The organism is Streptomyces reniochalinae, assembly GCF_003323735.1.
GTDB classification, from domain to species: domain Bacteria; phylum Actinomycetota; class Actinomycetes; order Streptomycetales; family Streptomycetaceae; genus Streptomyces; species Streptomyces reniochalinae.
This window is the reverse complement of sequence record NZ_QOIM01000037.1, coordinates 1-113,770: the sequence shown is the minus strand read 5'-3', so window position 1 is coordinate 113,770 and position 113,770 is coordinate 1. Positions and strand designations below refer to the sequence as shown.

Here is a 113,770-nt window from a genome sequence, read left to right as displayed (position 1 = left end):
GAGCTGCGCGGCGCGCACGGGGTCGGCCGGGCCGCCGTCGGAGGGATCCTCGGCGGAGGCGCTGTCGGAAGAGAGAGGGGAAGACGGAGCGGAGGCGCGGACCGGCGGCTGTGGGGAGCGCCTGCGCGGAAGGGACGCCGTCCGGTCAGTGACGTCCGTAGGGACGCTCCCCGTGCGGTGGTTTTCCGCCTCCGTCGGGACCTCCGACAACCTGGCTGTCCACCGGCGGGAGAACCAGCCGATTCCCACCAGTACGGCCACCAGGGCCACCTTCACCAGCAGCAGCTGTCCGTACGCCGTGCTCGTCAGTGCGCCGAAGGTTCCCACCTGGCGCCACGACTGGTACAGCCCCGTCGCGGCGAGCACGGTGACGCTCGTCAGGGCCACCGCGGAGAAGCGCCGCACTGTCGCGCCCGACGGGGAGGGCCCCCAGCGCAGCAGGCAGAAGAGCGCGGCCAGTCCGCCCAGCCACAGGGCGACGGCCAGCAGGTGGAGGATGTCCACCGGCATGGCGAGTGACGTCTGGATGCCGGTGGAGGCGTGTTCGGCCATCGCCCAGGTCGCCGCGAGCCCGGCCGCGACGACGGCGCCGCCGATGGCGAGCCCGTACAGCAGGTCGTGCCCCTCCCGCGCGCCGACCGGCCCGTCCGTGTCCGCCGCGCCGTCCGTGCCCGCCGCGCCGTTCGTCTCCGCCGCGCTGTCCTGGCGGCGCCGCGCGTACGCCCCGAAGAGCACCGAGACGAACAGGGCCGCCGCCGCCAGCAGCAGCATCCTGGACACCAGGGCAGCGCCCGGTTTGGTGGCGACCACCTCCTTGAGCCCGCCCAGGTCGAGGACGTCGGCGAGCCTGCCCGAGCCGGTGTAGGGGGTGCGCAGGAGCAACAGGGCCAGCGTGGCGGCGGTCAGGGTGACCCACCCGGTGACGGTCAGCCGCTGCACCGCCCGCGAGGAGGCCGCGCGCGGGGCGCACAGCATGACGAAGCCCGCACCGCCGACCAGCAGGACGAAGCCCGCGTAGGCGGCGTACCGGCCGATGCCGTAGAGCGTTCCCACGGCACCGCCGCCGGCGTTCTCGTCCTGCTGGGGGACGGTCGCGCTGGTTTCGGACGGTTCCTTGACGGAGAAGGTGAACGCGCCGGAGACGGGGTGGCTGTCGGCGGAGACGGCCTGCCAGGCGACCGTGTAGGTGCCCTTGGCGAGCGAGGATCTGAGCGACACGGCACGCTGCGTCTTCCCCCCGGTGCCCGTGTCGCGGATCGCCCCGGTGTCGGCCCGCTTGCCGTGCGGGTCGAGGACGCGGATCGAGTCCTCGGACATGGCCACGCCCTCGGAGAAGTCGAGCGTGACCTGGCGGGGCGCGTCGCGCACCACCGAGCCGTCCGCCGGGTTGCTGCCGGTCAGCGCCGCGTGCGCGGCGGCGGGTCCCGCGGTGGCCAGGATGCCCAGCAGCGCCAGCCCACCGGTCAGGAGAGCCACCACGAGCGCCTTCCACGCACCACGGGACGACGAGGCGGCCGCCCGCGCACGGGACGGCGCCAGGGCCGTGCGGGCACCGGATGGCGCCAGGGCCGTCCTGGCACGGGACGACGGCGCCACGGCCGTCCGCCCCTGGGATGGCGGCGTGGCCGCTCGGACGGAAGGGGGCGCCGTCGCGGCGCCGAGCGGCGCCGGAGCGCCGAGCGGCGCCGGACGGACGGCCGGGCGGTGGCGCCGCCCGGCCGCGGCAGCGGACGGAGGGGGCTCGGTGGTGTACGGCACGCCTGCGAACCTCACTTCTCGGGTGTGTAGTTCGTCGCCTCGACGGGAGCCTTGACCGTGACGGAGCCGGACTTGGCGAAGTGCAGGACGAAGGTGACCGTCTGGCCCTTGACCGGCTTGTGCTTGAGCTCCATGAGCATCAGATGGTTGCCCCCGCGCGCCAGTTTCAAAGTTCCGTGCGCGGGGACCGGCAGGGATTCGACCTGCCGCATCTGCTGTTCGACCGTCTCGTGCATCTCGACCTCGCCCGCCACGTCAGTGGAGACGGAGGTGAGCTTGTCGGCCTTGCCGCCGCTGTTGCGCACGGTCAGGAAGCCGCCGGCCATCTTGTCGGTGGGCGGCTGCGGCACGTAGGCGCCGCTGACCTTCAGCTCGGGGCGCCCCGAGGTCTCGGCGCTCCCCTTCTTTTCGCCGGACGAGGAGGACGACGAGGAAGAGGAGGACGACGAGGAGCAGGCGCCCAGGGCCAGAACGCAGGCGGCGCCGAGCGCGGTGGCGGCGAGTGAACGGCGGGCCGCGGCGCCGAGCGGGCGAGGGGTCACGGGTTCTCCCCCTTGATGATCTGGGGGAGTTCCCCGTCGAGGATCTTCGGGTCGGTGTTGCCCTCGGTGTAGAGGACGTGCGCCTTGTCGTCCTTGGGGGAGAAGGCGAGCACCTGGGCGCCGTGGGTGGAGACGATGTCGCCGTTCTTCTTCTTGTACGACGGCTCCACGCTCACGCCCAGGCTGCGGGCGCCCGCCTGGATGGTGTCGAAGTCACCGGTCAGCCCGATGAACGACGGGTCCTGGCCGCGCAGCCACTTCCCGAGCTCCTCGGGGGTGTCCCGCTCGGGGTCGGTGGTGACGAAGACGACCCGCAGCTTCTTCTGCTCCTCCTTGGACAGCTTCGACTTGGCCACCGCGATGTTGCTCATCGTCAGCGGACAGACGTCAGGACAGTTGGTGTAGCCGAAGTAGAGGAGCGTGGGGTGGCCCTTGGTCTCCTCGATGAAGTCGTACTTGTCGCCGCGGGTGTCGGTGAGCGTCAGGTCGGGCTTGTCGAAGGGCTGGTCGAGGACCGTGCCGCCCTTCTCCTGCTTCTCGACCGTGGCCGGCTTGTCGGCGGCCTTGCCGCCGGCGTCGGTGCCGCAGCCGGTCAGGGCGAGGGCGGCGGCCGCGACAAGGGCGGCTGCCGCCGGGACCGTTCTGGTAGTGCGCATGGTGGTGATCCGCTTCGTGCTGGTTCGGGGTCGGTGGGTGTATCGGGTGTCGGTACCGGGGCCGTGACGGGGCCCGTGTCGAAAGGGGTAGGGGGCGGACGCGGGGCCCCGCGGGTGGTGCGGCCCGGCTCACGCGCCGGGCCGCACCACCCCCGTCGGACCGTGGGATCAGGAGGCGCGGCGGCGGCCTGCCAGGACGCCGAAGGCGATACCGGCGACGCCCACGACGATCCCCACCACGCCCAGGACGCGTGCGGTGGTGTCGGAGCCGGCGTCCGAGCCGGAGGAGGCCGCCGTCTGCTCGGTGGCCTTGCCGTCGCCCGACGCGGATCCCGCGGCCTTCCCGTCCTCCTCGGCGGCGGCGAGCTTCAGCGCCGGCGCCGGGTGCTCGGGCTCGGGCGCGCCCTTGCGCTGCTCCTCGATCCACCGTACGACGTCGTCATCGTCGTAGGTCTGGAGGGCCTTGAAGACGAGCTGGTCCCCGTCCTCGGGGAGTTGGCCCATGGAGACGGGGAACTGCTGGAACTCGCCCGGCTCGACCTTGCCGCCGCTCCAGGTGACCTTCGAGACGGCTTCGGTGATCTTCTCGCCGTGGGTCTCGATCGGCTTGTCCAGCTTCTTCTTGTCGACCTTGATGTCCCAGCCGGGCACCGGCTGCGGCATCACGGAGGCCAGCGGGTGGTCGGCGGGGAAGGTGACCTCCAGCTTCACGGTGGAGGCGTCGTCCTTCTCGTTGGGGACCTTGAAGTTGACGGTGCTGTAACCGCCCTTGGGCGCCTCCTGCGGGTCGACGCTGACGTGCGCCGAGGCGGGTCCGGCGACCAGCACGACGGTGCCGGCGGCGAGCGCGCCGACGGTCACGGCACGGCGGTAAGAGATCTTCACGGGTGTGTGCTCCTGACGGACAGGACGGATGACGGGCAGCGTGCCGGCGGGGTGCCCGAGCGCGCGGGCGTGCGGTACGGCCCGCACGGCGCAGCTGCCCGACCACGCGCCCCTCTCTCTCGCACGGCGCTCCGGCCGCGTACGGCGCTCGGACCGCGCAGGCGCTCCGGCCGGCCACGGAAGGCCGGCGAAACCGCACTGAGGCGTACGGCACACGGGAGCGCACACAGGCGCACGGCTCACGGGCCGGGTGCGGCCCACGGGTGGCCGGGTGCGGCTCCGTCGCCGCAGCTCACCGGCGCGCCGGAGCGGAGAGAAGAGGGGGCGCGGGGCGGTCGTCGTCCGTGTGCGGGGCCGTCAGGCCGCGAGCGCGAAGGCGTCCGCCGTCCGCGCGGGCGGGCCGCGCCGGTGGACGGTGTGGTCGAGCGTGACGGAGCGGGGCGCCCGCTCGTCACGTGGCCGGGAGAAGCCGGACCGTACCGGTGCCTTCGGCGGCAGCCCGGCGTGCCACGCCCGCACGTAGGCCAGAGCCCGGCTCAGGGCCAGCGCGGCCACCAGTTCGTCGGCCGCGTCGGCGGCGTCGGCCGACAGCCGCACCAGCCGCCACAGCGCCGCCTCGCCGCGCCGCAGCAGCCAGCCGAGCAGCAGTGCCGCGCACAGGTGGCCGAGAAGCATCGGGGCGTCGAACATGCCGACGGCGGCACGCGCCGCGCCCCGCAGGCAGTCGAGCGGGGTGTCGGGGAAGGGCGCCGAGGAGGCCGCGTGCGCGGCGTGGTGTGCGGAGTGCCCGGCCGGGCCGCTGCCCGCCGCGGAGGCGGCGGTGTCAGGGTCGAGCCCCGCGCGGGAGACGACCCGGCGCGCGTCGGCCTCGCTCATGCCCGCCGCGCTGTGGTTGCACAGCAGCTTTCCGGCCAGCTCCCGCACCCCGCCCGGGCCGCCCGGGGGGCCGGGGCGCGTGCCCGCGGCCGCCCGTGTGGAGCCCTGGGCCCCCATCGTGCCGAAGGAGAAGAGCAGGTGCAGGGCGAACTGGCCCAGCGTGAGGAGCCCGGCGATGCCCGGCAGCGAGCGCTCCCGGCCGGCGAGGGCCACGGCGAGCGCGAACACGCAGCCGAACCCCAGCGCGAGCGGAACCAGCGGGACCATCGTGCCCGCGGCGAGGACGTGACCGGCGGCGGACACGGTGACACAGGCCGCGGCGAACACCGCGGCCCGCAGCAGTCTCAGGTCCGCTCCGGCAGTCATGGCGGCGCCATCATCTCACCGCGTCCGCTTCCGGTATACGGCAGGTACAGGCCCCGGTGTACCGCAGGCGGGGGGCTCGGGCGTACGGCGGGTGCGGGCCGGGTGGAGGGTCCGCACGGCGCGCGGTTTCCGCCGTACGAGGGTCATCGCGACGCGCCCGAGTAGTGCTCGGACACGCAGGCAATAGGTAACCCGTGTGTCGAGCCGCATGGAGGGTGAGCATGAGCAGCCTGTGGTGGTCTCTCCGGCTACGGCGCGAAGCCGCCAGCGTGCCGCTCGCGCGGCACCTTCTGCTGAGCTCCATGGAAGCGGCCGGAGTAGACCCCGACGTGGCCTACGACATGTGCCTCGCCCTGTCCGAGGCGTGCGCGAACGCCGTCGAGCACGGCAGCGCGGCCGGTGATCTGGCGGGTGCCTACCGCGTGTCCGCCTATCTGGAGGGCGACCGCTGCCGCATCGAGGTGGCCGACACGGGGCCCGGTTTTCCCGCCGGGTACGACCCGGTGCGGTGCGGGAACGAGGCGGAGAGCGGGCGCGGCCTCCATCTGATCGAGTGCCTCGCCGATCATGTGCGGTTCTGCAACCGGCCGGGGCGGGGCGGCGCGGTCGTCAGCTTCGACAAGGTACTGGCCCGCCGCGACGGGGCCCTGCTGCCCGCGTTCTGAGCGAACGGTGCACGCGGCCGGCCGGACGCGCGGGCTCGACGCATCCGTGCGGCGGCCGGCCCGACGCGCGGGTGTACCGGCTCGGCCCGAGCACCTGTTCACGTGCTCGGGCCGAGCACCTGTTCACGTGCTCGGGCCGAGCACCTGTTCACGTGCCCGGCTCGACGCACCGGTTCACGCGCTCGGCTCGACCTGCTGGCCCTCGGGGGTGGCGGGCTCGGGCCCGGCGCGGAAGTTGCGGTAGCGCAGCAGCAGCATCGCCGCGTCGTCGTTGAGGGGGGAGCGCACGTGTTCCTCGATGTCCTGGTGGACGGCCTCGAGCGCTCCCTCCGGGTCGGGGTCCTTGAGCAGGTGGGCGCGCTGGTCGAGGGGGTAGAAGTGGTTGTCGGCGTCCCGGGCCTCGGTGACGCCGTCGGTGTAGAGCAGCAGCTGGTCGCCGGGTGCGAAGGGCACCTGGTGCGGGAAGGGCGGCTCGCTGCCGTGCAGGCCCAGGCCCAGCGGCAGGCACCGGCGGGGCGGCTCGGCGAAGTGGACGCTGCCGTCGTGGCGGACCGCGAGCGGCGCCGGGTGACCGAAGTTGAGCAGCGTCGCCGTCCGGGGCCGCTCGCTGTGCTCCACCTCGACCAGCACCGCCGTCACGAACTTCTCGCCCAGCAGGTGCCGGTCCAACGCCCGCTCCAGGCGTTCACCCACCGCGGGCAGGTCCGCCTCGTCGTAGGCGGCCTCCCGGAAGGCGCCGAGCACGACGGCCGCGGTCTCCACGGCCTCCAGGCCCTTGCCCTGGACGTCCCCGATGATGACGCGCACGCCGTGCGGCGAGGTGACCACCTCGTACAGGTCGCCGCCGATCCGGGCCTCGGCGACGGCCGACGTGTAGGAGACGGCGACCCGCAGCCGCCCGGCGCTGCGCGGCACCGGGCGCAGCAGCACCCGCTGGGCGGCCTCCGCGATGGAGCGCACGTTGGCCAGCTCGGCCTCCCGCCGCTGCCGCATCGCGGTGGCCACCAGCGCCGCCACCGACACGCCCGCGACGGAGATCAGCGTGGCGTTGCCGCGCCGCTCCCCGAACTGGCCGTTGTAGAGGCTCAGCGCGACGGTCAGCACCAGCGCCAGCGCGCCGACGGCGGCCGTGCGCCGTTTGCCACCGGTCAGACCGGCGAACGCGGGACCGAGCGCCATCATCGGCTGCAACCCGATCCCGGGCCCGCCCGCCATGTCGGCGGCACCGACGACGGCCATGGCGAGGAAGGGAAACGCGGACAGCAGTCCGGTCCTCATCCGGGAGACCAAAGCGCGCTCTCTTCCTTGTCGGTGACAGGCCACTCGTCGGTGCGGGCCACCCGCCGGTGCGGATCACCCGCCGGGTGGCGGGTGCCGGGCCGCCGGGGGCCGCTCGCCGGTGACAGGCTCAGCGGGCGCGTTGTCGTCGCTCGTGTCTCCTGACCTCGCCGCCGTGCTCGGATTTTAGGACTTCGCCGGCCTCTACGACCTGAGTTCCGCCATCCAGCTCTCCACCGCGGAGCTGCTGCGGGGCAGCGCGGCGGACAGGTTGCGGTTGCCGTCCTCGGTGACCAGGATGTCGTCCTCGATGCGCACGCCGATGCCCCGGTACTCCTCGGGCACCGTCTCGTCGTTCGCCTGGAAGTACAGCCCCGGCTCGACGGTCAGGCACATGCCGGGCTCGAGGGTGCCGTCGGCGTAGGTCTCGCGCCGGGCGACCGCGCAGTCGTGCACGTCCATGCCGAGCATGTGCCCGGTGCCGTGCAGCGTCCAGCGCCGCTGGAGACCCAGCTCCAGCACCCGCTCGACCGGACCCTCGACCAGGCCCCACTCGACCAGCCTGGCGGCCAGCACCCGCTGTGCGGCGTGGTGGAAGTCCAGGTACTTGGCGCCCGGCTTGACGGCGGCGATGCCCGCCTCCTGCGCCTCGTACACCGCGTCGTAGATCGTGCGCTGGAGGTCGGTGAAGCGGCCGTCGATCGGCAGGGTGCGGGTCACGTCGGCGGTGTAGAGGGTATGGGTCTCCACTCCGGCGTCGAGCAGCAGCAGCTCGCCCGGGCGCACGGGGCCGTCGTTGCGCATCCAGTGCAGCGTGGTGGCGTGCGGGCCCGCGGCGCAGATCGAGCCGTAGCCGACGTCGTTGCCCTCCACGCGGGCGCGCAGGAAGAACGTGCCCTCGATGTAGCGCTCGGAGGTGGCCTGCGCCTTGTCGAGCACGCGGACGACGTCCTCGAAACCGCGCACCGTCGAGTCGACCGCCTTTTGCAGCTCGCCGACCTCGAACGCGTCCTTGACCAGCCGCATCTCGGACAGGAAGCCGCGCAGCTCCTCGTCCCGCTCGGCGGTCACCTTGTCCGCCAGCGCCGCCTCGACGCCGGCGTCGTACCCCCGCACGGTGCGCACCGGGCCGCTCGCCCGTCGCAGCACGTCGGTGACGGTGCGTACGTCGGCACACGGCAGACCGTAGAGCTGCTCGCTCTCGGTGAGGCTGTGCCGCCGGCCGACCCACAGCTCGCCCTGGCCGTCCAGCCAGAACTCGCCGTTCTCCCGGTCGGAGCGCGGCAGGAGGTAGAGCGTGGCGGTGTGGCCGCGCGCACCCGTCGGCTCCAGGACGAGCACGCCGTCCTCGGTCAGATCGCCGGTCAGGTACGCGTACTCGACGGACGACCTGAAGGGGTACTCGGTGTCGTTGGAGCGGGTCTTCAGGTTGCCCGCCGGGACGACCAGCCGCTCGCCGGGGAATCGCGCCGACAGCCTCTCGCGCCGCTCGGCGAGCTCGCCGGCCTGCGCGATCGGCTCCAGGCCGTGCTGCTCGGTGTCCGCCCAGCCGGACTTCATGTTCTCGGCCAGCTCGTCGGAGACGCCCGTGTACAGGCCGTTCTTCCGCTGCTTGATCGGCTGCTCGTCAGCGGCGTCGTCTGCCACGTCTGCCTCCTGTTCGACGGATGAAACCACCTTCCATCGTATGGGTGGCATGTGGCTGGTCCAGAGCCGTGCGGATGTGACCTTCCCCGGCAGTGACGGCGGCCCGTGCGGGGCGCTCGGCCCTCTGGGGCGGCGCGCTCGGCCCTCTCGGGCGGCCGCGCACGGCCCCTTCGGACGGAGCGCACGACCCCCCTCGTGCGGCCCCGCTCGGCCCCTCGGACGGAGCGCCGAGGCCACGGGCACGCGACCGCCTGCGGGGGCGCGGTACGACCTGCGCGGGGCGTAACGACGTGCGCGGGGCGTAACGACCTGCGCGGGCGTACGGGCGTGCCAGTCCGGTGGGACGGCGAAGCTCCGGTGCGGGCGGTGCGGTGGCTCAGAAGCGGGCGGCCAGCAGGACGACGTCCTCGGGATGGTCGGGCAGGTCGGCCAGGGGCGCGGGCAGAACGGTGCGCAGGACGTGGTCGACCAGCGCCTCGGGGTCCTCGCGCGTGGCGCGCGGCGCACCGGCGGCGGCCGACCGCAGCCGCGCGAAGGCGCGGTCCATGGACTGGCCCGTGCGGTGCAGCAGCCCGTCGGTGTAGCACAGGAGCGTTTCGCCCTCGCCCAGCACGACCTCGGCGCTGGGCGCCTCCCAGCACGCCAGCATCCCCAGCGGCGCCGAGACGGCCGTCTCCACCGGCTCGACGCGGCGCGGCCCCACGATCAGGGGCGCGCAGTGCCCGGCCCCGGCGAGCAGCACCTTGCGCGCCGCCGGCTCGGCGTACGCGAACAGGGCTGTCGCCGAGGCGGCCGGCTCGGTCAGCCGCAACAGCAGCTCCAGGTCGGACAGGACGGCGACCGGATCCTCGCCCTCCATCACCGCGTACGCGCGCAGGGAGGCGCGCAGCCGCCCCATGGCGGCCACCGCTGCGGGGCCGCTTCCGGTGACGGAGCCGACGGCCAGCCCCACCGCCCGGTCGGGCAGCGCGAGAGCGTCGAACCAGTCGCCGCCGCCGGACGGGCTCGTACGGTGCCGCACCGCGAGCGTGACTCCGGGAAGCCGGGGCAGCGCGCTGGGCAGCAGTTCCGCGGTGAGCGCCGCCGACTCCTCGCGCATGCGGGCGAGTTCGCTCAGGTGGGCGCAGTGCTCGGTGGCGTACCGCAGGTAGCCGCCCAGCAGCTCCCGCTGGCGCACGGTGGGCTCGCCCGGCTCGTCGTAGAGCCAGACGGCCGTGCCCACGCGGGCGCCGGAGCCGGTGGTGAGCGGCACCGTGTAGGTGGCGGAGTAGCCGAGGCGGGCGGCGACCTGCCGGTGCTGTGCGCCCAGGTCGGGGGCGGCGGCGAGGTCGGGGCAGGCGACGCCGGGCTCGTGGTCGGTACCGGGCGCTCCGGCCGGCGGGGAGGGGGCGGGGACGGTCTCCAGCTCGCCCAGTTCGGCGCGGCCCAGGCCCATGCCGAGGATCTGTTCGGGCACCGGCCCGTGGGCGGCGCCGGGGTGCGTGCCGGGTTCGAGGACGACCAGGCCGCGCGGGGCGCCGAGCAGGGTGCCGCCGGCCCGCAGCGTCTCGCGCAGTGCGGCGTCGAAGTGGTCGGTGCGCGCCAGCCGGGTGGTCAGGTCGAGCAGGCAGGACAGGTCGCAGATCCGTTTGCGGTCCGCGGGCGAGCCGGGGTTCGTCTCAGGCGGGTCGCCCTGTGGATGGCCCTGCGGGGAGCGGGGATCCGGTGGCGGCGGTGCCGTTCCCGGTACGGCGGTGGCCCGGACTGCTGTGGGAGGGGCGGGGGAGGTGGGCGGTGCGGCTGGTGCGGCCGATGCCGCGGATTCGGCGGGCGCCGACGAAGCAGGGGACGTCGGGGAATTCGAGGAAACCGCTGGTTCGATTCCAGCCACTTTCGGCAGGTGCGGAGAGGTCATGGGCAGCGACCCGGAAGGTGGAGAAACTGGTCCAATAGCATCGCAAACCCCCATGTCATGTTGCTCCGCTATCAATGCCACTACATGTACACATGCCGTTGGGGCATGTCCAGTACGTGCGCAATGGATCCGAGCATGTCCGCAGAGACGGCCTCTCTCAGGGGGACAGGCCGTACGGTGGAAAGATTGGCGGAAAATCGCTCGCCTGGCGTGCATACTGCTGTCGACTGAGGCCATTCGGCAGCGCGTTGGCACCGCCGCTGCGGGTACGGAACCCTGTGGGGAGACACGGCGTCCTAGAGGGCGGCGGGCCCCGCCCCGTCCCTCTTGGCGGGATCGCACCAGTCGCGGGATCGCACAGGCAGCACGGACGCGGTACGAGCGGATGCCGGGGTCCCTTCCGGCCGAGGGCCGGGGGAGGTTCGCGGCGCGTGACGAACAAGTACGAGCAGCATCGGCGCAGGTGGCAGTCCGCGGTACGCACGCGGTGCTCGCCGCCCCGCCACGTTCCGCGCCGGGCCCGCAGCACGATGCACTGCCAGACACGCACGGTCACCAAGGTCCACGAGACGAACTGAGCTGGGAGATCGGTCGGCACGGTCGGTTGGCGTCCGGCAGGCGAGTTGTTCCCGCCGTCCCGCCGGCACCGTCCATGCGGCCGGTCGCCGTTTGTTCACTGTGTTTGCGCAAGCAGGCGTTGTTCGCTTTGTAGGCGTTGTTCGGCGTTCACGGAAAGGAACGAGCGCTCATGCGCGAGATCCTCGGAAGGCGACGCTTCCTCCGGGCCTGGGGACAGCTCCAGGGCCGACGGGTTCGGGCGCGGTCCGGACGGAGTACCCACCGCTCACCGATGCGGAGCACGGCGCTGACAGCCGCCACCGAGTGGCAGTGGCCCGTCGTCCCGGGAGCCGCCCTCGCCTCCAGTGGGGGCCGGGGCGAGGCCGCCGTCTGCGCGTGCCGCGATCCGGAGTGCGTGGTGCCGGGCGCACACCCCTTCGACCCCGTGCTGCTGGCGGCCACGACCGATGAGGCGTTGGTCCGCTGGTGGTGGACCAACAGGCCCGACGCCCCGGTGATCCTCGCGACCGGCGGCCCGGCGCCGTGCGCGTTGAGCCTGCCGGCGGTCGCCGGCGCGCGCGCCCTGGCCACCTTCGACGCCGCCGGGGTCCGCGTCGGCCCGGTGATCGCGACGCCCACCCGCTTCTCCGTACTGGTCGAGCCCTACGCGCTCGAAGAACTGGGCGAACTGCTGTACGCCCAGGATCGGGTGCCCAGTTCCCTGCGGTTCCACGGCGGAGGCGGCTACGTGGCACTGCCCGGCACTCTCACCGGAGCCGGCAAGGCCCGCTGGGAGCGGGAGCCCGACGCGGACACGGACGGCCGTCCGTGGCTGCCCCGGATGGAGACGCTGCTGGACGTCCTCGTCGAGGAGAGCGCCGCGACCCCGGACACGGGGAGCCGACTGGCGTACTGAGCGCCGGAGGCTGGTGGACCCGGTGGCCACGGGGTCCCCCGGCCCCGGGGCCCATGGGGCAGAGGTGCTCCCAGGCGCCGGTGGGCGGACGGCGCGCCGGCCGCCCCTGTGGCGTGTGACGCGCGTGACGTGAGTGGCGTGGCTGACGTGGGTGTACGACGCGACGGTGCGGGGCGCGGTGCGAGAGGCGGTCCGGAAGGCGGGGCTTCACTCGTACGGGTTGGAGCCGTGGTCAGTTGAGGGGGAAACGGGAGCTTTTGGGGCGTGTACGCCACCTTGACCCCGATATGTTCACCTCACCGGTAGGTCCCTTTTCCGGCCCCGTGCTCGCCCGCCCCGCCCGCTGCTTCCCGCTCCCGTCGCTCCGCTCTCGTTCAGGTGGGTTCCCTCATGCTCCAGCCGCACCAGCGCGCGTCCAGGCTCCGTGTGGTCACCCTCGCCAGCACGGTGGCACTCGTCGCCGCGGTACCGCTCGCCGCGGCGGTCGCGGGCGAGGACGCGCGCCTCGCGGCCAAGGCATTCGAGGCGGCTCAGCCCGGGCACGGGATCGCCGACGAGCCCGAGCGCGAGCGTGGGACCGCGGGCGAGCCCGAGTCCGAGCGCGGGAAGGCCGGTGAGCGAGAACGCGGCGCTGCCGGTGAGCGAGAACACGACGAGGACGGGACGGCGCGACGCGGAGCGGCCGGCCGGGGGCGGCCCTCGTCCTCCTGCGGGCCGGAAATCACCTCGCCCGAAGGGGTGGAGGCACGGGCCTGCGTATTGACGGAGGGTGAGGAGACCTGGGCCCGCGCCTACTACCGGAACTCCACCCGGGGTGCCCTGCCGGCCGTCCTGACTCTGCGAGGCCCCGACGGGCGCACGACCCGGGTGCGCTGCACCGTGGCCGCGGCCGCGGGGCGGGGCGTGTGCGAGACACCACGGGGCGACGGAGAAGAGCGCGGTAAGGCCCGGGCACACGAGACCTACTCGGCGGTGGCCGAGGTCGCCTCCGCCGACGGGCGACGGCGTCTGCTGCGAGCCGACAGCGACAGCTGACGTGCGCCGGACCGCGACGCCCGCGAGGGCCGGTCCTGCGACAAAAGAAAAACCCGGTCGCTGGCGACGGGGGATGCACCAGCGACCGGGCTTCTAGAACGGTAACAAGAGATCGGCGGTTAGCAAATTCGATCGCCTCGATTAAGACGCCGATTTACCTGTGGGTAGGGCAAGTTGGACCGCGCGTGTGACCGGTGTCACGCTCACGGGTCCTTCGCAATCCGCACGCCGGATCTCCCGACTGCCGTCAGTTGAGCGTCACCTGACGGTTGGTGAGGCCACTGCGCGCGCGGCGCTCGTCGGCCGTCAGCGGAGCCGTCACCGCCAGTGCCTCGGCCAGACGTTCGGCGAACGCGGCGGCGGGCTTCTCGCAGTCCTGGGCCGTCATCTCAGAGGGCAGGTCCCACACCGGAACCGTCAGCCCGTGCGCTCGGAAAGAGCCCACCAGCCGGGACCCCTCGGCACCCTGCGGCTCGTCCAGCGACGAGGTACCCGCGGCGTGCAGGCGCGCCAGCGCGTCCAGCAACTCCTCCTCGGGCCTGGCCATCACCCACCGCAGGTGGTTCTTCCCCGGCGCCTCGCACCAGTAGGCCCCCTCGACCCCCGTCAGCCGGGTGGTGGGCAGGGCCGCGGAGTTGGCGCTCTCCAGGGAGGCGGCGACCTCACCGGCCGGCTCCTCCTCGCCCTCCAGCCAGAACTCGAACCCGGAGTGCACCTCCGGCTCGAACGGTGCGTCCAGGTCCAACAGATCCTGTAGACGCGGACCCTGCGGGTCGGCGCGGCCCGCGTCGACCGGAGTGCCCGGCTCGGCGGCGAGGGCACGCTGGAGCGTGTCCGCGAGGTCCCGGCTCAGGTCACCCGAGGCGGTGTCGTTCTGGAGGCCCAGCAGGATCTCACCGCTCTCCCTGTGCAGCGCGGGCCACGCCATCGGCAGCACCGTGCCGAGTGTGACGGCCGTGACGCCCTCGGGCAGCCCTCCCTTGAGCGTCAGACGCGCGGTGGCCGCCGGGACGAGCTCGCGCATGGCGACCCAGTCGGCCTCCCCGGGCAGCCCCTCGAACGGGCGGCGCACCAGTTCGGTCGCGGCCTGGGCGGCCGCCCTGCCATGGCACGCCTTGTAGCGGCGCCCCGAACCGCAGGGGCACGGCTGGCGGGCCCCCACCACCGGGTAGTTCCCGCTGTCTGCCGCCCCTGCGGCGGCCGGGGCGGCTGTCTGGGGTCGGCGCTTCTTTGCCATGCGAGCGGTTCTCCAGAGGTGCGGCGTTGTGGGCGCCGTGATCCTAGTGGCTGACGGGCACACCGCGCTGCCCGCACCGCGCTGGGAGCGGGGCCGGCCGTACACCCGGTCGCCCCTGTGACCGGACGGGGCGCCCCGTCCGGTGAGGGCCGGTGCCCCGTCAGGGAAGGACCGGTGCCCCGTCCGGGCAGAACCGGCACGCGTCCGTGAGCGGTGCCGGCGCGCCCCGTCCGGGAGCGGTGCCGGTGAGCCGGCGAGGCTCAGAGTTCCTCCACCGAGGCGAGGTCGAACTCCTCGCCGGGCTCGCCTCCGCCGAGGCCGCCGGAGCCCGCGCCGAGACCGTTGAGGCTGGCGGCGACCCGTCCGCTGAAGGAGTTGTCCGGCCGCAGCACCGCCCAGACCGTCACCGCGGGCTCCCCGTCGGCCGGGACACCGGGCGTGCTGCCGTCCGGCACGCACGGGCCGCGCGCACCGGCGCCGGAGGAGCCGGAGGACGTACGGGCACGAGAGGCGCGGCCGCGCGCGCTCCGGCCGTGTGCGGTGTCGGCGGCAGCCGTGCCGTCGGGAGCGGTGCGCGGGGGGCCGAGCCCCGTCCGCGGGGATCCGTCCGGGTGTTCGGACCGCACCCCCCAGTCCCGGGCGAGGGCGGTGATGATGGCGAGCCCTCTGCCGCCGCGTGCGGTGACGGAGGGCTTGGCCGGAAGTGGACGGGTCGGCCCGCCACCGTCCGTGACCGCGATGGTCACCTCGCCGCCCGCGTCCCTGCACCACGACGCCCTGACGGTGTCGGCCGCCGTGCCGCCGGAAGGTCCCTCGGGCCCGTCGGCCCGGTGGGCACCACCCGCTCCGTGCGTCACCGACGGCCCCTCGTGCAGCGGCCGCGCGTGGCGGCACGCGTTGCTGAGAAGTTCGGAAAGAATCAGAATCGCATCATCGACGACCGTGTCGGGAGCGCCGCACGCGAGGAGTTCCTCGCGCATCCTGCGCCGTGCGAGCCGCACACCCGACGGACCATGGGGCACGGCCATGGTCGACGAAGTAGGCACTTCCTGTGCCACCACCAACGCCACCCCCGAGACCTCCTTTGCCCCACGCCATCGGGATGAATGCCCCAGCCGAGTGCGGCGGAAACCGGCCACTCCCCTTCTCTTGACGCACTCGCGTGACTGCAATAAGCACCGAGTGCGCCGGTGCACTCCCGGACCGCCGCGACGGAGCGCTCGGGGACCGTCAGTACGCCCCGCCGCTGAGCTGGGAGCGGACCTGCTGCGGCCGGTTGGTGATGATCGCGTCGACCCCGAGCCGCACGCACAGCTCGACGTCCGCGGGTTCGTCCACCGTCCACACGTGCACCTCGTTGCCCGCGCGGTGGGCACGTTCGACGTACTCCGGGTGCGAGCGCACCAGGCGGATGCCGGGTCCCGCGATGCGCACCCCGTTCGGCAGCCGTCCGTCGCGGTGGCGGGGCAGCAGGAACTGGGTCAGGAACACCGTCGGCAGGTGGGGCGCCGCGGCGCGCACGCGCTGGAGGGAGCGCGCGGAGAAGCTCATCACCCGCACGGGGGTGTCAGGCCGGTGGCGGTCCAGCAGTTCGAGCAGGCGCGCTTCGACCTGCCCGGCCCAGCGGGTCGGATGCTTGGTCTCGATCGCCAGTTCCACCGGGCGCGGCGCCTCGGCCACCAGGTCGAGCAGCCGGTCGAGGGTGAGGACGGAGGTCAGCTCGGGATCGGCGCGGGAGTCGTCCGCGCCGGTCGCGGCGGCCGCTCCGGTCGGGTAGGCCGTGTCGGTCGCGTCGGTGACGTCGGTGTCGAGCGCGGTGTCGGGGGATTCGTACGGATCGGCGTGCCGGCCCTTCCAGGAGCCGAAATCGAGTGCGGCCAGGTCCGCGAGCTCCAGCGCCGAGACGGCGCCGCGCCCGTTGGAGGTGCGGTTGATCCGCCGGTCGTGGACGCAGACGAGGTGGCCGTCGGCGGTCAGCCGTACGTCGCACTCCAGTCCGTCCGCACCCTCTTCGATGGCACGGCGGTAGGCGGCCAGGGTGTGCTCGGGTGCCTCCATGGAGGCACCTCGGTGGGCGATGACGGACGGCGGGCGGGAGAGACGGCGGCGCGCCCCGGCGTCGAACTCGTTGCTCACGCGGTCATCGTCCCACCGGAGTCCCCGTGCGCGCCGCGCAGGGCTCTGTGCAGGGTTCTGTGCGGTGCTTCGCCACGGGGCCACCGGCACTCACCCTCCCGGCCGCCCTGGCCCCCTCGTATCCCCTTCCGGCCTCCAGGCCTTCCGGCTGCCTTCCGACCTGTCCGAGTCTTTGGCCGGGCCTCCGGCGCTCCGGTCGCCTCCGCGGGCCTCGGAGCGCACTGGGGGGAACGCCCCGGGGATCAGGCTTCCCCGGATCTCCGGAAGGCGGTGCGGGAGGAGCGCGCCTACGCTGGGTCCCGTGACCGCGGAGCACGTGCGTGCGAATCGCTGGGGCGTGTGGGTGACGAGCAGTCGGCGACGCCCTGACGCCGGTTCACTCGTGCCGGTCCCCCGCCACCCAGGGGCGGGAAGTGTGTCCGTGTTGCCCCGATGTAAAGACGGAAGTGCGGAGGCTCAGCGTTGGCTTACGTCGGCCTGACGTGTGATGGGAAAAGCTGTCCATGGATACCCGCATACGTGAACGCATCCGTCCCCGCGATGTCGTGTACCTGATGAGGAGTGAGCTGTGAGCACCGAGAACGACGGCGCTGCCGTGACGCCTGCGGCGGGGGCGGGTCCCACGCCTCCGGCGCCGGTCCAGGCCCCGTCCGCCGGCGCCCCGACGAGCCGCGAGGACGGCGACTTCTCGCTGCCCTCCCCTGACTCTTCCGTCACCGCCGCTCCGGACGCCGCCCCCGCCGGCACCCCGTCCGACACCGCGTCCGACACCCCGCCCGGCGCGCCCGCGGCGGCCGAAGGCCGTACGCAGCATGGCACTCCCGTCCAGGACGCGGACGCCCGTCCGGCCGAGGCACCGGCGTCGATGTCGGCACCGGCGTCCACGGACACCCTCGTGCAGCCGCCGCAGGACGGCTCACGCGAAGCGCCCGCGCCCGTGGACGCGCCCGTTCCCGCAGCGAGCACCGAGGCGGTGAGCCCGGCCCCTCCGGTCCCGCCGCAGCAGCCCTCGCCGCCGCCCGCCGCCCCGCCCGTCGCCGGGGCAGCGGCTGCCTCCGGCGCCGCCGCGACGTCCGCCGGCCCCGGCATGAGCGCGTCCGAGCCCGGCGGGGCCGACCGCCCGCACCAGCCGGAGGGTCCGACAGGGCCCGGCGAGTCGGGCGGTTACGGATCCGCGGGAGACGGCGGCACGGGGCAGGCAGGCGGCTGGGGTCACGGCAGCACGGGCCACCCGACCCCGCCGCCCCCGCCGCCGTACGGCGGCGGACCTGGCGGCCCCGTGGGCCCGGGCGGACCTGGCGGTGGCGGTATGCCTCCGCACGACCCGTGGGCGATGCCGCCTGGCTCCGGCCCCGGCGGCCCGGAGCCCGGCGGCAAGAAGCGCCGCAACGGCCTGGTCGTCGGCGTGGTGGTCGCCGCGCTCGTCGCCGGTGGCATCGGCGGAGGTATCGGCTTCTGGGCGGCCGACCGCTCGGACGGCGGCAGCACCACCATCAGCTCCTCCGCCGACCCCGAGAAGCTCAACCGCTCGCCCAAGTCGGTCGCGGGGATAGCCGCCAAGGCGCTGCCGAGCGTCGTGACCGTCCGCTCGTCCGGCGGTGGTGAGGAGGGCACGGGCACGGGCTTCGTCTTCGACAAGGAAGGCCACATCCTCACCAACAACCACGTGGTGGCCAACGCCACGGAGGGCGGCAAGCTGACCGCGACGTTCTCCGACGGCAAGAAGTACGACGCTCACGTCGTCGGCAACGCGCAGGGGTACGACATCGCCGTCCTCAAGCTGAGCGGCGTCGGTGACCGCAAGCTGGACCCGCTGCCGGTGGCCAACTCGGGCGAGGTGGCCGTCGGCGATGCCACGATCGCGATCGGTGCTCCCTTCGGGCTGTCGGGCACGGTCACCACGGGCATCGTCAGCGCGAAGAACCGTCCGGTGGCCTCCAGCGACGGCCAGGGCAGCCAGGCGTCGTACATGAACGCGCTCCAGACGGACGCCTCCATCAACCCCGGCAACTCCGGTGGCCCCCTGCTGAACTCGCAGGGCGCGGTCGTCGGCGTCAACTCCGCCATCCAGTCGGGCGGCGGCGGTGGCGGCATGGAGGGCGGAGGACAGGCCGGCAGCGTGGGTCTCGGCTTCGCCATCCCGTCCAACCAGGCGAAGCGCGTGGCCGAACAGCTCATCGACACCGGCGAACCCGTCTACCCGATGATCGGCGCCACGGTGCAGCTGGGCGGTGAGGGCAAGGGCGCCACCATCTCGCGCAACGGCGAGAACGGCAGCGAGCCCGTCACCCCGAACGGCCCCGCGGACAAGGCGGGCCTCAAGCCCGGTGACGTCATCACCAAGCTGGACGACACGGTGATCGACAGTGGCCCCACCCTGATCGGCACGATCTGGTCCCACAAGCCGGACGAAAAGGTCGAGGTCACCTACGAGCGCGACGGCAAGGAGCACACCGTCGAGCTGACCCTCGGCTCCCGCAAGGGCGACAAGTGACCACGCGCTAGGCTGTTCCCCGCATCGTCGGCACCGGCGGTGCGGGGAGGCGTGCCCGAGCGGCCGAAGGGAGCGGTCTTGAAAACCGTAGAGGTGGCGACACCTCCGTGGGTTCAAATCCCACCGCCTCCGCACAGCTGAGAGCGCTGAACGTCACAAGGGGCGTCCCGAACACAGGGGCGCCCCTTGTGTTGGCTCTGTCTGTCTCAGCCTGTCTCACCCGGCTCTTCGGACCAGGCGGGTCGGCCGCAGCGCGGCCCGGTGGGCGGGAGCGCTGCCTTCATGGCCGCCGTGGTCTCCGGGAGTGCCGCGGCGCCTTGAAGGCCCTCCGGCTGTTCCTGAGCCGGTCACGCCGCGCTGTCCTCGCCGATGGACGCCCCGTGTCGCCATGTGCGGTTCTCGTTGTTCCATACGGAATAATGCGCTGCATTGTTTTTCGTTCCCTGCGCACGCCATTCGCAGGCGTCTTCCGACCAGAGGACATACGGCGGGGCGTCGTATTCGGCCACGAGTGCCACGAAGTCGAGGTTGAGGAGTTGCATCACTCCCTCGGCCGGTATATAGCTGTCGAGGAGGACAGGAATCCCGTTTTCGTCGATGAGTTGGAGCATTCGACGAGGGATTCCTGGCCGACGTCCGGGCTGTACCTCGTCGGAGCGGATACCCGCATGCAGTTCTCGCCTGATCAGTCGGCGGACGGCTCTTCGTGACCTGGCTCCGACGGTTGAGGCGGCCTTTCCGCCATAGTGATTGGCCATTGCGGCGAGGAACGGCGTCAGGGTCGATGTGACCAGGATGGTCGGCCAGTCGAGAGCCGCCTTCCTCGGGCGTGACAACGGATATTTCCGGTGTATCCTGTTGAGTCCATACAGTAAGTATCCTTCGGGGAACTCCTCGTCGTGTTCCTCGAAGAAGTCCATGAACTCCTTGTTCGCCTTCTCGAATTCGGGGCCACCCGAGAGGATCCACCGGTCGAACTGCCTGTCGACCGCCCGGTTGAGGCGTTCGGCTTCGGGCGTCAACGCGAGCCGCCTTCGCTTCACGTCCGCTGGTAATGCATGTATCTCCTTCTCGAAGAATTCGAGTTCTCCAAACACGAGCTCGCGCCTTCCTGGGATCTGTCAACGGCAGAAGTAACGATTCCGCTCGCCGCTCGGTTGAGTTCTGTGAACTCTGATACTCCAGCCGTAGGTAGTGCTCTTCATGGCCATGGTTGCGGCGTGGAGTTACGCGATGCGCTGCCTTCGCCAAGCCTTCGTTGGTCAGATGCGTGGACCGAGGAACAGGCCACCGCTCGCGTCGAGGATCTGCCCAGTGACCCAGCGGGCGGCATCGGAGGCGAGGAAGGCGACCACGTCGGCTACGTCGTCGGGCGCGCCCAGCCGGTTGAGTGCCGTCATGCCGGATATCTGTTCGGTGAGGCCCGGCGCGTCGAAGGCCACTCCGTTGGTCGCCGTCCTGGTGGCCCCAGGGGCGACCGCGTTCACCGTGATCCTTCGGGGGCCGAGTTGGACAGCGAGGGTTTTGGTCATCGTCTCGATCGCGCCCTTCGTCATGGCGAAAGAAGCCTGGGTCGCGTTGGCCATCCGGGTCGCCACCGACGAGAGCGAGACGATCCGGGCGCCCTCGCTCAGCAGAGGCAGCGCCCGCTCGATGATGAAGTACGGTGCTCGCACGTTCACCGCGAACAAGTGGTCGAACTCCGCCCGGGTCGTCACGCCGAGCGGACCGGCCGGTGCGGCCGCCGCACTGTTCACGAGGATGTCGAGCGGCCGACCGGCCAAGTCGGCCTCCACGCCGGCGAACAGCGTCTCGACGTCACCGTCCACGCCTAGTTCGGCTCGGACGGAGAAGGCGGTCCCACCGGCGCGTTCCACCGCGTCGACCGTCGCAGCCGCCCCGCTGTCATCCGTGCCGAAATGCACGATGACCGCGGCCCCTTCGGCCGCGAGCCGAATGGCGATTGCCTGCCCGATGCCGCGCGACGCGCCCGTCACCAAAGCCGTTCTCCCCGTCAGATCGCCCATGTCGTCACTCCGCTCAAAATGTTAGTCACTAACGTGATGGTAGTGTCTAGCACATGAGTGAGCGGCAACCAACCCTGCGGGAACGACAGCGATCCGAGACGCGGCGCCTGGTCCAGGCGCACGCAGTACGGTTGTTCACCGACCACGGCTACGACGCGGTGACGGTGGCCGACGTCGCCGAGGCCGCCGGCGTCTCGGCAATGACCGTGTACCGGCACTTTCCCACCAAGGAGGATCTCGTTCTCATCGACCAGCCCGCCCAGCTCATCGCCGAGCAGGTCGCCGCGTCCTCCGCGATGCAACCCCTAGTGCGCCGCGTCGGCGGCGCGCTCATCGACGCGGCCACAGCCTTGACGGACGGCAACGGGGACGAACCGGGGGCGGACGAGCGGTTCCTGCTGGACTGCCTCCGGCTCATGGTCTCGACGCCCGCGCTGCGGGCCCGGCACCTGGACAGCCAGTACGCGTTGCAACAGGCCATCGTCGACTCCCTCGGGGATGACGCGTCCGACCCCGACGCCGCGTTCCGGGCCCAGGCGGCGACCAGCGCCTGCATGGCCGCGATGCACACGGCGCTGACGCGTTGGGCCGAAGACGACGGACACACCAAGCTGCCCGACCTGATCGCACGGGCGCTCGCCGCGTCCTTCGGTGGTGACGCCGTCGCCAGCCACCGGGAGGACTGAGGTGCCACGGCCCGGGCACTGTCATCTGACTTGACCATCGAACACAGCGCGGTGTCGGTGCCTCCCGAAGCGCTGAACAATAGCTGTCGACACCCGTGAACAAAGCGAGCCAAGGTTCGCCCTGTAGCACCGCTGGAGAACTCGTCGGAATAGTCTCCCCGCGGCAGCCGAGAATGGCCCCGTTCCGGCCCGTGACGACTGGCTGGGCAGACGCGGAGTCGGGGTCTGGAGTGGGTTGCTTGCCAGTGTCCTTCGGGGCCCGCAGCAGCCCGTTCCAGCCACCGCTATACACCGCCTGACCTGGCCTTTTGTCATTCTCGCTCCTATGGTCGGCATCGGTCGAAAGGGGGCCGGATGGACCGGACCGTACGCACCGTCGAGGACGTTCTCGCGCTCTTGGACGGTCTCTTCGCATCTGAGTCCGAGGCCGGCCGCCTGGCGACGGGCGACGGTATGGGCTTCTGGGACCGCTTCTATGCCGACCGCTCAAGGCCGGTCCCTTTCTTCGTGTCGAAACCGGACGAGAACCTGGCTGCCTACCTCGACCAGGGCCTGATCGCTCCCGGCCGGGCCCTGGACCTGGGATGCGGGCCGGGCCGCAATGCCGTGTACCTCGCTGCGCACGGCTTCGAGGTGGACGCCGTCGACCTCTCCCCGGTGGCCGTCGCCTGGGGTGAGGACCGGGCTCACGGGGCCGGAGTCGACGTCCGCTTCCTGTGCGGCGACGCTTTCGCGCTCCCCGCCGCCGAGTTGAGCGGCCCATACGACCTGGTCGTCGACTCAGGCTGCTTCCACCATCTGCCGCCGCACCGCCGGGTCAGCTACCTGGCCCTCCTCGACCGGGTCCTCGCCCCTGGCGGCCATCTCGCGCTCACCAGCTTCGCCGCCGGCGAGGGAGGAGCAGGGTCGGAACTCACGGACGCTGGCCTCTACCGCGAACGCGAGTTGCAGGGCGGCCTCGCCTACACCCCCGAATCGCTGCGCTGGATCTTCTTCGATCTGGTGGAAGTGGACCTGCGCCGCATGCGAGAGGAGCCCCCTGAGTCAGAGCTGTTCGGCGTGACCTTCCAGTGGACTGCGTTGTTCCGTCGGGATGCGACTCTTACGGCTTCAGGCGACGTTTGCCCTGCTCACGACCGAGCGTAGGCCCTCGTCCCGGGCGTGGTTGTTTCGCCAGATGATGGAGCGGCGGATCATGCTGCCCCGCTCTTTGTGGCTGGCGTGGTCAGTGCCGTCGACAGTGAAGTAGCGCAGGGCCGTGAACTGGGCCTCGATCCGGTTCAGCCACGAGGAGTTGGTCGGCGTGTAGGCGATCTCGACGTTGTTCGCCTCGGCCCAGTTGGCGACCCGGCGGCACCGATTGGTGGTCAGGTGCGGCGAGTAGTTGTCGCACACGCTCGCGATGCGCTTCCCGACGGGGTGCAGAGAGCGCAGACAGCGGCAGAACTCCAGGAGATTGAAGCGGTTCTTGGTCTTCTTGATGTGCCCGTAGAGCTGGTCCCTGCCCAGGTCGTAGGCGGCGAACAGATGACGGACGCCGTGCGGGCGGTTGTAGGTCGCCCGACGGCGTGGCCGTGGTTCGCGGTCGGGGTCCTTGTGCTTGCCGCCGCGCTCGGCCCACTGGCGTCCGGGGTGGGGCTGGAGGTTGTGCCCTGCGCGGACAGCAGCACCATCTGGGCCCGGCGCCAGGTCACCACGGAACCGGTGCCCCGGCGGATGATCCGCGGCAACCTCTGGCCCCCATCGTCGTCGATCTCCCGCACCCTCACCCGTTCAGCCACCAGGACAGGGCCACAACGCGCCGACCACCTCGCCAAGCGCATCCCGCGGCCGGCCCGGCACAAGCTGTCCGCCGGACAGGGAGCCAAAGGTCACCGCTGGTACGACTGGACGTACCTCGCCCTGGCCGCACCCGGCCTGGCGGGTCATCAGTACCTGTTGATCCGCCGCAACCGCCGCACCGGAGAGCGTGCCTACTACCGCTGCTACGCACCCCGACCGGTCCCGCTGCTCACCCTGGTCAAGATCCACGGGGGCCCAGGCCGGTCTCGTGACCCTGGACGAGCTCGTCGTGCACGGGTGGGACCTCGCGCGCCACCGGACAGGCGTACGAGGTGGACGAGCACACGCTGCGTGTGCTCCACACGTTCCTCGCGGCGGCCGTGGACGACGAGAGCGCGGAGGGCATTGTCGGGCCCGTCGTCGCCGTCCGGGATGACGTGCCGCTGCTGGAGAGAGTGGTGGCCTTGACGGGGCGTGACCCGCAGTGGAGGCCGCCGGGCGCGGGAGTGGCCAGGGGCGCGGCCTCGGAGGCGTGAACGAGGCCGCGTGCGCGGTGCGGTGAGCGCGGGGGAGTGCGGGGCGGCAGGGCGGAGTCGGGGGCGTACGGGGGGTTTATCGACACGTCGTCATACTTGCGGGGGAAACCACCCGTCAGGAGGGGTTCACTCCAGATGCGTTGGGCAACTCTGGATCCGCGACGTCGTACAGCGAGACCGCTTCGCAGTCGGCCAACTGCTGGCGGTGCAAAGGCACTTACGGTGCAGGGCGCTCTCGTGGCGCACTCACGGTTCCTGGAGGATTGAACATGGCACGCATCCGTACCGCCCGCGTCATCGCGGCCGCCGCCGCCCTTCCGTTCGCCGTCGCCGTCATGTCCGGTGTGGCGTACGCGGACAACGGCTCCCTCGCGGACGACGGATCGAATTCCAACGCGAGCTCCAGCTCGCAGGTGCAGGGCGCCGTGGGCGACGGCAACAACACCAACAACGCCAACAACGCCACCGTCAACGGCAACGGTGCGGACGTGGACCAGACCAACGTGACGCACAACGAGACCACCACCGTCGTCTTCCACAACCTGTGGTGACCGACTGAGCGCCCTGCCGGTCTGACAGGCCGGGCGTTCATGGGGATGGGCTGAGGCCGCGCGTCCGCGAACCTGATCGCGGGCGCGCGGTCGTGTGTGCGGGCGGACGGTTGACACCGGACGCGTTCCTGACGGACAGTCAGAAAATGCGACTCGCCCCGACCGATCGCCACCGCGCGCTCCGCGCCGAGTTGCGCGCCTACTTCCGCGCGTTACGCCCGCCGGACGGCAGCGAGGCCCCGCAGCGCGCCCTGCTGCGCCGGATCGGGGCCGACGGGCTGCTCGGCCTCGGCTGGCCCGTCGAGTACGGCGGCCAGGGGCGGGGCCCGGACGAACAGTTCATATTCTTCGACGAGGCCAACCGTGCGGGGGCGCCCGTCTCGATGGTCACCCTCAACACCGTCGGCCCGACGCTGATGAAGAACGGCACAGAGGAGCAGAAGGCGTTCTTCCTGCCCCGCGTCCTCAGCGGCGAGATCGTCTTCGCCATCGGCTACACGGAGCCGGAGGCGGGCACGGACCTCGCCTCGCTGCGCACCCGGGCGGTGCGCGCGGCCGACGGCGGCTGGCGCGTCGACGGGGCGAAGACGTTCACCAGCAACGCCCAGCAGGCCGACTGGATCTGGCTGGCCTGCCGCACGGATCCGGAGGCGCCCAAGCACAAGGGCATCTCGATCCTCCTCGTGCCGACCGACGCGCCCGGGTTCTCGTGGACGCCCATCGAGACGGTCGGCGGTCTGACGACCACGGCGACCTACTACGACGGTGTCCGGCTGCCTGACGGCGCCCTCGTCGGCGAGGAGAACGGCGGCTGGGGCCTGATCACCAACCAGCTCAACCACGAACGGGTGGCGCTCGCCGCGCTCGGCATGCAGGCCGAGGACCACTACCACGCCGTGCTCGCACACGTACGCGAGACCGGTCTGATCGGCGAACCCTGGGTGCGGGCGCGGCTCGCGGAGGCGCACGCACGCCTCGCGGCCACCCGGTTGCTCAACTGGCGGCTCGTCCAGGACGTCGGGGCGGGCACGCTCACCCCCGGCGACGCCAGCGGGGTGAAGGTCGCGGGCACGGAGAGCACCGTCGCGGTCCACGCGCTGTGCCAGGAGGTGCTGGGCGGGGCCGGGACGGTGCGCGCCGGCTCGCCGGGAGCCTTCGGGGACGGCGAGGTCGAACGGATGAACAGAGCCGCGCAGATCAACACCTTCGGTGGCGGGGTGAGCGAGGTCCAGCGGGAGATCGTCGCGACGATGCGGCTCGGGATGGTCAGGAGGCGGCGATGAGCGGCACGGACGGGTCCACGTCCGAGGGCACGTCCCGTGCCGGGGCCGGGCGCACGTCCGGGCCCACGTCGGGTCCCACGCCCGGGTCCGGCTCCGCAGCGGGGGCGGGGTCCGCCTCCCCCGGGAGCCGTGACGCGCTGTACGACCTGCTGCGCGGCTACGAGGGCCGCCCTGCCGGAGCGTCGGCGCGGGGCCGCGACCCGGTGAACACACCGATGATCCGGCACTGGTGCGAGGTGCTGGGCCACCCGGTGCCGCCCGACGGTTCGGCACCGGCGACGATGCTCCAGGTCTGGACGATGGCCGGGCTCGCGGGGCGGGAAGGCCGCACGGGGGCGTACGACGAGCTGCTGGGCGCGCTGGACGGCGCCGGCTTCACCTCCGTGGTCGCGACCGACTGCGAACAGGAGTACGCGCAGCCGTTGCGCCCCGGCGACGAGATCACGTTCGACGCGCTGATCGAGTCGGTCTCCGCGCGCAAGACGACCAAGCTGGGCACCGGCTATTTCGTGACGACCCGCATGGACGTGCGCGTCGGCGGCGCGACGGCGGGGACCCACCGCTTCCGCATCCTCAAATACCGCCCGGGTGCGCCTGCCCCGGGAAGCTCCCCTTCGACCCCTTCGGAGAGGGCCCCTTCGGAGAGGGCCCCTTCGGAGAGGGCCCCTTCGGAGAGCGCCCCCTCGGAGAGGGCCCCCTCGGAGCGGTCACCGTCCCACAAGCCCCGCCGTCCGCGTCCCGTCGTCAACCGGGACAACGCCGGCTTCTGGGAGGGCGTGGCCGCGCACGAACTGCTCTTCCAGCGCTGCGACGCCTGCGCGGCACCGCGCTTCCCGTGGCTGCCGGGCTGCAACGCCTGCGGTTCGCCGCGCTGGTCGGCGGTCGAGTCGGCCGGGCACGGCACCGTCTACTCGTACGTCGTCATGCACCACCCGCCCTTCCCCGCGTTCGACCCGCCGTACGCGGTGGTGCTCGTGGAGCTGGCCGAAGGGTTCCGGATCGTCAGCAACCTCCTCGGAGTCCCCTGCGACGAGGTGCGCATCGGGATGCCGGTCGAGCTGGAGTTCCTCTGGGCGGACGACGCGCTCGAACTGCCCGTCTTCCGTGCGGCACCTGAACAGGCGGCCACCTGATGGACTTCCGCCCCACCGAGGAGCAGACGGCGGCACGCGACCTGGCGGCCGGCATCATCGACGACCTGGCCACGCACGAGCGCCTCACCGCGCTCGGCACCGGCACCGATCCCGTGCTGTGGAAGACGCTGAGCGGCGCGGGCCTGCTCGCCGCGGTGGAGGAGATCGGTCTGGTGGGCCTGGCGCTCGTCCTGGAGGAGCAGGGCAGGCGCACGGCACAGATCCCGCTGGCGGCCACCTGCGCGTTCGGACTGCTGCCCGTCGCGGCGTACGGCACGGACGCACAGCGCGCCCGCCTGCTGCCCGGACTGCGGGACGGCACGGCGGTGGCGACCGGCGCGCTGCCCTCTTTCCTGGGGGCCTCGTCCACGGGGGCGTCGCTGTCAGGGGCCTTGTCGCCGGGCGCCCCGTGCGCGCGGGCGGGGCGGAGTGCGGAAGAGGCCCCCGCGCCGAGGGCCGAGACGAGCGGGCGGCTGTCGGGGGTGATGCCGGTCGTTCCCTGGCTGCGTACCGCCACCCATGTGCTGGTGCCCGTACGGCAGGACTCCGTCGGCGCGCCGCGCCTCTTCCTCGTCCCGACGGACCAGCCAACGGTCGACGTCGCGACGGTCGAGACGACGGCACCGTGGGCGGCGGGACGGCTGGAGCTGTCCGGCGCCCTAGGAGAGCCGCTCGAGGGCGGTCGGGGCGTCCGGCACGGTGGCGTGTACGAGGGGACGCTCGGGGCGGCCCGTACGGTCTTCGCGGCGCTCCAGGCGGGCGTGTGCGCCGGGTCGCTGGCGCACGCGGTGGCGCACACCTCGCAACGCGAACAGTTCGGCCGCCCCCTGTCGGCCAACCAGGCGGTGCAACTGCGTGCCGCCGACGCGCACCTGGACATCGAGGCGATCCGCGTCACCTGTCTGGAGGCGGCCTGGCGGTACGACGCGGGTCTGCCCGCGCACACGCAGGCGCTGAGCGCCGCCTGGTGGGCCGCCGAGGCGGGCCGCAGGGTCGTCCACACCGGGCAGCACCTGCACGGTGGCGTCGGCGCGGACGTCACCCACCCCGTGCACCGGCACTTCCTGTGGGGCCGCCAACTGAACGCCTTTCTCGGCTCCCCCGGGGCGCTGCTGGCCGAGCTAGGAGAGGCACTGGCGGTCCCCGCCAGGGACGCCGAATGGAAGGAGGAGAGGTGAACCCTCACGCAGGCGAACCGCTGCCGCCGCTGGAGATACCGGTGACCCGCACACTCATCGTCTCCGGCGCGCTGGCCTCACGCGACTTCCAGGACGTCCACCACGACGCCGAGGCCGCCAGGGAGAAGGGCTCTCCCGACATCTTCATGAACATCCTGACCACGAACGGTCTGGTGGGCCGCTATGTCACCGGCTGGGCGGGCCCGCACGCCGCCTTGCGCAAGGTCGCCGTCCGGCTGGGCGTCCCCGCCTACCCGGGCGACACCCTCGCACTGTCCGGACGTGTCACCGCAGTCACCTATGAGGCACCGGAAGCCCCCGGCGGGGAGTCGGCCACCGTCGAGGTCGCCGTACGGGGAGCGGGCCGGCTCGGCGACCACGTCACCGGCACGGTCACCGTCACCCTCCGCACGGCGGCCGGCCAGGAGGGCGCCTCCCCGGGCGAGGAAAGGGGCGCCGCTCCAGCCGACCGGAAGGACGCCTCCTGATGAGCCTGCACGCGGCCGACGCGCTCGGCGGACGAGCGGCCGTCGCCGGCATCGGCGCGACCCCGTTCACCAAGGAGTCGGGGGACAGCGAACTCGCCCTCGCGGTGGAGGCCGTGCGCGCCGCGCTGGACGACGCGGGACTGACTCCGGGCGACGTCGACGGCATGGTCACCTTCACGATGGACACCAGCCCGGAGATCACCGTCGCACAGGCGGCCGGTATCGGAGAGCTGTCGTTCTTCTCGCGGGTGCACTACGGCGGAGGCGCCGCCTGCGCCACGGTCCAGCAGGCGGCGCTCGCGGTCGCCTGCGGACTGGCCGAGACGGTGGTGTGCTACCGCGCGTTCAACGAGCGCTCCGGACGGCGTTTCGGCGCCGGTGTGCAGCAGCGTGAACCCTCGGCCGAGGGCGCGGCGCTGGGCTGGTCGCTGCCCTTCGGGCTGCTGACGCCCGCCTCCTGGGTCGCCATGGCGGCGCAGCGCTACCTGCACACCTACGGGCTCACTCCGGAGGCCTTCGGGCACGTCGCCGTGGTGGACCGCAAGTACGCCGCCACCAACCCCGCCGCCTACTTCCACGGCAAACCCCTCACCCTGGCGCAGCACGCCGCCTCGCGCTGGATCGTCGAGCCGCTGCGGCTGCTGGACTGCTGCCAGGAGACGGACGGCGGGCAGGCCCTGGTGATCACCTCACCGGAGCGGGCGCGCGGGCTGCGGCACCGTCCCGCACTGATCGCGGCCGCGGCCCAGGGGGCGGGACGCGGGCAGGAACAGATGACCAGTTTCTACCGTGACGAGCTGACAGGGCTCCCCGAGATGGGCGTCGTGGCGCGTCAGCTGTGGCGCACCAGCGGGCTGGGTCCCGCCGAGATGGACGTGGCGGTGCTCTACGACCACTTCACGCCCTTCGTGCTCATGCAGCTGGAGGAGTTCGGTTTCTGCGGGCGCGGGGAGGGCGCCGCCTTCGTCGCCGAGGAGGCACTGCCCCTCAACACGCACGGCGGCCAACTGGGCGAGGCGTATCTGCACGGCATGAACGGCATCGCCGAGGCCGTGCGGCAGCTCCGCGGGACATCCGTCAACCAGGTTGACGGATGCGAGCGGGTGCTGGTGACGGCGGGCACGGGCGTTCCCACCTCCGGGCTGGTGCTGACCCGGTAGGTGGCGGAACCGGCGGGCAGACGGCTGAATCCCCGCGTCCTGCGGGCGCGCCTGTCCGGCCCGCCGCGGCGGGGCTCGTTCACTCGCCCCATGGCGACGACAAATCCGATGATGCGACGAGTGGCTCTCCTTTCGGCCGGGCTCGCCGCCGCGCTGACCAGCGGCGTGCTCCCGGCCGCCGGTGCGGAGCCCGTCCCGACCGACCCCGCACCGTCCGGCCCCACCGCGAGCCGGCGCCCCGTGGCCCCGCCCCCCGACCCCGGTGGCGCGCCCCCGGGATCCGGTACACCCACCGCGCCCGAGGGCACGGCGGAGACCCCAGCGCCGCCCGGCACGGAGGGGACCACCGCGCCGCCTGATACGGAAGAGACCGCCGTGCCGCCCGCGGACCCGAACGATCCCAGGACCTCACAGGACCAGGGCGGCCCCAGAACGGCGCTGACCGACCCCGCCGCGCCCGACGCACCCGCCGACCCGAACGCGCCGGGCGCCCCCGGCGTACCGGCCGACCAGCCGTCACTGGTGACGGGTGACCCGCGCGACTTCGGCGCGCAGATCTTCCAGGGTGACGCCTTCGACACCTGCCAGGCACCGTCCGCCGCCACCATGCGCGCGTGGAAGGGGCCCTCCCCGTTCGGGGCCGTCGGCGTCTACATCGGCGGACGCGCCCGTGCCTGCCCGAAACAGAAGCACCTGAGCGCCGGCTGGGTCACCGAGGTCGACAAGCAGGGCTGGAAACTGCTGCCCGTCTACGTCGGTTCGCAGGCGCCCTGCGTGATCGCGAAGAACAAGCAGAAGTTCCGCATGGACATCAAGGACCCCTACGGGCTGGGCCGGCAGGAGGGGCAGGACGCGGTGCGCAGGGCGCAGCAGTTCGGCATGGTCAAGAACAGCGCCCTCTACCTCGACATGGAGGCCTACCGCTACAAGGAGAAGAGCTGTGCCGACACCACCCTGCGCTTCATCCAGGGCTGGAACAGCGCGGTACGCGCCCAGGGGTACGTCGCCGGCTTCTACAGCAGCGCCGACTACGGCGTCGCGCACCTGGAGAAGGCCCGCGCAGCGGGAGCGCGCGGGCTGCCCACGGCCGTGTGGTTCGCGCGCTGGCACGTGCCCGCCTCGGTGGACAAGGAGCGCAATCTGAACCCGAAGGCGTGGCAGCCGCACCGCCGCATCCACCAGCACACGGGCAACGTGAAGCGCACGTACGGAGGGCACACGGTGACCGTCGACCACAACCTGGTGGACGCGCCCGTCGCCGTCGTCGGATGAGGGGCGGCACCGGGACGCGGGGGGCGTCCCCGAGGCGCCCCTGATCCCGTCGGCGGACGCTCTCCACCTTCAGGAGGTGTAGATACCACCACCCCTACACCCTGAGGCGGACGCGGCTTCGCGACCTTGGGGCGATCCCGGGAGAGCGGGCTGCTCCTAGCGTGGATGCCATGACCACGCCTGGGACAGTTCGGACTCCCCGGACCACCTCCACGACGCACGCGGGGTCCCCTGCGATGCCGCCAGGCTCCGGGGGATCACCACTCACCTTCACCTCGTACGTGCGGGCCCGCGGCCCGGTGCTGCTGCGCACCGCCCGGTCCCTGACGGCCAACCCCAGCGACGCCGAGGACCTGCTCCAGACGGCGCTCGCCAAGACCTACCTGGCCTGGGACCGGATAGCCGACCATCGTGCGCTGGACGGCTACGTCCGCAGGGCGCTGGTCAACACGCGCACCTCCCAGTGGCGCAGGCGCAAGGTGGACGAGTTCTCCTGCGACGAGCTGCCCGAGCCCGATCCGCTGCCCCAACCCGACCCGGCCGAACAGCAGGCCGTACGGGACGCCATGTGGCGGGCCGTGCTCAAGCTGCCGGCGCGGCAGCGCGCCATGGTGGTGCTGCGCTACTACGAGGACCTGAGCGAGATACGGACGGCCGAGGTGCTCGGCGTCTCCGTCGGCACGGTCAAGAGCGCCGTCTCCCGTGCCCTGGCCAAGCTGAGGGAGGACCCGCAGCTCGCCGCGGACATCCGGGCGGAGAGCCATGCCGAACGCCCGGCGCGCGGGAAGCCCGCGGGGGCGCGCGAGGCGGAGGTGCCGCCCGCCCGCGGGCCGCACGCAGGCGGGCCCCGTCCGCTGACGGACGGCGCGCTCGGAGAGGCACCCCTGGCAGCCTGAGCAGCGCGACCCCGTGACATACCGCGCGGTCGGTGGCAGGCTTCCGCGGAACCAGCGCATTACTCGCACGTAAGCGCCGTCGGGCGGCGTGCGCGGCATGCGCTCGCTCCGCGTAACCGCCGTACCTCGGGAGGCCCCGGTGCTGAGCACGATGCAGGACGACGTACCGCTGACCATCTCGCGCATCCTGCGCCACGGAACGACCGTCCACGGTGACGCGCGGATCACCACCTGGACCGGTGACGCGGAACCGCACCGCACGACGTTCCGCGCGACCGGCGAACGCGCCGCGCAGCTCGCGCACGCCCTGCGGGACGAGCTGGGGGTCCGCCCCGAGGACCGGGTCGCGACACTCATGTGGAACAACAGCGCCCACGTGGAGACCTACTTCGCCATCCCCTCCATGGCGGCGGTGCTGCACACCCTCAACCTGCGCCTGCCCCCCGAGCAGCTGGTCTTCATCGCCAACCACGCGGCCGACCGCGTCATCCTGGTCAACGGAACCCTGCTGCCCCTGCTCGCGCCGCTGCTCCCCCAGCTGGAGACGGTGGAACACCTGGTCGTCGTCGGGCCGGGCGACACCTCCGTACTGGAGGGCTGCGCACCCCGCGTCCACGACTACGAACAGCTGCTGGCCGGGCGGCCCACCAGCTACGACTGGCCCGACATCGACGAGCGCACGGCGGCCGCCATGTGCTACACCTCCGGAACGACCGGGGACCCCAAGGGCGTCGTCTACTCGCACCGCTCGGTCTACCTGCACTCCATGCAGGTCAACATGGCCGAATCCATGGGCCTGACCACCGCGGACACCACGCTGCCGGTGGTGCCCATGTTCCACGTGAACGCCTGGGGCCTGCCGCACGCCGTCTTCATGACGGGGGTCGGCCTGCTGCTGCCCGACCGGTTCCTGCAACCCGGACCGCTCGCCGAGATGATCGCGGCCGAGCGGCCCACGCACGCCGCGGCGGTGCCCGTCATCTGGCAGGGCCTGCTGAGCGAACTGGCCGCCACACCACGCGACATCTCCTCCCTCAAGACGGTCACCATCGGCGGCTCCGCCTGTCCGCCCAGCACGATGCGGGCGTTCGAGGAGCTGCACGGTGTACGGGTCTGCCACGCCTGGGGCATGACCGAGACCTCACCGCTCGGCAGCCTGGCCCATCCGCCCGGCGGCCTCAGCCCGCAGGACGAGTGGCCCTACCGGGTCACCCAGGGCCGGTTCCCCGCGGGCGTGGAGGCCAGGCTGGCCGCGCCCGGCGGCGGGTTCGCGCCCTGGAACGGCGCGTCGCCCGGTGAACTGGAGGTGCGCGGCCCGTGGATCGCCGACGCCTACTTCGGGGGCGTCGACGAGCCGCCGCTGCGCCCCGCGGAGAAGTTCAGCCCCGACGGCTGGCTGCGCACCGGCGATGTCGGCGTCATCAGCCCGGACGGCTACCTGACACTCACCGACCGCGCCAAGGACGTCATCAAGTCCGGCGGCGAGTGGATCTCCTCCGTCGAGTACGTAACCTTGACTCACCATGAGCAGAGAACACGCCGACGCGGGCATACCCGCCACCTTCCGGGCCCCCCGGACCGCCACCACCGCACCCACGCCGCTTCCCCCGGGTTGGGAGACCGCACACCGGTTCATCTACCCACCCGCTAGCGGCCCCGCCGCGAACTGGCCCCGGGCAGTCATCTACGCCCGTCAGTCAAAGCTAAACGAAGACGGCTCGAACGCCTCACCGCAGATGCAGAAGACCGCCGGTGAGGGTCTGTGCCAGGCACGGCAGTACAACCCGGTTGCGTGCTTCACGGACGCCGGTAGTTCCGGGTGGGACCCCCGCACCATCCGTGAGGGCTTTAACGAACTCATGGAATGGGTGCGCGCCCGCAAGTGCGATGTGGTCGTGATCTTCGCCCTTTCCCGCCTTACTCGGCAGGGTGCATTGGACGCACTCGAAATTGAAGCCGAAATGCGGAAGCACGGCGTAACCCTCGTCAGCGTTCAGGAACCGTACCTTGATACGTCCGACGCTATTGGAATCGGCATTTTCGCAATCATTGCCGGTCTCGCTAAGCAGGAAAGCGACAACAAGTCTGCATTCATTCTCAATTCGCGTGATCTCGCGCGGCAGGCAGGCGGACACCTTTCCGGCCCCCCGCCTTTCGGAATGCGGAGCACAAAGGCCAAGACGCCGGATGGGGTCGCATGGGTCAAGCTCGTGCCGGAAGACGAGTTCGGCTATCGGGAGTGGACCGAAGCGGACACCGTGCGCCGCATGGTGGACATGGCCATTGGTGACCCGGCAAGAGACGTTGCCGGGAAGACGACAGGGCAGATTGCGGAATGGCTGAACGCTGAGGGCGTACCGGCCCCCTCGTTGCGCGCCACGCACAAGGGCAGGAAGTACAGCGGCCTTAAGCACCAAGACGTTGAGGCAGCACCGCCGCATTGGTCCATCACTCAGGTTCACCGGGTGCTGAGGGACCCGCGCATTGCGGGTATCGCTGCCGACAAGACCGGTAGCTACACGTTCGAGATGCGACGGGACGAGGCAGGCAACCCCATGCACGTTCACAAGGGCATCATCACGCCCGCCAAGTGGTACGTGCTGCAAGAGGCGCTAGGGGCGTCCGCACGGCGCACCAAGCGCCGGGGCGGGGCAGCTATGACCCTGGTCACCGGATGGGGCTTTGCCGAGTGTGAGTGTGAGGCGCACATGACGTACACGGGGGAAGCTAAGGACTCGTACCGCTGTAGCCGTTCCGCCACGGCCCGAAAGGTCATGGGGACCGGGCACCGGGCGAACTCCATCAAGGCCAGTGAGGTTGACGCCTACGTGACAGAACGAGTCTTCGCACGGATGCTCAACCTTGACCACGAAGACGCCGACGATCTCACGCTTATGAGAGAGGTTGCGCGACGGTTCGCCGCACAGACCGACACGAGCGCCACCGCCAACGAACTTGCGGAGTACAAGGCTCAGTTGAAGCACACGGAACAGAGCCTCAAGGATCTCTACGAAGAGCGCGGGCTCTACAAGGGCAAGGACGGCAAGACGGCATGGCGGAACGCTGTCTCAACGATGCTCGCCACTCAGGCCCGGTGCCATGACGAGATTGAGCGCCTTGAGGCAGAGCAGACAGAACGAATCGTGTTGCCCATTGACGAGTGGTACGCCGCTGAGAGCAACGACCCCACCGGCCCCGGGTCCCCGTGGTCCACGTGGGGAATCATCAAGCGCCGTGAGTTCCTGGCCTTGTGGCTGGACGGCATCACGGTCACTCAGCCGGAAGACGCCCGTACGCGGCTGCCCGTGGAAGAGCGGGTCACGCTGAGGTGGGCACAACCGGCCACGGAAGACGAGGCAGACGACGAGGCAGACGAGGAACTGACGGCCGAAGCGGCTAGGGCGGTCGCTGAGACCGTCTAAGGGCCCGTGTAGCGCCTTGAGGGGCCCCGGTGAGGCAATGCCCGCCGGGGCTCTCTCGTGCCCGTAGAGACGCGCTGAGGGGCGCGTCTTTTTCTTTACCCCAATAGTTGCCTTAGGCAACCGTCACCTACGGTCCGGGACTCAGCGGTTTTCAGCGGGTGGGGTGAGCGCAAGCGATTCCAGTTCACTCTAAGTGTTCACCAGTCACACAGAGTCCCCAAAAGTGGTATTAGCAGTGACGGAGTGACGAAATGACGAGTACCCGTGTTCCACCTATACATACTCTCTAAAGCTCTCTGTGGCAGGGATGCCAAACCCCCCGTCATCACGTCACTTCGTCACCTCGTCACCCGGCGGGAATCCCTTCCCCTCTAGGGCACGGTTATTGGAATCCCTTCCGCTCTAGTACATGTAGGGAAGGGGTTTCCGCGCACCCCTCAAACTCAGGCGGACCGCGAACCCTTCCCTACGGCCCCGGCTCACTCTCTCCGGTCGGGGCCCTTGCCCTCTTGGCTCAGCTTGGCCTAGAGCGCCCGATTGTCAGTCGGGAGACCACCGGTTCAAATCCGGTAGGGGGCGCGTAGGCGACCGACAATAGGCCGTGACTGGCCGACGATAAGTCACCTTGGGTGAAACCGGCCCCCACTGCCCGACTAGTCATCGGGTAAGCGGGCGGCGAGTAGCCCTCAATGATTCGGTAGCTCAGTTGGTAGAGCGTCGGACTCTTAATCCGATGTGCGTAGGTTCGAGTCCTACCCGAATCACCGGACGCTCACCCGGCGGTGGTGGCACGGTATGTGTCCCCGGTGAGCGTCCCGCCATGACTAGTAGCTCAGTCGGCAGAGCAGCGGATTGTTAATCCGTGGGTCGTTGGTTCGAATCCAACCTAGTCAGCTTCCTAGGTGCGTAGCTCAGTGGTAGAGCGGCGGTCTCCAAAACCGCTTACGGGGGTTCGATTCCTCCCGCATCTGCTTTGCCCGCTTGGTGAAAGGGTAGACACGGCGCGTTTAGGGCGCGTTGCCGTAAGGCGTGGGGGTTCGAATCCCTCAGCGGGTACACATCGCACCTACTCAAGTAGTAGGTGCTCATGGCTAGTTGGGGGTTTGAGTGCGTCACTGTTTCGAGTGCTCAGCACCGGCCACCCATAAGGGCCGCTGTAAGGCGCACCACGAGGCGTACGAGAACCGGGCTTCCGTCCGTGCTCGTCGCAAGCGCCGTGCGGTCATCGCTGAGGGCAACAACGCTGCGGCCCTACTGCGCAAGGAAGTTCGGGCCCATCTGCGGAAGCACGGATACGTTACGTGCGCTTCCTGCCCGGGTCACTTCCTGCCGTCGCATGTGGACGTAGACCACATCATCCCGCTTGCCAAGGGTGGACAGGACATAGCGTCCAACGTTCAGGTTCTTTGCAAGCCGTGCCACAAGGTCAAGACCGCTCTTGACTTCGGTCACCTCCCGTTCTAAGGGGGGTCACTTTCTGATACCCCCCTATGTGCCCGCTGAGCCGGGGCTAGTGGGGGTCATGGGGGGCGTTGTGGGGGCATGGGCGGGCAGTACCCGTAAGGACCGGCTACCGGCTGACTGGCGTACCCGTAGGGCCCATGTGTTGGCTCGTGATCGGTATGTGTGCCAGTGGGTACGGGTGGACACGGGGGCTCTCTGTGCGCTGCCTGCCACTGACGTTGACCACATTGAGCCCGGCGACAATCACGCGACTGAGAACCTGCAAGCTCTCTGCCGATTCCATCACGCAAGGAAGAGCGCGCGTGAAGGTGCAACAGCTACACACAAGAGCCGTCCGAAGAGAGAGCGCGAAGCGTCTTCGCTTGGTTCGATGCGACAAGCGATGCTTGATCATCAACGACGAGACGACGACGAAGAGCAGTGACTCAGTGTGCGCGTGCTCGCGCTCGTCGTGACTCAGGGTGGGGAGGGACCCCCACCCCGCTAGCACCCGAGCCGGGGGCCAATAGCAGCCTTACCGGTGTACGGGTCTGAGACTTTCGGCCATAGAGACCAGAGACCGCGCGCACACGCGCGCACGCATGGGGGGTGACGCGCCGTGGCAGGGTTCGGCCCACCTCCTAAGGACAACGCGCGCCGCCGGAACGCCGACACGTTCGGCGCTGAGCCCGGGGCCGTGCCGCTGGATGCTGCGGAAGCGCCGCAACTTCCCACGCCCAAGCGATGGTTGAAGCTCACGCGTGAGTGGTGGCAGACGTGGGCGGATAGCTCACAGTCCGCGCATTTCACGGCCACGGATTGGCAGCGCCTACTAGCTTTGCTGCCCCTCGTGGACAGCTACCACCGGCTTACGGTCTCCGCGAATGCGGAAGACACGCGCAAGATGCGCGCTGCGCTGGAAATCATCAAGGAGATTCGACAGAACGAGTCTCTACTAGGGGCAACGCACGTGGACCGGCTACGGGGCCGGATGACTTCCACGGGCCCCGGTAAGCCCGCTGACGGGCCTACCGCGCCGGTTCTCGACTTGAGCGCGTATAAGGAGATGTTCACCGCCGAAGGGGGTTGATTGTGCAAACTGGCAATCTCCCCAACGGGTGGCCGGAACGAACCCTTGGTTGGCACATTTTGGCGTGGACCACACGCTATATCCGTCAGCCGGACGGGCCGAACGCTGGTGAGCCTTTCGTGTTCACCCGCGAACAAGTCCGCTTCCTGCTTTGGTTCTATGCGCTGGACGAAAACAACAAGTTCGTCTACCGCATGGGCGTACTGCGCCGGTCCAAGGGTTGGGGTAAGTCCCCGCTACTTGGTGCGTTCGCGCTAATTGAGTTCATCGGCCCGTGTGTCGTGGACGAGAACGGCCCGGGTGTCCGGGACCCGTTCGGGCAGTGGCACCCCTCAGGTAAGCGCCGTAATGCGCCGTGGGTCCAAATGGCTGCCGTCTCGTATCAGCAGGTTATGAACACCATGGACCCGGTGCGCGGAATGCTCGCTGAGGGTCCGGCCGTTGCTGATTTCGCGCTTGACCCCGGCAAGACCCTGATTCAGTTTCAACACGGAATTGGGAAGATTGAGCCGGTTACCGCTTCGTCGGCTTCCCTTGAGGGGGCCCGACCGAATTTCGTGGTGGGCGACGAAATCCACCATTGGTTGTACTCGCAGGGTGGGCAAAAGATGATTCAGGTCATCAAGCGAAACCTTGCGAAGGTTGGCGGTCGCGCTGTCCTCACGACGAACGCGCATGACCCGTCCGAAGAGACCGTTGGACGCGCTGAGTACGAGGCGTATCTAGCGCGTAAGGCGGACGGGGGTCTAGATGACGTTCTGTACGACTGTGTAGAGGCTCCGGCGGAGTCTTGGGCCCCTGAGGACCCGGACGCCGTGCGAGACGGTCTGAGAGCCGCCTACGGCGATTCGACGTGGGTTGACCTAGACCGACTGCTAGCCGAGATTTACGACCCCACGGCGGACGCTCAGGAAAAGCGCCGGTTCTACATGAATCAGGTTGTTGCCTCGTCGGATGCGTGGCTTGAGCCGCTGGACGTTGACGCCGCTTCCGTTCCCGTTGAGGGTCCGGACGATGGCGGAATGGTCACTCTCGGCTTTGATGGCTCGCGCGGGCATGACGCTACGGCGCTCGTGGCTTGTGAGCTGAACACCGGCCATTGTTGGCCTCTTGGCATCTGGCAAAAGCCGGACGGCCCGGAGGGTCTTGGTTGGGAGGTTGACCGGGAAGCCGTTGACACTGCCGTCCGTTCCGCTTTCGAGCGGTGGGACGTGGTGGGGTTCTTCGCTGACTTGGCTTTCTTTGAGGGCTACGTTGACCGATGGGCCGAAGACTTCCGGGAAACGCTCTTCGTTAAGGCTGCCCCCGGGCATTCCGTCGCTTTCGATATGCGACGCAGAACGAAGGATTTTACGGCTGCCGCTGAATCGACGGTTGCAGCGTTTGAGGATCGGTCCATATCTGTTGCCGCTGACGCGCGACTACTGACGCACCTTAAGAACGCACGGCGTAGGCCGAACGCGTTTGGTGTCTCGTTCGGTAAGGAAAGCCGCGAGTCTGAACGCAAGGTTGATGCCGCCGCCGCTCTCGTATTGGCGCGTGAAGCACGCCGAAAGGCCATTGAGGCGGGCGTGTTTGAGCGGCGCGTGAAGCCCGGAGACGCGACCGTTTACGGGTTCTAGCGCCTACTCAAGTAGTAGGTGGTCCGGGCGGAAGGGGTGTACCACATGTCAGATGCCCGGGAACTACTGCTCACGGGCCTAGCGAAGCGCAAGCGGGAAATGCCCGAACTTATTCGGGTGGACAAGTACATGCGTGGCGTTCAGGACATGCCTTATATGCCTAAGAAGGCTGAGGCGGAGTTCCGAACCCTCGTCGCGCGCTCGCTTGAGAACTGGCTACCGCTCATTGTCGGGGTGGTGGCTCAGAACCTCAGGGTTGAGGGTTACCGGTCCGCCGATAACCCGGACGACGTTGCCCCGTGGGGTTACTGGGATGCCAACCAAATGGACTCCCGGCAAAACGCCGTTCACCGGTCCGCGCTGACTTTCGGCGTGGGATACGTTGCCGCGCTTCCGGGGGACAACGGTCCGGCTATCCGGCCCATGTCTCCGCTGTCCGTTACGGGCATGTCGGAAGAGCTTGACGCGGAATGGCTTGATGCCGCTATCCGATTTCTTGGCAACGTCAAGGGTGAGAACGGGGCCAAGCTAGAGCGGTGGGAAGTTTGGGACGCTGAGACCGTCTCGGAAATCCTCGTCCCTGAGGGCGAGTACGAGCGGGCGGATAAGTGGCGGGTGGTCCGTGAGGACTACCACGGCGCTTCCCGCTGTCCGGTGGTCCCGTTCCGGAATCGTTGGGCTGACGCACCTGACACTAGGCCACATGAGCTTGGTGAGGTTTCGCCTCTCATCCCGATTCAGGACCGGCTTAACGAGACCACGCTAAACATGAAGATTGCTGAGTCTTACTCAGCATTCCGGCAGCGTTGGGCTTCCGGTATCGCGATTCCGCGTGACCCGAAGACCGGACTTCCTATCGAGACTTTCCGCGCGGCCGTTGACCGCATGTGGATGGTTGAGAACAAGGACGTTAAGTTCGGGGAGTTCGGCCAGACGGACCTAAGCGGGTATTTGTCTTCCCGTGAGGCCGCTATCAAGAGCATGAGTGCAATTGCTCAGGTCCCCCCGCATTACCTACTCGGCGGAATGGTCAACATTTCGGCGGACGCTCTTACGGCTGCCGAATCGGGCCTAGCCCGGAAGGTGCACGAGCGGCAAACCATGTTCGGTGAGGCGTGGGAACAGGTGCTACGACTTGCCGCCGAGATTGACGGCAAGTCGGCGTCCGTGGAAGACACTTCGGCTCGCATCATTTGGCATGACGCCGAAGCGCGTTCGCTGTCTCAGACCGTTGATGCTCTCGGCAAGCTCTCTCAGATGCTCGGCGTTCCTGCTGAGGCTCTTTGGGAGCGGGTTCCGGGTGTCACCTCGTTTGATGTGGCCGCATGGCGTACGGCCAAGGAAAGCAAGGCAACTGTGGACCTTGTGGCGCAGCTCATGACCGGGCAGCACACTTCGGACAATGTGCCGGACGACGAGGGGGCCCCCGTTGGCGGTGAGTGACCTAGGTACGGCACTCACCGAAGCGCACGGGCGGGCTCAAAAGGCCGTAACGGGTAGGGCTCTTAAGGAACTTGAGCGCGCGTGGTCGGCGGTTGATCCTGCCGACCCCGTTTCGTTGCTCCGGTACGCGGAGTCAGCGGAACGGATTGTTTCCCGTGCCCATGGGGCGTCCGCCCGTGCCGCACTGAGCTACCTATCCCGGTTCCGCAAGGCAGAGTTGAACGCGCTTGGGCTCGTCGCTGACGGGCTCTCCGTGTCGCTCCCAAATGCCCTTGCGTCGGGGGAGGTTGACGCGCTCGTGAAGCAGTACGGGCAAGGGTTCGTTGCTCGTCTCATCAACAGTGGGGCGAGCGCCGAAGAGGCAAAGAGGCTTGCCCTTGCCCGTCAGTTGGGCGGTGCCGTTGACCTTGTTCTATCGGGTGGCCGAAAGGTCATTGATGACGGGATCACGAGGGACCGCCGCTGTATCGGGTGGCGTCGCGTTGCTTCCGGTAGTTGCTGCTCTTTCTGCGCCATGCTCGCGAGTCGTGGCGCTGTCTACAAGGACCAAAAGTCCGCCCTAGGTACCCGCAAGGGAAACGGACGAGGCGGACGCGGTGCCGGTGTCCATCGGGCGTGTCAGTGCCGTATGGAACCGGTCTACTCGCGCAAGTCCAAGCCCACCCCCAACGAAGCGCGATACGAGCGCATGTGGCGTGAATCCGGGGGAGACCCTTTGGAGTTCCGCCGGATGGTTGAGGGCCGGGCGTGACCCGCACCTACTCAAGTAGTAGGTGCCCGTTGCTAGTTGAGGGGTGCGCGTGGCTGACGAGACCACCGACGAAAAGACCACGGAAGAGGCCAAGCCCGGGACCGATGAGGGTTCGGGTACGGCTGAGACTTCCACTGAGACCACTACCGAGACCGCCGGGGGCGAGTCGGGCGGTAGCGGTGAGGACACCGCCGCTGAGCTAGAGCGCCTACGTGCTCAGCTTGCGGAGGTTGCGCCGATTGTTCAGGCGCACAAGGACGCCGAAGAGGCGCGCAAGACCGAAGAGCAGAAGCTACGTGAGGCGCTTGAGAGCGCTGAGCGTGAGCGCGACGAGGCTTCCCGGGTGCTTATGCGCCGTGAGGTTGCCGACGAGACCGGGCTATCTCCCGCTGTCGTTGATCTGCTCACGGGTGCCACTAAGGACGAGCTACTTAAGGCAGCCAACGAGGTTGTCAGCCACACCAAGGGGCGTGTTGGTACTCGTCCGGCCCCGAAGGTTGGCGGCGGCAAGGACGCCGTAAAGACCGATGACGACATTGACCCGGTGGCCCTTGCTAAGGCCATTGCCAAGCGTGCCCGTTTCTGATTTCGGGCTTACCTAGAAAGGTTCAAACGTGCCTCACGTTTTCGAAAAGGCCGAAAAGCTAACGGCCACCGCGCTAGCTCTGCTTGACCGGCAGGTTGTTCTAGCGAACCTCATTGCCCGGGATTCCGGCGCTGAGTTCACCGGTGCCAAGAATGACACCGTGAACATTAAGCGTCCGACCCGGCTTGCTGGTTCTGAGCAGGATCTACGGGCGGACAACTCGGCTGGTATTGAGTCCGAGAACCTGAACGAGTGGTCCATCCCGGTCAAGCTGGACAAGCACATTTACAGTGCCGTTGACCTGTCTGACGCTGAGCTGACCCTAGACGTTACGAACTTTGCTGAGCAGGTTCTAGCGCCTCAGACTCACACTGTCGCGCGCCGGATTGAGCGGGCCACCGCCGCGAAGCTACAGACTGCCCCCTCTATCGGTTCCGTTGAGACCGACGAGAACGGGGACCCGGTGGACGCTCGCGCGGTCCGTCGTGCGCTCGTCAAGGCCCGTAACAAGCTGAACCGCAACGATGTTCCGCTTACCGGTCGTGTCGCGATCGTTGGTGCTGACGTTGAGTCGGCCCTACTCAACGACCCGGACCTAGTGCCGGTGGACACTTCCGGTTCGAGCGAGGTTCTACGAGAGGCGACCATTGGGCGTCTCGCCGGTTTCAACATCGTTGTGAACAACGACGTTGACCCGCGTACGGCGGTGTGTCTGCACCCGTCGGCGTACATCCTGGTTAACCGTGCTCCGGTTGTTCCGGTCTCGGCTCAGGGTTCCTCGTCCAGCGTTGAGGGTCTGGCCGTTCGTCTCATCCGTGACTACAACTCCCGGACCGCTTCGGACCGTTCGTTCGTTTCCTCGTACGTCGGTTTTGGTGAGGTTCTGGACGCTCCGGAGACGAGCACCAACCCTGAGGCGGACGCCGTGCAGATGCGCGCGGTTTCGTTCACCCTTGCTGACCCGGCGGTTGGTGGCTAATCGTGGCTGAGTCTCTAGTTCCTATCGGGGACTTTGAGGCTCGCCTACCCGAACCCCTGACAGCGACGGAGCGCACACGCGCTGAATTGCTGCTACAGGATGCTTCGGACTTGGTACGAGAGACGGTGGCCCCGGTTGAGATTCCGGGGCCCCCGCCTTTCGTCGTCCGTCAGCTTGTGATGGACCTTGCCGGGCGAGTCTTGAACAACCCAAAGGGCATCACAACCGAGAACATCGGTGACTACTCGTATTCGCTTTCCCGCACGTCCGTAAACGGCATGGCGCTTATGCCCGCTGAGCGGGAAGCGCTTTTCCAGTGCCTAGGGCTCTCCGCTATCGGGGCCGTGCATATGGCGTACGGGCCCGACATGCAGACGCTCAACGAGCACACCCCCACCGGGTGGGCGTACGGGGACGAGATCACGTGGGGGTGGTAGCCGATGCGTGCTGAGCTACTGCCGGACGTGGTGACCATCGTTCACCCGGGGCTCTCAGTGGACCGCTACGGCAACGAAACGGAGTCGTGGGGCTCAGGGGCCCGGGAGACCGTGAACGGCCGTCTAGTGCCCCGTGCGTCCGGCGTACAGGGGAACGGGGAATCCTTCGGCGCTAAGCGTGAGTACACGGAAGCGTCTTGGGCTCTCATCCTGCCCCCGGGGACGGCGATTGACTCGCGCTGTCGAGTCGAGACCGACGCAGGAACTTTCAAGGTGCAGGGGCACCCGGTCACGCGTCGCACCATGTCCCGTCCGCACCACATAACGGCGACGCTTTCGGCGGTGGTGTGACGTGGCGAGAAACAGTGTGCGCGTCGTCGTTGACGAGGCTGCCATTAGCCGAATTGCTCAGGGCGACGAGGCAAAGGGGCTACTGACTGCGGCAGCCGAACAGGCGCTAGCGGTAGCCCGGCAGGGTGCCCCGGACGAAGAGGGGTTCAGTTCTTCTTTCTCCATCCGTGAGGGCACGAGGGGACGCGGTAGCGGCTCTTACGTGTACGTCCGGGTGTGGAATGACTGCCCCATTGCCAACCTAATTGAGTTCGGCGCACCTAAGCGCCGTGGTCCCCGCCGTAATGGCCGGTACCTGGGGCGTGGCTTTGATACCGCCGTTGGTCGGCTCACTGGGGGTGGCTAATGCCCCCGGTCTTCCCGGACGTGGAAGCCATGGTCATTGACTTTCTCCGTGACCGGCTTCCGAACGGCGTTGAGTTCGGGACTTTCGTCCCCCACGAGTACGACGGAGCAAACCCCTTCGTGGTGGTGCACCGAATAGGCGGGTTCATGAATTGGCCCGCCCTTGATAACGCCACGGTCGAAATTGAGGTTTGGTCCGACTCCCGCGAGCACGGCCACGACGTGGCACAGCTCGTTGTCTCCGAACTCATGGGGACGAGGCTTACCGGCCAACCCTTCGCCCGTGTCGTTGTGATCGCTGGCCTTGTCTACATGGTTGAGGACGTTACGGAACTCTCCCAGTGGGTCAGCACCTATCAAATTTCCGTTAGACCTGAGAGGGGTTGACCGTGGCGCGAGACGCTGAGGGTTTCAACACTGACCTAGTGCGGGTGGCAGTCACCGGCACCATTTACAAGGCGGAGACCGGCGCAGAGATGCCCGCACCCGGTGCGGCTGTAGGCGCTGAGTTCGTCCCGCTTGGCACGTTCGATGATGACGGCGTTGAGCACGAGTTTTCGGAAGACACCGAAGAGGTTAAGTCTTGGCAGCGTGGCACGGTTCGGGTGATTGTCACCGGCCGTTCGCTCACTCTCAAGATGAACTCTCTTGAGTCGTCCCCGGCGGTGCTTGAGGATTTCTACGGCGCTATTCCGGAGATTGACGCCGAGACCGGCAGTGTCACTATCGACATTAAGCCGAGTGTTTCCCGTCCCAAGTCCGCCTACCTCTTTGAGTGGAAGGACGGAGACGACAAGGTTTGGCGAATGCTCATTCCGACCGGTCAGGTTTCGGAAGTCGAGTCGCCTAAGTTCTCGTCCGCTGAGGCGGTGGCGTGGGGCATGACCATTCAGGCTCTCGGCGGTGGTGAGCTACTGGCTCAGTGGCAGATTACCGACCCGGACTTTGCAGCCGACATGCCCACCGATGACGCCGGAACCGGCGCGTAAGTGACGAGGGGTCACCTACTCAAGTAGTAGGTGGCCCCGCCCCATCTTCCCCCCTTCGACTTTTAGGAGAGTTCCCCTATGTCTAAGCCCAACAAGGCTCGCTACAACCTTGAGACTCTGCGCAAGGCGCACGCCGACAAGAACGGCGGAGACGCGATTGAGTTTGAGTTTGAGGGCGAGACGTTCGCCATTGCGGCCCCCGGTTTCTGGCCGGACGCTGCGAAGGTTGCCCTAAAGGCCGGTGACGATATCGGCGCGGCTACCGCCCTCATGGGTGGCCGTTACGACGACTTCACCGCCAAGGGTGGCCGTGCTGACGACGTGATGATTGTTGTTGCCGCGTACGCGGATGAGCAGGGTATTGACCTGGGGGAATAACGGCGCTCGCTGAGTTCGTGGCGGAGTACGGAGAGGACATTGAGTCTGACCTACTCCGATTCTGGGGTCTAGATTTGGTGGCAGATTTGGGAACCCCTCGGCTGACTTGGCGTCGGCTGAGGGTTCTTGTTGAGCGTCTGCCCCCTGAGTCGGCAACCTTCCGGGCTATTGCCGGGGAGGAATCCGCAATGTGGACCCCCGATCGTCACTTGCTAGCGGGCGTAATCGACCGTCTAGGCGTTGTCTCGTACCTACTCGGCGGAACCCTCGTCGGTCTTGGCGCTGTAAAGGAAAACCCGATTCCTGAGCCCAAGCCGCTTGAGCGTCCGGGTGTGGAAGTGGCCAAGCCTGCCGACGCGCCTAACCGTGGCCTTATGTCATTGGCTCGAAAGATGGGGCAGCCGGTGAAGCTGACATAAATCAACAGGGGGTGGCATGGCCACGGCTAACGCGATGCGCGCGGGTGCTGCGTACATCGAACTACAGGCACGAGCGGACCGGCTTATGTCGGACGTTCAGCGGGCAGCGCGTCAGGCGGGTATGGCTGCCGGGCAGACGCTCACACGGTCCATGAGTGACCGTATGTCGTCTCTCGGCAGTTCCATGCAGGGGGTAGGCAACACGCTTACCCGTAACGTCTCGCTGCCCCTAGCTGGAATCGGTACCGCCGTTATCAAGATGGGGTCCGATTTTCAGTATCAGATGGAGCGCGTCAAGAACATTTCACTAGCCACCGGCAGTGATTTTGAGATGATGCGCAAGCAGGCTAAGGACTTGGGCGCGTCTACGCAGTTCAGCGCGACACAAGCCGCTGAGGGCATGGAATATCTCGCAATGGCGGGATTCAAGCCCAAGGAGATTTACGAAGCGATGCCCGCCGTTCTAAACGGTGCGGCTGCCGCGAATATGCAGCTTGGCGATACCGCCAACATCGTTTCAAACATCATGACCGGGTTCGGTCTCAAGGCGACTGAGGCAACCCGCGCGACGGACCTACTAACCAAGGCGTCGCAGATGGGTAACGTTGACGTTGCCGGGCTTGGCGAGTCTTTCAAGTACGGCGGCTCAATGGCCAAGATGGCGGGTCTTTCCGTTGAGGAAACCGCCGCAGCGTTCACCCTTATGGGTAACGCCGGTATGCAGGGTTCCATGGGTGGTACGGCCGTTGGTGCGGCTCTCCGCTCGATGATGAAGCCGAGCAGGTTTGCCAAGAAGGAAATGGACGCCCTAGGGCTTTCTTTCCAGACGGCGGACGGCAAGCTAAAGCCCCTTCCGCAGATCATTGACGAGGTGGGCAAGTCCGGGGCCACTAATGAGCAGTTCCTACGGATCTTCGGTACCGAAGGTGGCCGCGCCATTTCGGCGCTGTCCGAGCAGGGTTCGGACGCCATGCGGAAGCTCACCAAGGAGATTGAGGGGGCATCCGGCACAACCGACCGGTTCGCTAAGAACATGGGCACGACCGCTAAGGCGGGAATGCAGGGGTTCACCTCAGCCCTTGAGGGTCTGGCAATTGCGGTATCTGAGTCCGGCGTCTTGGACGCATTCACTCAGGTACTCAATAAGGTCACGCTCTTTGTGCGGAAGCTGACGGAGACCAACCCGACCGTGTTCAAGTACGGCTTTGCGTTCCTTGCGCTTGCCGCTGCCATGGGTCCGACGCTCAAGATTATGGGTCTGCTCTTCGGGTGGACCGCGAAGCTAGGGCCCGGTTTCCGGCTCGTCTCTAAGGCCGCTACGGGAACCGTGGGGGCCATGGGTCGGCTAGCTTCCGGCTTCCGTTCGTCTCAGGCTGCCGCTTCGGCATTCTCTGGACGTATGGGCACTCTCGGCGGTGCTATCCGCCGTGGTGTAAGCGCCGTGGGGTCCGGGCTCAAGACCATGGGAACGGGTGCGCTGAACCTTGCCCGTTCGGCCGGTACGGCTGCCGCTAACGTGGTCCGGTCCATGGCGACCATGGTTGCTAGCGCTGCCCGCGCTGCCGTTCAGTTCGCGGCTCAAATGGTCCGCATGGCTGCCGCTGCCGTGGCGAACATGGCCCGCATTGCGTTGCAATTCACCGTACAAGCGGCGGTGGCTACGGGTCAGTTCCTCGCATCCATGATCCGGGTAGCCGCTGCCACGGTGGCTCAGTTCGTCATGATGGCTGCCCGTGCCGTGGTGTGGGCCGCAACCATGGCGGCTCAGTGGCTCATTGCTATGGGTCCGGTCGGCTGGATTACCGCCGCTGTAATCGCGCTCGTCGTGCTTATCGTGGCCAAGTGGGATGCCATCAAGGCAGCCACGCTAGCCGTGTGGGACTGGATTTGGGGCAAGATCAAGGGCATTGCCGGTTTCATCAAGGATCTATTCCTTAAGTGGACCCTTGTTGGCATCATCATTTCCAAGTGGGATGCCATCAAGGCAGGCACCATCCGTGTATGGAATGCCGTTGTGAATTGGGTCAAGGGCATCCCCGGGAAGATCGTAAATTTCTTCCTTAACTGGACGCTCGTTGGTCTGATCATCAAGCATTGGGGCTCTATCAAGAGCGGGACCGTTCGTGTCGCCGGGCAGATGCTCAGCTACGTCAAGGGTCTTCCGGGTCGCATTGTCGGCTACTTCGGTAGCTTCGGCTCGATGCTGTACGGCAAGGGTAAGGATCTCGTTCGGGGTCTGTGGAATGGCATTAAGGCCATGGGTAGTTGGCTTAAGTCAACGCTCACCGGTTGGGCCAAGAGCATGATTCCGGGTCCGATTGCTAAGGCTCTCGGTATCCATTCCCCTTCGCGGCTCATGCGCGACCAAATCGGCCGGTTCATTCCGGCGGGTGTCGTTGCCGGTATTGATCAGACCTCAGACGAGGTGGACGAAGCAATGCGGAACCTCGTCAAGGTTCCCGCGCTGCCGAAGATGCCTGCCCTTGAGATGCCCGTTACGGCGGACGCTTCGGCCCTAGGCGCTACCGCCGGGGGAACGGTCACCGCACCCGCGCTGACCAACCGGGCGGGAGTCACGGTCAACGTTCAGACGAACGCTGACGCTCACGACATTGGGCGTGAGGTTGCGTGGACTCTACGGACCGCACCTAGGTAACCCACCTACTCAAGTAGTAGGTGGCCGTTGGAAGTTGAGGGGGGGCCGTATGGCCGGATTGCAAAAGTGGACGTGCACCTATAACGGCTTGCTCATGGGTGCCGAGAATTCGGCCGTACAGGTCTCCGAAGTTGACGGGCTCTTGTCGTTGCCGGACATACGGACGGCGGACCTAGAGCTAGTCCAGCGTCACGGGCTATGGCCCGGGGATGACTACATGGGGGGCCGTTCCCTCACTGTCACGCTGCAAGTGACAGCGGACACGGCCCCCGTGTTCTCCCGGGCAGTCACCGACATTCAGGCAGCGTTTATGCCGGGGAGGGATGAAAAGCCGTTCAGGTTCCTTTTCCCGGGCATTGCTGCGGACACTGAGGCGTACGTCAATGTTCGGCCCCGGAAGCGCTCAGGCGTGCTCTCAAGCCGTTTCGTGGCCGGTGCTGCCGAACTCGTCGTTGAGCTGTTCGCAACCGATCCGTACATCTACGGGGCGGGTGAGCGAACGGTGACGGTGACTAGCTCTCAGCGTGACGAGATTGACGGCGGGCTCACGGTGCCTTTCACGGTGCCGCTCACGGTCAAGGGCTCTAGCTCACCCCCGCCGGACCCGGTGTCCCGATTCTTTGAGCGGGGGAGTGTTGCGGCTCGCCCCCTCGTCGTCTTTGAGAACACGAGCAATCCCGTTCTCACGGACGACGTAACCCGGAAGTTCTTCGGGATCACCTATTCCGGCCGGTTCACGGTGGATAGCGCGAACGAGGTTGTTACGGACGCTGAGGGCAACGACATTACGTCTCTTGTCACGGCCGGTTCGTCGTGGCCTGAGTTCGGGCCCGGGGACCACCGGCTACGGCTGAACCATGGTGACCCGCTTACCGCCGCTTCCGCTGTCCTTACTTGGCAAGACCGATGGGTGTAACGCATGGCTAACTACACGTACTTTCAAGAGGGTTCGACCTACGGCGAAGAGGATCTAACCCGGTTCAACAAGCTGTGGCTAGGCGACTCGTCCGGCGCGCATCTGATCACGTCCGGTGGCGGTTTCTCTATCTCGTCCAACACGGATGACCGCACGGTAAAGGTGAACCCCGGTAAGGCATTCATTTATGACGGGGTGGGCGGGTACTACGCGGTTGAGACCACCGCGACTAGCTACGTGGACGTAGCCACCGCAAGCACGGCTAACCCTCGTCGGGATCTCGTCTATCTACAGATGACGAGCACCGGACCGGAAATCAAGATTGCGACCGGCACACCGGCAGCTAGCCCAACTGCCCCGGCTCGTCCGGCTAAGTCCATCGCTCTGTGTTGGGTGGACGTGCCTAAGAACTCACTTACGTTCACCGGCACACCGACCCGCTACACGGGCCAGTACCGAGACCAAATGCTGATTCCCGGTCCGGGTGTCTTCGCTGTCGATTGGGCGGGAGAGCTACCGGACGCGTCCGGCTTCCGGCATGGGGCCACGGTCTATTGCATGAGCAATAACCAGCGGTGGACGCGCACGGCTGCCGGTAAGTGGTACACCACGGACCCGGGGCCGTGGTTCAAGTGCACGCCTCAGAATGTCGCTGCCAAGGATGGAACGAATATCACCGTTACCGGTGATCTCTATATCCGGGAGAGTTCCACGGAATGGGAGCTGTCCGGACAGCTTTCCCTTTCTCCGTCCAAGGATCTAGAAACGCTCGTACTACTAGCCCGGGTGCCGGATCAGGTTTCCCGCCCTACGCAGAACACTTACGGCGCTTCGGGTCAGACCTACGGTTCCACTTCGGCCGGTGGCACGGGCCGTATCGCGCTCATGACTTCCGGACAGATCGAGTACGGCAGTGATGGCGTGATTGCCAATCTCTACTGCAACGAGCAGTTCTCTAAGTCGCCATGGAACACGAATAGCTAAGGGGGTGGGGCATGGCTGCCGCATCGTATGAGGTAGTCCACGCCGACCCCCGGACGGGAAGGGTACGGGCGGTACTGCCTGCCGCTTCGATCTCGTACACGGACACGCTGAACGCTGACGGCGCGGCAACGGTTGTAATGCCGCTGTACGCGCCTGAGGCGGACCCGGTGACCCTTTCCCCCATCTCGTCCGCGCTCGTCATTCTGAGGAACGGTGAGCCGGTTTGGGGCGGGCTCGTGTGGACCTTGAGCGCTGACCTTTCAGCGCAGACACTCACGCTGAACGCTTCCGGGTGGCACAGCTACTACAAGTGCCGTGCGTTCACCACGGGCTACAACGGCAAGGGTGATCAGGGCACGCTACTTCGCGCGTGGATTGATGCTTGCGCAGAGAACGGCATTGGGACGGATACGAGTTACATAACGACTTCCGGCCGTATCCGTTCCCGGACGTGGACGCGTTCGGAATTCAAGGTTGTTGCCGAAGCTATTCAAGAGCTTGCCGAAGAGGACGGCGGGTTCAACTTCCGGTACGCCACCTATTGGGCTGAGCCGGGCAAGCGGTTCGGTAACCGGTTCCTCAAGTACACGAGCGGGGAAAACCCGCTGCCGTTCTCTCTCGTCCACGGCACGAATTGCAACGTGACGAAGGTTGATTACGACGGCTCACAGCTTGCTACGGACGCTTACACGGTCGGCGCTGACCCGGGTAACGGTGACAACCTCGTTGGCATTGTCGCGAACGATGACCTACGGGAAGACATGCCGACTAAGCGCGTAGTGGTCTCGTTCAACGACGTTAAGGAAACGCAGACGCTCACAGACAAGGCGTCCGCGCTCATCACTATTGGCCGTGCTCCGGTCGCCATTCCTTCGCTGACGCTCTACCCGGGCTTGTATGACCCAACTTCGTTCGTCCCCGGGTATGCCGGGGTCGTTGAGGCTGACGCGGGTTACGTGGCGCTGTATGCGGATTTCGTGGTGACCGAACGAAAGGTTGACGTGAACGCCAACGGCGTTGAGGTCACGACCCTTTCTCTAGCCAACCGGGAGGTTTTTAGCTTTGGGTAGCATCAACGCGCTTCCGCCCTCACTCACCAACGAACTAGCGGACCTTAAGCGCCGGATCACTTCGCTTGAGCGGAAGCCCGCCACGCTCACCAAGTTTGACCGGTACCCGTCCGTTGAGTGGTCAGCTATCGGGCGCGGCAAGGTATCCGGGAACGTGTGGTCTTCCTGCGGAATCGCCAACGTAACCGGCATGGTCTTTGACCGGGTGGAATGCAAGTTCATTACCGACCGGCTGATTACCGGTCGCTCTGAGGCGGAAGTCAGGCTTGCAGCGTTCAAGCATGATTTCGACATTGGTAAGAAGGTGTGCGTTTCCGCCTCGTCCACCATTCAGCTATCGGGCTACAGCTCCCGGGCGCTTGGTGAGGTCTACATCAGGTGGATTCATCAAATCCCGTTCGGTTGGGATTACGCGGACGACACCACCATTTACACCATTGAGCTACAGCACCGTTACGCCAAGGGGCCGACCGCTGACGCTCACAACCACTTGCAGGTGTACGGGTTTACCAAGCGAGAGAACGTGGCTTCCCCGGACGGTGGCGCGCTCAAGATGCCGAACAACGAGGATTACGCCACGGCCGTTCTCTCGGAAAAGCGACCGAACACCGGGCTTGGCTGGACCACCGTCCCGGACCCGGACAACCTGAGCCCGTGGGACGGCTCTTACAACGTCTCGAACATGCACTACTGCGTTGGTCTCCCCGCTGACCGGCTGCCGACCGCTTCCACCATGGGGCATTGGCGTTGGCGTGGCACCAACGGGAAGTTCCTGCGAGACCCGGACCCCACCGAGGACTACAACAACTAATGGCCATATCTGAACTAGCGGGGACCACCGAAGTTGTGGGGGCGGCAATCCTCGCTTTCGCTCTGCTCTATCAGCGCGTGCGGACCGGCTCACGGAACACGTGGCGCGAAGAGTACGAGGCGCAAAAGGTCCGGGCCGTGCGGCTCTCGGAAGACCTAGAAACCCTAATCACTGAGGTTCGGTCACTGCGGAACGAGAACGCCGAACTACGGGACGAGGTTCGGGAACTACGCGCTGAGAACCGCGAACTACGCGAGCACATCGACACGCTACTAGGGGGAGACGCCTAATGGACGAAAACCTATTTCCGGCAAGCATTGCCACCGTGCATGTATCCGGTCGGTATCTCATGCCGGATGGCACCCCCCTTACGGGCTCTGTCGAGTTCGCGCCCCCGTCGCTTATCACCTTCCCCGGTGCGGACCTTTTCATTGCGGGCCCCCTCGTTGCCATCCTTGACGAGGATGGTTCGTTTGAGGTGGTGCTACCGGCCACGGACAACGCCGACATGAACCCCACGGATTGGGCTTACGTCGTCCGCGAAAAGCTCGATGGTGTCCGCCGGAATCGTAAGTACGCGGCTCTACTGCCTAGCGATACGCCGGACGTTGACCTAGCCGACATTGCGCCTGCCGACCCGCTGACTCCCAACTACGTTCCCGTTCCCGGGCCTCAGGGTGAGACCGGCCCTCAGGGCCCCCAGGGTGAGACCGGGCCGGTTGGCCCGAAGGGGGACAAGGGCGAGACCGGAGACACGGGCCCCCAGGGTCTCAAGGGCGAGACCGGCGAGACCGGCCCTCAGGGGCCGAAGGGTGACAAGGGCGAGACCGGCGAGACCGGCCCTCAGGGGCCCAAGGGTGATCCGGGGGACGGTTCCGTAAACACCGTGAACGGTGACCCCGGGCCGGACGTGGTGCTAGATGCTGCGGACGTTGAGGCGGTGGCGCTGGACGCCGTGGGAGCGGCCAACGGCGTTGCGTCGCTGGACAGTTCGGGGAAGGTGCCCACGTCTCAGCTACCGGCCATGGCGGACCCGGACGCCGTAACTTCGGTGAACGGCAAGTCCGGCCCCACCGTGACGCTTACCGCCGCTGACGTGAGCGCGCTTGCTGCCTCAACTAGGGGCGCGACGAACGGTGTTGCGTCGCTGGACGGATCGGGGAAGGTTCCCACGTCTCAGCTTCCCGCCCTGAGTGGTGGTGGCGCTAAGAACATGTGGACCCCGGATGCTCTCGGCTTTGCTGCATGGTCTGTTGACCCTGCGGCCACCATTGGCTATGCCGCATCTGCGGTTAAGTACACCCGTGTTGGTCGCGTGTTTATGCAGGGTTTCAACATCACTGAGAGCACGCAAATAAACGCCGTGGTCATGTTCGCCCGTGGCTACGGTGGCATTGCTGCGTACAAGGTTCTTTGCGGCATCTACCGTGAGACCGGCGCATCTGTGTCCCGGATGACTTCCGCCGTTTCTCCCCCGTCCGCTGGACAGCTCAGCGGGTCCCCGTCGCAGATGACGGCAAACCACTTCGGCGCGGTTCCGGTCAAGCTCACGAGCACCGTAACGCTTGCACCCGGGCGCTATTGGGCCGCATGGCTACAGACGGCGGGCGGTGGGACTGACTTCGGGTACCACCACCTAGCTAACGATGGTTGGGCCCCTGAGAACTTTTTCCTTGGGTCCACGTTCGCGCGCTCGTGGTACTTGGATTCTCAGTCCAGCCTACCGACCACCGCCAACCAGAGTGCGGGGCTAATCGACCATGACCGGCCGGTTATGGCGCTCGCGCTCGTGTAACACCACCTACTCAAGTAGTAGGACCCTGCCCCGTCCGGGCCGACTTCCGGGCGGGGCTTTGTTGTTCCCGATTGGAGACAGGACGCATGACCGTTACGCCTGAGAGCGTCATCAAGATTGCCAAGGGTGAGGTTGGAACCCACGAGGGGTATTCCAACGGCCATTGGAACAATGATCAGAAGTATTCCAAGGAGACTCCCACCCTTGGTTGGTCCAACTATCAGGCATGGTGCGCAACCTTCGTTTCGTGGGTCGCGTACAAGGCGGGTGCCGCGAATCTCTTTCCGTGTACTGCCTCTTGCCTAACCGGCGTCTCTTGGTTCAAGCAGCGTGGCCGGTTCTCGGAGTACCCCGCCGTTGGTGCTCAGGTTTTCTACGGTTCGGGCGGTGGCTCGCACACTGGCCTAGTGGTCGCTTTCGACGCGAACACGATTACGACCGTGGAAGGAAACACGAACACGAACGGGAGCGCCGAAGGGGACGGCGTTTATCTGCGGACTCGTCAGCGCCGTGACTCGTACGTGTACGGCTACGGATACCCCGATTACCCGGGCGGCATTGTGTCCGCTGACCCGAAGTGGGGTGCCACCTCGTCCGGCGGCTCTTCGGCCCCTTCCACCTCGTCCCCGTCCGTCGCTCGCTACAAGGTGACGATTGGCGGGCTTGAGTACGGCTACGGCGCAAAGGGCAGCCACGTCACGGCGGTTGGTAAGGCTCTCGTTGCCAAGGGGTACGGCAAGCACTACGCGGAAGGTCCCGGCCCCTCGTGGTCCGACGCTGACACCCTCAACTACGCAGACTTTCAGCGGTCGTTGGGCTACAGCGGAAAGGATGCGGACGGCGTTCCCGGTACCTCGTCCCTAAAGGCGCTCATGGGCACGCTGCCCGGGGCGAGCAAGCCCAAGCCGAAGGGTTACGAGCCGTTCCCCGGTGCGGCTTGGTTCAAGCGCAACCCGAAGAGCCCCATTGTTACGGCCATGGGCAAGCGCCTTGTGGCCGAAGGGTGTTCGGCGTACAAGTCCGGTCCCGGCTCTCAGTGGACGAACGCCGACCGGGAGAGCTTCCGGAAGTGGCAGCGCAAGCTAGGTGACGCCCCCGCGTACTGCGACGGGTGGCCCGGTCGTAAGCAGTGGGACGCGCTCAAGGTCCCGAAGGTCTGAGGGTAACTCTCCGTAGATCCCGCGGTGTCGGGTGTGTCCGTTTTTGCACGGGTTCACCCGATGCCGGCCGGGACCCTAATTTTTACTCAGAGTGATTGGAAAGGTGACAGTGGATGGGCGAGCACAGCAAGCCGGACGGCATGGGCTACGTGAGGACGGCTCTCGTATGGGTGGCCGGTCACAAGAAGACGATTCTTGCCTTTGCTGCCGGTGTCATCGCTGCGGTAAGTGCGGTTAAGCCGGACTTCCCGGCAAGCGCCGTAATGGGTGCGCTTCACGCTCTGCTAGGCGTGTAGGAATCCGTTCCCCTCCCCGTATGAGAGAGAGTCCAACTCATTCGGGGAGGTACGGCAGTGAGTTACCGGAATATCGCGCTGACAGGAAAGGCCCGGTCCGGAAAGGACAGCGTGGCTAAGTTCCTCGTTCGCAATTGGGCGTTTACGCGAATCGCATTCGCTGACCCGCTCAAGGGCGTAGCGCTTCGGCTCAACCCGGTGATCCCGACCACGTACAACGTTCACGTGCGCCTCAAGTCCCTTGTGGCTGACGTGGGTTGGGAGTACGCAAAGGACAACTACCCGGAAGTTCGACGGGTGTTGCAGACGGCCGGACAGACCGTCCGCGACCTTGACCCGGACTTTTGGGTAAACGTCGCCATGGACAAGGTGGACGTTGCCGACACGTGGAACATGCCGGTAGTCGTCACTGACTGCCGGTATCCCAACGAGGCGGAAGCCCTCAAGGCCCGGGGGTTCACCCTCGTTCGCGTTCAGCGTCCGGGGAACCCCGGGACCCTTGAGCACGAGAGCGAGACCGCACTAGATGACTTCCCGGTTGACCGGGTGCTCATCAACGGCGGAACCCTCTTCGACCTTGAGACTGAGGCTCACTCGCTGGTCAAGCGCCGCTAGGCGCACGTTGCCCCCTTCCTTCGGGAAGGGGGCTTTTTTGCGTTCCGTCACTCTTTCGGGTGACCCCCACCTACTACTTGAGTAGGTGGCTTGTGCTCCCAAGATCACTCCCGTATAGTCAGCCCCGCAAGGCACCGCACGGGGCGGGGCGCGAACGAAGGGGCGGGGCAGATGTTCACCATCAAGTACAACCGGACGACGAACCACATTGCCGGTATGAGCGTCTGCACCACCACGAAGGATGAGACGGAAGCGCAGATCAGCGCCAAGGGTGAGGTTGCGTACTACGCAGAGAACCCGTGTGGCAGCCTCACGCGCTACCGCTTCGCTGACGGCCCCTCGTTCGAGACCGCAACCGAAGCTCTCAAGTACGCCCGTGAGAGCGCGCGGAAGCTCTGCAAGACGTGCGAAAAGGCGGCAGAGCGCATGATTGCTGCCGACGAGCGGAAGCCCGCTGAGGGCCCGAAGGAAGAGGAAACCACCATGTCCGGAAAGCTCAAGCTCAGCGACGTTCGCGGCGACATTTCGATTGCGAGTGTCGGCAACGGCACCCCGCACGCGCTCAAGCTGGACGGCTCGCACGAAGCATTCTGCGACGTGCGCCACAAGGACCCGCTTCGTTCCTGGGGTCCGGCTCACGAGCAGAAGCCGGAAATTGAGCTTTGCGCCAAGTGCTCAAAGCTCGTTCCGACCGGTCCCGTTGAGATGAAGAACGAGACTGTGAAGATTCCCGGTACCAACCTTGAGGTCACCCGAACCGTTGCCGTCCCCGTGGACGCTGACGAGAACACCAATGACGGAGAGAGCGAAGACGTGGCAAAGACCATGACGAAGGATCAGCAGAACGAGACCGCGAACGAGATTCGCGCGGACTTTGAGCGCCTTACCGCGCTCGTCCACGAGGGGAACGAAGAGGGGCTTTCCACCCTCAAGGAAGAGATCCGCACCAAGACGGAGAGCATTACCGGCACGGGTGCCGCTGCCGTTAAGGCCAAGCTCCGCGCTGAGGCGGAAAAGGCGGAGTCGTCCGCTCGTGAGGCGGCAAAGGCCACGGAGAGTAAGGAGGTGGCTACGCTCGAAACTCAGGACTACCGCACTGAGGTTGCCGACGCGGAAGAGATTGTCACCGCTGCCGCTCAGCGCATCGGGGAAGCCCTCACGGCCTCCATGAAGGTGTCTGATCTCGCCAAGGAAATTGCCGCAACCAAGATGCGGATTGCCGCCCGCATCACGGACAAGAACGGCGACCCTGACGTGTTCCTCAAGACGGCTCAGGCTAAGCAGGCGAGCCGGGACATGTACGAGCTTGCCGTCAAGGACATGCCCGAGACGTTCGAGAGCACCAACGCTCTCAAGAAGCTCATCAAGGCCGTTCAGAATCAGCAGAGCGACGCGCGCACCAAGTACGTTCGCGCGCTGGACGAGAACCCGGAAGAGGCCAAGCTCTTCGTTCGGGCGCTTGAGGCCAACCCGGAAGCCAAGCCGTCCGACGCTGTCTTTGATTTCCACAAGATCGACCGGAAGTCTCGGCAGGAAAAGGAACTTGAGAACTGGCACCGGTCGCGCGGTGAGCTGACCACCGGTGAGGGTGAGGGCGACGAGTCCGGAGAGGGCGACGGGTCCGGCGGTGAGGGCGACGGGTCCGGGGAAGGTGCGGGCAACGAGTCGGACGCCTACACCACCACCCTTAAGGCCGCTACCGCTGCCCTCAAGGCCATGACCAAGCTCAAGACCGCCCCTATCGGGCAGCTCACCGAAGAGCAGCGCGAAGAGGTGGAAAAGCAGGCTAAGGCGCTTGAGGACGCCGCGAAGGAAATCCGTAAGGCTCTGATCTAAGAGCCGACCGGCGCAGACCGGGCCCCCGTCTCGTCCACTCCCAGGATGGGGCGGGGGCCCTTTCGGATAGGGGAGGTTCAGAACATGCCCGGTTACATGCTGGCAATCATGCGGTGCGTGGACTGCAAGGAGACGTTCAGCGCGTGCCCTGACTGCGTGAACACGCTTCGCGTAGACCCGGAGACCGGACTACCGCCGGACACCGTGCTTAGGGACGGTAAGGCGGTCCACAACCCGAACCCGGACCCGGCAGCCGTGGCCCGTGCCGTACGAGAGCCCGTGTGCGACTCGTGCATTACGACACGGAACAACGTCACCCGGGCCGGTGACCCCCGGTCGGCACACCACACCGGAACCGTCATGACCGCCGAAGAGCGGCACCGTAAGCACCACCACGAGTAGGGGGAGACATGACAGAGAAAGACTTTCCGGGCCAACTGATCACCGAAGAGGGCGGGTTCACGTTCAAGCACGACCCCGGGGCTAAGGGCGGGAAGGTGTACGCCGGTCACAACCTCCGTGGGGAATTCCTCGTAATGGACGTGGGCGACGAGCACACCCCCACCGGCATCTACGTCAAGGCATGGAAGCGAAGTGACTTCCTGTACGCCGACACGTACGCGGGTGCGGCAGCGTGCATCATCGCGTATCAGTACGGCACGCAAGCCGCTACCGGCGACGAGACGCCCGAAGAGGGGACCCCGGAAGGTGACGCGCTCGCCAACTGCGCTGAGCCCTTGTGTGGCCGTGAGCGGCCCCGGTGGACGCTCGAACGGGTCGGGGGTCGGCTCGTGTGCAATCCGCAGTACGCCATGAACTGTGGACGCTGCCACCCGGCGGGCTCGTTCGTCGTCCACTACACGGAGAAAGAGCACCGACACGGCCCCATGCCGGACGGACACGCGGTGTGCGGCATCTGCGGGACGCACGGCCCGGCGGACGACATGCACGTCTACGGCAAGGGGTACATGTGCAAGACCCACACCACGGACGAGCTAGACGCGTGGGTTAGGGCTCAGCCCCTCTAGGCGTTCGTCTGAGCGCCTACTAGCCCCGTTGGGTCCCCGTGGCCCGGCGGGGCTTTCTCATGCCCGGAGACGGGCGCTCAGCGCCTTACAGCGGTACGAGGTGGTGACAGAGTGACGAAGTGACGGAATGACGAGACTCTGTGTTCCATCCATAGAAACCAAAAGCTCTCTATCTGTGGCAGCAACCCGGAAGCCACGTCACCTCGTCACCTCGTCACCGGGAATCCCTTCCGCTCAAGCCCATGTGTAAGCAACTCCGCTAGCCCGGAAGGGGCAAACACCACATGGGTTCTGTTCGCACAATTCAGCGGTCCGGCAGCCGGTTCTATATCGACCCGGAAGACAGCACCGTAAAGCGGCCCGGTGTCACGTCCATTATTTCGATGCTGCCTAAGCCATTCCTTGCGTTCTGGAATGCCAAGATGGTTGCCGAACTGGCCGTTGACTCATTCCCGTTCGTTCAGCAGATGGCAGAGACCGCCGGTCGTGACGCTGCCGTTGATTACCTCAAGGGTGCCGCGCGCCGGTACACAAAGGCTCGCGCCGATATCGGCTCAGACGCGCATGACATGTTTGAGCGCATGATCCGGGGTGAGTACGTGGGCCACGTCCACCCGGACCTTGAGCCGTACCGGGCTCACTTCGCTTCGTTCCTTGAGGCGGTAAACCCTGAGCTTGTGCGCGCCGAAGACGTGGCATGGTCCGAGACTCACGACTACGCCGGTTCGTTCGATGCCATGTTGCGCGTGTGGCTGGACGACGAGGGGAAGCCGACCCCGGACCGGTCCGGCACGCCTCACTTGCTCGTTGCCGACTGGAAGACGAGCAAGAGCACCTACGCGGACGTAGCGCTACAGATGAGCGCTTACGCGCACGCTGATTTCATCATTGACCCGGACGGCAACCGAGAGCCCATGCCTGAGTTTGACGGCGCGGTTGTTCTCCACATCACGCCGGAACAGTGGGCCCTTAAGCCGGTCCGCATTGACGCTGACGTGTTTGACGTGTTCCTCACGCTGCGGAAGGTGTTCACGTGGGACCGCGAGACTTCCAAGACCGTGATTGGTCGGGCTCTCGCTAAGTCCACGGGGAAGCTCGTCACCGGCACTCAGCGCCGGGCGCGCTAGCTGGAATCCCTTGCCCTCTAGGGCAAGTAGGAAGGGACGAGGGGTTGAGCCCCTACTCAAGTAGTAGGTACTGACTCCCCCTCGTCCCTCTCCCGCAACGCACCCACGCACTGAGGAGAGAGAACGTATGGCGCTCAAGATTTGGGACACCGACCCGAACAACAAGCCCAAGCCCCGTCAGACCTTTTCGGATGACACCGTTGGTCGGTTCCACTCTGGCCGGTCCGTGGACGGGCAGCCGGAAGCCCTGAGCGAGTGGCGCATTTCGACGGGTGACCCTGAGGTTGCAAAGGCCGTAGCACAGCTCTTCGGCGGTCAGCCCATCGAGAACGAAGAGAGCACGTCTGAGAATTTCATTGACGTGTTCACGGAGCGCGAGAGCGTCACCGTGATTCTTGACGGCCCCGGGGCTATCAAGGATGACATGAAGCTGTGGAACCGAAACAAGCTCGTGCATCACTGCGACGGCGTTTCGTTCCTGTCGCCCGACGAGCGGAAGGGTAAGCCGTGCGGCTGCCCTGAGCTTTTCTCGGAGCGCAAGCAGGCTGCAAAGGACCTTATGGGCCCGTCTCCGTCCATTGACGTGTTCTTCCGTCTGGCCGATGATCCGGAGCTTGGAATTTTCAAGTTCCACACGGGCTCGTGGACCATGGCGGCGGTTCTTCACGAGTACGTGAATGACCTTGAGCGCGTCGGCGGTGAGGCCGTGGCGGAACTTGGCCTTGAGCTTGTTGAGTTCACCATCAAGAAGGGGCCCAAGAAGGGTCTTCACGTGAGCTACTACAAGCCGGTTCTTGAGCGGGTCCGCTCGTACAACGATGCGATTGCCGAGTAAGGCCCGTGAGCAATACCTACCTTCCCGGCAGCGTCCTAAGGGATTTCCCGACATTCCTTAAGGCGCTGCCGGATGAGGAAATCCGCGCACCGCTTTGGACGTGGAAGCCTCACGAGATACCCGCTGTCATTCATGAACGCCGTGTCCGCTTCGGAGTGTTCGAAGAGACCGGCGACCCTGAGTATTCCTAAGGAGAGACCGCATGGCCCTTTACGAGATCACCCGCACCGATGACGCCAAGCCCGGTGAGTTCGTGTCCGCTCTCGTTCTCGCGTCCGGCACGGCTAAGGCCCGTTCCCGTGTCGCCCACCTTTCCGGCGTGGACCCGAAGGGTTCGAACGTCAAGGCTGAGCGTATCGACACGACCGGCGCTGACGTTCTGCTGACCACTGAGTTTGACGAGCGGGACCCTGAGCCGTCCCCGGCGGACGAGGTTCCGGCGCTGCCTGACGTGGACGAGCCGTTCACTGAGGTTGGCGGCACCCCTGCCCCGCCTGCCGTTGAGCACTCGGCGGTTGCCGCTCGCTTCCTGTAAGGCCAAGTCTCTTGCCCCGTCCCCGGGTTACCGGGGTCGGGTCTTGAGGCGTTAGGGGGCCAACCCACTTAAGGAGAGATGCGGCATGGGTAAGCGCGGTGTGATCACGGATTACGCGGGTGAGGAACTGTACCCGGGTGATCTCGTCTGCTATGCGGCACGGCAGGGAAACCGGGTCCGCATGTCTGACGCGGTGGTTGTAAAGGTGACAACTCGCCTTGAGGGCGGACGACTTCGGCCCATGCTCAAGGTGCAGCCGACCGGCACGGAGTCCGGTTTCACGAAGCGCCGTTCCATGCGGCAAGAGTGGATTTCCGCCGAACACGTCCGGCTTGTCACCGCTGACGTAACCAACGACGACGAGTAAGACGAAGACCCGGGGTCGGGCGGTATCGCTACAGGTACCGTCCGGCCCCTTTTTGCGTTCGGCACCTACTCAAGTAGTAGGTGTGGAAGGGGAGTTATGGACAAGGCAGTCAAGGCGGGGAACGCCCCTGCCATGGGGGACGTGCGACAGATGGGGGAGGGGGACACCGTTTGGCTTGAGCCCGCCATCCGTGAATCAAAGGATTGGTGCCGCTACGTGGACGCTGTACGCCATGCCGTGAACCGTGGCGCTGACGTGAGGTGGCTACGTGGCTAACCCCAACAAGGCCAAGGGGACCGGGTGGGAGTCGGCGGTACGCGACTACCTGAACGAAGCGCTAGGGCTCGTGGACGAGTTCGGCAAGTTCCTTGATGTGTTCTCGTCGCTGAACGTTCGGCGTCCGGCCCAAGAGGGTGCCGCAGACGTGGGCGACGTTCACGCCGTGCCGTTCATCTTGGAATGCAAGAACGTCAAGAGTCCGGCGGTCCCAACCTTCCTACGGCAAGCGAACGTTGAGGCTCGCAACGCCGGTTACCCGTACGGCGTGGCCGTGGTCAAGGTGTCCCGGCAGAACGTACGGCGCGGCAGGGTCCACTACAGCGTGAGCACGTGGACGAGGGTTAGGCGCGAACTAGGCATGTCCTCAAGGGCGTTCGCGGACCGCTACGCGTTCACGGTGACGACTCGTGGTCTCGACACGGGCAAGTGGTATTTCACTCACGAAGTTGAGGACTTCGCGCTACTGCTCACCGACATTCGGAGGAACCGTCACCCCTAATTCGTCCGGCTGGAATCCCTTCCACTCAAGGGCCAGTGAGCAAAGGAGAGAGCGCATATGAAGTTTGCTGATCTACTGGCCCGCTTCGCTGACGTGAGCGAGCAAAACGACGGGGGATATCTCGCGGTGTGCCCCGGGCATTCCGACTCGCGACCCTCACTGAGGATTTGGCGGGGAGATGACAACAAGGTCCGGCTTACGTGCCGCGCCGGTTGCGAAACAAAGAGCGTCATTGACGCCGTGGGGCTTCCGTGGTCCGCACTGTTCAACGCAACCGGCGACGGGCTCACCGTGGCCAAGGAACGTCCGTCCCTCGTCGGCCCGGCTCAGGTGGCCGCACTTGCGCAGTACGTAGACGCTACGTCGCTCGCGCTTGGCGACTACGGCAACCCGATTGCATCGGACGCCATGGCGTACGTGGACCGCCGATTCGGGCTTGACCTTGAGACCTCAGCGGAACTCATGCTTGGCGTGGACGACGGAACCGTGTCCGGCCTTGAGTACACGGACAGCACCGGGGAGCGACGCAACTACCGTTCCCGGGGCTTCCGTTCGTTCCCCCGGCTCACGGTCCCGCTTCGCGATTTCAACGGCGTTGCCCGGGGCTTGCAGGGACGAGACCTCACCGGGGAGTGTCCGGGCCGGTGGATATCCCTTACCAACCCTGAGGGGGCCCGGTGGTCCCCGTACGGCGTCTTTCGCGGGCAGGGTGGTTACGGGGTCACCCTCGTCACTGAGGGGCCCGGAGACGCGCTTACGGCGGTTGCCGTGGGGTATGACGCGGTTGCCGTCCGGGGTGCCTCACTCGCGAGCAACCCGGAATTGGTGGCTGAGCTTGCCGCCGGGCTCAAGGGTGCTCAGGTCATCGTGTGCGGGGACAACGACACGGCGGGGAACGGGTTCACGGCTCGTCTCGCTGACGGGCTCGCCGGTCACGGCGTGGACGTGTTCACGTTGGAAGTCCCGTACGAAGGTGCGGACTTGACCGATTGGCGGGAACGGGTCGGGGCTCGTCGCTTCCCGAACGAGTTGCACCAAGCCGTCAAGGTGGCCAAGCCGGTTGCCGGGAAGACCGGTACGGCTCTCGTGGACGCCGACACGGGCGCGCTCGTCCCGGACTCTGACGAGGCAGCGCGAGCCGTCCGGCTCATGACTGAGCTTGCCGACCGCTACGGCTCTTCGGACGTGCTGAACGCTCACGCGCTCGTTGCGTTCACGGCCGGTCGCATCAAGTACGCGTCCGGGCTTGGGTTCTACGTGTGGAACGGCGTTACGTGGGAGCGAAGCGAGACGCGCGTTAGGCAGGCAATCCACTACATGGGGGCAGCGCTCACGGTTGCCGCCGCTGAGAAATCCTCGGAGCACCGGGCCAACGGCGGAGAGCCTAAGGACGATCCCGGGGAGCGCCTTAGGAAGGTGGCTAAGGGGTTCACGCTGACGCGGAACATTGATTCGCTCATGCGGGAACTCAGGGCCGTTCCGTCCGTTCACGTGGACGCGTCAGAGTTCGACGCTAACGCCGACTTGCTGACGTTCCGGAACGGGACCGTTGACCTTAGGTCCGGCGAGATGCACGCGCACCGTAAGGAAGACATGCTTACGTACGCGCTTGATCTCGACTACCGGCCGGAAGCCGAGTGCCCCCGGTGGGAAGCGTTCCTTACGGAAATCTTCCCCGGTAACCCGGACCTCCCCGGGTTCATGCGTCGCATGGTCGGATACGGCATTACCGGCCACGTCTCGGAACAGTGCTTCGCGGTTTTCTGGGGCAAGGGTGCCAACGGGAAGAGTGTTCTCACGGACACGCTTACGCACGTCTTCCGCACCATTTCCAAGACAACGCCGTTTGCCACCTTTGAGGAAAAGCACGGCGGGGGCATCCCCAACGACATTGCGGCGCTGAGGGGTTCGCGCCTCGTCATGGCGAGTGAGGGTGAGTCCGGAAAGCCCATGTCGGAAGCGATCCTTAAGAGGGTCACCGGCAAGGACATGATTGCCGCCCGGTTCCTTCGGCAAGAGTTCTTTGAGTTCAAGCCGTCTTTCCTCTTGATGCTCGCCACGAACCACAAGCCCCGTTTCCGTGGACAGGACGAGGGGCTTTGGCGACGAGTCAAGATGGTTCCGTTTAAGCGGTGGTTTGCGCCGCATGAGCGGGATCACCACCTTGATACCAAGTTGGCCGCTGAGGCTGAGGGAATCGCCGCTTGGGCCGTGCGTGGCGCTATCGAGTGGTACCGGGACGGGCTCAAGGACCCGGACGTAATCACGAGTGCGGGCAAGGAATACCGCGAGACCTCAGACGCTCTCGCCGGTTTCTTCCCCGGGGTTCTCGAAAAGGGCCCTGAGACATGCATGGTCAACGGCAACGAGGCGTTCAATCTCTACCTTGAGTGGTGCGAGGCTGAAAACCTCCCGGGCCGTGAGCGCTGGACGCGGACCACCTTTTACAGCGCCATGGAAGAGCGCGGCGTGACCCGCAAGAAGACCAACAAGGGGATTGCCCTTGTTGGTTGCCGCGTGGCGGATGCCGCCCCGGCAGCAACGGGACCCGGCATCTTCGCCAAGTAACCAAATACGCACGGCCGTTGAGGGGCTGCCTACTCAAGTAGTAGGTGGCCCCTCTTCGTTGAGGGGAGAGAGCATTGAGGATCTACCGCCACAACGTGGCAGGCGAAACGGTTACGGTCTACGTCCCCCAGGATGAGCGGGACCTAGAGCGCTTCCGGGATTGGGTGCTCACGGCTCGCACCCGTGGACCTATCGCGCTGGACACAGAGACCACTGGACTTGATGTGTTCGGCGCTAGCTACCGTCTCCGCACCGTTCAGTTTGGGGACGAGCGGGAAGCGTGGGTCATTCATTGGGAGCGCGGGGGAGCGTTCCGCACTTCGGCGCTTTGGGCCCTTGAGGTAATCGAGCGGTTCCGCATCCATAACGCCCCGTTTGATTGGCTCGTGTTGGACCGACACGCGGGGGTGTCGCTGGAATCGCTCGCACCCCGGACCGTGGACACGAAGCTACTTGCCGGGCTCGTGGACCCCCGGCAGCCGCAAGAGGGCGGCATTGGGACCGGCCTTAAGCCGCTCAGCGCGTACTACGTGGACCCCACGGCCCCGGACACTCAGGGGGACCTTACGGCGGTCTTCCGGTCCCTTGGCCTCACTAAGGCCACCGGGTGGGCCGGAATCGATTTGGACCACCCAACGTACAACTTGTACGCGGGACTTGACGTGATCCTCACGAGCCGCATTGCTCCGGTGCTTGCCGCTGAGCTTTCGCGGCTAGGGGTGCGTGACGTGCTCGTGCAGTACGAACACGAGATAGCGCGTATCTGTGCGGTCATGCAGCGAAAGGGCATGATCCTTGATGAGGACTACGTGCGCACGCTGTCCGGTCTGCTCAGGCAGGAAGAGGACGAGTACACGAAGGTTGCCGCCCGGTACGGGGTGGAGAACGTGAACTCAACTCGACAGATTGCCGAAGCGCTCATTGGCATGGGTGAGACGCTGACGGAGCGCACGGCGTCCGGTGCTCTCAAGGTGGATAAGGCGGTCTTGCTCGCTCTCGCTGACATGTCTATGCAGTGGGAGCGGCTGAACACGCGAACGCCGAACCCTCTTGCTGACGCAGTGCTCAGAAGTAAGCGCGCGGGGAAGTGGTGCACCGCTTACGCGGATACCTTCCTTGAGACCGTGGACGAGAGCGGACGCATTCACCCGTTCATCAATTCCATGCAAGCCCGCACGGGTCGTATGTCGATTACCCGTCCGGCGCTTCAAACGCTGCCGTCTTCGGATCAGATGGTTAGGCGTGCCCTCTTGGCCGAAGAGGGTCACGTCATGGTGTCCACTGACTTTGCCGCCGTTGAAATGCGCGTCCTTGCCGCTCTCGCTGACGTAAAGCGAATGAAGGAAGCCATTAGCACCGGACAGGACTTGCACGATTTCACGGCCCGTCTCGTCTTCGGGGAAGGGTTCACCAAAGCTCACCGCAAGCTCTGTAAGGGCGTGGGTTTTGGAAAGGTGTACGGCGGTGGTTCGGCCACGATTGCGAGGCAGACCGGCGCACCTATGGACGACGTGCAACGGGCCATTGCTGCGTATGACCGGGTGTATCCGGAGATCAAGCGTGCGTCCGCTCGTTGGCAGCGTGAGGCGTACCAATCCGGCATGGTCCATGTGTCGGCAACGGGTCGGCGTCTTCCGCTGGACCGTGACCGTACGTACGCGGTAGTTAACTACGCGTGCCAGAGTGCGGCTCGTGACGTGTTGGGCCAATCCATGCTGAACATGGAAGAGGCCGGACTACTCGACTACATGCGGTTGCCGATTCATGACGAAGTGTTGTGCTCGGTTCCCGCGAACGAGGCTGCCGACATTGCCCGCGAAATTGAGCGGTGCATGACGTTCGATCTGTTCGGCGTTCCGATTGAGGCGGAAGCCGAGATTGGCAAGCGCTCGTGGGGGTCTCTGTACGGGGCCGACTACTAATCTCATCCTGTGACGTGGGTCACGTTCTACTGACTACATGGTGTCGTTACCGAAACACGGTGCGTTCACCTACTCAAGTAGTAGGGCGTGACCCCGGTCACATACTCAAGTAGTAGGTGCTCCGGAACCTGACGTTCCATCCAAGATCAAACTTTGCATTTCACGGATACAGGCCCGTTACAGAGAACTAGACTCCATAGTTCCGAAGGATGACGCGCCCCCGCACCTTCGATTCGTAATTGATCATCCCGCGACACCCCGCCATTGGGCCGCTGGCATATGCATTGCCACCTACTCAAGTTCGTCTTAGGTTCACATCAGCAACGACGAACGGCCCTGATCAAGCCCCGTCACGCATCCCCGGATGGGGCTTGGTTGGTACGTCTCGACTCTCGTTGTCCGTGGCACCGCCATGCCTGATTCAAGGTGTGACCTAGCTCACATGATCTAGCGGCCAGTTCGGCCCCGTTCGGGAATCCCTTGCGCTCCAGCGCAACCAGGAACCCACGAACGGAGCACGAACAATGCTGAACCTCACCGAAGCGCAGATTGCCGCCGCCAAGAACAACGATGCTGCGGCGGTCGCTCAGGTGGTGGCGGAGACGGACGAGCGAGTCACGCAGCTTGCCCGCAAGTACGCGACTACGGGCGGCTTCACCGATTACGCGCTCATGGATGATCTCGCGCAGACCGGCCGCATTGAGCTTTGGCAGGCAATCGCGCGCTTTGAGGGTGAGAGTGTCGCGCAGTTCTTCACGTTCATTGACCGCACCCTCAACGGCGTCATGAGCAACGAGCGGCGCGCACAGACCCGGCACGGCGTCTCTGAGTCCATAGCCAAGGAATTTGAGCGCGCGCTCACCATGGCGAACGGCGACCCGTACGAGGCGGAGCGCATAGCCGCTGACGCTGAGCACATGGGTAAGCGCCGGATGAGCGAAGAAATGGCGTACGCCGCTCGTCTGTCGTGGCAGGGGCTTGACTCGCTGGACACCCGGGCCACCACGGACGACGAAGACGACACCACCATTGGTGACCGTCTGCTCTCGACTATCGGTCTCCCGGATGACCTCATTGAGCCCCGGGACATTGAGACCGCCCGGCAGCGGGACACGCGCCGGAACGTTCATGACGCGCTCAACAAGATGGGTAAGAAGAGCGCTGACATTCTCCGTGGGACGTACGGCATTGCCCCTGCCCCCATGGCGTTCGGTACGGAAAACGAAGACTTGCTTGCCGATTGGGTCGGCATGGCTAAGTCCCTCGTCCGGCAGAACCGCTCTAAGGCCAAGACTCGATTCCGTGACGTGTACCTCAAGGGTGCGAACGCGTAAGCGGCTGGAATCCCTTCCCCTCAAGTCCAAGCAGAGACCGAAACAAGGAGAAATCCAGTGCGCAAGTTCACCACCACCAACGGCCACATCATCGAGACCACCCCCCGGGGTCACCTCGTGGATATGCACATCAAGACCGCCACCGGCCGGACCGTGGCAACGGTCGTAAAGACCGTGGACGAGGCGTCCGCCATGCTCGCCGGACTCAAGGCGGGTGCCTGAGTGCCGGGCGTCACGGGACGGGCCCCGTGGGACAGAGAGCGCTACCCCTGCCAGTGCTGCAACGAGCCTGCCGAAGTGTGGGTTGCAAGTCCGACCATTCCCCCTAAGGAGAGAGCCGAAATGCTGAACGTGACCCGAGAGACTAAGGCCACCATGAACGGCGCGGTTGGCCGCGTGATCGGTTGGCACAACGACAAGGAAGTTAGCCACCTTTCGCTTGCCATCCCGGGGGACCGGGCCAAGCTCACCCCGGCTCAGGCTAAGGCGCTCGCAAAGTGGCTGAACGAGACTGCCGACGCGATTACCGGCGCTGAGGTGACCGCGCGGGCAAAGGTGCTGCGCGACCGTATGAGCGCCTACGGGGTGCCCCGTTGGTGAACCTTCCGGAGTTCAAGCCACCGGCCCTCAGTGGTCCGGCCCTGAGGGCAGCGGAGTACGTAGCGGAACGAGCGGATATCTACCGGGCCGCTCGTGCCCTACTCGACTCGTACGAGTGGGACGGGGACCTAGAGCCTTTCGACGTGCTAGGCGTCGCTCAGTTCCTCGCAGGTGACACAACCGAACAGTGACCAAACAAGGACCGGTCACCTACTCAAGTAGTAGGGGCCGGTCCTTTCGGTTAAGGAGAGAGCACGAATGAAGGTTGACGTTCTCGCGCGCACAATCCTTGATTGGCCGCTCATGGAAGACGCGTACGGATATGACGCGTACGGGCAGGGGGCCAAGAGTGCCGACGCTCTAGCGGAAGCCGCCGGGCGCATCTGCTACAAGAGCTTTCATCGGCCCAACCCGAAGACTGCCGCGAACGCTGACTATCTCGCGAACATCCTTCGGCAGGGTCATTACTCGGTACTTGAACACTCGTCGGTCTCGTTCCTCGTACGGGGCGTGTCGCGTGCGTTGCTCGCTGAGCTGACCCGACACCGCCACCTGAGCTTTTCTGTCGTCTCTCAGCGGTACGTGAACTATGCCGAGACTGAGCCGGTGATCCCCCCGGCTCTTGCCGACAAGCCGAACGCCACACGGGCCGTAGAGGGTGCGTACGAAGACGCGCTTGCCATGTACGAGGTTCTTACCGAACGGCTCACGGCAGCCGGTCTCAAACGCAAGGAAGCCCGCGAAGCGGCCCGGTGCGTACTGCCGAACGCTGCCCCCGTGGACATGGTGGTTACCGGCAACCTGAGGGCGTGGCGTGACGTTCTCGGCAAGCGCCACCACGTGGCCGCAGACAAGGAAATCCGAGAGTTCGCCGGTCTCATCCTGGGGCACCTTCGGGCCGTTGCTCCGAACAGTGTTCAGGACGTGCCGGAAGCGCCTTACGGAAGTGAGGGCGAGTGAAGTACCTAGCCGTTCCCGTGGCGATTGTGCTACTGGCCCTTTCGCTCTGGACGTGGAATTCCGCTCCGTGCGGTCTCTGGGAATTCTCAAAGGCGGGGGAGATGCCCGCTCGTTGTCTGGCAAAGGAGTTCAACAAGTGAGCATCTACTACGCGCCGGAAGACTTCGGCGGCAAGATCCTTGGTGACGTGGACACCATCGGCGGTTATGAGTTCAACATGATTGCCGTATTCCAGCGCACGGAAGACGGGGCGCTTTTCTTCGACACCGATTCGGGGTGCTCGTGTTTCTCTCCGTTTGAAGATTCCCGGTGGGAGAACATGACGCCGATTCGCACCGGCTCTTGGTTTGCGGGGCAGGCTCGTAAGTGGCTGCGCGAGCAGTACGGCACGGACGCTGACGACAGGGACGGCGTGGAAAAGCTGATTCGGCTTGTGCGCCGTGAGCTGGACGCGCCTAAGGGCGGTGACCGTGGCTGACGTGACTTACACCGTGCGCCCCGGGCTCGTGGACGGATGGGACCTCATCAAGGTCAACCGCATTGGGCAGGGGTGGGCACTGACCACGTACAAGAACCGGGCCGTTGCCGATTTCGTGGCGGACATACTGAGGCACGCGGACCGCATGGACGAGGGGGCCAACGAGGGTGAGTGAGCGAGAGATGAACCGGGGCGTTGTCTACACGAGCGCTGAGGCTCAGGCGACATGCACCCGGGACGGACGGCCCACCGTGACGGTTAAGGCCACGTTTGCCCACGAGGGTTACTCGAACACTGAGGTTCTGCACCTTGACTACCGCGCCGCCATTCAGCTTTGGCGAGAACTGAGCGACCACGTATGAGCCGACCCGACTTCGATTCGTACTACCTAGCCGGGGCTCGTTGGGCAGCTACCCGGGCCGACTGCACCCGCGCTCAGGTGGGGGCAATGCTCGTGTCCCGTGAGCACCGGGTAACCCCCGGGTACAACGGTCTTCCGTCCGGCATCCCCGGGTGTGCCTCAGCGTCCAACTGCCCACGGGGCAAGCTGAGTTCGGACGAGTGCGAGCCTGACAGCAACTATGCGAACTGTTCCGCGAACCATGCGGAGTACAACGCGATAACCCGCGCTCGTCCGGAGGATCTACCCGGGGCCACGCTCTACGTGACGCGCACCCCGTGCCCTCAGTGCTGGACGCTCATTGAGTCCGCCGGGCTCGCCCGTGTGGTGACCCCGGAACGCAAGTACCGGCGTCCGTGACGTTGACCCCCTGCCCCTGTCCGGGGTGGGGGGTTTCGTCCGTTCGGTACCTACTACTTGAGTAGGTGCTACGGCTGCCGTAACCTCGTCCTTGTAAGCACACACCGACCCGAAGGGGACACCATGACGAACCGGCCGAAGACCCGGGCGGCAAAGCTCATCAAGGCGGGGGATTGGGTGGAGTTCGGCAACCTCGCATGGCTCGCCGGTGAGCCGTGGCAGGAAGACGGAACCGTGTTCATTCCCTTTGGCTACACGGTGGAAGAGTTCCGCCCGAACGAGCGGCTGACCATGCATTACGACGACTGAGCACCACAAACGGCCCCCGCCTAGGCGGGGGCTTTTTTGTGTTTCCGGGCACTCAGAACTTGCGCGGTAGGGGGTGACCCCGTATGGTCACGCACGTAAGCAAGCAACGACGAAGGGGCGGACATGATCAACGGGACCACGGTTAAGGCGCACACCGGAAGCACCAAGTTCGGTACGTACAAGGTGGTTACCGGGGTCATCCGTGAGTACGTCCGCCGGGACATTGGCCCGAACCACTACACCCTTGATGTGGTGATCATTGACGCTGAGGGCGTTGAGTACGTGACCGGCAAGGGCCGGATCATTGAGCGGGTTGAGCCGGTCGCCCCCGCCAAGCCTGAGCCGGTCGCCCCCGCCAAGCCTGAGCTTGTGTCCACGGGTGCGGGCCCTGAGCCCAAGGGGATTGAGTTTGAGCAGGTGACTTGCGGGCGTTGCGCGGGCATGGGTCGCCGGTCGGACCGGGGTTGGGGCCCGAATCACAAGGGCATCTGCTACCGCTGCCACGGCGCGTGTGTGGTGGACACGGCCAACGGCTACCGGGCCCGCATGGCGTTCTACAAGATGCGTGATGCGCGGCTTGGTGCCACGTGGGGTGAGCTTGCCGACGGGGAGGTTTTCAAGTACGAGGGTCGTTGGTACGCCAAGGGTGATCACCCGTCGCTGATCCTGCTTCCCGGCACCCTCGTTCACCGCCACCACGGGGCCACTACCCGGAAGATGTGGCGGGAGATTGCCCAGCGGTACAAGGGGGCAACCCTCACGTTCTGAGACCGCCCACCACCTAGGCCACCTACTCAAGTAGTAGGTGGCCTTTTCGTGTTTACCGAATTGTTACTTTACGTGTACGTGCCACCTACTACTTGAGTAGTTGATCTTCCATCAATGTAATTCAGCTCTCAACTGCCAAGCCATGTACGAAAGTTGAATGTTGAATACTCCGCGAGTAGTAGGGGGTTGTCCTACTGGGGGCGCGAATATCCGCCTTGATAGTGACCCCGGGGGCCGATGATGTGGCCAAGAACACGAAGCAAGCTAGGAACATGCCTCTTCCGCCCTATGACGTAGAACTCACCGTCACAATCCCCGTGGTCAACGCGGGTGGACACATCGAATACCGCACGTGCTCAGCCCTTGATGGGCTCGCAACGACCGATGGCATAGCCACATGGCGAGACCTTACGGTTGTGCTCAAGGCTCACAGTTCCGCCGTTGCTCAAGTGATCGGCGGACACCGACACCGGGGGTTCCGCATGGCTGCCCGGGGTGTCCTGTCTCGGCGGTTGCTGGGAGTCGCTGAGTGGGGGAAGTCGCGCGAAACCGGATCGCTCGTCCCCCGGATGCTGTGGACAGCGGAAGGACTGTTCCCTTTGAACCCGTGGGGGGCGGGTCCGGTGACCCCTCTAACCGGCCTCAGCCACGTGACCCCGGTTGCAAGCTGACCCGAAACGGAATGACAACTTCCACTTAGTTAGGTCCCTGCCATGTCGCGCAATTCTCGCGTCGGAAAGGTCGCTGCGGTGCTCGGTACCGCAGCCACCTTTAGCGTGCTCACGACAATGACTGTCTTTGCTCAGCACAGCTATGCGCCGGAAGAGCGGACGCCCCCTAGCACCCGCACGGAAGAGGTAGCGGACGACGAGGGGACAGGGCAGGCAGACAGGGCGACCACCCAGGAAGCCAAGACGGCCCGTCAGAGCGCGCCTAAGCCCGCCCCGGGGGCTTCCCGGGCCACCGGGTCCCCGCGCCCCTCAGAGAGCCCCACACGGACCCCTGAGCCGTCCGAGAGCGCGAGCACCCGCAAGCCCGCCAAGCACGCCAAGACCTCACCGACCCCCACGCCGACCCCCACGCCGACGAAGCGGCCAAAGTCCCTCGTCCGCAAGGGCGTTGAGTACGTGTTCCCCTCGTCCAAGGATCTGCCGGACTGGGCTTGGCCCGTGGTCTACAAGGTGGGCGACCGGAGCGAGCCGGGCACGGTCGTACATGCGCGCATGGACGCCGGGCGGCTCGTGCTCAAGACGAAGGTTCATGCCAGCAAGGACAGCAAGGGCACCGGAATACTCGGCGGGCTCTTCGCTGCCTACCGGGCGAGCGAACCCACGCCGACCCCCGACGAGGGGGCCACGGTAGACGTGACCGTTGTGGTTGAGGACCCGACCCGGGCAACTCTCTTCACGCCTACGGCCGTTGAGGTCACGGCCACCAACCCGGAGACGGGGGAGACCGCTAAGCGTGAGGCCCGGGTGATCCGGCCGGACATCGTGGACGTGGTGGCCGACATGGCGGTTACGGACGCCGTGGACGAGGCGGACGACGAGGAGGGGCACGCCTAACCCGTAGCCTGCCCGTGTGCGGATCACATGGGCGATTGAGGGGCACGGCGTAGGCAGTGCCGAAGCGGACGACGTAGACGGGGCTGCAAGGGCTCTGGCGGGTGCTGTGCGGGTCGCGTACGAGCGACACGGCCCAAGCGTGCAAGCACACGTTCTGACAACCCTTGTGGCCCCTTTGCGCGTCCAGCTCGTCACGGACGGCCGGACGGCCGTAGAACGTGGTGACGAGTGGTCAACTTCCATGGGCGGGCTTTTCGTCACTCTCTACCCGGACGCATAGGCGCACGGCTACCTTTGGTGCTATGAGCGCGCCTACGAGAACGCCGAAGCGGGATGTTCCCCCCATTGAGGGCAAGATCAAAGAGGAACGGTGGGGGAGTGTCGGCTTTCGGCTTGCTGACCCCGAATCCCCCGCCCTTTGCCGGGAAGCTGCCCGGGACATGCTCAAGCGGTTTCAGCTCACGTGGATTACGGACCTCGTGGACAACGTGTCCGTGATCGTTTCGGAACTCGTGACGAACGCTTGCAACCACGGGGGAGACGCATTCCCCGCCGGGTCGCTGACCATGTGGCACCCGAACAAGTGGCTTGTGATCACCGTGCACGACAAGAGCCCGTACATTCCGTACCGCGAGACGTTCCGGCACGGGGCCGACCCAAACGGGTTCGCATGGGGCGTGGACACGGCGGACGCCATGGCAGCCGACGAGATCGAACAGCAGGAATGGAGCGCGGAGAGCGGGCGTGGCCTACAGCTCGTGCGCGCGCTCGCTGCGGAGCACTGCGGCTCACTGGATTGGGCCCGGGACCATGACCCCGTGACGCACGGCAAGGTTGCCCGGGTGCGCATGTTGCTCCCCAACGTCCAGTGGCCGCACACCTTCCGGGACCCGTGGTCCGGCCGCACCGTCACGGGACGGCCCCGTACAAGCCTCAGGGACAACACGCCTGCCGACGAGCGGGCTTGGCATGGCTAGCCGGTGCGCCCCTCGTCGTGGCGCTGACCAGCGAAAAAGCCCCTTCCGGTACCCCCGGATTGGGGCTTTCGTCGTTGGTGAGTCATGTTGACATAGTCAGTCGACCTGGAGAACGCGCTGATGGCGCACGAGTCCCTGCTCGAGGCCGCCGTCGTGGCCGTCACCGACGAGAAGTGGGGCGAACGCCCGCTGGCCGCGGTCGTCTTCAAGGAGGGCACCGAGCCCGTCACGTACGAGGAACTGCGCGGCTTCCTCGCGGAGACGATCGCCCGCTGGCAGCTCCCCGAACGCTGGGTCACCCTCCCGTCCGTACCGAAGACGAGCGTCGGCAAGTTCGACAAGAAGGTGCTGCGCGGGCAGTACGCGGCGGGGGAGCTGGAAGTGACCACCCTGTGAGCGCACTCGGGTGTGTGGGCCTCCCACACACTCGAGCGGTGGCCGTCCCACACAACCCAGCCGTGCCCCGGCGTACGGGGCGCGCACGCACGCCGGTAGTCCGGTGGTGCGCCCGCGCGCGGGCGCACCCGTTCAGTTCGCGCCGATCTTCGTCAGCAGGTCGACGATCCGCGCCTGTACCTCCGCGTTGGTGGAACGCTCCGCCAGGAACAGCACCGTCTCGCCCGAGGCAAGCCCGGGCAGCTCACTCGGGTCCAGGTCGGCCGAGGTGTAGACGACGAACGGAGTGCGGTTGAGCATCCCGTTCACCCGCAGCCAGTCGATGATGCCCGCACGGCGCCGCCGCACCTGCATCAGATCCATCACCACGAGGTTCGGCCGCACCTGCGCCGCGATGTTCACCGCCTCCGAGTCCGTCGGGGCGTGCGCGACCCGCATTCCGCGCCGCTCCAGCGTCGCCGCGAAAGCCGCCGCGATGGCCTGCCGCTCCTCGACCAGCAGCACCCGGGGCGGATGCTGCTCGCTGTCCCGCGGCGAGAGCGCCTTGAGCAGCACGGCAGGATCGGCGCCGAACGCCGCCTCCCGCGTCGCCTGCCCCAACCCGGCCGTCACCAGTACCGGAACCTCGGCCGCCACCGCAGCCGTCCGCAGGGACTGCAACGCCGTCCTGGTGATCGGCCCCGTCAGCGGATCGACGAACAGCGCCGCCGGGTACGCCGCAATCTGCGCGTCCACCTCCTCGCGCGAGCGCACGAGAACAGGACGGTAACCCCGGTCGGACAGCGCCTGCTGCGTGGAGACGTCCGGCTCCGGCCAGACCAGCAGCCGCCGCGGGTTGTCCAACGGCTCGGGCGGCAACTCGTCGTCCATGGCCTGCGGCGCACCGCCGGGACCACGGCCGTCCGTCACCGCGACGGGACTGTCGGGGCCGTCCAGCGGCTCCGGGCCCTCCGCCACGTCCTCGCCGCCCGCCGGAGGGTGCGGCGGCTGCTGCTCGTACGCGCCCGGCAGCGGCCCGGGAAGAGACGACTGGGGCTGCTGCGGCCGCTGCTGAGGCCGTTGCCGAGGCTGGGGCAGCGGCTGGTGCTGTGCCGCGGCTCCCCCCTGAGGCGGTGCCGGAGCGGGGGCGGGATCCGCGACCTGGCCCGGGCCCGTGGCCCGCGGCTGCGGCCCCGGAACCTGCGGCTGCGGTCCAGGGCCCTGCGGCGGTTGCGGCCCCGGACCCGGCTGCTGGGCTCCGGTGCCCGGAGCGGTCGGCGTGCCCGGCCGTGCGACGCCCTGCGCCGTGCCGGGGACGGCGACGTCCCAGGACGGGGCCTCGCCGGGGCCGCCGCTCGGGTGCTGCCCGGCCTCCGCGGGGAGCGGTCCGCCGCCCGCGGCCGTCCACGGGGTGCCCTGTTCAGGACCCGCGGCTCCCGGCCCGGGCGTCCAGGTCTCGGGCGGCGCGGGGTGGGCAGCGGGCTGCGGCTGCCCCGCCTCCGGCGGCCCCGACTCAGGCGGCCCCGACTCAGGCTGGGCGGGCCCGCCGTGCGAACGCTCCTGCGGGGTGGCCAGTTTCCGGCGGCGACCCGAGCCGGGCGGGGGCGCGGGGGTGGAAGGGGTGGACGGTATGGCCGAGGAAGCCGACGGTGTCGAGACCTGCGGGCCCGGCCACTGCTGCGCCGCCTGCTCCGCGATGCGCTCGGTGAACGGCACACCCTGACCCAGCGTCCGCACGCGCGGCCCGTGGTCCGCCTCCCCGTACGCACCGGGCCGCGCCCCGTGCGTCTCCTGAGGAGGCTGGGACGGCTGAGGCGGCTGGGGCTGTTGCGGAGGTGAACCGCCACCCAGGATCGGGCTGGCGGCGACCACCGAGTGCTCAGCGCGCCGGGACCGGCCCCCCTCAGGGGCGCCCTCGGCGTCCGCGTCGTCCTCGACCCGGCTCGCGGCGGCCCCCGCCGGCTCCTCCGCCGCCTGCTGACCACCGGAGCCCGGCACGGCGACCTCCGGGACGGCGGCCCCCGGTGCGGTTGCCTCGGGAGCGGTTGCCTCGCGTGCGGGGGGCGCCGTCGCCGGGGCGGAAGCGTCCGGAGAAGGGGTGGAGGCATCCGGAGAGGGGGCGGCTGGGAGCGCGAACGGGGCGTGCCGGGGCCCCTGCTGCGCCTCCGCCTCCGCCTGCGCCCGCGCGCGAGCCGCGGCGATGCGCCGCGCCCTGCGCCCGCCACCGGCAGGCGACAACTCCCCCGCCTCGGGTCCGGCTGCCGCCTCTTCACCGGCGAACTCGTCCGCGACCCCCGCGGCGGGCGGCGGAGACCCCGGATACGGGACCTCGTCGCTACCGACATCCATGCCGGCGGGGGCCTGGGCGGCCGCCCCCTCAGCGGGCTCGGCCAGTGCGCGCCGGGCGCGCCGTCCCCTGGTCTGGGCGGGTACGGGCGGCAGCGCGAGAGGGCCGGCGGCGTCGCCCGCCTCGCCCTCGGTGCCGACGGCGGACTGGTCGGGCAGTTGTTCGTCCGGGCTCGGCCGGCCGCGCCGCCGTCCCGTGGGCCGGGGCACGCCCGGCGCGGCGTCGTCGTACGGACCGTCGAACGGCTCCTCGAAGGGACCTTCCTGCGCGGGGACGCGCGCCCCGGGGACCCCAGGGGCACCAGGGACTCCACGGGCGGCGACGGAAACGGCCCCCGCGCCGGCCGAGGCGCCGGCCTCGGCGGACGCGTTCGGGTCGGTCCGTGCTCCCGTATCGACCGACGCGTTCGGGCCGTTCGGGCCCGTCGGCGCACTCGGATCGGCCGCGGCGTCGGCACCCGTCCGGGAGTCCCAGCCGGGGGGCGTGGCGGGCCCCGGGCCGGAGCGCGGATCGGCCGGCGCGCCGGGCCCTGCGGCGGGGGCGCCCGACGGGCCGGGGTACGGCTCGCGCCCCGGCACCCGGACCGGGCTCAACTCGGACTGCGCGCTTGCGCCGACGCGGTCGTGCGCGGACGGTTCGCCGGGCGGCAGGGGACCGCCGCCGGGTGGCAGGGGACCGCCGCCGGGCGGCGTGGACGGCCCGGGCCCCAACTCGAGGCTCTGGCGGGGGTCGGGTACGTGGCCGCGCGCGCTCGCGCCCCGCCGTGGATCGCGTACCGGCTCCAGGGCGGCTGCCGGAGCCCGCCCACCCTGCTGCTCCCTGCCCGCATGGGTGTCCCCCGCGGCGTCCGGAACGGCGCCTTCGGCCGCCGGCTCCGGGAAGCGCGACGGCTGCCGCGGCTGTTCCGCACCACCTGGTGCGCGGTCCGTGTGCTGATGCGTTGCCGGGGCACTCTGGTCGTGTCCGTCGTGTCCGTCGGTGCCGCGCACCGGCGCCGCCGGCATGGGCATGACCGTCGTTTCGCCGTGTTCGGTGCCCTGCACGACGCGGGGCACCCCGAAACCGCCCTCACCGCCCCCGGCGGCCTGTTCCTGGACGCGCCGGCCCCCTCTGGCGTGACTGCCGCCCCGGCCGGCGCCGGCGGTACTGTCCGATCCACCCGGGCCGGTCGCACCGCCCGCGCTCCTGTCCGCGGTACCCGTACTCCCCGTACCGTCCGTCCCGCCGCCGCGGCGGGCGCGGGTGCCGGACGGGCGTGCCGTGTTGCCGACCGCCTGGACCGGGACCTCCAGCACGTACGCGCTGCCGCCCGACGAGCCGGGAACCTCGTGCGTTTGCAGCACCCCGCCGTGCTGCGCGACGATGCCGCGCACCAGCGGCTCGTGCACCGGACTCCCGCCGCCGTACGGGCCGCGCACCTCGATGCGGACGACCTCGCCGCGCTGGGCCGCGGCGACCACGATCGTCGGATCAGCGCCGGCCGGCGGCGCGGACTGCGCACGCCCCGTCGCGTCCACCCCCGCCACGTCCGCGACCAGGTGCGCCAGCGCGACAGCGAGGCGCTCGGGATCGACCTCGGCCTCGATCGGCGGCGCGTGCACGGCGAACTGGGCGCGCCCGGGCCCGATCAGTTCGATGGCGCCCTCGACGCCCGCCGAAACGACCGCGTCCATGGGGACCGGCTCGGTCCTCAGCCGCTCCTGCCCTGCGTCCAACCGCTGGTAGCCCAGGACGTTGTCGAGAAGCGTCGTCATCCGGGCGTAGCCCGCGGAAAGGTGGTGGAGGATCTGGTTCGCCTCGGGCCACAGCTGCGCCGCCGGATCGGACGTCAGGGACGCCAGCTCCTCACGCAACTGTTCCAGCGGCCCGCGCAGCGATTCCTCCAGGACGGCCCGCAACTGCTTCTGGCGCGCGGTGACCGCGTCGTACGGACGGCGGTCCGCGAACGTCAGCACCGCACCGACCAGCTGATCGCCGTCCCGTACCGGGGCCGTCGTCATGTCGACCGCCACCGCGCGGCCGTCCTTGGCCCACAGCACCTGCCCCGCCCGCACCCGGTGCTTGCGGCCCGAGCGCAGGGTGTCGGCCAGCGGAGTCTCCTCGAACGGCAGCGGCGCCCCGTCCGGACGGGAGTGGTGCACCAACGGGTGCAGCTCCTGACCGCCCAGATCGCTGGCGCGGTAACCGAGCATGTGCGCGGCCGCGGGGTTGACGAGGACCACGCGGCCGGCGGTGTCCACCCCCACGACCCCCTCGGAGGCGGCACGCAGGATCATCTCGGTCTGCCGCTGCTGGCGCGCCAGTTCCGCCTCGGTGTCGAGGGTGCCCGTCAGATCCCGCACGACGAGCATCAGCAACTCGTCGCCCGTGTACCCGGCGCCTCTGGGATGGTCGGCGAACGCCGCGTCGATCGCGGAGGCGTAGGGCGTCCGTCCGTCCTCGAGGTTCGCGCTGGTCACCTCGACCGGAAACTCGGTGCCGTCCGTGCGCCGCGCGACCATCCGGGTCGGCTTCTGGCGGCCTTGCGCCTGCTCGGTCTCGTCGGGGCGGCGCATCGAGCCCGGAATGCGCTTCGAGTCGAACTCGGGCAGCAGGTCGAGCAGTCCGCGCCCCACGAGCGCCGTCCCCGGCGTCTCGAAGGCCTCCAGCGCGATGGCGTTGGCGTTCACCACCGTGCCGTTGCAGTTCACCAGGAGCAGCGCATCGGGCAGGGCGTCGAGTATGGCGGCGAGGCGAGCAGCGCCTCGGGATGGCCTGCTGCTCACGGCGACAATTCCCTCCTGCTGACCTCACGTGCTCGTGACCTTCCGCCCGTTTCTTCCCTGTTGGTCCGGTCAGGTCACGGCTGCCAGTCTGCCGGTCGCCCCGGGCGTGTCACTAGGGGGAGTCTACGGGCCGCGGTGGTGGGCGCGGCGGCGGATGCACGGGACCCACCCGTGTCCCGCACAAGGACCGGCCGCGAAGCCCTCACGGCCGGCCCGGCCGGAACCGCCGAAACGTCGGGCTGTGGAACGGCGGCTGCCGCCCGCGCGGACCCCGGGCGGCCTGTTCGGAATCCCGGACGGCCTGTACGAGGGGAATCCTGGACGGCCTGTACGAACGGCCTGTACGAGGGGAGCCTCAGATGGTCCTCACGAGTGAGGGGCTGAGGCGGTCCGCAGGGGGGGGAGGGCGTCGGCACGTGGGACGTTCTCAGGCGGTCCGCGGGAGCGCGGGTACGAGGCTGTTCCACCGGTCGACCTCGCAGCCGTTGGCCCGCTTGAACCTGGCGTCGACGTCGCGGCCGTGCCAGGTGCCCGTCACCCGGGCGGTCGCCGGACCGCCGTAGACCAACGTGCACGTGGCGTCGGCGGACACCGGTTCGAAGGGTTTCTTGCCCTGCGAGGTCGCCCGGTCGAGTGCCGCGCAGGCCTGCCGCGGCGAAGGGTGATCCCCGCCCGCGGGATGGCACCGCAGCGTGTACGACCCGTCGTGCGACGTACCGCTGTCCGACACGGTGAAGGCGAGCTCGTCGGCGGGCCGGGTCGCGGCGGACGCCTCCGGGACCACCGCCGGGGCGCCGGAGAGCGCGCCCGCGAGGAAGAGGAGAGCGGCCGCGGTGGACACCAGGGCGGCCGGCGTGAGAGCAGTACGACACGGCATGGGATGACTCCGGTGAGTGAGGAGCGCCCGCACTGCTGACGGGGCGCGCGGTCCTTTGGGGTGAGAGGGAAGGGGGGCGCCGCGAGTACGCCCCCTGTGGGTTAACGCCGCCCCGGCCGCCCCGTTGCGCCCCGGAACCCGTCCGGGCGCGCGCCGTCCGAGCGCTGCGTCCGGGCGCCGGCCGGACGCAGGGGAGCAGGCGGAGCAAGGGGACCGGCCCCACGCTTTGCCCAGGGGTCCGCCGACCGAGTACGGTAGGGGCGATTGGAGACAGCCCCCGAGGCTGTGCCATCATCAGCACACACCTCGTCCGCCTCTTCGGAAGCGCCGAGTGTGTCTGGAGGCTTCGCCTAGTCTGGTCTATGGCGCCGCACTGCTAATGCGGTTTGGGGTGATCCCCCATCCCGGGTTCAAATCCCGGAGCCTCCGCTTCTGATCCGCAGCATGATCACCGAAGCCCCGGCCCCAGGCCGGGGCTTTCGTCGTGTGCGCCGCGTGCGTGTGCCGTGTGTGCGCCGTGCCGTCCACCGCACCGCCGCACCGTTTTCCGCCTGGATCCGCCGTTTCCGCAGGTCAGGGCGGCTGTCCTCAACGGATTTCGCCTCCGGCCGGAGGTCATGTAATGTTGTTCCCGCAACGCCGACCGGCAAGAGAACAGCCGGACAGCAAGCGCTCGTAGCTTAACGGATAGAGCATCTGACTACGGATCAGAAGGTTGCAGGTTCGAATCCTGCCGAGCGCGCACACCAGGTAAGAGCCCCGCTCCGGATCATCGGAGCGGGGCTCTTTCGCGTCGTACGGCGGCGCGGGGTCCGGTTGCGGAGGTTGTGCGCTGGCGGGGCTCAGTCCGTCACGCCCAGGTCCTCACGCATGAGGCGGCGCATGGCGGCCAGTTTGGGGTCACCGTCGGCGGTGAGGGTGTGGCGGACCGACTCGGCGTCCTCCCCTTCGAGGGGGCGGCCGCGGTCGATGCGTTTGACCGCTCCGTCGGCCTCCGCCAGGACGCGGTTGGCGGCGCGGGACGCCTCCAGTACGCGTTCGGGGACGATCATCTGGGCTTCCGCGTAGCGGTCCCGGTATTCGAGGCGGGCCTCTTCCAGGGCTGTGCGCTCGTGGTCGGTGTAGACGCCGTCGCGCAGGCGGTGCAGGGCGTCCTTGAGGAGGGTGCTGAACTGGCGGGAGGCGCGGTTCATCGACGTGTAGGCGGCGCGGCGCTCCTCGAAGCGGCGGAGCCGTTCGGTCTCGACCCGTTCCTCCGCGCGCTGGCGTGCGGATATGCGCTGGGTGAGTACGGGCGCGAACAGGGTGCCCAGGACGCCGACCACGGCCGTGATCATCGCTGCTACGACTGCTGTCACAGGGAGACTCTAGGCCGCCCCGTTCCAGTGCCGTCGGTGCTGGCGGTGCCGTCAGCGCTGTCGGTGCCTCGGTGCTGGCGGTGCCTTCCGGTTCCGGGTGCCGCTACGAGCGCCCGGGCCGGCCGCGTACCGAAGGGCGCTCCCGCTCGTTCTCAGCGGAATCACAGATTCCGCAAAGAGTCCTCTCACGCTGTTGCCCGATGGTGGTGGGATGAGCCGGAGCGGAAGCAGCGCGGCCGCGGCGCCGCGCGTACAGCGACACGGGTACGGGACGGACGCGGCGCGCGGGGCGCCTCCGGCCGGCGGGGCGGGCGACGCCCGCACGGCGCGCACGGCGCACGGAGCGCGCGAACGCGTCTGTGCGAGCAGCCGTTTGCTCGTCGTCGGGGATCTGTCGCTGGACGAGGAGACGCGGGAGGTCTGGCGCGGTGGTGACGCGATCCGGCTGACCGCGACCGAGTTCCAGTTGCTGCGCTTCCTGATGCGCAACCCCCGCCGGGTGCTGAGCAAGACCCAGATACTCGACCGGGTGTGGAACGACGGGTTCGGTGTGCCCGGCGACCGCGCGAACCTCGTCGAGCTCTACATCTCCTACCTGCGGCGGAAGGTGGACGCGGGGCGTGAGCGGATGATCCACACCCGGCGGGGCGCGGGCTACGTCCTCAAGCCCGCCGAGAAGCCCGCGCAATCTGTGCGGTAGCCGGGGTCAGTCCTTCGAGTAACTCACCGCGCGGTGCCCTCCACAGCGCACCTCCTCACCAGCGTCCACCCCGGCGCCCTTCCTCGGTGCCCGCCCCGGATCCGGTCCCGGCCGGATCCGGAATAGCGGTATTCGGGTTGCCGAAGGCGGATGAGGGGGCGGATACGGATTAGCATCGAGGGGGTAACGGTCCGGGTTCCCCCGGGCTGTTGCCGCCCCGTTCCGCCCCTGAGACCGGCTCTGGGCCGGGCGGCCCACGAAGGAGGGCGTGCCATGAGCGACGGCAGCCGCACGAGCCGGATGCGCAGGACCAGCGTGTGGCTGGAGGAGCGGCCCGAGGTGCGCCGCAAGGCGTCCGGTGCGTCGCAGACGGAGGGGCTGGACCGGGAGAAGATCACGGCGGCGGCGGTGCGGTTGCTGGACACCGAGGGGCTGGCGAGGTTCTCGATGCGCCGGCTGGCCGCGGACCTGGGCGTGACGGCCATGTCGGTGTACTGGTACGTGGATCGTAAGGACGATCTGCTCGAACTGGCGCTGGACGCGGTCGAGGGTGAGCTGGAGGTGCCGGACGCGGAGGCCGAAGGCGCCGACTGGCGTGAGCAGTTGCGGCAGGCTGCGTTCGCGCTGCGCGGGCTGCTGCGCCGTCATCCGTGGGCTTCGGGCACGTTGGGCAGCTTCTTGAACGTCGGGCCGAGCGCGATGGGCTTCCAGCTGGGGGTGCGGCGGGTGCTGCTGCGTTCCGGGCTGCCCGAGCAGCAGGCGGACGGCGCGCTGGCGGCTCTCTTCTCGTTCGTCTACGGGCACGCGGCCGTCGAGGAGAGCTGGAACCGCAGGTGCAGCGAGGCGGGGGTCAGTTCGCAGGACTGTTTCGACGCGCTGCGTACGGCGCTGGGGGCGCGTCCCGAGTACGTGGCCGGTGCGGAGGCCGTGCGTCCGGTGGCGGAGCGGGACTTCGGTGTCGCGCTGGACTGCGTGATCGCCGGTATCGAGGCCGGAACGCGAGGAGGGCGTGGTCCGGCCCCGCAGGGCCGGGCCACGCCCGTGATTCCGCCGCAGCCACCCTCCCCCGAGGACCGGTGAGGACCGTTGAAACGGGTGCGGACCGAGTTCCGGGGACCGGTGAGGTGGCCGGCGGGGAATCGTGAGACCCCCTGCCGGCCGTGGGCCGTCAGAACGGCAGTGAGTCCCCCTGGACGGCCTGGATGTCCAGGTCGACCCTGAGGGTGGTGCCGACTGCCGCGATGCCGGCCTGGAGCACCTGGTTGTAGTTCATCGCGAAGTCCGAGCGCCGCAGTTCGGCGGTGGCGCGGAACGAGGCCCGTACGCCGCCCCACGGGTCGGGCCCGGTGCCCAGGTAGGTCAGGTCCAGGTCCACGTCGCGGACGACACCGTGCATGCCGAGCTGTCCGTGCACCGTCCACCGGTCGGGGCCTGCCACGTCGACGCCCGTGCTCCGGTAGGTGATGTCCGGGTAGGTCTCGATGTTGAGGAAGTCCCCGGAGCGCAGGTGCTGGTCGCGCATGTCGTTGCCGGTGTTGATGGACTCCGCCTTGATGACGGCTTCCACCGACGACTTCTCCGAGTCCTGGGCGATCTCGATGCGGCCGCCGAACTCGGTGAACCTGCCGTGCACGCTGGTCATGCCCAGGTGCTGGGCGCTGGCGGCGACCGTGGAGTGCATCGGGTCGATCGTCCAGGTGCCGGGCGGCGGCAGTTCGACGCCGCCCTGCCGGGCGAGTACCAGGGTGCCCAGGTCCGCGCGCCCTGAGGCGGTGACCATCGCCGTGGAGGCGGCCGGTGCGTAACCGACGGCCGTGGCGATCACCGTGTACGGGCCCGCGGGCAGCGGCTCCGCGCTGCGCACGAACCCCTCGTCGTCGGCCTCGGCACGCAGGACCTGGTTGCCGGTCATGTCGGTGACGGTCAGCACGGCGTGCTGCACCGCCCAGCCGTCCCGGGTCCGCACCCGTGCGCGAACGCCGCCCCCGCCGGCGCCCGTCCCACCGGCGCCCGTCCCCGGGGCGCCTGCCCCCGGGACACCCGTCCCGGGGACACCTGTCCCGGGGAGGTCGGCGCCGTGGGCGCCGTCTGCTCCGCTTGCCCCGACTGTCATGTCTTCCTTGCTCCTTCTCGCATACGACGGGCCCCGGCGCCTCGGCGGCGGGCCGTCCCTTGCCCGCGCTCGCGCAGTGCGGTTCGCTGTGCGGTCGCAGTGCGGTTCTCCGGGCGGCCGGGGCCCTTCCCCGGGCCGGTCCCGACGGCGCGCGCTCCGCTCGATGACGCGCGCCGTCCGGACCGGGGGGTCACTCGTCCGGGTGGTGCAGTTCGATGTCGTACGCGTCCACTCCGGGTCCGGCCACGCGCAGCGCGTTCGCCTGGGGCGGGTACCCGCTGGCGATGACCGAGTAGTCGCCGGCGTCCAGGTCGGTGAAGGCGTAGGCGCCGTCCTCACCGGTGGTGGACGTGGCGATGACGTTGCCGGCGGCGTCCACCAGCGTGACCCGCGCGTCCTGCAACGGGGCGCGGTGCGCACCCGCGCGCACGGTGCCGGTCACCCGGGCCCCGGACGCCAGGTCGATGTCGAGCCGGGTCACGCCCTGGCCCTGCACCTCGACCGGGACCGCGGTGGGCCGGTAGCCGCCGGCGTTCACGGCGAGCGTGAAGGTGCCGGTGACCAGCTCGTCGAAGCGGTAGTCGCCGGAGTCGCCGGTCACGCCGGTGGCCAGCACCTCGCCGCGCACGTCGGTGACGACGACCATCGCGCCGCTCACCGGGGCGCCGTCCGCCAGCCCGCGCACCTGGCCCGCCAGGCCGCTGGTGCCCGACAGCAGCAGGTCGTGGCTGAGAGGACCCTCGCCGATCACGATCGTGGACGCCTGCGGCTGGTGGCCGTCGGCGGCCGCGATCAGGACGTACGAGCCAGGCCCTGGCGCGTCCAGCCCGTAGGAGCCGTCGGCGTGGGCGACGGAGCGACCGAGCTGCCGTCCGCTGAGCGAGATCAGCGTGACCGCCGCGCGGGCGACACCGATGCCGTCGGCGTTGCGTACGGTGCCGTAGACCCCGTAACCGCTGGTGGGTACCGGAGCCGGGGACTGGGCTGTGGCCATGGATGCGTACTCCCTGAACTGCTGAGTGTCGCCCCCCTGTGGTGCGGACTGCGGCTGGGCGACAGCGGCCGGTGCGGCCTGCGGGCCGGCCATCGGCTGCGGTGCCGTGCGCTCGACGGCCGGTGTCTCGGCCGGCTGTGCGGAGACCCCCGCGGAGGCCGTCGCCATGGCGGGCTGCCGTGCGTCCTCCTCGTCCGCCTCGTTGGCCGAGGTGGTGCGCAGCGGGACCTCGCGGATGAACAGCACGCTCAGCAGCGCCAGCAGCGCGACCGGTGCGGCGAACAGGTAGATGTCGCCGATGCCGTGGCCGTAGGCGCTCTCCACGACGGTGCGCACGGGGCCTGGCAGCTTGTCGACCTCGGGCAGCGCGCTGCCGCCTCCACCGGTGGAGCCGCCGGTCGCGCCGGGCTTCATGCCCAGCTTGGCGAAGCCGTCCTCCATGTAGTGGGTGATCCGGGTGGAGAGCACGGCGCCGAGCGCCGAGACGCCGACCGCACCGCCCAGGGAACGGAAGAAGTTCACCGTGGAGCTGGCCGCGCCCAGGTCATTGGCCTTGACCTGGTTCTGGGTGGCGAGCACCAGGTTCTGCATCATCATGCCGACGCCGAGTCCGAGCAGCGCCATGAAGATCGCCAGGTGCCAGTACTCGGTGTCGTAGCGCATGGTGCCCAGCAGGCCCATGCCCGCCGTCATCAGCACACCGCCGGCGATCAGGAACCGCTTCCACTTGCCGGTGCGGGTGATGATCTGGCCGGAGATGGTGGTGGAGACGAAGAGTCCCGCGATCATCGGGATCGTCATGACACCGGCCATCGTCGGCGACTCGCCGCGCGCCAGCTGGAAGTACTGGCTGAGGAAGACCGTCGCGCCGAACATCGCGATGCCGACGAACAGCGAGGCGACGGCTGCCAGGGTGATCGTGCCGTTGCGGAACAGCCGCAGCGGAATGATCGGCTCCTTGGCCTTCGACTCGACGAGCACGAACAGCAGTGCCAGCACGATGGCGCCGCCGACCATGGCGTAGGTCTGCCAGGAGACCCAGTCGTACTTGTCGCCCGCGAAGGTGACCCACAGCAGCAGGGTGCAGGCCGCGGCGGCGACGAGGAACGCGCCGAGCCAGTCGACCTTGACGCCCTCTCGCTTGATGACGGGCAGCTTCAGCGTCTTCTGCAGCACGATCAGCGCGATGATCGCGAACGGGACACCGACGTAGAAGCACCAGCGCCAGCCGAGCCAGCTCGTGTCGGTGATCACGCCGCCGAGCAGCGGACCGCCGACGGTGGCGACGGCGAAGGTGGCGCCGAGGTAGCCGCTGTACCGCCCGCGCTCACGCGGGGAGATCATCGCGGCCATGATGATCTGTGCCAGGGCGGACAGCCCGCCCATTCCTATGCCCTGGACCACACGGAAGGTGATCAGCATGCCGGGGTTCTGCGAGAGACCCGCGCCTGCCGAGGCCAGGACGAAGACGATCAGCGCCACCTGCACCAGCAGCTTCTTGCTGGTGAGGTCGGCCAGCTTGCCCCACAGCGGGGTCGAGGCGGTCATCGCCAGCAGCGATGCCGTCACCACCCAGGTGTAGGAGCTCTGGCTGCCGTTCAGATCGGCGATGATCTTCGGCAGGGCCGTGGAGACGATCGTCGACGACAGGATGGCGACGAACATGCCGAGCAGCAGCCCGGAGAGCGCCTCCATGATCTGCCGGTGTGTCATCTTCGGTGTGCCGTCGGATGCCGGTGCGGCAGTGGTGCCCGCACCCGGAGCCGGGGCCTGGGCCTGGCCGCCGACTGCGTGTCCGTGAGCCGCGTGTCGGGCCCCGCCGCCGGCCCCTTGCACGGCGTCGCGGGGCCCCCCAACCGGTGGCTGGGGTCGGGTTGTTGCCATTCGGCGTCCTTCTCACTCAGTGTGTTGCGGTGGTTTTCGTCTCGTGGGGTTGCCCGCCGCGGGCGCGGCAGTCCCCGAAGCTCGCTCGGAGCCGGTTCAGCAGGTCATTGAGCTGGGCGACGTCCTCGTCGCTCCAGTCGTGCAGGTGAGCGGCCAGCGACTCGATCGTGTGTGCCGAGAGGTCCGTCAGGAACCGCTCACCTCGGTCACTGATCCGCAGCAGCCTGGAGCGGCCGTCCTGCGGGTCAGGGTGGCGTTCGATCCAGCCGCGGTCGGCGACGTGGGCGACGTGTCGGCTGGTCACCGACATGTCGATCGCCATCAGCTCGGCCAGTTGGCTGGTGCGCATCTCCCCGTGTTTGTTCAGGAGCATCAGTACGGCCGCCGACGCGGGCGGACACTCCGGGGGAAGACCACGTGCCATCTCTCGTTTGACGGCGCCTATGGCGCTGATCTGCCGGGCCAGCTCCTCGTACTGACTGCGTTCGGCCATCTGCACCCCATGAACTTGTTGCTTAAGGCAACCATACGGGTGGTTGGTTGCTGTAGGCAAGTTGATTCCGGGCAAGCCAGGCAAACAATCGACCAAGTCCGGGTGTGCGACCCTTCAAGCACGGACCGCGAGCCAGGAAAACCCCAGGTGGGCGCAGGACGGCACGGCGGCAGCGGCCCGGGTTCGGGATGTGAGGGACCGCACACCGGCGGCCCGGGACGCGCTGTGCCATCCGGGCGACGGTTCGCTAGGGTCCTGGGACATGGCTCACAACCCGCACGCGCCCCAGGGTCCGGACGCACAGGGACACCCCGACCCGGCAGGCAGTACCCAGATGTTCCGCGCCTTCGTCGACGAGGGCGGCCCCCAGCAGAGCAGGCGACCCGCACCGGCACCGGCCCCCGCAGGGCCGCGCGTCGGCGTGATCGTCGGCATCGTGGCAGCCGTCGTCGTCCTCGGCGCCGTCGCCTGGCTGGCCTTCTCCTGACAGCTCCCCGGGCGGCGTGCACGCCGCGTCACGCCACCTCGCGCGGTGTGCGCGACGTCATCGGGCCGCCCGGCCCACCCCTTCCCTCCTCCGGCCAAGGAGCTCACCCCTCGCACCGGCCGGGGATTCACCCCTCCGCCGGCCGGAGAGGCTCACTTCTCCTTCCAGTCGGAGAGCTTCGCCTCGCGGGTCTCGACGTGCATGCCCAGCGGCACCCGCCAGGAGTCCACGCACACCTTCCAGGTCTTCTCCTTCTTCTCCCCGGCGCCGATCGGCACGGGGAGCGCGTGCGTGCTCTCGCGCGTGGCCCAGTCCACGCCGAGACCGCCGATGATGTGAGTGGAGAAAGTGATCCTGCCGCCCGTGACCGGGCGGCCACCGGTGTTGGCGAGACGGACGGTCACCTTCTCGCACCACCGCTTGTCCGCCTTCGCCCGCTGCGGCTCGCTCGCGGTGAGAACCGCGGGACCGTCGTGCTCCGCGTCCGACCCGCCCGGGCCCGCTCCGCCCGAGCCACCGGGGGAGGGGCCGCCTCCGCCGCCCGTCCCCGACCCGGAGCCGGCCGGCGCGTCGCCGGAGCCTGACGAGGGGGAGCCGGACGGCCGTCCTCCGCCGTTCCCCCCGTCCGGCGCGCCGTCGCCCCCGGTGCCGCCGTCCCCGTCGCCCTCCCGGCCTTCTCCGGCGCCCGCGGAGCCGTCCTTCCGGCCGTCCCGGCCGCTCCCGCCGTCTCCGTCGCCGCGCCGGGCGCCGCTGCCGTCCTCGTCCGCGCCGTCTTCTCCGCCCTCGCCGGGGAGCGGCACCATCCGCACCTCGCCGCCCCCCTCTCCCCCGTCGGATCCGTCCCCGCTCCGGCCGGAGGGGGCGCCGGCACCGACCGCCACGTACCCCTCGTCCCCGCTGCCGCCGCACCCGCCGAGCAGGGGCGCGCCCAGACAGACGAGAGCCGCCGAGGCGGCTATCCGACCACCTCGGCGGCTCCGAGTCCTGCCGCCGCTCTTCCGCCGTCCCTGACTTCCGCGGGCGGCCTGGCTCTTGTGGCTTCGCTGGCTCCTGTGCCCTCGCATGGCGCCAGTGTCACTGACGGGTCGTCAGAAGTGAAGTCTCCGTCTGCCCGTATCCGTTCGCACGCCGGTACGTGTGCGCATGCTCGGCTCCTTGTCTTCGCTCGGCTCCGTATGCCTGCTCGTCTGTGTGTCCCCCGCCGCACTCGGCCCCCCGATCGCCTCGACGATGTCAGTCTTCCGCGATCAGCCCTTCGCGCAGCTGAGCGAGTGTGCGGGTCAGCAGCCTGGAGACGTGCATCTGGGAGATGCCGACCTCCTCACCGATCTGGGACTGCGTCATGTTCGCGAAGAACCGCAGCATGATGATCTGGCGCTCGCGCGGGGGCAGTTTGGCCAGCAGCGGCTTGAGGGACTCGCGGTACTCCACGCCCTCCAGCGCCGTGTCCTCGTAGCCGAGCCGGTCCGCCAGCGAGCCCTCGCCGCCGTCCTCCTCCAGCGCGGGGGAGTCGAGCGAGGAGGCGGTGTAGGCGTTGCCGACGGCCAGCCCGTCGACCACGTCCTCCTCCGAGACGCCCAGGCAGGTGGCCAGCTCCGTGACGGTCGGGGAGCGGTCGAGGGTCTGCGACAGCTCGTCGCTCGCCTTCGTCAGCGCCAGCCGCAGCTCCTGGAGGCGGCGCGGCACCCGCACCGACCACGAGGTGTCGCGGAAGAAGCGCTTGATCTCCCCGACGACGGTCGGCATCGCGAACGTCGGGAACTCCACGCCGCGTTCGCAGTCGAACCGGTCGATCGCCTTGATCAGCCCGATGGTGCCGACCTGGACGATGTCCTCCATCGGCTCGTTGCGGCTGCGGAAGCGCGCCGCCGCGTACCGCACTAGCGGCAGGTTGAGCTCGATGAGGGTGTCCCGCACGTACATCCGCTCGGCGGTCGGATCCGTACCCGGGGACTCGGCCGCCGCCTTGTCGAGCGCGGCCAGGCGCAGGAAGAGCGAGCGGGAGAGCGTGCGCGTGTCGAGCCCTTCGCCGGACGCCGCGGCGACGCCCGCCAGCTCACCGGCCGCCGTGCCCGCGCTGTCCGGCCCGTCGGGGCCTTCCGCCCTTTCCGCGCCGCCGGCCAGGTCGCTCGTCAGGTCTGCTGCCAGGTCGGCACCATCCGGCAGCCCTGCGCCCTCTGCCAGTTCGGCGCCCGGCTCTGTGACGGGCTCGTCGACGAGGGCGTGAGGGAGGACGTACCCCCTCGGCCCGTCAGGTGCCCCCGGGGCCGGGGACGTGTTCTCGGTGAGCACCTTCGAGCTGCCCAGTTCTACGGACATGCCACCCCCTTGAGGTCGCGGACGGGTCGCTGCGGCGCCCTCGGCTCAAGGAGGCACCTCCCCCTCCATACCGGGACTGCCGCCGCGGCAAACGCAGCTCTTGCAGAATGTCACAAGTAGGCAACGCGACGTAGCCTCATGTCGATAAAACTGCACAGCTGGGAGCGGTGGGGCAGAAGTTGAGGTCGCTCGATCCGGTTACGCGTCGATTCGATTTGCGGCCCGCAGCCGGGCGAAGCTGCGCGAGAGCAGCCGCGAGACGTGCATCTGCGAGACGCCCAGCTCGGCGCTGATCTGCGACTGCGTCAGGTTCCGGTAATACCGCAACAGCAGGATCCGCTGCTCGCGTTCGGGCAGTTGTACGAGCAGGTGGCGGACGAGATCGCGGTGTTCGACACCGTCGAGCTCCGGGTCCTCGTAGCCGAGCCGGTCCAGCAGCCCCGGCATCCCGTCCTCACGCTCCTGAGCGGCCTCCAAAGAGGTGGCCCGGTACGCCCGCCCGGCCTCGATGCAGGCGAGCACCTCCTCCTCGGAGATCTTCAGCCGCTCGGCGATCTCCGCGGTGGTGGGCGACCGCCCGTGCAGCGTCGTCAGATCCTCCGTGGCGCCGCTGACCTGCACCCACATCTCGTGCAGCCGCCGCGGCACGTGCACGGTGCGGACGTTGTCGCGGAAGTAGCGGCGGATCTCGCCCACGATCGTCGGCATCGCGAACGTGGGGAACTGCACCCCGCGGCCGGCGTCGAACCGGTCGATCGCGTTGATCAACCCGATCGTGCCGACCTGGACGACGTCCTCCATCGGCTCGTTGCGGCTGCGGAAGCGCGCCGCGACGTACCGGACGAGCGGCAGATTGGCCTCGATCAGCGCAGCCCTGATGCGCTCGTGCTCGGCCGTACCCGACTCATGCCCGGACAGCTGTTCGAAGAGGGACTGCGTCAGCGCCCGGGTCCGCGCGGCCCGCTCCCGCTGCGCCTCGGCGGGCGTGCGCGGCGTCTCGGAAGGGGCGTCCGAGGAAGTGTCCGAGGGGGCCTCGGAAGAGGTGGCGGCCGTCGAGGTGGCGACTGCCGAAGGGGTGGACGGAGATGCGGCGGCGGGCGCGGATGCGGCCGCCGGGGAGGCCGCGGACGGGACGGCGGCGGTCACCGGGGGCGCGTCGGACGCCGTTTCGGCATCGCCGGAGGGAGTCTGGGTGGGCGTCCGGGTCCCGTCCACTCAGCCACCACCCCTTTACGGTACAGATCGGTGCAGATCTGTCGTGATCGATCGCGTGTGCTCGGTCGCGTTTCGTCCGGCAAAAAGCGGTCATAGCATCACAAGACAGGTGCACTGTGCGCAAGCACCGGATCACTCCGTGTTGCTGTCCCGTCGCGCGTGCGGACGCTCGGGACGGGTGCCGGAGAGGAGGGCGCCGGAGGGGTTCCGAGGGGCTTTCAGGGGCTCTCAGTTCACGAGCGAGGTCATGAACCGGCCGACACCCTGCGCGGCACTGGAGATACCTTCGAAACCTATCTGGACCAGATCGGCGGCGCGTTCGGGGGACGTGATGATCGTGTACAGCACGAAGACGACCAGAAGGTAGCCCACGAGCTTCTTCGCCTGCGCCATCGCGCTGTCCCTCCCCCGGGTGCTCTCATCGACACCCTGCGCCCCTGCGTGTCCTGTCGTTTGCACGCCTGTGCGCTGGTACGTCTGTTCCGCGAACGCCCGTGCGCCGTATGGCTGTGCGGGCGCGAGTGTAGCGGGAAGCACGGTGGACACAGAGGCGTGCGCGACGGGTGAGCGGTTCCCCGCGGCCGGAAGGGGGCGAGAGAGCCCTCCCCCTGGGGGCGCTTCCCGGCCGGAGACGGGGGCGCTCCGGCCGGGAGGTACTCGACGGAGGCTGTGGGGGGACTCCTGCCGGGAGGTACTCGGCCGGCGGCCGGTGGGGCGGGCGGCGGGGGAATGCCCTCGCGAGTCACCATCCGCCCGCAGGCAGGCCGCACACCGAGGGCAGTGGCGCCCCCTTGCCGGAGCAAGACCGCGGAAGAGCCCTACGGCAGCAGGACCGTCTTGCCGCGGGCGCCGCCGGCCCGGTTGCGGGCGACTGCGCCGGGGGCCTCGTCCAGCGGGACCTCCGCCTCGATCGGGACGGCCACCCGGCCGCTGTCGATCTCCCTCACCAGCCCCTCCAGCAGTTCCGCGGAAGGGTCGAGGTGGAAGTTGATGCCCTCGATACCGCGCCCGTGCAGCGCGTCGAGCGACGCCGCGTCCACGGTGGAGACCGCCACGCCCCCGTCCCGTACGAGCCTGGCGTGCGCCGCGAAGTCCTCCCGGGCGAGGGAGGTGAGATCCACCAGCGCGTCCACACCCGCCGGATACTCCTCCCGCACCGCCTCCTCCAGCGGACGCTCCCTGACGTCGACGGTCAGCGCCGCGCCGAAGGACGCCATACGGGCCTGGTCGTGCCCGTGCGTGGCGGCGGCCACGCGCAGCCCTTCGGCCGCGGCGAGCTGGGTGAGGAACGTGCCGACGCCGCCCGCCGCGCCGATGATCAGCAGGGACCGGTACGAACGCAGCGCCGCCGAGCCCATGATCCCCAGCGCCGCCATGCCCGCCGTGGGCGCACCCGCGGCCGCGGTCAGCGGCAGTGTCAGGGGCGCGGGCGCCACGCTGCCCGTCTCGTTCACGACGACGTACTCGGCGTACGTGCCCCGCCCCACGGGCTCGCTCACCACGTGTCCGAACACCTGCTCGCCCGTCACGAACCGGTGCGCCTGAGGGCCGCTCGCCTCGACGACCCCCGCGAAGTCCACCCCCATCACCAGCGGGAAGTCGTACGGCACCACGTCCTCGAGCATGCCGTCTGCGATCTTCCAGTCCAGCGGGTTGAGGCCGGCTGCCGCGATCCGCACCAGGACCTCGCCCTCGCCCGGTTCCGGCCGCCGCGCCTGAAGAACCTCGGGCCGCCCGTTCCGCTCCCGCACACCGACAGCACGCATCCGCCCGCGCCTCCCTGCTCCCCCCTGGGACCAGCGGTCGCCCTCTCAACGTACGACAGGCGGCCCCGCCTCGCAGTCCGCACGGGCGGGGCCTCGCGGCGCGCCGGAAGCATCCGTCCGTGCGGGCCGTCTGCCCGGCCGTCCGCACCGCCGTCTGCCCGGCCGTCTGTCCGGTCAGCGACGGTGCGGGACGGTCACTCCCTCTCCGCCTGGCCGTTCTCGGTGGTCACCTGCACCGAGAGGTTGTTGTTGATCGTGTAGTACGGCTTCACCGAGTGGATCGCACCGTCACGGTCGCTCACGCGCCGCGAGGGATAGGTGAAGATGCGCTTCTTGTCGGGGATGTCGTCGAGGATCCGGGCGAGACGGACAGGCTCCTCGTACGCGGAAGGGCGCAGCCACAGGTCCCAGGCCTGGTGTCCGGGCAGCAGGGAAGCGAAGGGCAGTTCGACGGTGAAGTCGCGGGCCGAGTGGCGTGCGTCGGCGTCTTCGGGGGTCCTCTCCGGTCCCTCGGGGGCCCTCTCCGGACCAAAATCCCCCTCGCTGTCCGGCCGCACCGCTACGCGCACGGGTGACGCCGCGGTGTCGCGAGGGAGCGCCTCCAGGCACGCGGTGGCCGAGAGCCGTGCACCGTGGAGCCTCCCTCGCAGCACCATGGCGCCGTCCTCCACGCGCAGCGTCCCTGCCTCCGCGTGGGGCCTGCGCAGCCACGCACGGACGGCGAGATTGCCGTTCTTGGTCGTGTAGGGGATCCGGACGCCGAGCCACGCGTGCGCGTCGGAGGGCGAGCCGCCGCTGACGAGGGAACGCAGGTCGTGCACTCCGGGGAGCAGCCGCTGCGGCTCCTCGTCGGCCAAGGAGAGGTAGGCGTCCCAGCGGCCCTCGGGCAGTTGCGTGGTGCTGGGCAGGATGGCGCGCAGCCTGCCGTCCGCCGCAACGGGGGTCAGCGGCAGCCGCAAGGAGGCGTCCGGTCCGTGATGGTGGCGCAGGCGCAGGAGTACGGCCGCCGACTCCGGCACCTGCGAGGCCGCGATCTCCCTGGCGTCCTTGTCGAAGAGCCGCACCGTGAAGGTGAGTCCCACGGTGCTGTCTGCCATGCAGTCGACGCGCGGGTGGTGGACGTCGGGTGCGGGGATCTCCGGTGCGGGGGCCTCGGGTACGGAGACCTCGGATACGGGGACCTCCCGTGCCGGGGCCCCGGGTACGGAGACCTCGGGTACGGAGGGAGAGGCGACGTCCGGCGGCGGGTCTGCCACCGCTACGCCCCTCGGGGCCACGCCCCGAGGCGAGGCGGCGCGGGGAGAGGTGTCGAAGAGGGCCAGAATCATGTCCGTGCTCCTTCCAGGGCGTACTTCACTCCCAGCCGTGCCGCTTCCCTGGCGGCGTACGCGCCGCCGAGGAGAGTGCCGCGGGCCCGGTGCAGCGTGCCGGCCCGCCGGTTGACCAGCGAGGTCATCAGTTCCTCGTACCGGGCGGCCACCTGCGCGGGATCGAACCGTGCCGACGCGCTGAGCGCCGCCTTGCCCATCCTCGTGCGGAGCCCTTCGTCGTTGATGAGACGGAGCAGCCCACCGGCGATCGCCCGCACGTCGCCCGTCGGGACGAGGAGCCCGTCAGCACCGTCGCGGATGATCTCTTTGGGGCCGTGCGGGCAGTCGGTGGCCACGACCGGAAGACCGCACCGCATCGCCTCGACGATGGTCATGCCGAACGATTCGAGGCTCGAGGTGACCGCGCAGATCGAGCCCTTCACCCATTCGGCCTCGATGGGGTTGGCCGAGCCCATCAGGTAGACGTGGTTGTAGAGGCCGAGTTCGTCGATGAGCTTCCGCAGCTTGTCCGCCTCGCGGCCGTGACCGTAGATGCGCAGGCCCCAGTCCGGGCGCTCGCGGACGACCTCGCCGAAGGCGCGTATGAGCACGTCGTACCGCTTGGCCGGGGCGAGCCGGCCCGCGGCGACGACCCACTTCCTGCTGCCGTCCGCGGGAGCGACGTCCGGCTCCGGCACGCTGTTGGGCAGCGACTGGACGCGCACGCCGGGCAGCCGCAGGGTGCTGCGGTAGTCGCGGGCGTCGGCCTCGGTCACCGTCGTGACCGCGTCCAGCCGAGGGTAGGTGCGGCGCAGCAGGCGCTTCATCCGCGCGGAGTGCGTGGCGAGCGTGAGGTGCTCCTGCCCCAGGCGCACGGGGCCGCGCCGCGTCTGCCGGGCCACGTGCACGTTGAGCCCGGGCCGTGTTCCGACCACGACGTCCGCCTCGGTGCTGCTCAGATACTCACCGATCTTGCGGTCCGTCAGCGCGCTGTGCTGCTTGTACTGGCCGTCGGCTGCGGGGAACACCCGGGCGGGGCGGGCGTGCTCGGGGTCATCGCCGTCGAAGGTGGGTCTGTGCCGGCGCATGTCGACCAGTGACGAGAGCCGTACGCCGTTGTCCGGCTCGAAGAACGGCCTGTCCCGGTAGCGGAAGACCGAGACGACCTCCACCTCGTGCTGCTCGGCGAGTGCCTGCGCCAGGTTGAAGGTGGTGCGGACCGTTCCTCCCATGCCGTACGCGCTGAAGATCAAGAAGGAGATGTGCATCGTTCCTCGTACCCCTAGAAGTGGATGACGCCCGGCCACTCGCTGCATGTCTTCCACAGCAGCGGTGCGGCGATGACCGCGCGGCGCCGGAAAAATCCGGGTAGCGCCCCGAACCGCCTCACTGGAGGGCCAGTTCGGGGGTGGTGTTCCAGTACGAGACGGTGGAGTCGTCGCTCAGCGCGAGGCCGGCTCCCGCGGGTGCGTCGACGGTGGCGGTGGCGCCGGTGCCGTTCTGGTCGCGGTCGGCGAGTTCGACGGTGAGCCGCTTCTCTCGGTGCACGTGGGCGCCGTCGCCCTCCTCCAGGCTGAGGGCGGCGTAGGCGGAGGTGCCCGGCTCCAGGGAGACCACGGCCTGCGGCCGGCCGCCGCCGGCCTTGATCGGGGCCTGGGCGTCGGGGTAGCCGACGAAGGGGTAGCCGTACAGGTCGCAGCGCTCTTCGCCCCTGTTCGTGGCCTTGAGCAGGATGACCGGCGCGGAGCCGCCGGTCGGCTGGAGCCCGACCCGCACCGAGCCGACCTCGCACGCCGACCGCTTCACGCCCCCCGCGTCCGCCTTCGCGCCCCCGGCCCCGGCCCCGGCCTTGGCCCTCAGGTCCGCGTCGCCGTCGCCGCCGTTCCCGCTTCCGTTCCCGTCGTCCGGGCTGCCCTCACCCGCGGAGCCGGAACCGTCCGAGCCGGAGTCCTGCGCCTGCGAGTCCTTCGCGCCCGAGTCCTCGGCCACCGACGAGGAGGACGACGAGCCGGCGTCGTCGTCCTTGCCGCCCCCGTCCTGGCAGGCGGTCAGCGAGAACGCGGCGGCGGCGGCGACGGCGACGAGGCCGGCGGATCGGAAGGTACAGCGAGTACGAGCGGTCTTCACGAGTTCCCCCACAGGTGTCGGATGCGGCACGGCCGCCCACTTCCGCGGGGCACCCCGGCCGGGTTTCGCTTGTCGGTACATTCACTGTGATGACGGCCCGGCGGGGATTGTTCACGGGATTCTGTCCGCGGCGTGTAACAGCCCGGTGCGGGGGCGCACGGCGGCCCGCCCCGGCACGCGCTCACCTGTCGCGTCCGTGGAGGGGCAGGAGCGCGGGAGGAACGTGGAATGACCGCGAGACCGGGGGAGTTGGTCACAGCATGACTCAAGGACCCGCACCACGAGCCCTGTCCGACGCGGCACTCTCCGACCTACTCGCCAAGCAGCAGTTCGGAACCCTCGCCACTGTCAAAAAAAGTGGTCATCCTCACCTGACCACCATGCTCTACAGCTGGGATCCCCGAGCCCGCATCGTGCGGCTGTCCACCACGGCCGACCGCGTCAAGGTCCAGCACGTGCGGCGCAACCCTCGCGCGGCGCTGCACGTGCAGGGTGGCGACGTCTGGTCGTTCGCCGTCGCCGAAGGTGTCGCGGAGGTTTCCGAGCTCACCACGATTCCCGGCGACGCGGTCGGGCGGGAGTTGCTGACGGTCGTCCCCGCCCAACCGGAGGACGAGGACGCGTTTCTCGAGCAACTGGTCGCCGAGCGCAGGATCGTCATCCGGCTGCGGGTGGAGCACCTGTACGGGACGGCCTTGGATGTCAACGGCTAGTCGCGACCGTGCTGGTCCGCGCCGGTGCGCCGGGCAGTAGGGGGTTGACGGGACAGGTTGACGGGGTCGGGGTCGTCGACGGGGTCGGGAGTGTTGACGGGGCCGTTGAGGGGCTCGGGGTCGTGTGAGTTGACCAGACGTACCGACCCCTCGTCGGCAAGCTCCGCCAGCAGCCGTTGCGTGTAAAGCCTGGCGGTTTCGTCGTGCTGCGTGGAGGCGGCGAACGCTTCGACGGCGGGCGGTGCCGCGCGGGTGAGCTGTGCGTGATGGTGGACCGCGTCGCCGACGTGCAGGAGATCCTGACCCCCGAGGGCGTCGTCGACGAGCACGCCGGCGTGCCCCGGCGAGTGGCCGGACAGCGCGACCAGACGGATCGAGGCGGGGACGTCGTCGAGTGTCCAGGTGGCCCGCCCCCGCCAACCAGCCGCCGGCACGGGCGCGGGAGCCCACACCACGCCATGCGCCCACTGCGCGGGCATGACACGCCCCTCGCCTTCCTCCACGGCTGACCGGCACGCGCTCGTGGCGTGCACCCGGGCCGAGGGGAAGTCGGAGAGACCCCCGACGTGGTCGCGGTGGTGGTGGGTCAGGATCACGTCCGAGACGTCTCCTGGATCGAAACCCAGCGAGACGACACGGGCCAACAGCGTTTCGCCGGGATCGAGAGCCGGGCCGACCTGCGCGATCCAGTCCTTTCCCAGGCGAAGCCCGGGGGACTCGATGTCTCCCCGCCCAATCCCGGTGTCGACGGCGACGAGCCGGTCCCCCAACTCGATCAGGAGGCATCGGCAGACGAAGTGGGGTACCCCGAAGACGGCTTCCCCGCCGGGGACGTCGAGGGTCCCGCAGTTGAGTTCGTGGATTCGCACGCGGTGGACGCTAGGAGTTCGCGCCGACACGAAGTCAAGGACCATGGACCCATGCCCACTCAGCTACTGGCAATCGGCGAGGCCGCTGCACGTCTCGGGGTCTCCACGCACCTCCTCCGGCACTGGGAGGCCGAGGGGGTGATCACTCCACTTCGCACCGCAGGAGATGCCCGACGCTACGATCCGGAACTGCTGGACGCGCTCTCGATCGCAGTCAAGTGCCGGCAGGCCGGCATGTCGCTGAGCGTGATCGCCCAGCTGCTGAACGGCCGGCGACAAGACCGCAGACACCTCATCGCGGAGCAACGCGACGCGATCGACCGGCAACGCGCCCGGCTCGAACGGACCGCGACCTTCCTCGATCACGTCCTGGACTGTTCCCACCCCGTGGTCCGCGAGTGCCCAGCTTGTCGCGACTTCGCGTCCTCAACGGCATGACCCAGAGCATCGGCCGCCACCGGGGCACACGACGTGGGCCCCGACCGTCACCGGTCGGGGCCCACGTTCATCCTGCTCAAGAGCGGTAGCGGTGGGATTTGAACCCACGGAGGAGTTGCCCCCTCACTCGCTTTCGAGGTCTGTTCGGGGCGGTGAGGGGGTGTACGGGGTCGTTCAGGGCCGTTCGCTGGTGCTGGTCAGGAGGGGTGTTGGATTGGTGCCGGATGCCGATGAACGAGCCTGGACGGGAGTGAATGAGACGGAAATTGAGACGGGGACGGTTGGCGTCGGTGCAGCTCAGCCGAAGGATTCGGCGGGGAGCCGAGGACCGCTGCCGTCGTCATCGTCGCCCTCTCGGGCGTCGCACGTGATCTCGGCGCGCTCGTAGTCCGGCATCCTCGCGCCCCTGCTGTCGGCGACCCGCAGACAGTTGCTCAAGGCTGCAGCCGCCGCCTTGAAGGCTTTCGTCTGTTCGTCGTCCTCGCCTTCAGCTCCCGCTTTGTCGATGACCTGCACGGCCCGCTTGAGGGCATCGTCGCCGTCCTCCAACTGGGCCTCCTCGACCTCGTCGGCGTACATGGCCATCACGGAGTCAGCGTCACCGTTGAGGTAGCAGGGGTTCCCACTGTCCGACGTCCATGGCAGAAGCCGGAGCTCGGGTGAGGGCATGGGGGTCTTGGCTCGGTCGTAGATCAACATACTGGGCCCTCCCAGCCCGCTACGGTGCGCAGGACGACCAGCGTCGTCCTGGGTGTGATGGTCAGGATGTCGCCAGTTGTGAACGCGACGAGCTTCGCTCCGCCCGTGAGGTGACGGATGTCGGCCACGGCCATCGGCTGACCACCGACCTGGATCACGTCGCCTCGGCGGAGCGCTCCGCCGTCGGCGGTGATGGCTACCTGTCGCTCACTGCGCGCCATTCGCTGCCCTTTTCTTTGGCGGGAAGCTGGGCTGCTGCGCGTGGCACGCGCACTCGCAGGGCTCGAAGAACACGCCTCTGTTTGGTGTCGGCTGCGTGGGGTTCCCGTGGCGGCATTCGAGATGCCGGCCGAGCCCGCACGCGGGAGAGCGGTAGCTCATCAACACTCACCGCCGAGCGGACGACCGGCGGCCTGCTTCACACGTGCCTCGTACGCCAGGAAGTACGGACGCACGAGTGTGCCGTCGTTGAGGGCGGGGGCGGCCGGTGGCTGCCAGCGGATTGGTGGGGACCAGATGGGCGGCGCCAAGGACACCTTGAATCTGTCTTTCTGCCGGGACTGTTCCGCTGGGCAGATGAGCCACCGCAGGAACCTGCCGAACATCTCGCGTAGGTGGTTGCGCATGGTTGCAGCTCCCTATGGCTGCGGGTCCGCTCACTGCGCGGGAGGCGCAGGGGGACCCTCGTTGAAGACGAGGGCCCACGCGACGGCGGTTTGGCCGTCGGTGTGGAGCCCGAACTGGTCGCCTTGCTCCAGCGCAGCCAGCAGTGCCAGCCAGGCCGCCGGTGTCGGCGAGTTGGGTGGCGTCACCTCGACTCGGACGCACTCGCGCCCCTGCTTGAGGTGCGGTTTCAGGCCGAGGGCGGAGAGTCGCGCTGCGATCGAACGCGCTCGAACGATGGATTGAGGCATGACGATCCTCCGCCACGAGTCGGTCACGTGGAGTAAAGCTAGTTAACTAGGTTAGAGCTAGTGGACTAGATTTTCCACATGCCTGAGCAGCCGCCCTATCTCCGCATCGCCGACCTGTTCCGGCAGCGCATCGCTGACGGCGACTGGACACCTGGCGACCGGCTCCCTTCCCGCGCCGCCCTGAGCGCCGAGTACGGCGTGGGCGACAACGTCATTCGCAGAGCGCAGGAGCTACTGATTTCCCAAGGCCTGCTGGAGGGCCGCGCGGGCTCGGGCACGTACGTCGCGGAACCGCGTCGGCGCATGCGAATGGTCCGCTCACTCAGTCGTGAGCGGCGGGGCGGCTCACCGTTCCGCGCGGACATGGCCGCACTCGGTCGCAGCGGCACATGGGAGCACCACACGGACGCGAAGGTGCCGGCGCCGCCGGACATCGCGGCCCGGCTCGGGATCGATGAGGGCGACTTGTGCGTGCGGACGCGGTACGAGTTCCTGTCGGACAGCAAGCCGGTCCAGCTGTCGACCAGTTGGGAGCCGTACGCGCTGACGGGCGGCACCATCGTTGTTCTTCCCGAGGGCGGACCGTACGCCGGTCGCGGTGTTGTGGAACGCATGGCTGCGATCGATGTCCAGATCAGCCACGCGGTTGAGCAGCCGGAGCCGGGGCACGCCACGGCCGAAGAAGCGCAGCTACTCGGCCTTCAGCGGGGATCGCTGGTTACACGTATCCGGCGCACGTACTACAAAGATGACGGGCGTCCTGTTGAGACGGCCGACATCATCGTTCCGGCGGCTCATGCGGAGATCGTGTATGAGGTGCAGATCGGTTCTGAGGGGTGAAGCAGGGGCGAAGTCGGAGGCTTACTGACCTTAAGGGCCTCGTAGCTAGACGCCGTACGGCCCCAAGCCCTCCATGGGGCTCATACTCCGAGGGCCGCCAGGCGATCTTTCGGCGCTGTCACGGCACCCCGGTATGAGCTTTGCCGAGCGATAGGTCACCTGCGTTTACACAGCCACCCTGGAGCCCTGCTGTACAGCAGGGCTCCAGCAAAGGCTACGCACGGCTCGGACCTAGGGCATCGATGAGTCTGAAGCTCAGGCGAACCTCAAAGGCAACCTCTTCACCTTTTTCTTAGCTCTCAGGGGGGCATACTGCTGAGCATGACAGGGCGCATGAAGCTTTTGTTGGGCTGCGTAGCCACAGTGTCCGGGGTTGCGTTATTTGCATTGCTTTTCTGGCGGCTTCCGTGGTGGATGGATGGCGCACATTTGCGAGAGAAAGATTTGCAGCCTGGTGACGGCGTTGTTATCACGGGCGTACGGACTGCTCTTGTCGCCCTGGGCACTGCCTTCATTGCTGGGTTGGGGATCTTCTATACGCGTAACACTTTAAAGCACACACGTGAAAGGGATCGCGAGCAAGCAGAGCTAACCAGAGAAGGGCAGGTGACAGATCGTTACGTCGAGGCGATTAAGCTCCTGGCGGACGAGGAGGCCACGAAATGCCTTGGCGGGATTTATGCACTAGAGCGAATCATGAAAGATTCAGAGAAAGACCACTCCACTGTTGTGGAAGTTCTGGCCGCATTCATTCGAGAGCGATCGCCATCGTCCGGGGGATCATCTAATTACACCGAGAGTGATAGGCCAAATGCGGTAGTTCAGGCCGCGCTTAACGTACTCGGCCGTCGTCCCATAAGGGCAGAAAAGAATCGGATTAATCTGCGCAATGTTGATCTGCGTGGCGCCGACCTCTCCGATGGATATTTCGTTGGTTTGGATTTTTCCGAGTCCGATTTACGGGAAGCAGACTACTCGGCATCCCATCTCCACGGCGTGTCCTTTCGAGGAGCCCTTATCGACGGCACCTGTTTCATTGAATCGCTTATGGATGGATGTTTCCTGAACGACGCGAAAGGTTCTAACACAAATTTCGACTCTGCCGATCTGAGTCGAGCGTGGTTCAGTGGATGTGAATTCCATCAGGCTGACTTCTCGGGTGCCGACTTGTGGGCTTCACACTGGACCGATTCATCGATTCATGAGTCAAACTTCGAAAGGAGCGACCTCCGCTTCTCCATGATCATGAATTCCACCATGGGTTCGTCGTTCTTTAGGTCAACTAAGTGGGCCGTTGCGAGAGTCGCTGGTTCGAATTACCCAGATTCCGACTTTCAAGATTCAAACCTTGATTGGGCGATAATTGTTGCTGGCGACCTTAGCGAAACAAGGGGCGTCGAAGCATCCCTGCTCCAAAAGGCAATGATCAGCGCTGACGTAAAGCTCCCAGAAGATCTCTCAAAGGACGCATGCATTCTGCGTCGAATCAAGGCGTACGATGATCTGGCCGGTGTGCCAATCTTGGGAGATGAAAGACAGGTGCCACAATGCTGCATCAGTGACGCGGCCTTGAGCCATGAAACAGGGCTTATGCAGTCTATCCCTAGCGAGGCGGAGCGTGATTCTATGGTAAGAGAAGCTGTAAAAAATTGGCCCATAGGAATCGATATTTCCGTTTCACTCTGAACTCCCTTCACCTTCATCCGCAGGAGTTACCAAAATGTTGCGACAAAGGATTTACCTGTCGTCAGGTAAAGTTGCTGCTTTCGAGGACGGGTTAAAACTTTCCCTCGCTGAAGCGGAGTTTGAGGTGAACGCGAAAATCGCAAGAGCGCGCACGTTGTTCTCCCCGAGCGGGGCGGGGAACGGGGAAACACGTCGGAAACTCGACAAGATTCTGAAAGAGCGCGATCGTGATGCGCGAGACTTCACGGACCCCGGCGTCCGCCCTGGTGATTGGATCCGCTTTGATCTGCCCATGGGGTACGGCACGTCAGGGAAAGATAGCGTCCGACCTGGGGTTCCCGATGACATCGCACTATTTGGAGGGACTCTGGAAGGGGAGATGATTGGAGAGCAACGCCCCTATGGCCTGATGCTCTGCGGGAGTGCATGCCACATGATGGATCGCACTGAATCAGCAGGAAGACTCGGGTCCGGCGTCTCGTGGCTCTACCGCACTATCAGGGAAGCGCACGCTATGGAGGAAGAAGGGATCGAAGGAATTCCTGATCACGCAAGAGACCCTGCAACCAGGCCACGTCGAGTTTATTCGCTAGAGCATATGGCTCAAGATGTATTTCATTGGTTTGAGCGCGATTATCCTCCCCGTCGTCGCACACGCTTCAGCGGCTTCGCTCAAGTATTGCTACACGCGGACGAACCGCGTTGGGTGCGGCGCCTCGTGGTTGCTTCGCCGCTGTGTGTGGATTACGGGAATTTCCGCAACGTGCGTAGCATTCGTAACCTGCTTAAGCGGTCGAGGCCGGAGCTGGCGCGCTGACGGCTGGTTCGTTCCCGACGCCTGTGAGCAGGCGCCACTCACATCGGTTATGAATTCGGCCCTGCTTGGCTCTCTTGCTTCGGCAAGTACCGCATGAACACCACGTCGCCAACCTGCCGGACCTCGGCCAGCGTCATCCGTCGAGTAGTAGCCCACGGATAATCCGCAGGGCCGAGGAAGCGCGGCGCATCCGCCTGGCCGACTACCAACGGGGCAACGACAAGATGGATTTCGTCGGCGAGGTTCTGGGAGAGAAAGGCAGTGTGAACCTGAGTGCCGCCCTCGACCAGCAACCGGCCGATTCCGCGTTCGCCGAGGTCGTCCAGGAGGGCGCCGAAGTCGAGTTCTTCGCCGGTTGAGACAACGTCGGCGAGAGTGCCGAGGCGGGCACGGAGCGCTTCCGCTGCGGCGTCGGTCGTGTATGCGACCTTTTCTCCGCCGTGGTGCCAGAACTTCAAGTCTTCGCTGAGGTCGCCGGACTTGGTCACCGTGACCTTGAGGGGGTAGGCGGGCTTGCCGGCGGCTTCGCGGGCTGCGCGGCGTTCTTCGCTGTTCACCAGGAGGCGCGGGTTGTCGGCGCGCATGGTGCTGGCCCCGATGAGGATGGCGTCGGAGTCGGCGCGGACTTGGTCGACGCGGTCGAAGTCGTCGGGGTTGCTCAGTAGCAGGCGCGTCGAGCTGGTGTCGTCGATGTAGCCGTCTATCGAGGTGGCGACCTTCAGTACGACGTACGGGCGGGGCACTGGCGTCTCCTATGGGGCCTTGCTGTGGTGAGGGCGGCGGGAGGTTACGCCTGTTTGATCACGGCGTCCCTCATAGCGTCCCGGAATTCGTTCACGGTGGTAACCGTATGCCACCGCTCCAGGTCGGTATCGAGGCGTGCAAGCTCGCGGGTAATGCGGCCGGAACCGGTTTCGATGCCGATACGGAGGGCGTCCATACCCGCGCGTCCGGCTTGTTCGGCTTCGCCGGCGCCTGCGAGGGCGACGGCCTGGCGGGCGAGATGGACGCCTCGTTCCCGGTGGTAGTCGGCGGGCAGTGTGGCAAGGGCTTGGCCGAAGCTTTCAGCGGCGTCGTGGAATTGGCCGAGGGTGTTGAGGCTGCGGGCGCGCTGGGCCTCGATGTACGCCGCGTCGAGCCAGATGCCCAGCGGGGATGCCGGGTCCGGGTCCATGGCCTGGCGTAGGTGGTGAGCGTGCTCGTAGGCGCGTTCGCAGGCGTCGGCGTCGCCTTGCAGGGCGTGCGCGTGGGCGCCGTATGTCGCGGCCACGGCCGCGAGTCGGCTGCCGGGGGTGGCGTTCCGTTCGGCGGCCTCGGCTACATCCAGTGCGTCGATTGGCTCGTGCATGTCGCCGGCGAGCTGACTGCTGCGCGCGAGGATGAATGTGGTGAGTTGCGCGTCGCCGGTCAAGTGGGAGATTTCCAGCGCTTCGCGAATCCAATGTTTCGCGGCTCGGAAGTTTCTCGTGTCCTGGTTGAGCCAGGCGGCGAGTTCGGCGTATTTCGCGTTGAGCTGGAGGAGCCTGCTGCGGTCTTCGCCGCGCAATTCCCGTCGTAGCGACTTCATGGCCGCGAGTTGGCGTTCAACGATCGGGATGCCTTTGTAGGGGCCGAACAGCTTGTCGCTGTCGATGAGCGTGCGGTGTGTGGCTTCCAGATGCTCGATCGTCGTCGGGCTCGACAGCGTCCCGGGCGGTGGTGGCGCAGCGGCAGCCACGGCGTCCGAAAGTGAGACTGCCGCCGCCGTAGTGCCCAGGGCGCCGAGCAGCGCGCGGCGCGAGATCGACACGAAGATGATCCTTCCGTCATCGGTTCGGGCGGGGACGGAGATCCCCTCCGATGACGATGCCTCGGGCTCGGACGTGTCCTCCAGAGGGGCAGAGCCGTAGGACACATCGGGGCTCGGATTGGACACATGGACACGGGCCGAGAGGTCACGTGTCTCAGCTTCCTGATTGCGCCGGTACTTCCTTACGAGGGCGCCACCGGCGTCCAGCGCTTGGTCGTACGCGGACACGAGATCGGCTGATGCGGACTGGGCGCCGCGCTCGACTCGGGCCATGTAGCTGGGGCTGTAGTTGATTTGGGAGCCCAGCTTGCCCAGTGAGCGGCCCCGGAGATTGCGCCATTCGCGCATCTCTGCGCCCAACTCGTGCTGCGGTCCGGCCTCCGGTGTCAGCGCTTTGGGCTTCTGTCCCACGCGTCTTCCCCCTTGTGTCCTTTGTGTCCGCTCCATCGAGGCCACATGGACAGTCTTTTGACCGCTCGCCAGCGCCCGTACAACTGATGCAGAAGCAGCACACAGCGTATCGGCGCTGAGTGCTCACCGCAGTGAGGGAGATGGGAGGAGAGGAGGTGAGAGACCTACGAGTCGGCGCGGTCGGACTGTTGCTCTTCGAGGGTCTGGACGCGCTTCGCCAACTCCGAGAGCTGGGCTTTGAGTTCAGCGAACTCCGCCTCGGTGACGGGCGGGGCTACCGGACCACGCGGGGAGTCGGCGTCACGGACGAAGCTTCCGCGTCCGGTGGTGAAGATCCAGCCTTCGTTACGCAGGAGTCCCAGCGACTTTTGAACTGTGGCCGATACGAAGCCGGACTGCTCGGTGAGCTGCCGTACCGAGGGCAGCTTCTGACCGGGCTCAAGCGCACCGCTTTTGATCTGTTCGCGCAGGTCATCGGCTAGTTGCTCGAAAGGGGCCCTGGGGTCGTTCTCGGCTCTGCTCACGCCTTCGAGGGTACCCACGCCTGATACGTCCTAGCACGCTCGCCGATCGAAGCGGCTTGCTTGTTAGTACGTAGTAGTACATGGTGATGCGTGACACCGCCCGGAGGGTCCCATGAAACGGACCCGAAGGAAGCGGCTGCTCATTGAGAACTCAACAGCGTGTCCAAGCCGAGTGATTTTGGTCCGCGACGCCGATGCCGCTTGAGCTGCGGCGTCGCGGGTCATGACCACTCGTCTGTGACGAGAGGTTCGAGGCCGGGGCATCCCTGGCCGGTCCGATTCGAAGGGAGAACGATCATGTTGCTCGCCATTGGTGATGTAGTCCGCGACCGCCAGGACGACGCCCTGGGGACGGTCGCCGGCATGGCCTCCGGGGTCGTGCTGCTCCGGCTGAACGACGCCGTCCGCCCGGTGCCCTCGGCGAACGTCGAGATGGTGGCCCGCGCGGTGAAGCCGCGGACGCCCACGGCGGATGTCGCCAACCTGTGCTTCGTCGCGCTCGGGCTGATCGTCGGTGTCGTCATGGGCACTGCGATCGCTCAGCTCGGCGGCGGAGCGTTCCTGATCTCCTCGGTCACCTTCACATCGACAGTGACCGTCATCGGGGCTCTGAGCGGCCTGATTCTGCGGCCCCGCCGCCTCCGCGTCTGAGCCACCAACACCGCTGACGGTGCGGCCAACCGACCACGTACAAGCCCGCCCCGTCGGACTTCCCACTCCCACCAGGACATAGGAGACCGATCATGTTGGAGCCCTTCATCGTTGGCTGTGAAGTCGCCACCGAGGACGACGCCTTGGAGCTGGCACTCGGTACGCCGCTGGAGCTGTGGCTCGGCGTGGCGGACGAGAGTGCCGAGGAGCGTGCGGCCCGGCTGGCTGCGGCGCGCGACATCCTTGCCGAGGAGCCTGAGCTGTGCGATCGGGCCGAGGCGCTTATCGGCGAGGCCCTGATGCACGTAGTCACGTCGCAGCCCTCGGCTCGCTCGGCCGTCTGCTCCGTCAGTGTGCTGCTGGGTGGTGAGGCGGCTTGAGCACGGCCCTTGCCCCGCCTCGGGTGGGAGGGAGCATGCGGCTCTCCACCATGAGCGTGGGCCAAATCCGTTCTGCTGAGCGGACGCTGTCGGTCGGGACGTGGAGCATCACGTTCGGCGCGGTCCTGTACTCCGTTTTGACGGTCACGCCGCTGGTTCGCGGCGTCACCCCGGACGGGTGGGAGTGGACGGCGCCGGTGCTTCCGGTGGTGGTGGACGCCGCAGTCGTAATCGTCGTACGGCTCGACTCCACTGTGGCTCGCCTCGGCGGATCGGCCGGACGCTGGCCGGGGGTGTTGCGCTGGCTTACCGGTCTTATGACTCTGGCCCTCAATATCGGCGACTCGGCGCTTGCCGGTGACCTGGTGGGCGTGGCTGTTCACGCGGTCGCGCCAACCCTGCTGATCGTCACGGCCGAGGCGGGATTGGCCTACCGGCGCGCGATCACTGCGGCGCTTGAACGCCTTGAGCGTGAACAGCGTGAACAGGCCGACCGCGAACGGGCCGACCGTGATGAACAGGCTCGCTTGGCTCGGGAGGAGCGTGAGCGGGAGAGCGAGGCCGCTGCACGCCGTGAACGGGAGGCTCGCGAGCACGCTGCCCAGTTGGAGCAGCAGCGCGCCCAGCGGGAAGCGGCCGAACGCCGTGAACAGCGCGAGCACGAGGAACGGCTGGCCCGCGTGGAGGCCGAGCGCGCGGAGCGTGAGCGGCGTGAACAGCGGGAGTTCGAATTGGCCCGCGAGGAGCGCGAGCGGGCTGACCGTGAGCGCCACCGTGAACAGCGTGAGCGCAGCAAGCAGCCACCGCCGCGTGAACACCTTGCCCGAGTGAACGGCGCCGTTCATGAACGGGCTGACAGCACCGACCGTGAACGTCTGCCCCAGCCCGATCCGGGGATCAAGCAGCCGTCTCGGAGGGACGGCGCGGCGCCCGCGAAGTTGGGTGAAGAGGAAGCCCTGGAAGCCATCCGCACCGCCGACGTGAACGACACCGTGCGGCAGCTCGCCGAACGTACGGGCTGGTCCGTCGGCTGGGTCAGCGCGCGTATGCGCGAGCTTCAGGGCGTGGCCTGAGAGCCAGTCACAGCACCCCGAATGAGTCCAGGGGCCCGGTCACGAACCGACCAAAGCAGCGGCCGGACCCCTGGTTCCTCCCAACCAGGAAGGAAATGTCAGTGAACCACGAGGATGAGAACGAGCTGTTCCAGCGGCTCGAATCGGAAATGGCCGAGGATAAGGGGGCAGCGCCCGACTCCGCCCAGGAGCCGGAAGATCCTTCGTCCACGGTGTTGGTCGACTCGCCCGGCGGCCCAACCGGGCCGGGGTTCTTCGACCGGGTACGGGACGCGAAGCGGCGGCCCGTCCTCCCGTTGTGGGTGAAGTCGAAGCCGGATTTCGTCGCGTCGGCGGGCTGGCTGGTCGGGTACGCGGGCCACACGGTCGCGTATCACGGCGCCCGTACGCCCTGGTACACGCTGCGGTTGACCGCGCGGGCACCGAGCGGTGCGGCGAAGTTCATCGGTGGCTCGCTGCGCTGGATGGCCGACCGCGAGGGCGATCCGCTGCGTGCGGCAGCCGCCCGCCGCGAGGACGTGGGCGAGTATCTGAAGCTGTCCCGCCAGCGGGATCGGCGCGTGCGCTGGCGCACGGTCGTCGGCATCGTCGCCTCCGTCGTCGGCTTGTCCTCGGCGCTGGCCCTGTATGTGCTGGCCCCGGGCTGGCTGCTGGCCCTCTCCGGTGCGGCGGTCGCCCTGGCGCTGGGGTGGCTGGGGCAGCCGGCCGATGACCCGGTCATCCACCGCGCCGTGGAGCTGCCCAAGCGGCAGAAGCTCACCAGCGACATCGTGCTCCGCGCCCTGGCCGCGCTCAGCATCTCCCAGATCAACCAGACCGTGTCCAAGGGCGGCGACCCGCTGGCCTTCACCGCCCCCATCACTCGCGACGGGCCCGGCTGGCTGGCCGAGGGCGACTTGCCCTACGGCGTGACCGTGGCGGACGTGGTGGACCGCCGCGAACGGCTCGCGTCCGGTCTGCGGCGCCCGCTGGGCTGCGTGTGGCCCGAGCCGGTACCGGACGAACACACCGGCCGCTTGCGGCTGTGGGTGGGGGATCAGGACATGTCCAAGGCCAGGCAACCGGCCTGGCCGCTGGCAAAGTCGGGCAGCGTCGACCTGTTCAAGCCCGTCGCCTGGGGCACCGACCAACGCGGCCGGTGGGTCGAGATCACGCTGATGTTCCTGGCCGGGGTCATCGGCGCCATCCCCCGCATGGGCAAGACGTTCCTGCTGCGGCTGCTGCTGCTCATCGCGGCCCTCGATCCACGCGCCGAGGTGCACAGCTACGACCTGAAAGGCACTGGCGACCTGGACCCGGTCGGCGAAGCCGTCTCCCACCGCCACCGCGCGGGGGATGAGGAAGAGGACATCCTCTACGGCCTGCACACCATGCGCGAGGTGCAGACAGAGCTGCGCCGCAGGGCGAAGGTCATCCGCGAACTTCCCCGCGACATCTGCCCCGAATCGAAGGTCACCTCCGACCTGGCGTCGAAAAGGTCGCTGGGTCTGCATCCCATCGTGATCGGCGTGGACGAGTGCCAGAAGTGGTTCGAGCACGCCAAGCACGGCAAGGAGCTTGAGGAGATCTGCACCGACATCGCCAAGCGCGGTCCGGCGCTCGGGATCGTGCTGCTGCTGGCCACCCAGCGGCCCGACGACGACAGCCTCCCTAAGGGCATCTCCGCGAACGCCTCGGCCCGCTGGTGCCTGAAGGTCATGTCCCACACCGAGAACGACATGGTGCTGGGCACCGGCGCCTACAAACGCGGCGTGCGCGCCACCACCTTCGCGTGGGACGAGAAAGGCATCTCCTACTTCCTCGGCGAAGGGGCGGATGCCCGCGTCGTACGGGCCATCGAGATCGACGCGGTCCTGGCCGAGGCCATCGCGGCACGGGGTCGCACGATGCGCAAGAACGCCGGCCTGCTGTCCGGCTACGCCCTCGGTGAGGAGCCGCAGACCGACCCCGCCGCCTCGTTCGACCTGCTGGCGGACATCCTTGCGGTCATGCCCGCCGAGGAGTCGAAGGCGTGGAACGAGGTCATCACCGCCCGACTCGCCGAACTGCGCCCGGACGCCTATGGCACTTGGGGCGCCGAGCAGTTGACCGCCGCGCTCAAGCCCTACGGCATCCGTACCGGCCAGGTCTGGGGCACGGACGACGGCAAAGGCGCCAACCGGCGCGGCATCAAACGCGCCGACCTCCTCAATATTGTCGCTCACCGTAACGGAAACAGCGACGCCAACTAGCCCCGCACGCCGCTAGACCTAGCGGACACCCCTGCTAGGTCTAGCGGCCCCGCTAGCGCCGTAAACCCCCATATTCCGGGCCACTAGCTTCTAGCGGCCCTACCCCAGCACGCCTGAAACCGGGCTGTGGAGGCATTCATGACCGACATCCTGGCCGCTATACCCGGCCTCATATTCATCACGCTGTGTTACGCGGTGCTGTGTGCGGTCTCCCCGTTCGGGACCTGCCGCAAGTGCCGAGGCTTCGGCTTCCACCTCAAGACCAACCGACGCGGCCAACTCCGGCGCGGCAAGGACTGCCGCCGCTGCGACGGCCACGGCAAACGCATCCGCCTCGGCCGCTGGCTCTACAACCGCGCCGCCCGGCTGCGCGACCAAGGCACCCGCTGACCGTCCGCGATTGGGGAGCAGCACGGGCCGTCCCCGGGTAGGGGGCTCGCCGGGGGCGGCCCGTGCTGCTCGCGGGGCCGCTGGCCGCGCCAGCGTCAAAGATCGCGACGGAATAGCTCCACGATCACCGCCCAAAGGGCGCGAGCGCCCAAAGACACAGCGACGCGCTTCGCAATCTCACGCGCGACCTCTGCCCGCACCTCCGACTTCTTGTCGGCCATTGCATCTCCTCCTCCTTTACCGGGCTTCCCGGGGGCGTTCGCCCTGGGGGAGCCCGGCCCCCAACAGAGAGGGAGACGAAACCAACTTAGCTGCGGCACTGCCGACTTGGTAGATACCGCCGCTCGCACAACCGATCCGAGAAAGGCAATCCAGCCATGACCTTGACCGTCTCCGTCGTACTCGTCCTCGGCATCCTCGTCGCCGTCGCGCTGAAGTTCCGCGCCGTCGGCGTCGGCGCCTTCATCCTCGTCGCGCTCTTCGGCTTCAGCCTCTCCACCACCGACGCCGCACCCACCATCAACCAGCTCATCAGCGCCCTCGGCGACGTCGTCGCCGGAATCGGCAACTGACCGAGAAGGAGAACCCTTTGCGCGCCATATCGCCCCACCCGCAGCGCATCTCACTCATGGCCGCCGGCGAACTGCGCGACGCCTTCACCGCCCTCGAACGCGGTGATCGAGGCACCGCCGTCGCCAGCCTCATGGCCATCGACGCCGACTCCTGGCAGGCCATCGAACAACGGCTGGTCACCCTCGGCGGCAACGTCGCCGACCTGATCCGAGCCCTGGACACATCGGCCGACAGCGCGAAGGAGAACTGAGAGATGCCCGCTGCATCACATGCCGCCTGCACTGAGCTTGTTCCGCTTTGACGGACACCGTCGGTGTGGTGGTCAGGCCGCTGTGGCGGCGGCTTCGTAGTCGGCGGGGGTTCGGTAGCCGAGGCTGCTGTGCAGGCGTTTGAGGTTGTACC

106 protein-coding genes, 8 tRNA genes and 4 pseudogenes (1 of these 118 cut by a window edge) are annotated in these 113,770 nt (G+C 67.8%); 81 read left to right on the top strand and 37 right to left on the bottom strand.

Going from position 1 to position 113,770, the window contains the following annotated elements:
* The 5 genes from DQ392_RS18325 to DQ392_RS18305 all read right to left on the bottom strand — a co-directional run.
* A protein-coding gene (locus DQ392_RS18325) for a copper resistance protein CopC (RefSeq protein ID WP_425470553.1) crosses the window boundary here: on the bottom strand, positions 1–1,476 show its 5' portion. The gene continues 558 nt to the left of window position 1, outside the view; only the first 1,476 of its 2,034 coding nucleotides appear in the window; the start codon lies at positions 1,474–1,476; its stop codon lies beyond the left edge, outside the window.
* A 293-nt stretch (positions 1,477–1,769) separates the two neighbouring features.
* On the bottom strand, positions 1,770–2,300 hold the full coding sequence (locus tag DQ392_RS18320) for a copper chaperone PCu(A)C (protein WP_114016714.1): 531 nt from the start codon (positions 2,298–2,300) through the stop codon (positions 1,770–1,772).
* The gene (locus tag DQ392_RS18315) at positions 2,297–2,956 is read right to left on the bottom strand and encodes an SCO family protein (RefSeq protein ID WP_114016713.1); all 660 of its coding nucleotides are present in this window, start codon (positions 2,954–2,956) and stop codon (positions 2,297–2,299) included. The genes DQ392_RS18320 and DQ392_RS18315 overlap by 4 nt, the downstream gene beginning before the upstream one ends.
* A 168-nt stretch (positions 2,957–3,124) precedes the next feature.
* On the bottom strand, positions 3,125–3,841 hold the full coding sequence (locus tag DQ392_RS18310) for a YcnI family copper-binding membrane protein (RefSeq protein ID WP_114016712.1): 717 nt from the start codon (positions 3,839–3,841) through the stop codon (positions 3,125–3,127).
* Positions 3,842–4,198: 357 nt separating this feature from the next.
* Positions 4,199–5,083, bottom strand: coding sequence for a hypothetical protein (locus DQ392_RS18305; protein WP_114016711.1), 885 nt, complete (start codon positions 5,081–5,083; stop codon positions 4,199–4,201).
* 221 nt (positions 5,084–5,304) lie between these two features.
* Here DQ392_RS18305 and DQ392_RS18300 point away from each other — a divergent pair, with 221 nt between their 5' ends.
* Positions 5,305–5,748: an ATP-binding protein gene (locus tag DQ392_RS18300; RefSeq protein ID WP_114016710.1), complete on the top strand. Its 444-nt coding sequence runs from the start codon at positions 5,305–5,307 to the stop codon at positions 5,746–5,748.
* Positions 5,749–5,922: 174 nt separating this feature from the next.
* Here DQ392_RS18300 and DQ392_RS18295 read toward each other — a convergent pair whose 3' ends face one another.
* The 3 genes from DQ392_RS18295 to DQ392_RS18285 form a co-directional block, all read right to left on the bottom strand.
* Entirely contained in the window at positions 5,923–7,026 is a 1,104-nt protein-coding gene (locus DQ392_RS18295; protein WP_114016709.1) for a PP2C family protein-serine/threonine phosphatase, read from the bottom strand.
* Between the two features lie 204 nt (positions 7,027–7,230).
* Positions 7,231–8,673: an aminopeptidase P family protein gene (locus DQ392_RS18290; protein ID WP_425470552.1), complete on the bottom strand. Its 1,443-nt coding sequence runs from the start codon at positions 8,671–8,673 to the stop codon at positions 7,231–7,233.
* Between the two features lie 376 nt (positions 8,674–9,049).
* The gene (locus tag DQ392_RS18285) at positions 9,050–10,567 is read right to left on the bottom strand and encodes a PP2C family protein-serine/threonine phosphatase (protein ID WP_114016707.1); all 1,518 of its coding nucleotides are present in this window, start codon (positions 10,565–10,567) and stop codon (positions 9,050–9,052) included.
* 748 nt (positions 10,568–11,315) lie between these two features.
* On the opposite strand from DQ392_RS18285, the gene DQ392_RS18280 reads away from it, so the two are divergent.
* Together DQ392_RS18280 and DQ392_RS18275 are read left to right on the top strand one after the other, a co-directional pair.
* On the top strand, positions 11,316–12,041 hold the full coding sequence (locus DQ392_RS18280; protein WP_114016706.1) for a bifunctional DNA primase/polymerase: 726 nt from the start codon (positions 11,316–11,318) through the stop codon (positions 12,039–12,041).
* A gap of 390 nt (positions 12,042–12,431) precedes the next feature.
* Positions 12,432–13,076 (top strand): hypothetical protein, encoded by a 645-nt coding sequence (locus DQ392_RS18275; protein ID WP_114016705.1) that lies wholly within the window; start codon positions 12,432–12,434, stop codon positions 13,074–13,076.
* Between the two features lie 247 nt (positions 13,077–13,323).
* On the opposite strand, the gene DQ392_RS18270 is transcribed toward DQ392_RS18275, so the two are convergent.
* From DQ392_RS18270 to DQ392_RS18260, 3 genes are all read right to left on the bottom strand, one after another.
* Positions 13,324–14,313 carry a DUF5926 family protein gene (locus DQ392_RS18270; RefSeq protein WP_114016704.1) on the bottom strand — a complete coding sequence of 330 codons (990 nt, stop codon included), beginning with the start codon at positions 14,311–14,313 and terminating at the stop codon, positions 13,324–13,326.
* 260 nt (positions 14,314–14,573) lie between these two features.
* The gene (locus DQ392_RS35985; protein WP_114016703.1) at positions 14,574–15,383 is read right to left on the bottom strand and encodes an ATP-binding protein; all 810 of its coding nucleotides are present in this window, start codon (positions 15,381–15,383) and stop codon (positions 14,574–14,576) included.
* Positions 15,384–15,543: 160 nt separating this feature from the next.
* Entirely contained in the window at positions 15,544–16,371 is an 828-nt protein-coding gene (locus tag DQ392_RS18260) for a glycerophosphodiester phosphodiesterase family protein (protein WP_114016904.1), read from the bottom strand.
* A gap of 646 nt (positions 16,372–17,017) precedes the next feature.
* On the opposite strand from DQ392_RS18260, the gene DQ392_RS18255 reads away from it, so the two are divergent.
* Positions 17,018–18,943: a trypsin-like peptidase domain-containing protein gene (locus tag DQ392_RS18255; protein ID WP_245981629.1), complete on the top strand. Its 1,926-nt coding sequence runs from the start codon at positions 17,018–17,020 to the stop codon at positions 18,941–18,943.
* 45 nt (positions 18,944–18,988) lie between these two features.
* Positions 18,989–19,075 (top strand) — tRNA-Ser (locus DQ392_RS18250).
* Positions 19,076–19,290: 215 nt separating this feature from the next.
* Here the strand turns inward: DQ392_RS18250 and DQ392_RS34110 are convergent.
* Positions 19,291–20,040 (bottom strand): hypothetical protein, encoded by a 750-nt coding sequence (locus tag DQ392_RS34110; RefSeq protein WP_147266548.1) that lies wholly within the window; start codon positions 20,038–20,040, stop codon positions 19,291–19,293.
* Positions 20,041–20,205: 165 nt separating this feature from the next.
* On the bottom strand, positions 20,206–20,970 hold the full coding sequence (locus DQ392_RS18240; protein WP_114016701.1) for an SDR family NAD(P)-dependent oxidoreductase: 765 nt from the start codon (positions 20,968–20,970) through the stop codon (positions 20,206–20,208).
* 53 nt (positions 20,971–21,023) lie between these two features.
* Here DQ392_RS18240 and DQ392_RS18235 point away from each other — a divergent pair, with 53 nt between their 5' ends.
* Positions 21,024–21,656 (top strand): TetR/AcrR family transcriptional regulator, encoded by a 633-nt coding sequence (locus DQ392_RS18235; RefSeq protein ID WP_114016700.1) that lies wholly within the window; start codon positions 21,024–21,026, stop codon positions 21,654–21,656.
* Between the two features lie 354 nt (positions 21,657–22,010).
* On the top strand, positions 22,011–22,802 hold the full coding sequence (locus DQ392_RS18230) for a class I SAM-dependent methyltransferase (RefSeq protein ID WP_114016699.1): 792 nt from the start codon (positions 22,011–22,013) through the stop codon (positions 22,800–22,802).
* Here the strand turns inward: DQ392_RS18230 and DQ392_RS35980 are convergent.
* Positions 22,767–23,303 (bottom strand): annotated as a pseudogene (locus DQ392_RS35980) (transposase); the annotation flags it as partial. The gene DQ392_RS18230 and the pseudogene DQ392_RS35980 overlap by 36 nt on opposite strands.
* Positions 23,304–23,770: 467 nt before the next feature.
* On the opposite strand from DQ392_RS35980, the gene DQ392_RS18220 reads away from it, so the two are divergent.
* The 57 genes and pseudogenes from DQ392_RS18220 to DQ392_RS17920 form a co-directional block, all read left to right on the top strand.
* A complete protein-coding gene (locus tag DQ392_RS18220; protein WP_114016698.1) occupies positions 23,771–23,974 on the top strand; it encodes a hypothetical protein in 204 nt (67 codons plus the stop codon).
* Between the two features lie 269 nt (positions 23,975–24,243).
* Positions 24,244–24,525 carry a hypothetical protein gene (locus DQ392_RS18215; RefSeq protein WP_114016697.1) on the top strand — a complete coding sequence of 94 codons (282 nt, stop codon included), beginning with the start codon at positions 24,244–24,246 and terminating at the stop codon, positions 24,523–24,525.
* Between the two features lie 146 nt (positions 24,526–24,671).
* The gene (locus DQ392_RS18210; RefSeq protein WP_114016696.1) at positions 24,672–25,808 is read left to right on the top strand and encodes an acyl-CoA dehydrogenase family protein; all 1,137 of its coding nucleotides are present in this window, start codon (positions 24,672–24,674) and stop codon (positions 25,806–25,808) included.
* On the top strand, positions 25,805–26,941 hold the full coding sequence (locus tag DQ392_RS18205; RefSeq protein ID WP_114016695.1) for a Zn-ribbon domain-containing OB-fold protein: 1,137 nt from the start codon (positions 25,805–25,807) through the stop codon (positions 26,939–26,941). Before DQ392_RS18210 ends, DQ392_RS18205 begins: the two co-directional genes overlap by 4 nt.
* Positions 26,941–28,119, top strand: coding sequence for an acyl-CoA dehydrogenase family protein (locus DQ392_RS18200; protein WP_114016694.1), 1,179 nt, complete (start codon positions 26,941–26,943; stop codon positions 28,117–28,119). The genes DQ392_RS18205 and DQ392_RS18200 overlap by 1 nt, the downstream gene beginning before the upstream one ends.
* On the top strand, positions 28,116–28,607 hold the full coding sequence (locus DQ392_RS18195; protein WP_425470550.1) for a MaoC family dehydratase: 492 nt from the start codon (positions 28,116–28,118) through the stop codon (positions 28,605–28,607). The genes DQ392_RS18200 and DQ392_RS18195 overlap by 4 nt, the downstream gene beginning before the upstream one ends.
* The gene (locus DQ392_RS18190) at positions 28,607–29,767 is read left to right on the top strand and encodes a lipid-transfer protein (RefSeq protein WP_114016692.1); all 1,161 of its coding nucleotides are present in this window, start codon (positions 28,607–28,609) and stop codon (positions 29,765–29,767) included. The genes DQ392_RS18195 and DQ392_RS18190 overlap by 1 nt, the downstream gene beginning before the upstream one ends.
* Positions 29,768–29,857: 90 nt before the next feature.
* Entirely contained in the window at positions 29,858–31,039 is a 1,182-nt protein-coding gene (locus tag DQ392_RS18185) for a DUF1906 domain-containing protein (protein ID WP_245981628.1), read from the top strand.
* 170 nt (positions 31,040–31,209) lie between these two features.
* Positions 31,210–31,776: pseudogene (locus tag DQ392_RS18180) on the top strand (SigE family RNA polymerase sigma factor); the annotation flags it as partial.
* Between the two features lie 298 nt (positions 31,777–32,074).
* A complete protein-coding gene (locus DQ392_RS18175) occupies positions 32,075–33,586 on the top strand; it encodes a long-chain-fatty-acid--CoA ligase (protein WP_245981626.1) in 1,512 nt (503 codons plus the stop codon).
* Positions 33,486–35,357, top strand: a complete 1,872-nt coding sequence (locus DQ392_RS18170) for a recombinase family protein (RefSeq protein WP_281273012.1) — start codon at positions 33,486–33,488, stop codon at positions 35,355–35,357. The genes DQ392_RS18175 and DQ392_RS18170 overlap by 101 nt, the downstream gene beginning before the upstream one ends.
* 503 nt (positions 35,358–35,860) lie before the next feature.
* Positions 35,861–35,936 (top strand) — tRNA-Asp (locus tag DQ392_RS18165).
* A 112-nt stretch (positions 35,937–36,048) separates the two neighbouring features.
* Positions 36,049–36,121: transfer RNA gene (locus tag DQ392_RS18160), tRNA-Lys, on the top strand.
* Between the two features lie 57 nt (positions 36,122–36,178).
* Positions 36,179–36,251, top strand: a tRNA-Asn gene (locus DQ392_RS18155).
* Between the two features lie 6 nt (positions 36,252–36,257).
* A tRNA-Trp gene (locus DQ392_RS18150) sits at positions 36,258–36,328 on the top strand.
* Between the two features lie 4 nt (positions 36,329–36,332).
* Positions 36,333–36,413: transfer RNA gene (locus DQ392_RS18145), tRNA-Leu, on the top strand.
* A 51-nt stretch (positions 36,414–36,464) separates the two neighbouring features.
* The gene (locus DQ392_RS35975; RefSeq protein WP_114016689.1) at positions 36,465–36,821 is read left to right on the top strand and encodes an HNH endonuclease; all 357 of its coding nucleotides are present in this window, start codon (positions 36,465–36,467) and stop codon (positions 36,819–36,821) included.
* A gap of 598 nt (positions 36,822–37,419) precedes the next feature.
* Complete coding sequence (locus DQ392_RS36390; protein WP_457487725.1) at positions 37,420–37,890, top strand: phage terminase small subunit; 471 nt, start codon at positions 37,420–37,422, stop codon at positions 37,888–37,890.
* A gap of 119 nt (positions 37,891–38,009) precedes the next feature.
* The gene (locus DQ392_RS18125) at positions 38,010–39,512 is read left to right on the top strand and encodes a terminase (protein WP_114016687.1); all 1,503 of its coding nucleotides are present in this window, start codon (positions 38,010–38,012) and stop codon (positions 39,510–39,512) included.
* Positions 39,513–39,557: 45 nt separating this feature from the next.
* A complete protein-coding gene (locus DQ392_RS18120; RefSeq protein WP_147266547.1) occupies positions 39,558–40,955 on the top strand; it encodes a phage portal protein in 1,398 nt (465 codons plus the stop codon).
* Entirely contained in the window at positions 40,915–41,706 is a 792-nt protein-coding gene (locus DQ392_RS36385) for a VG15 protein (RefSeq protein WP_484421983.1), read from the top strand. The genes DQ392_RS18120 and DQ392_RS36385 overlap by 41 nt, the downstream gene beginning before the upstream one ends.
* Positions 41,707–41,755: 49 nt before the next feature.
* A complete protein-coding gene (locus tag DQ392_RS18115; protein ID WP_114016685.1) occupies positions 41,756–42,292 on the top strand; it encodes a hypothetical protein in 537 nt (178 codons plus the stop codon).
* Between the two features lie 28 nt (positions 42,293–42,320).
* On the top strand, positions 42,321–43,271 hold the full coding sequence (locus DQ392_RS18110; RefSeq protein WP_114016684.1) for a major capsid protein: 951 nt from the start codon (positions 42,321–42,323) through the stop codon (positions 43,269–43,271).
* Between the two features lie 1,133 nt (positions 43,272–44,404).
* On the top strand, positions 44,405–44,791 hold the full coding sequence (locus tag DQ392_RS18100) for a hypothetical protein (RefSeq protein ID WP_114016682.1): 387 nt from the start codon (positions 44,405–44,407) through the stop codon (positions 44,789–44,791).
* Positions 44,792–44,793: 2 nt separating this feature from the next.
* Positions 44,794–45,393, top strand: a complete 600-nt coding sequence (locus DQ392_RS18095) for a phage tail tube protein (protein ID WP_114016681.1) — start codon at positions 44,794–44,796, stop codon at positions 45,391–45,393.
* 78 nt (positions 45,394–45,471) lie between these two features.
* Positions 45,472–45,771 (top strand): hypothetical protein, encoded by a 300-nt coding sequence (locus tag DQ392_RS18090; RefSeq protein WP_114016680.1) that lies wholly within the window; start codon positions 45,472–45,474, stop codon positions 45,769–45,771.
* Positions 45,772–46,206: 435 nt separating this feature from the next.
* Positions 46,207–48,846 (top strand): phage tail tape measure protein, encoded by a 2,640-nt coding sequence (locus DQ392_RS18085; RefSeq protein WP_114016679.1) that lies wholly within the window; start codon positions 46,207–46,209, stop codon positions 48,844–48,846.
* A 94-nt stretch (positions 48,847–48,940) separates the two neighbouring features.
* Positions 48,941–49,762 (top strand): phage tail family protein, encoded by an 822-nt coding sequence (locus DQ392_RS18080; protein WP_220182641.1) that lies wholly within the window; start codon positions 48,941–48,943, stop codon positions 49,760–49,762.
* A gap of 3 nt (positions 49,763–49,765) precedes the next feature.
* Entirely contained in the window at positions 49,766–50,746 is a 981-nt protein-coding gene (locus DQ392_RS18075; protein WP_114016677.1) for a hypothetical protein, read from the top strand.
* An 11-nt stretch (positions 50,747–50,757) separates the two neighbouring features.
* Positions 50,758–51,816 (top strand): hypothetical protein, encoded by a 1,059-nt coding sequence (locus DQ392_RS18070; RefSeq protein WP_114016676.1) that lies wholly within the window; start codon positions 50,758–50,760, stop codon positions 51,814–51,816.
* The gene (locus tag DQ392_RS18065; RefSeq protein ID WP_114016675.1) at positions 51,809–52,627 is read left to right on the top strand and encodes a hypothetical protein; all 819 of its coding nucleotides are present in this window, start codon (positions 51,809–51,811) and stop codon (positions 52,625–52,627) included. Before DQ392_RS18070 ends, DQ392_RS18065 begins: the two co-directional genes overlap by 8 nt.
* Complete coding sequence (locus tag DQ392_RS18060) at positions 52,627–52,917, top strand: hypothetical protein (protein ID WP_114016674.1); 291 nt, start codon at positions 52,627–52,629, stop codon at positions 52,915–52,917. Before DQ392_RS18065 ends, DQ392_RS18060 begins: the two co-directional genes overlap by 1 nt.
* Positions 52,917–54,422, top strand: coding sequence for a collagen-like protein (locus tag DQ392_RS35875; protein ID WP_114016673.1), 1,506 nt, complete (start codon positions 52,917–52,919; stop codon positions 54,420–54,422). The genes DQ392_RS18060 and DQ392_RS35875 overlap by 1 nt, the downstream gene beginning before the upstream one ends.
* Before the next feature lie 86 nt (positions 54,423–54,508).
* Positions 54,509–55,582 carry a peptidoglycan-binding protein gene (locus DQ392_RS18050; RefSeq protein ID WP_114016672.1) on the top strand — a complete coding sequence of 358 codons (1,074 nt, stop codon included), beginning with the start codon at positions 54,509–54,511 and terminating at the stop codon, positions 55,580–55,582.
* A 113-nt stretch (positions 55,583–55,695) separates the two neighbouring features.
* On the top strand, positions 55,696–55,878 hold the full coding sequence (locus DQ392_RS18045; RefSeq protein ID WP_114016671.1) for a hypothetical protein: 183 nt from the start codon (positions 55,696–55,698) through the stop codon (positions 55,876–55,878).
* A 57-nt stretch (positions 55,879–55,935) separates the two neighbouring features.
* Complete coding sequence (locus DQ392_RS18040; protein WP_114016670.1) at positions 55,936–56,493, top strand: deoxynucleotide monophosphate kinase family protein; 558 nt, start codon at positions 55,936–55,938, stop codon at positions 56,491–56,493.
* A gap of 171 nt (positions 56,494–56,664) precedes the next feature.
* Positions 56,665–58,329, top strand: coding sequence for a hypothetical protein (locus DQ392_RS34500; RefSeq protein WP_114016669.1), 1,665 nt, complete (start codon positions 56,665–56,667; stop codon positions 58,327–58,329).
* A 410-nt stretch (positions 58,330–58,739) separates the two neighbouring features.
* On the top strand, positions 58,740–59,357 hold the full coding sequence (locus tag DQ392_RS18030; protein ID WP_114016668.1) for a hypothetical protein: 618 nt from the start codon (positions 58,740–58,742) through the stop codon (positions 59,355–59,357).
* A gap of 284 nt (positions 59,358–59,641) precedes the next feature.
* Entirely contained in the window at positions 59,642–60,484 is an 843-nt protein-coding gene (locus DQ392_RS18025; protein ID WP_114016667.1) for a hypothetical protein, read from the top strand.
* Positions 60,485–60,611: 127 nt separating this feature from the next.
* On the top strand, positions 60,612–61,319 hold the full coding sequence (locus DQ392_RS18020) for a recombination directionality factor (protein ID WP_114016666.1): 708 nt from the start codon (positions 60,612–60,614) through the stop codon (positions 61,317–61,319).
* Positions 61,320–61,521: 202 nt separating this feature from the next.
* Positions 61,522–61,854 (top strand): hypothetical protein, encoded by a 333-nt coding sequence (locus DQ392_RS18010; protein WP_114016664.1) that lies wholly within the window; start codon positions 61,522–61,524, stop codon positions 61,852–61,854.
* An 85-nt stretch (positions 61,855–61,939) separates the two neighbouring features.
* Positions 61,940–62,221, top strand: coding sequence for a hypothetical protein (locus tag DQ392_RS18005; protein WP_114016663.1), 282 nt, complete (start codon positions 61,940–61,942; stop codon positions 62,219–62,221).
* Between the two features lie 268 nt (positions 62,222–62,489).
* Entirely contained in the window at positions 62,490–62,999 is a 510-nt protein-coding gene (locus tag DQ392_RS17995) for a hypothetical protein (protein WP_114016661.1), read from the top strand.
* A gap of 57 nt (positions 63,000–63,056) precedes the next feature.
* A complete protein-coding gene (locus DQ392_RS17990) occupies positions 63,057–65,567 on the top strand; it encodes a phage/plasmid primase, P4 family (protein ID WP_114016660.1) in 2,511 nt (836 codons plus the stop codon).
* Positions 65,568–65,641: 74 nt separating this feature from the next.
* Complete coding sequence (locus DQ392_RS17985; RefSeq protein WP_114016659.1) at positions 65,642–67,489, top strand: DNA polymerase; 1,848 nt, start codon at positions 65,642–65,644, stop codon at positions 67,487–67,489.
* 524 nt (positions 67,490–68,013) lie between these two features.
* Positions 68,014–68,823, top strand: a complete 810-nt coding sequence (locus DQ392_RS17980; protein ID WP_114016658.1) for a sigma-70 family RNA polymerase sigma factor — start codon at positions 68,014–68,016, stop codon at positions 68,821–68,823.
* A 57-nt stretch (positions 68,824–68,880) separates the two neighbouring features.
* The gene (locus tag DQ392_RS34495; RefSeq protein ID WP_181856479.1) at positions 68,881–69,045 is read left to right on the top strand and encodes a hypothetical protein; all 165 of its coding nucleotides are present in this window, start codon (positions 68,881–68,883) and stop codon (positions 69,043–69,045) included.
* A gap of 120 nt (positions 69,046–69,165) precedes the next feature.
* Positions 69,166–69,423, top strand: a complete 258-nt coding sequence (locus DQ392_RS17975) for a hypothetical protein (protein WP_114016657.1) — start codon at positions 69,166–69,168, stop codon at positions 69,421–69,423.
* Between the two features lie 258 nt (positions 69,424–69,681).
* Positions 69,682–70,383 carry an FAD-dependent thymidylate synthase gene (gene thyX, locus DQ392_RS17970; protein ID WP_114016656.1) on the top strand — a complete coding sequence of 234 codons (702 nt, stop codon included), beginning with the start codon at positions 69,682–69,684 and terminating at the stop codon, positions 70,381–70,383.
* A gap of 136 nt (positions 70,384–70,519) precedes the next feature.
* Positions 70,520–70,861, top strand: a complete 342-nt coding sequence (locus tag DQ392_RS17965) for a DUF7574 domain-containing protein (protein WP_114016655.1) — start codon at positions 70,520–70,522, stop codon at positions 70,859–70,861.
* Entirely contained in the window at positions 70,854–71,036 is a 183-nt protein-coding gene (locus DQ392_RS17960) for a hypothetical protein (protein WP_147266546.1), read from the top strand. The genes DQ392_RS17965 and DQ392_RS17960 overlap by 8 nt, the downstream gene beginning before the upstream one ends.
* Before the next feature lie 183 nt (positions 71,037–71,219).
* Positions 71,220–71,621 carry a deoxycytidylate deaminase gene (locus DQ392_RS17950; protein ID WP_114016652.1) on the top strand — a complete coding sequence of 134 codons (402 nt, stop codon included), beginning with the start codon at positions 71,220–71,222 and terminating at the stop codon, positions 71,619–71,621.
* A 123-nt stretch (positions 71,622–71,744) separates the two neighbouring features.
* The gene (locus tag DQ392_RS17945) at positions 71,745–71,930 is read left to right on the top strand and encodes a hypothetical protein (protein ID WP_114016651.1); all 186 of its coding nucleotides are present in this window, start codon (positions 71,745–71,747) and stop codon (positions 71,928–71,930) included.
* Positions 71,931–72,053: 123 nt separating this feature from the next.
* The gene (locus DQ392_RS17940; RefSeq protein WP_114016650.1) at positions 72,054–72,698 is read left to right on the top strand and encodes a hypothetical protein; all 645 of its coding nucleotides are present in this window, start codon (positions 72,054–72,056) and stop codon (positions 72,696–72,698) included.
* A 1,169-nt stretch (positions 72,699–73,867) separates the two neighbouring features.
* Complete coding sequence (locus DQ392_RS17930; RefSeq protein WP_114016648.1) at positions 73,868–74,263, top strand: hypothetical protein; 396 nt, start codon at positions 73,868–73,870, stop codon at positions 74,261–74,263.
* Positions 74,264–74,565: 302 nt separating this feature from the next.
* Complete coding sequence (locus DQ392_RS17925; RefSeq protein ID WP_114016647.1) at positions 74,566–75,240, top strand: ATP-binding protein; 675 nt, start codon at positions 74,566–74,568, stop codon at positions 75,238–75,240.
* A gap of 96 nt (positions 75,241–75,336) precedes the next feature.
* A pseudogene (locus DQ392_RS17920) lies at positions 75,337–75,636 on the top strand (AMP-binding enzyme); the annotation flags it as partial.
* Between the two features lie 132 nt (positions 75,637–75,768).
* On the opposite strand, the gene DQ392_RS17915 reads toward DQ392_RS17920, so the two are convergent.
* Entirely contained in the window at positions 75,769–80,727 is a 4,959-nt protein-coding gene (locus DQ392_RS17915; RefSeq protein WP_114016646.1) for a PAS domain-containing protein, read from the bottom strand.
* A 427-nt stretch (positions 80,728–81,154) separates the two neighbouring features.
* The gene (locus DQ392_RS17910) at positions 81,155–81,604 is read right to left on the bottom strand and encodes an SSI family serine proteinase inhibitor (protein WP_114016645.1); all 450 of its coding nucleotides are present in this window, start codon (positions 81,602–81,604) and stop codon (positions 81,155–81,157) included.
* A gap of 339 nt (positions 81,605–81,943) precedes the next feature.
* On the opposite strand from DQ392_RS17910, the gene DQ392_RS17905 reads away from it, so the two are divergent.
* Together DQ392_RS17905 and DQ392_RS17900 are read left to right on the top strand one after the other, a co-directional pair.
* A tRNA-Ser gene (locus tag DQ392_RS17905) sits at positions 81,944–82,033 on the top strand.
* 240 nt (positions 82,034–82,273) lie between these two features.
* A tRNA-Arg gene (locus DQ392_RS17900) sits at positions 82,274–82,346 on the top strand.
* A 100-nt stretch (positions 82,347–82,446) separates the two neighbouring features.
* Here the strand turns inward: DQ392_RS17900 and DQ392_RS17895 are convergent.
* The gene (locus DQ392_RS17895; RefSeq protein WP_114016644.1) at positions 82,447–82,962 is read right to left on the bottom strand and encodes a hypothetical protein; all 516 of its coding nucleotides are present in this window, start codon (positions 82,960–82,962) and stop codon (positions 82,447–82,449) included.
* A gap of 364 nt (positions 82,963–83,326) precedes the next feature.
* Here DQ392_RS17895 and DQ392_RS17890 point away from each other — a divergent pair.
* Positions 83,327–83,662: pseudogene (locus DQ392_RS17890) on the top strand (winged helix-turn-helix domain-containing protein); the annotation flags it as partial.
* A 273-nt stretch (positions 83,663–83,935) separates the two neighbouring features.
* Positions 83,936–84,742, top strand: a complete 807-nt coding sequence (locus tag DQ392_RS17885; RefSeq protein WP_114016643.1) for a TetR/AcrR family transcriptional regulator — start codon at positions 83,936–83,938, stop codon at positions 84,740–84,742.
* Positions 84,743–84,830: 88 nt separating this feature from the next.
* Here DQ392_RS17885 and DQ392_RS17880 read toward each other — a convergent pair whose 3' ends face one another.
* The 3 genes from DQ392_RS17880 to DQ392_RS17870 form a co-directional block, all read right to left on the bottom strand.
* On the bottom strand, positions 84,831–85,775 hold the full coding sequence (locus tag DQ392_RS17880) for a YceI family protein (protein WP_245981624.1): 945 nt from the start codon (positions 85,773–85,775) through the stop codon (positions 84,831–84,833).
* 190 nt (positions 85,776–85,965) lie between these two features.
* Complete coding sequence (locus tag DQ392_RS17875; protein ID WP_245981622.1) at positions 85,966–88,482, bottom strand: MFS transporter; 2,517 nt, start codon at positions 88,480–88,482, stop codon at positions 85,966–85,968.
* A gap of 187 nt (positions 88,483–88,669) precedes the next feature.
* Complete coding sequence (locus DQ392_RS17870) at positions 88,670–89,146, bottom strand: MarR family winged helix-turn-helix transcriptional regulator (RefSeq protein ID WP_114016640.1); 477 nt, start codon at positions 89,144–89,146, stop codon at positions 88,670–88,672.
* 262 nt (positions 89,147–89,408) lie between these two features.
* Here DQ392_RS17870 and DQ392_RS17865 point away from each other — a divergent pair, with 262 nt between their 5' ends.
* Positions 89,409–89,633, top strand: coding sequence for a hypothetical protein (locus tag DQ392_RS17865; RefSeq protein ID WP_114016639.1), 225 nt, complete (start codon positions 89,409–89,411; stop codon positions 89,631–89,633).
* A 152-nt stretch (positions 89,634–89,785) separates the two neighbouring features.
* Here the strand turns inward: DQ392_RS17865 and DQ392_RS17860 are convergent, their stop codons facing one another.
* The 8 genes from DQ392_RS17860 to DQ392_RS17830 form a co-directional block, all read right to left on the bottom strand.
* Complete coding sequence (locus DQ392_RS17860; RefSeq protein ID WP_181856478.1) at positions 89,786–90,697, bottom strand: hypothetical protein; 912 nt, start codon at positions 90,695–90,697, stop codon at positions 89,786–89,788.
* A 169-nt stretch (positions 90,698–90,866) separates the two neighbouring features.
* Complete coding sequence (locus tag DQ392_RS17855; protein WP_114016638.1) at positions 90,867–91,952, bottom strand: RNA polymerase sigma factor SigF; 1,086 nt, start codon at positions 91,950–91,952, stop codon at positions 90,867–90,869.
* A 198-nt stretch (positions 91,953–92,150) separates the two neighbouring features.
* Positions 92,151–93,167 (bottom strand): RNA polymerase sigma factor SigF, encoded by a 1,017-nt coding sequence (locus tag DQ392_RS17850; RefSeq protein ID WP_425470549.1) that lies wholly within the window; start codon positions 93,165–93,167, stop codon positions 92,151–92,153.
* 228 nt (positions 93,168–93,395) lie between these two features.
* Positions 93,396–93,560: a hypothetical protein gene (locus DQ392_RS34490; protein WP_181856477.1), complete on the bottom strand. Its 165-nt coding sequence runs from the start codon at positions 93,558–93,560 to the stop codon at positions 93,396–93,398.
* 425 nt (positions 93,561–93,985) lie between these two features.
* Positions 93,986–94,933, bottom strand: coding sequence for an NADP-dependent oxidoreductase (locus DQ392_RS17845; RefSeq protein WP_114016637.1), 948 nt, complete (start codon positions 94,931–94,933; stop codon positions 93,986–93,988).
* A 194-nt stretch (positions 94,934–95,127) separates the two neighbouring features.
* Positions 95,128–96,261, bottom strand: a complete 1,134-nt coding sequence (locus tag DQ392_RS17840; RefSeq protein WP_245981621.1) for a hypothetical protein — start codon at positions 96,259–96,261, stop codon at positions 95,128–95,130.
* The gene (locus DQ392_RS17835) at positions 96,258–97,511 is read right to left on the bottom strand and encodes a glycosyltransferase family 4 protein (protein ID WP_114016636.1); all 1,254 of its coding nucleotides are present in this window, start codon (positions 97,509–97,511) and stop codon (positions 96,258–96,260) included. Before DQ392_RS17835 ends, DQ392_RS17840 begins: the two co-directional genes overlap by 4 nt.
* Before the next feature lie 118 nt (positions 97,512–97,629).
* The gene (locus DQ392_RS17830) at positions 97,630–98,370 is read right to left on the bottom strand and encodes a DUF4232 domain-containing protein (protein ID WP_147266545.1); all 741 of its coding nucleotides are present in this window, start codon (positions 98,368–98,370) and stop codon (positions 97,630–97,632) included.
* Positions 98,371–98,630: 260 nt separating this feature from the next.
* On the opposite strand from DQ392_RS17830, the gene DQ392_RS17825 reads away from it, so the two are divergent.
* Entirely contained in the window at positions 98,631–99,083 is a 453-nt protein-coding gene (locus DQ392_RS17825) for a PPOX class F420-dependent oxidoreductase (protein WP_114016634.1), read from the top strand.
* On the opposite strand, the gene DQ392_RS17820 is transcribed toward DQ392_RS17825, so the two are convergent.
* The gene (locus DQ392_RS17820) at positions 99,080–99,952 is read right to left on the bottom strand and encodes an MBL fold metallo-hydrolase (RefSeq protein ID WP_181856476.1); all 873 of its coding nucleotides are present in this window, start codon (positions 99,950–99,952) and stop codon (positions 99,080–99,082) included. The genes DQ392_RS17825 and DQ392_RS17820 overlap by 4 nt on opposite strands.
* 51 nt (positions 99,953–100,003) lie before the next feature.
* Between DQ392_RS17820 and DQ392_RS17815 the strand changes: the two genes are divergently transcribed.
* Complete coding sequence (locus DQ392_RS17815; RefSeq protein WP_114016632.1) at positions 100,004–100,390, top strand: MerR family transcriptional regulator; 387 nt, start codon at positions 100,004–100,006, stop codon at positions 100,388–100,390.
* Positions 100,391–100,687: 297 nt separating this feature from the next.
* On the opposite strand, the gene DQ392_RS17810 is transcribed toward DQ392_RS17815, so the two are convergent.
* From DQ392_RS17810 to DQ392_RS17795, 4 genes are all read right to left on the bottom strand, one after another.
* Positions 100,688–101,089: a hypothetical protein gene (locus DQ392_RS17810; RefSeq protein WP_181856475.1), complete on the bottom strand. Its 402-nt coding sequence runs from the start codon at positions 101,087–101,089 to the stop codon at positions 100,688–100,690.
* The gene (locus DQ392_RS17805; RefSeq protein WP_114016631.1) at positions 101,083–101,310 is read right to left on the bottom strand and encodes a hypothetical protein; all 228 of its coding nucleotides are present in this window, start codon (positions 101,308–101,310) and stop codon (positions 101,083–101,085) included. Before DQ392_RS17805 ends, DQ392_RS17810 begins: the two co-directional genes overlap by 7 nt.
* A gap of 159 nt (positions 101,311–101,469) precedes the next feature.
* The gene (locus tag DQ392_RS17800; protein WP_114016630.1) at positions 101,470–101,715 is read right to left on the bottom strand and encodes a hypothetical protein; all 246 of its coding nucleotides are present in this window, start codon (positions 101,713–101,715) and stop codon (positions 101,470–101,472) included.
* Positions 101,716–101,745: 30 nt separating this feature from the next.
* Positions 101,746–102,003, bottom strand: coding sequence for a hypothetical protein (locus tag DQ392_RS17795; RefSeq protein ID WP_114016629.1), 258 nt, complete (start codon positions 102,001–102,003; stop codon positions 101,746–101,748).
* 78 nt (positions 102,004–102,081) lie between these two features.
* On the opposite strand from DQ392_RS17795, the gene DQ392_RS17790 reads away from it, so the two are divergent.
* From DQ392_RS17790 to DQ392_RS34100, 3 genes are all read left to right on the top strand, one after another.
* Entirely contained in the window at positions 102,082–102,843 is a 762-nt protein-coding gene (locus DQ392_RS17790; RefSeq protein WP_114016628.1) for a GntR family transcriptional regulator, read from the top strand.
* A 321-nt stretch (positions 102,844–103,164) separates the two neighbouring features.
* Positions 103,165–104,529 (top strand): pentapeptide repeat-containing protein, encoded by a 1,365-nt coding sequence (locus DQ392_RS17785; protein ID WP_114016627.1) that lies wholly within the window; start codon positions 103,165–103,167, stop codon positions 104,527–104,529.
* Between the two features lie 34 nt (positions 104,530–104,563).
* A complete protein-coding gene (locus DQ392_RS34100) occupies positions 104,564–105,346 on the top strand; it encodes an SAVMC3_10250 family protein (RefSeq protein WP_147266544.1) in 783 nt (260 codons plus the stop codon).
* A gap of 47 nt (positions 105,347–105,393) precedes the next feature.
* Here the strand turns inward: DQ392_RS34100 and DQ392_RS17780 are convergent, their stop codons facing one another.
* The 3 genes from DQ392_RS17780 to DQ392_RS17770 form a co-directional block, all read right to left on the bottom strand.
* Positions 105,394–106,089 (bottom strand): RibD family protein, encoded by a 696-nt coding sequence (locus DQ392_RS17780; RefSeq protein ID WP_114016626.1) that lies wholly within the window; start codon positions 106,087–106,089, stop codon positions 105,394–105,396.
* Positions 106,090–106,133: 44 nt separating this feature from the next.
* The gene (locus DQ392_RS17775; RefSeq protein ID WP_181856474.1) at positions 106,134–107,546 is read right to left on the bottom strand and encodes a helix-turn-helix domain-containing protein; all 1,413 of its coding nucleotides are present in this window, start codon (positions 107,544–107,546) and stop codon (positions 106,134–106,136) included.
* 164 nt (positions 107,547–107,710) lie between these two features.
* Complete coding sequence (locus DQ392_RS17770; protein WP_245981620.1) at positions 107,711–108,070, bottom strand: GntR family transcriptional regulator; 360 nt, start codon at positions 108,068–108,070, stop codon at positions 107,711–107,713.
* A 297-nt stretch (positions 108,071–108,367) separates the two neighbouring features.
* Here DQ392_RS17770 and DQ392_RS17765 point away from each other — a divergent pair, with 297 nt between their 5' ends.
* From DQ392_RS17765 to DQ392_RS17745, 5 genes are all read left to right on the top strand, one after another.
* Positions 108,368–108,721 (top strand): hypothetical protein, encoded by a 354-nt coding sequence (locus tag DQ392_RS17765; RefSeq protein WP_114016623.1) that lies wholly within the window; start codon positions 108,368–108,370, stop codon positions 108,719–108,721.
* Positions 108,722–108,813: 92 nt separating this feature from the next.
* Positions 108,814–109,101 (top strand): hypothetical protein, encoded by a 288-nt coding sequence (locus DQ392_RS34485; RefSeq protein ID WP_181856491.1) that lies wholly within the window; start codon positions 108,814–108,816, stop codon positions 109,099–109,101.
* Between the two features lie 35 nt (positions 109,102–109,136).
* Entirely contained in the window at positions 109,137–110,174 is a 1,038-nt protein-coding gene (locus DQ392_RS17755) for a DUF2637 domain-containing protein (RefSeq protein WP_342774953.1), read from the top strand.
* A gap of 101 nt (positions 110,175–110,275) precedes the next feature.
* Positions 110,276–112,405 (top strand): cell division protein FtsK, encoded by a 2,130-nt coding sequence (locus DQ392_RS17750; protein WP_114016622.1) that lies wholly within the window; start codon positions 110,276–110,278, stop codon positions 112,403–112,405.
* Between the two features lie 138 nt (positions 112,406–112,543).
* Positions 112,544–112,795 (top strand): hypothetical protein, encoded by a 252-nt coding sequence (locus DQ392_RS17745; RefSeq protein ID WP_114016621.1) that lies wholly within the window; start codon positions 112,544–112,546, stop codon positions 112,793–112,795.
* A 95-nt stretch (positions 112,796–112,890) separates the two neighbouring features.
* On the opposite strand, the gene DQ392_RS35870 is transcribed toward DQ392_RS17745, so the two are convergent.
* Complete coding sequence (locus DQ392_RS35870) at positions 112,891–113,016, bottom strand: hypothetical protein (RefSeq protein ID WP_281273008.1); 126 nt, start codon at positions 113,014–113,016, stop codon at positions 112,891–112,893.
* Between the two features lie 156 nt (positions 113,017–113,172).
* On the opposite strand from DQ392_RS35870, the gene DQ392_RS17740 reads away from it, so the two are divergent.
* Together DQ392_RS17740 and DQ392_RS17735 are read left to right on the top strand one after the other, a co-directional pair.
* Positions 113,173–113,367: a hypothetical protein gene (locus tag DQ392_RS17740; protein ID WP_114016620.1), complete on the top strand. Its 195-nt coding sequence runs from the start codon at positions 113,173–113,175 to the stop codon at positions 113,365–113,367.
* A 17-nt stretch (positions 113,368–113,384) separates the two neighbouring features.
* On the top strand, positions 113,385–113,618 hold the full coding sequence (locus DQ392_RS17735; protein WP_114016619.1) for a hypothetical protein: 234 nt from the start codon (positions 113,385–113,387) through the stop codon (positions 113,616–113,618).
* Positions 113,619–113,770 lie beyond the last annotated feature (152 nt).

Excerpts from the sequence above, each read along its gene's own strand:
- DQ392_RS17975 (WP_114016657.1), top strand. The coding sequence starts at position 69,166 with ATGCTGAACGTGACCCGAGAGACTAAGGCCACCATGAACGGCGCGGTT.
- DQ392_RS17855 (WP_114016638.1), bottom strand. The coding sequence starts at position 91,952 with ATGTCCGTAGAACTGGGCAGCTCGAAGGTGCTCACCGAGAACACGTCC.
- DQ392_RS18075 (WP_114016677.1), top strand. The coding sequence starts at position 49,766 with ATGGCTAACTACACGTACTTTCAAGAGGGTTCGACCTACGGCGAAGAG.
- DQ392_RS17805 (WP_114016631.1), bottom strand. The coding sequence starts at position 101,310 with ATGGCGCGCAGTGAGCGACAGGTAGCCATCACCGCCGACGGCGGAGCG.
- DQ392_RS18080 (WP_220182641.1), top strand. The coding sequence starts at position 48,941 with ATGGGTGCCGAGAATTCGGCCGTACAGGTCTCCGAAGTTGACGGGCTC.
- DQ392_RS17925 (WP_114016647.1), top strand. The coding sequence starts at position 74,566 with ATGAGCGCGCCTACGAGAACGCCGAAGCGGGATGTTCCCCCCATTGAG.
- DQ392_RS18120 (WP_147266547.1), top strand. The coding sequence starts at position 39,558 with ATGTCAGATGCCCGGGAACTACTGCTCACGGGCCTAGCGAAGCGCAAG.
- DQ392_RS18085 (WP_114016679.1), top strand. The coding sequence starts at position 46,207 with ATGGCCACGGCTAACGCGATGCGCGCGGGTGCTGCGTACATCGAACTA.
- DQ392_RS17910 (WP_114016645.1), bottom strand. The coding sequence starts at position 81,604 with ATGCCGTGTCGTACTGCTCTCACGCCGGCCGCCCTGGTGTCCACCGCG.
- DQ392_RS34100 (WP_147266544.1), top strand. The coding sequence starts at position 104,564 with ATGTTGCGACAAAGGATTTACCTGTCGTCAGGTAAAGTTGCTGCTTTC.
- DQ392_RS18045 (WP_114016671.1), top strand. The coding sequence starts at position 55,696 with ATGGGCGAGCACAGCAAGCCGGACGGCATGGGCTACGTGAGGACGGCT.
- DQ392_RS17765 (WP_114016623.1), top strand. The coding sequence starts at position 108,368 with ATGTTGCTCGCCATTGGTGATGTAGTCCGCGACCGCCAGGACGACGCC.
- DQ392_RS18050 (WP_114016672.1), top strand. The coding sequence starts at position 54,509 with ATGACCGTTACGCCTGAGAGCGTCATCAAGATTGCCAAGGGTGAGGTT.
- DQ392_RS17755 (WP_342774953.1), top strand. The coding sequence starts at position 109,137 with ATGCGGCTCTCCACCATGAGCGTGGGCCAAATCCGTTCTGCTGAGCGG.
- DQ392_RS17940 (WP_114016650.1), top strand. The coding sequence starts at position 72,054 with ATGATCAACGGGACCACGGTTAAGGCGCACACCGGAAGCACCAAGTTC.
- DQ392_RS17835 (WP_114016636.1), bottom strand. The coding sequence starts at position 97,511 with ATGCACATCTCCTTCTTGATCTTCAGCGCGTACGGCATGGGAGGAACG.
- DQ392_RS18070 (WP_114016676.1), top strand. The coding sequence starts at position 50,758 with ATGGCTGCCGCATCGTATGAGGTAGTCCACGCCGACCCCCGGACGGGA.
- DQ392_RS18260 (WP_114016904.1), bottom strand. The coding sequence starts at position 16,371 with ATGGAGGCACCCGAGCACACCCTGGCCGCCTACCGCCGTGCCATCGAA.
- DQ392_RS18100 (WP_114016682.1), top strand. The coding sequence starts at position 44,405 with ATGCCCCCGGTCTTCCCGGACGTGGAAGCCATGGTCATTGACTTTCTC.
- DQ392_RS17785 (WP_114016627.1), top strand. The coding sequence starts at position 103,165 with ATGACAGGGCGCATGAAGCTTTTGTTGGGCTGCGTAGCCACAGTGTCC.
- DQ392_RS18010 (WP_114016664.1), top strand. The coding sequence starts at position 61,522 with ATGGCCCTTTACGAGATCACCCGCACCGATGACGCCAAGCCCGGTGAG.
- DQ392_RS18090 (WP_114016680.1), top strand. The coding sequence starts at position 45,472 with ATGTCTAAGCCCAACAAGGCTCGCTACAACCTTGAGACTCTGCGCAAG.
- DQ392_RS18315 (WP_114016713.1), bottom strand. The coding sequence starts at position 2,956 with ATGCGCACTACCAGAACGGTCCCGGCGGCAGCCGCCCTTGTCGCGGCC.
- DQ392_RS18025 (WP_114016667.1), top strand. The coding sequence starts at position 59,642 with ATGGGTTCTGTTCGCACAATTCAGCGGTCCGGCAGCCGGTTCTATATC.
- DQ392_RS17790 (WP_114016628.1), top strand. The coding sequence starts at position 102,082 with ATGCCTGAGCAGCCGCCCTATCTCCGCATCGCCGACCTGTTCCGGCAG.
- DQ392_RS18030 (WP_114016668.1), top strand. The coding sequence starts at position 58,740 with ATGACAGAGAAAGACTTTCCGGGCCAACTGATCACCGAAGAGGGCGGG.
- DQ392_RS18235 (WP_114016700.1), top strand. The coding sequence starts at position 21,024 with ATGAGTGAGCGGCAACCAACCCTGCGGGAACGACAGCGATCCGAGACG.
- DQ392_RS18005 (WP_114016663.1), top strand. The coding sequence starts at position 61,940 with ATGGGTAAGCGCGGTGTGATCACGGATTACGCGGGTGAGGAACTGTAC.
- DQ392_RS18300 (WP_114016710.1), top strand. The coding sequence starts at position 5,305 with ATGAGCAGCCTGTGGTGGTCTCTCCGGCTACGGCGCGAAGCCGCCAGC.
- DQ392_RS17815 (WP_114016632.1), top strand. The coding sequence starts at position 100,004 with ATGCCCACTCAGCTACTGGCAATCGGCGAGGCCGCTGCACGTCTCGGG.
- DQ392_RS17845 (WP_114016637.1), bottom strand. The coding sequence starts at position 94,933 with ATGCGTGCTGTCGGTGTGCGGGAGCGGAACGGGCGGCCCGAGGTTCTT.
- DQ392_RS17990 (WP_114016660.1), top strand. The coding sequence starts at position 63,057 with ATGAAGTTTGCTGATCTACTGGCCCGCTTCGCTGACGTGAGCGAGCAA.
- DQ392_RS18295 (WP_114016709.1), bottom strand. The coding sequence starts at position 7,026 with ATGAGGACCGGACTGCTGTCCGCGTTTCCCTTCCTCGCCATGGCCGTC.
- DQ392_RS18305 (WP_114016711.1), bottom strand. The coding sequence starts at position 5,083 with ATGACTGCCGGAGCGGACCTGAGACTGCTGCGGGCCGCGGTGTTCGCC.
- DQ392_RS35870 (WP_281273008.1), bottom strand. The coding sequence starts at position 113,016 with ATGGCCGACAAGAAGTCGGAGGTGCGGGCAGAGGTCGCGCGTGAGATT.
- DQ392_RS18280 (WP_114016706.1), top strand. The coding sequence starts at position 11,316 with ATGCGCGAGATCCTCGGAAGGCGACGCTTCCTCCGGGCCTGGGGACAG.
- DQ392_RS18020 (WP_114016666.1), top strand. The coding sequence starts at position 60,612 with ATGGCGCTCAAGATTTGGGACACCGACCCGAACAACAAGCCCAAGCCC.
- DQ392_RS17795 (WP_114016629.1), bottom strand. The coding sequence starts at position 102,003 with ATGCCTCAATCCATCGTTCGAGCGCGTTCGATCGCAGCGCGACTCTCC.
- DQ392_RS17825 (WP_114016634.1), top strand. The coding sequence starts at position 98,631 with ATGACTCAAGGACCCGCACCACGAGCCCTGTCCGACGCGGCACTCTCC.
- DQ392_RS18205 (WP_114016695.1), top strand. The coding sequence starts at position 25,805 with ATGAGCGGCACGGACGGGTCCACGTCCGAGGGCACGTCCCGTGCCGGG.
- DQ392_RS18230 (WP_114016699.1), top strand. The coding sequence starts at position 22,011 with ATGGACCGGACCGTACGCACCGTCGAGGACGTTCTCGCGCTCTTGGAC.
- DQ392_RS17945 (WP_114016651.1), top strand. The coding sequence starts at position 71,745 with ATGACGAACCGGCCGAAGACCCGGGCGGCAAAGCTCATCAAGGCGGGG.
- DQ392_RS17800 (WP_114016630.1), bottom strand. The coding sequence starts at position 101,715 with ATGCGCAACCACCTACGCGAGATGTTCGGCAGGTTCCTGCGGTGGCTC.
- DQ392_RS18215 (WP_114016697.1), top strand. The coding sequence starts at position 24,244 with ATGGCACGCATCCGTACCGCCCGCGTCATCGCGGCCGCCGCCGCCCTT.
- DQ392_RS18275 (WP_114016705.1), top strand. The coding sequence starts at position 12,432 with ATGCTCCAGCCGCACCAGCGCGCGTCCAGGCTCCGTGTGGTCACCCTC.
- DQ392_RS17880 (WP_245981624.1), bottom strand. The coding sequence starts at position 85,775 with ATGACAGTCGGGGCAAGCGGAGCAGACGGCGCCCACGGCGCCGACCTC.
- DQ392_RS17980 (WP_114016658.1), top strand. The coding sequence starts at position 68,014 with ATGCTGAACCTCACCGAAGCGCAGATTGCCGCCGCCAAGAACAACGAT.
- DQ392_RS34490 (WP_181856477.1), bottom strand. The coding sequence starts at position 93,560 with ATGGCGCAGGCGAAGAAGCTCGTGGGCTACCTTCTGGTCGTCTTCGTG.
- DQ392_RS18285 (WP_114016707.1), bottom strand. The coding sequence starts at position 10,567 with ATGACCTCTCCGCACCTGCCGAAAGTGGCTGGAATCGAACCAGCGGTT.
- DQ392_RS17865 (WP_114016639.1), top strand. The coding sequence starts at position 89,409 with ATGGCTCACAACCCGCACGCGCCCCAGGGTCCGGACGCACAGGGACAC.
- DQ392_RS17745 (WP_114016621.1), top strand. The coding sequence starts at position 112,544 with ATGACCGACATCCTGGCCGCTATACCCGGCCTCATATTCATCACGCTG.
- DQ392_RS36385 (WP_484421983.1), top strand. The coding sequence starts at position 40,915 with ATGTGCCGGACGACGAGGGGGCCCCCGTTGGCGGTGAGTGACCTAGGT.
- DQ392_RS34485 (WP_181856491.1), top strand. The coding sequence starts at position 108,814 with ATGTTGGAGCCCTTCATCGTTGGCTGTGAAGTCGCCACCGAGGACGAC.
- DQ392_RS17875 (WP_245981622.1), bottom strand. The coding sequence starts at position 88,482 with ATGACACACCGGCAGATCATGGAGGCGCTCTCCGGGCTGCTGCTCGGC.
- DQ392_RS18200 (WP_114016694.1), top strand. The coding sequence starts at position 26,941 with ATGGACTTCCGCCCCACCGAGGAGCAGACGGCGGCACGCGACCTGGCG.
- DQ392_RS18060 (WP_114016674.1), top strand. The coding sequence starts at position 52,627 with ATGGCCATATCTGAACTAGCGGGGACCACCGAAGTTGTGGGGGCGGCA.
- DQ392_RS18270 (WP_114016704.1), bottom strand. The coding sequence starts at position 14,313 with ATGGCAAAGAAGCGCCGACCCCAGACAGCCGCCCCGGCCGCCGCAGGG.
- thyX (WP_114016656.1), top strand. The coding sequence starts at position 69,682 with ATGAAGGTTGACGTTCTCGCGCGCACAATCCTTGATTGGCCGCTCATG.
- DQ392_RS17870 (WP_114016640.1), bottom strand. The coding sequence starts at position 89,146 with ATGGCCGAACGCAGTCAGTACGAGGAGCTGGCCCGGCAGATCAGCGCC.
- DQ392_RS17860 (WP_181856478.1), bottom strand. The coding sequence starts at position 90,697 with ATGCGAGGGCACAGGAGCCAGCGAAGCCACAAGAGCCAGGCCGCCCGC.
- DQ392_RS18185 (WP_245981628.1), top strand. The coding sequence starts at position 29,858 with ATGGCGACGACAAATCCGATGATGCGACGAGTGGCTCTCCTTTCGGCC.
- DQ392_RS35875 (WP_114016673.1), top strand. The coding sequence starts at position 52,917 with ATGGACGAAAACCTATTTCCGGCAAGCATTGCCACCGTGCATGTATCC.
- DQ392_RS17885 (WP_114016643.1), top strand. The coding sequence starts at position 83,936 with ATGAGCGACGGCAGCCGCACGAGCCGGATGCGCAGGACCAGCGTGTGG.
- DQ392_RS34500 (WP_114016669.1), top strand. The coding sequence starts at position 56,665 with ATGTTCACCATCAAGTACAACCGGACGACGAACCACATTGCCGGTATG.
- DQ392_RS17950 (WP_114016652.1), top strand. The coding sequence starts at position 71,220 with ATGAGCCGACCCGACTTCGATTCGTACTACCTAGCCGGGGCTCGTTGG.
- DQ392_RS17740 (WP_114016620.1), top strand. The coding sequence starts at position 113,173 with ATGACCTTGACCGTCTCCGTCGTACTCGTCCTCGGCATCCTCGTCGCC.
- DQ392_RS17810 (WP_181856475.1), bottom strand. The coding sequence starts at position 101,089 with ATGTTGATCTACGACCGAGCCAAGACCCCCATGCCCTCACCCGAGCTC.
- DQ392_RS18210 (WP_114016696.1), top strand. The coding sequence starts at position 24,672 with ATGCGACTCGCCCCGACCGATCGCCACCGCGCGCTCCGCGCCGAGTTG.
- DQ392_RS17840 (WP_245981621.1), bottom strand. The coding sequence starts at position 96,261 with ATGATTCTGGCCCTCTTCGACACCTCTCCCCGCGCCGCCTCGCCTCGG.
- DQ392_RS18190 (WP_114016692.1), top strand. The coding sequence starts at position 28,607 with ATGAGCCTGCACGCGGCCGACGCGCTCGGCGGACGAGCGGCCGTCGCC.
- DQ392_RS18240 (WP_114016701.1), bottom strand. The coding sequence starts at position 20,970 with ATGGGCGATCTGACGGGGAGAACGGCTTTGGTGACGGGCGCGTCGCGC.